This window comes from Desulfovibrio simplex (assembly GCF_055387835.1).
On record NZ_AP042377.1, the window covers coordinates 455,001 to 570,343 of the forward strand.

At 57.8% G+C, this 115,343-nt stretch carries 81 protein-coding genes, 2 tRNA genes, 2 rRNA genes, 1 other RNA gene and 2 pseudogenes (2 of these 88 cut by a window edge); 45 read left to right on the forward strand and 43 right to left on the reverse strand.

Translation table 11 applies throughout. From position 1 onward, the window contains the following. The 6 genes from ACZ5DH_RS01880 to ACZ5DH_RS01905 all read left to right on the forward strand — a co-directional run. Positions 1–6: transfer RNA gene (locus ACZ5DH_RS01880), tRNA-Ala, on the forward strand; it begins 70 nt to the left of the window's first position. A gap of 149 nt (positions 7–155) precedes the next feature. After that, positions 156–3,088, forward strand: a 23S ribosomal RNA gene (locus ACZ5DH_RS01885). Positions 3,089–3,134: 46 nt separating this feature from the next. Next, positions 3,135–3,249: ribosomal RNA gene (gene rrf / locus ACZ5DH_RS01890) — 5S ribosomal RNA — on the forward strand. Positions 3,250–4,263: 1,014 nt separating this feature from the next. Continuing rightward, on the forward strand, positions 4,264–5,661 hold the full coding sequence (locus ACZ5DH_RS01895; protein ID WP_464255473.1) for an aryl-sulfate sulfotransferase: 1,398 nt from the start codon (positions 4,264–4,266) through the stop codon (positions 5,659–5,661). A 186-nt stretch (positions 5,662–5,847) separates the two neighbouring features. After that, a complete protein-coding gene (locus ACZ5DH_RS01900) occupies positions 5,848–7,044 on the forward strand; it encodes an aminotransferase-like domain-containing protein (RefSeq protein WP_464255474.1) in 1,197 nt (398 codons plus the stop codon). Positions 7,045–7,110: 66 nt separating this feature from the next. Beyond that, on the forward strand, positions 7,111–7,317 hold the full coding sequence (locus tag ACZ5DH_RS01905; protein WP_464255475.1) for a tautomerase family protein: 207 nt from the start codon (positions 7,111–7,113) through the stop codon (positions 7,315–7,317). 233 nt (positions 7,318–7,550) lie between these two features. On the opposite strand, the gene ACZ5DH_RS01910 is transcribed toward ACZ5DH_RS01905, so the two are convergent. The 4 genes from ACZ5DH_RS01910 to yqeC all read right to left on the reverse strand — a co-directional run bounded on the left by ACZ5DH_RS01910 (position 7,551) and on the right by yqeC (position 10,965). Next, on the reverse strand, positions 7,551–7,991 hold the full coding sequence (locus ACZ5DH_RS01910) for an acyl-CoA thioesterase (RefSeq protein ID WP_464255476.1): 441 nt from the start codon (positions 7,989–7,991) through the stop codon (positions 7,551–7,553). Between the two features lie 550 nt (positions 7,992–8,541). Next, positions 8,542–8,922: a RidA family protein gene (locus ACZ5DH_RS01915; protein ID WP_464255477.1), complete on the reverse strand. Its 381-nt coding sequence runs from the start codon at positions 8,920–8,922 to the stop codon at positions 8,542–8,544. A 28-nt stretch (positions 8,923–8,950) separates the two neighbouring features. Then, positions 8,951–9,964: a selenium-dependent molybdenum cofactor biosynthesis protein YqeB gene (gene yqeB, locus ACZ5DH_RS01920; RefSeq protein ID WP_464255478.1), complete on the reverse strand. Its 1,014-nt coding sequence runs from the start codon at positions 9,962–9,964 to the stop codon at positions 8,951–8,953. Continuing rightward, positions 9,961–10,965 carry a selenium cofactor biosynthesis protein YqeC gene (gene yqeC, locus ACZ5DH_RS01925; protein WP_464255479.1) on the reverse strand — a complete coding sequence of 335 codons (1,005 nt, stop codon included), beginning with the start codon at positions 10,963–10,965 and terminating at the stop codon, positions 9,961–9,963. The genes yqeB and yqeC overlap by 4 nt, the downstream gene beginning before the upstream one ends. On the opposite strand from yqeC, the gene ACZ5DH_RS01930 reads away from it, so the two are divergent. Continuing rightward, positions 10,954–11,679 carry a nucleotidyltransferase family protein gene (locus tag ACZ5DH_RS01930; protein WP_464255480.1) on the forward strand — a complete coding sequence of 242 codons (726 nt, stop codon included), beginning with the start codon at positions 10,954–10,956 and terminating at the stop codon, positions 11,677–11,679. The two genes, yqeC and ACZ5DH_RS01930, sit on opposite strands and share 12 nt — an antisense overlap. 199 nt (positions 11,680–11,878) lie before the next feature. Here the strand turns inward: ACZ5DH_RS01930 and xdh are convergent, their stop codons facing one another. The 10 genes from xdh to ACZ5DH_RS01980 form a co-directional block, all read right to left on the reverse strand. Further along, complete coding sequence (xdh, locus tag ACZ5DH_RS01935; RefSeq protein ID WP_464255481.1) at positions 11,879–14,512, reverse strand: selenium-dependent xanthine dehydrogenase; 2,634 nt, start codon at positions 14,510–14,512, stop codon at positions 11,879–11,881. A gap of 93 nt (positions 14,513–14,605) precedes the next feature. Next, complete coding sequence (locus tag ACZ5DH_RS01940) at positions 14,606–16,141, reverse strand: solute carrier family 23 protein (protein ID WP_464255482.1); 1,536 nt, start codon at positions 16,139–16,141, stop codon at positions 14,606–14,608. Then, complete coding sequence (locus tag ACZ5DH_RS01945) at positions 16,141–18,915, reverse strand: NAD(P)-binding protein (RefSeq protein ID WP_464255483.1); 2,775 nt, start codon at positions 18,913–18,915, stop codon at positions 16,141–16,143. The genes ACZ5DH_RS01940 and ACZ5DH_RS01945 overlap by 1 nt, the downstream gene beginning before the upstream one ends. Before the next feature lie 284 nt (positions 18,916–19,199). After that, positions 19,200–20,474 carry an amidohydrolase family protein gene (locus tag ACZ5DH_RS01950; protein WP_464255484.1) on the reverse strand — a complete coding sequence of 425 codons (1,275 nt, stop codon included), beginning with the start codon at positions 20,472–20,474 and terminating at the stop codon, positions 19,200–19,202. Positions 20,475–20,563: 89 nt separating this feature from the next. Continuing rightward, on the reverse strand, positions 20,564–21,958 hold the full coding sequence (gene hydA / locus ACZ5DH_RS01955; RefSeq protein WP_464255485.1) for a dihydropyrimidinase: 1,395 nt from the start codon (positions 21,956–21,958) through the stop codon (positions 20,564–20,566). A gap of 99 nt (positions 21,959–22,057) precedes the next feature. Further along, positions 22,058–23,254: a knotted carbamoyltransferase YgeW gene (gene ygeW, locus ACZ5DH_RS01960; RefSeq protein ID WP_464255486.1), complete on the reverse strand. Its 1,197-nt coding sequence runs from the start codon at positions 23,252–23,254 to the stop codon at positions 22,058–22,060. A gap of 142 nt (positions 23,255–23,396) precedes the next feature. Beyond that, positions 23,397–24,359, reverse strand: coding sequence for a carbamate kinase (locus ACZ5DH_RS01965; protein ID WP_464255487.1), 963 nt, complete (start codon positions 24,357–24,359; stop codon positions 23,397–23,399). 4 nt (positions 24,360–24,363) lie between these two features. After that, on the reverse strand, positions 24,364–25,575 hold the full coding sequence (locus ACZ5DH_RS01970) for a YgeY family selenium metabolism-linked hydrolase (RefSeq protein ID WP_464255488.1): 1,212 nt from the start codon (positions 25,573–25,575) through the stop codon (positions 24,364–24,366). A 208-nt stretch (positions 25,576–25,783) separates the two neighbouring features. Continuing rightward, positions 25,784–27,001, reverse strand: a complete 1,218-nt coding sequence (gene dpaL / locus ACZ5DH_RS01975) for a diaminopropionate ammonia-lyase (RefSeq protein WP_464255489.1) — start codon at positions 26,999–27,001, stop codon at positions 25,784–25,786. Positions 27,002–27,208: 207 nt separating this feature from the next. Continuing rightward, complete coding sequence (locus tag ACZ5DH_RS01980) at positions 27,209–28,990, reverse strand: sigma-54 interaction domain-containing protein (RefSeq protein WP_464255490.1); 1,782 nt, start codon at positions 28,988–28,990, stop codon at positions 27,209–27,211. Between the two features lie 968 nt (positions 28,991–29,958). Here ACZ5DH_RS01980 and ACZ5DH_RS01985 point away from each other — a divergent pair. Beyond that, positions 29,959–30,144: pseudogene (locus ACZ5DH_RS01985) on the forward strand (dissimilatory-type sulfite reductase subunit alpha); the annotation flags it as partial. A gap of 236 nt (positions 30,145–30,380) precedes the next feature. On the opposite strand, the gene ACZ5DH_RS01990 reads toward ACZ5DH_RS01985, so the two are convergent. From ACZ5DH_RS01990 to ACZ5DH_RS02030, 9 genes are all read right to left on the reverse strand, one after another. Continuing rightward, complete coding sequence (locus tag ACZ5DH_RS01990) at positions 30,381–30,998, reverse strand: IbrB-like domain-containing protein (RefSeq protein ID WP_464255491.1); 618 nt, start codon at positions 30,996–30,998, stop codon at positions 30,381–30,383. Continuing rightward, positions 30,988–31,419, reverse strand: a complete 432-nt coding sequence (locus tag ACZ5DH_RS01995; RefSeq protein WP_464255492.1) for a GNAT family N-acetyltransferase — start codon at positions 31,417–31,419, stop codon at positions 30,988–30,990. The genes ACZ5DH_RS01990 and ACZ5DH_RS01995 overlap by 11 nt, the downstream gene beginning before the upstream one ends. Positions 31,420–31,428: 9 nt before the next feature. Continuing rightward, entirely contained in the window at positions 31,429–32,619 is a 1,191-nt protein-coding gene (locus ACZ5DH_RS02000) for a phosphoadenosine phosphosulfate reductase (RefSeq protein ID WP_464255493.1), read from the reverse strand. A gap of 1,575 nt (positions 32,620–34,194) precedes the next feature. After that, entirely contained in the window at positions 34,195–41,859 is a 7,665-nt protein-coding gene (locus tag ACZ5DH_RS02005; protein ID WP_464255494.1) for a beta strand repeat-containing protein, read from the reverse strand. A 1,005-nt stretch (positions 41,860–42,864) separates the two neighbouring features. Then, positions 42,865–44,214, reverse strand: a complete 1,350-nt coding sequence (locus tag ACZ5DH_RS02010; RefSeq protein ID WP_464255495.1) for an aminotransferase-like domain-containing protein — start codon at positions 44,212–44,214, stop codon at positions 42,865–42,867. A gap of 720 nt (positions 44,215–44,934) precedes the next feature. Continuing rightward, positions 44,935–45,011: transfer RNA gene (locus ACZ5DH_RS02015), tRNA-Arg, on the reverse strand. Positions 45,012–45,215: 204 nt separating this feature from the next. Next, a complete protein-coding gene (gene argF / locus ACZ5DH_RS02020) occupies positions 45,216–46,244 on the reverse strand; it encodes an ornithine carbamoyltransferase (protein ID WP_464255496.1) in 1,029 nt (342 codons plus the stop codon). A gap of 122 nt (positions 46,245–46,366) precedes the next feature. Continuing rightward, positions 46,367–46,915, reverse strand: coding sequence for an N-acetyltransferase (locus tag ACZ5DH_RS02025; RefSeq protein ID WP_291302973.1), 549 nt, complete (start codon positions 46,913–46,915; stop codon positions 46,367–46,369). Positions 46,916–47,386: 471 nt separating this feature from the next. After that, the gene (locus ACZ5DH_RS02030; RefSeq protein WP_464255497.1) at positions 47,387–48,604 is read right to left on the reverse strand and encodes a sensor domain-containing diguanylate cyclase; all 1,218 of its coding nucleotides are present in this window, start codon (positions 48,602–48,604) and stop codon (positions 47,387–47,389) included. Here ACZ5DH_RS02030 and ACZ5DH_RS02035 point away from each other — a divergent pair. The 13 genes and pseudogenes from ACZ5DH_RS02035 (at position 48,581) to ACZ5DH_RS02095 (ending at position 63,704) form a co-directional block, all read left to right on the forward strand. Beyond that, on the forward strand, positions 48,581–48,934 hold the full coding sequence (locus ACZ5DH_RS02035) for a hypothetical protein (protein ID WP_464255498.1): 354 nt from the start codon (positions 48,581–48,583) through the stop codon (positions 48,932–48,934). The two genes, ACZ5DH_RS02030 and ACZ5DH_RS02035, sit on opposite strands and share 24 nt — an antisense overlap. 617 nt (positions 48,935–49,551) lie before the next feature. Continuing rightward, a complete protein-coding gene (gene sdhA, locus ACZ5DH_RS02040; RefSeq protein ID WP_464255499.1) occupies positions 49,552–51,384 on the forward strand; it encodes an 8-methylmenaquinol:fumarate reductase flavoprotein subunit in 1,833 nt (610 codons plus the stop codon). After that, positions 51,384–52,343 carry an 8-methylmenaquinol:fumarate reductase iron-sulfur subunit gene (gene sdhB / locus ACZ5DH_RS02045; RefSeq protein WP_464255500.1) on the forward strand — a complete coding sequence of 320 codons (960 nt, stop codon included), beginning with the start codon at positions 51,384–51,386 and terminating at the stop codon, positions 52,341–52,343. The genes sdhA and sdhB overlap by 1 nt, the downstream gene beginning before the upstream one ends. A 4-nt stretch (positions 52,344–52,347) precedes the next feature. Next, positions 52,348–53,202: an 8-methylmenaquinol:fumarate reductase membrane anchor subunit gene (sdhE, locus tag ACZ5DH_RS02050; RefSeq protein WP_464255501.1), complete on the forward strand. Its 855-nt coding sequence runs from the start codon at positions 52,348–52,350 to the stop codon at positions 53,200–53,202. A gap of 1,241 nt (positions 53,203–54,443) precedes the next feature. Continuing rightward, positions 54,444–56,399, forward strand: coding sequence for an NADH-quinone oxidoreductase subunit 5 family protein (locus ACZ5DH_RS02055; protein ID WP_464255502.1), 1,956 nt, complete (start codon positions 54,444–54,446; stop codon positions 56,397–56,399). Further along, a complete protein-coding gene (locus ACZ5DH_RS02060; protein WP_464255503.1) occupies positions 56,399–57,250 on the forward strand; it encodes a respiratory chain complex I subunit 1 family protein in 852 nt (283 codons plus the stop codon). Before ACZ5DH_RS02055 ends, ACZ5DH_RS02060 begins: the two co-directional genes overlap by 1 nt. 12 nt (positions 57,251–57,262) lie before the next feature. Continuing rightward, positions 57,263–57,703 (forward strand): annotated as a pseudogene (locus ACZ5DH_RS02065) (NADH-quinone oxidoreductase subunit B family protein); the annotation flags it as partial. Between the two features lie 135 nt (positions 57,704–57,838). Then, complete coding sequence (locus ACZ5DH_RS02070) at positions 57,839–58,318, forward strand: NADH-quinone oxidoreductase subunit C (protein WP_464255504.1); 480 nt, start codon at positions 57,839–57,841, stop codon at positions 58,316–58,318. Further along, positions 58,315–59,397, forward strand: coding sequence for a hydrogenase large subunit (locus ACZ5DH_RS02075; RefSeq protein WP_464255505.1), 1,083 nt, complete (start codon positions 58,315–58,317; stop codon positions 59,395–59,397). The genes ACZ5DH_RS02070 and ACZ5DH_RS02075 overlap by 4 nt, the downstream gene beginning before the upstream one ends. Before the next feature lie 3 nt (positions 59,398–59,400). Then, a complete protein-coding gene (locus ACZ5DH_RS02080; RefSeq protein ID WP_464255506.1) occupies positions 59,401–59,802 on the forward strand; it encodes a 4Fe-4S binding protein in 402 nt (133 codons plus the stop codon). A gap of 1,080 nt (positions 59,803–60,882) precedes the next feature. After that, a complete protein-coding gene (locus tag ACZ5DH_RS02085) occupies positions 60,883–62,121 on the forward strand; it encodes a sulfite exporter TauE/SafE family protein (protein WP_464255507.1) in 1,239 nt (412 codons plus the stop codon). A gap of 222 nt (positions 62,122–62,343) precedes the next feature. Beyond that, positions 62,344–62,889, forward strand: a complete 546-nt coding sequence (locus ACZ5DH_RS02090) for a hypothetical protein (protein ID WP_464255508.1) — start codon at positions 62,344–62,346, stop codon at positions 62,887–62,889. Between the two features lie 509 nt (positions 62,890–63,398). Continuing rightward, complete coding sequence (locus tag ACZ5DH_RS02095) at positions 63,399–63,704, forward strand: hypothetical protein (protein WP_464255509.1); 306 nt, start codon at positions 63,399–63,401, stop codon at positions 63,702–63,704. Between the two features lie 106 nt (positions 63,705–63,810). On the opposite strand, the gene ACZ5DH_RS02100 is transcribed toward ACZ5DH_RS02095, so the two are convergent. The 8 genes from ACZ5DH_RS02100 to ACZ5DH_RS02135 all read right to left on the reverse strand — a co-directional run bounded on the left by ACZ5DH_RS02100 (position 63,811) and on the right by ACZ5DH_RS02135 (position 76,596). Continuing rightward, positions 63,811–64,908 (reverse strand): NADH:flavin oxidoreductase/NADH oxidase, encoded by a 1,098-nt coding sequence (locus tag ACZ5DH_RS02100; RefSeq protein WP_464255510.1) that lies wholly within the window; start codon positions 64,906–64,908, stop codon positions 63,811–63,813. A gap of 1,145 nt (positions 64,909–66,053) precedes the next feature. Next, positions 66,054–66,560: a DUF1269 domain-containing protein gene (locus tag ACZ5DH_RS02105; RefSeq protein ID WP_464255511.1), complete on the reverse strand. Its 507-nt coding sequence runs from the start codon at positions 66,558–66,560 to the stop codon at positions 66,054–66,056. 159 nt (positions 66,561–66,719) lie between these two features. Then, positions 66,720–67,589, reverse strand: a complete 870-nt coding sequence (locus ACZ5DH_RS02110) for an MBL fold metallo-hydrolase (protein ID WP_464255512.1) — start codon at positions 67,587–67,589, stop codon at positions 66,720–66,722. Positions 67,590–67,706: 117 nt separating this feature from the next. Beyond that, complete coding sequence (locus ACZ5DH_RS02115) at positions 67,707–68,333, reverse strand: rhodanese-like domain-containing protein (protein ID WP_464255513.1); 627 nt, start codon at positions 68,331–68,333, stop codon at positions 67,707–67,709. Positions 68,334–69,146: 813 nt separating this feature from the next. Continuing rightward, the gene (locus ACZ5DH_RS02120) at positions 69,147–70,400 is read right to left on the reverse strand and encodes an MFS transporter (protein WP_464255514.1); all 1,254 of its coding nucleotides are present in this window, start codon (positions 70,398–70,400) and stop codon (positions 69,147–69,149) included. 371 nt (positions 70,401–70,771) lie between these two features. After that, positions 70,772–70,978: a hypothetical protein gene (locus ACZ5DH_RS02125; protein ID WP_464255515.1), complete on the reverse strand. Its 207-nt coding sequence runs from the start codon at positions 70,976–70,978 to the stop codon at positions 70,772–70,774. A 117-nt stretch (positions 70,979–71,095) separates the two neighbouring features. Then, on the reverse strand, positions 71,096–73,657 hold the full coding sequence (locus ACZ5DH_RS02130) for a PEP/pyruvate-binding domain-containing protein (RefSeq protein WP_464255516.1): 2,562 nt from the start codon (positions 73,655–73,657) through the stop codon (positions 71,096–71,098). A gap of 35 nt (positions 73,658–73,692) precedes the next feature. Further along, entirely contained in the window at positions 73,693–76,596 is a 2,904-nt protein-coding gene (locus tag ACZ5DH_RS02135; protein ID WP_464255517.1) for a sigma 54-interacting transcriptional regulator, read from the reverse strand. A 244-nt stretch (positions 76,597–76,840) separates the two neighbouring features. Between ACZ5DH_RS02135 and ACZ5DH_RS02140 the strand changes: the two genes are divergently transcribed. The 10 genes from ACZ5DH_RS02140 (at position 76,841) to ACZ5DH_RS02185 (ending at position 86,267) form a co-directional block, all read left to right on the forward strand. Next, complete coding sequence (locus ACZ5DH_RS02140; RefSeq protein WP_464255518.1) at positions 76,841–77,146, forward strand: DVU0150 family protein; 306 nt, start codon at positions 76,841–76,843, stop codon at positions 77,144–77,146. Positions 77,147–77,157: 11 nt separating this feature from the next. Then, on the forward strand, positions 77,158–78,222 hold the full coding sequence (locus tag ACZ5DH_RS02145) for a sulfite exporter TauE/SafE family protein (protein ID WP_464255519.1): 1,065 nt from the start codon (positions 77,158–77,160) through the stop codon (positions 78,220–78,222). A gap of 13 nt (positions 78,223–78,235) precedes the next feature. Then, the gene (locus ACZ5DH_RS02150; protein ID WP_464255520.1) at positions 78,236–78,829 is read left to right on the forward strand and encodes a DUF4881 domain-containing protein; all 594 of its coding nucleotides are present in this window, start codon (positions 78,236–78,238) and stop codon (positions 78,827–78,829) included. A 68-nt stretch (positions 78,830–78,897) separates the two neighbouring features. Next, positions 78,898–79,212: a hypothetical protein gene (locus tag ACZ5DH_RS02155; RefSeq protein WP_464255521.1), complete on the forward strand. Its 315-nt coding sequence runs from the start codon at positions 78,898–78,900 to the stop codon at positions 79,210–79,212. Positions 79,213–79,247: 35 nt separating this feature from the next. Then, positions 79,248–80,168 carry a hypothetical protein gene (locus ACZ5DH_RS02160; protein WP_464255522.1) on the forward strand — a complete coding sequence of 307 codons (921 nt, stop codon included), beginning with the start codon at positions 79,248–79,250 and terminating at the stop codon, positions 80,166–80,168. 249 nt (positions 80,169–80,417) lie between these two features. After that, positions 80,418–80,930, forward strand: a complete 513-nt coding sequence (locus ACZ5DH_RS02165) for a YchJ family protein (RefSeq protein WP_464255523.1) — start codon at positions 80,418–80,420, stop codon at positions 80,928–80,930. Beyond that, positions 80,927–81,313 carry a hypothetical protein gene (locus tag ACZ5DH_RS02170; RefSeq protein ID WP_464255524.1) on the forward strand — a complete coding sequence of 129 codons (387 nt, stop codon included), beginning with the start codon at positions 80,927–80,929 and terminating at the stop codon, positions 81,311–81,313. The genes ACZ5DH_RS02165 and ACZ5DH_RS02170 overlap by 4 nt, the downstream gene beginning before the upstream one ends. A 636-nt stretch (positions 81,314–81,949) precedes the next feature. Then, positions 81,950–83,290, forward strand: a complete 1,341-nt coding sequence (locus tag ACZ5DH_RS02175; protein ID WP_464255525.1) for a glucose-6-phosphate isomerase — start codon at positions 81,950–81,952, stop codon at positions 83,288–83,290. A gap of 9 nt (positions 83,291–83,299) precedes the next feature. After that, a complete protein-coding gene (locus ACZ5DH_RS02180) occupies positions 83,300–84,883 on the forward strand; it encodes a two-component system sensor histidine kinase NtrB (RefSeq protein WP_464255526.1) in 1,584 nt (527 codons plus the stop codon). 4 nt (positions 84,884–84,887) lie between these two features. Next, a complete protein-coding gene (locus tag ACZ5DH_RS02185) occupies positions 84,888–86,267 on the forward strand; it encodes a sigma-54-dependent transcriptional regulator (RefSeq protein ID WP_291302938.1) in 1,380 nt (459 codons plus the stop codon). A gap of 911 nt (positions 86,268–87,178) precedes the next feature. Here ACZ5DH_RS02185 and ACZ5DH_RS02190 read toward each other — a convergent pair. After that, on the reverse strand, positions 87,179–88,435 hold the full coding sequence (locus ACZ5DH_RS02190; protein WP_464255527.1) for an NAD(P)-dependent malic enzyme: 1,257 nt from the start codon (positions 88,433–88,435) through the stop codon (positions 87,179–87,181). 271 nt (positions 88,436–88,706) lie between these two features. Here ACZ5DH_RS02190 and ACZ5DH_RS02195 point away from each other — a divergent pair, with 271 nt between their 5' ends. After that, positions 88,707–89,483 (forward strand): FCD domain-containing protein, encoded by a 777-nt coding sequence (locus ACZ5DH_RS02195; protein WP_464255528.1) that lies wholly within the window; start codon positions 88,707–88,709, stop codon positions 89,481–89,483. Positions 89,484–89,619: 136 nt separating this feature from the next. Here ACZ5DH_RS02195 and ffs read toward each other — a convergent pair. The 10 genes from ffs to tolQ all read right to left on the reverse strand — a co-directional run bounded on the left by ffs (position 89,620) and on the right by tolQ (position 98,106). Continuing rightward, positions 89,620–89,709: signal recognition particle sRNA small type (gene ffs / locus ACZ5DH_RS02200), an RNA gene on the reverse strand. A gap of 113 nt (positions 89,710–89,822) precedes the next feature. Continuing rightward, positions 89,823–90,659, reverse strand: coding sequence for an amidohydrolase family protein (locus ACZ5DH_RS02205; protein WP_464255529.1), 837 nt, complete (start codon positions 90,657–90,659; stop codon positions 89,823–89,825). 2 nt (positions 90,660–90,661) lie between these two features. Further along, positions 90,662–91,633 carry a D-2-hydroxyacid dehydrogenase gene (locus tag ACZ5DH_RS02210; RefSeq protein WP_464255530.1) on the reverse strand — a complete coding sequence of 324 codons (972 nt, stop codon included), beginning with the start codon at positions 91,631–91,633 and terminating at the stop codon, positions 90,662–90,664. Positions 91,634–92,163: 530 nt separating this feature from the next. After that, a complete protein-coding gene (gene pal / locus ACZ5DH_RS02215; RefSeq protein WP_291302933.1) occupies positions 92,164–92,631 on the reverse strand; it encodes a peptidoglycan-associated lipoprotein Pal in 468 nt (155 codons plus the stop codon). A 226-nt stretch (positions 92,632–92,857) separates the two neighbouring features. Continuing rightward, on the reverse strand, positions 92,858–94,174 hold the full coding sequence (locus tag ACZ5DH_RS02220) for a translocation protein TolB (protein WP_464255531.1): 1,317 nt from the start codon (positions 94,172–94,174) through the stop codon (positions 92,858–92,860). A gap of 30 nt (positions 94,175–94,204) precedes the next feature. Continuing rightward, a complete protein-coding gene (locus tag ACZ5DH_RS02225) occupies positions 94,205–95,458 on the reverse strand; it encodes a TonB C-terminal domain-containing protein (protein ID WP_464255532.1) in 1,254 nt (417 codons plus the stop codon). Positions 95,459–95,492: 34 nt separating this feature from the next. Continuing rightward, complete coding sequence (locus ACZ5DH_RS02230; protein WP_464255533.1) at positions 95,493–95,852, reverse strand: energy transducer TonB; 360 nt, start codon at positions 95,850–95,852, stop codon at positions 95,493–95,495. A 130-nt stretch (positions 95,853–95,982) separates the two neighbouring features. Continuing rightward, positions 95,983–96,942, reverse strand: a complete 960-nt coding sequence (locus ACZ5DH_RS02235) for an energy transducer TonB (protein ID WP_464255534.1) — start codon at positions 96,940–96,942, stop codon at positions 95,983–95,985. An 8-nt stretch (positions 96,943–96,950) separates the two neighbouring features. Next, a complete protein-coding gene (locus ACZ5DH_RS02240) occupies positions 96,951–97,409 on the reverse strand; it encodes an ExbD/TolR family protein (RefSeq protein ID WP_179981077.1) in 459 nt (152 codons plus the stop codon). A 1-nt stretch (position 97,410) separates the two neighbouring features. Then, on the reverse strand, positions 97,411–98,106 hold the full coding sequence (gene tolQ, locus ACZ5DH_RS02245; RefSeq protein ID WP_291302927.1) for a protein TolQ: 696 nt from the start codon (positions 98,104–98,106) through the stop codon (positions 97,411–97,413). Between the two features lie 768 nt (positions 98,107–98,874). Here tolQ and ACZ5DH_RS02250 point away from each other — a divergent pair. The 13 genes from ACZ5DH_RS02250 to ACZ5DH_RS02310 all read left to right on the forward strand — a co-directional run bounded on the left by ACZ5DH_RS02250 (position 98,875) and on the right by ACZ5DH_RS02310 (position 114,825). Beyond that, positions 98,875–100,296, forward strand: coding sequence for a TolC family protein (locus tag ACZ5DH_RS02250; RefSeq protein ID WP_464255535.1), 1,422 nt, complete (start codon positions 98,875–98,877; stop codon positions 100,294–100,296). Between the two features lie 39 nt (positions 100,297–100,335). After that, positions 100,336–101,994, forward strand: coding sequence for a ribonuclease J (locus ACZ5DH_RS02255; protein ID WP_464255536.1), 1,659 nt, complete (start codon positions 100,336–100,338; stop codon positions 101,992–101,994). A gap of 595 nt (positions 101,995–102,589) precedes the next feature. Continuing rightward, positions 102,590–102,850 (forward strand): hypothetical protein, encoded by a 261-nt coding sequence (locus ACZ5DH_RS02260; protein WP_464255537.1) that lies wholly within the window; start codon positions 102,590–102,592, stop codon positions 102,848–102,850. Between the two features lie 525 nt (positions 102,851–103,375). After that, positions 103,376–104,539 carry an FtsH protease activity modulator HflK gene (hflK, locus tag ACZ5DH_RS02265; protein ID WP_464255538.1) on the forward strand — a complete coding sequence of 388 codons (1,164 nt, stop codon included), beginning with the start codon at positions 103,376–103,378 and terminating at the stop codon, positions 104,537–104,539. Beyond that, positions 104,539–105,387, forward strand: coding sequence for a protease modulator HflC (gene hflC / locus ACZ5DH_RS02270; RefSeq protein ID WP_464255539.1), 849 nt, complete (start codon positions 104,539–104,541; stop codon positions 105,385–105,387). The genes hflK and hflC overlap by 1 nt, the downstream gene beginning before the upstream one ends. Positions 105,388–105,422: 35 nt before the next feature. After that, the gene (locus tag ACZ5DH_RS02275; protein WP_464255540.1) at positions 105,423–106,115 is read left to right on the forward strand and encodes a LexA family transcriptional regulator; all 693 of its coding nucleotides are present in this window, start codon (positions 105,423–105,425) and stop codon (positions 106,113–106,115) included. Positions 106,116–106,234: 119 nt separating this feature from the next. Beyond that, positions 106,235–107,404, forward strand: coding sequence for a lytic murein transglycosylase (locus ACZ5DH_RS02280; RefSeq protein ID WP_464255541.1), 1,170 nt, complete (start codon positions 106,235–106,237; stop codon positions 107,402–107,404). 760 nt (positions 107,405–108,164) lie between these two features. Continuing rightward, the gene (locus ACZ5DH_RS02285; protein ID WP_464255542.1) at positions 108,165–108,875 is read left to right on the forward strand and encodes an HDIG domain-containing metalloprotein; all 711 of its coding nucleotides are present in this window, start codon (positions 108,165–108,167) and stop codon (positions 108,873–108,875) included. Next, positions 108,838–109,752 carry a D-alanine--D-alanine ligase family protein gene (locus ACZ5DH_RS02290; RefSeq protein ID WP_464255543.1) on the forward strand — a complete coding sequence of 305 codons (915 nt, stop codon included), beginning with the start codon at positions 108,838–108,840 and terminating at the stop codon, positions 109,750–109,752. The genes ACZ5DH_RS02285 and ACZ5DH_RS02290 overlap by 38 nt, the downstream gene beginning before the upstream one ends. 414 nt (positions 109,753–110,166) lie before the next feature. Continuing rightward, positions 110,167–111,102: a DMT family transporter gene (locus ACZ5DH_RS02295; RefSeq protein ID WP_464255544.1), complete on the forward strand. Its 936-nt coding sequence runs from the start codon at positions 110,167–110,169 to the stop codon at positions 111,100–111,102. Positions 111,103–111,839: 737 nt separating this feature from the next. Next, positions 111,840–112,832, forward strand: a complete 993-nt coding sequence (locus tag ACZ5DH_RS02300; protein ID WP_464255545.1) for a MoxR family ATPase — start codon at positions 111,840–111,842, stop codon at positions 112,830–112,832. Positions 112,833–112,835: 3 nt separating this feature from the next. Continuing rightward, positions 112,836–114,341, forward strand: a complete 1,506-nt coding sequence (locus ACZ5DH_RS02305) for a vWA domain-containing protein (protein ID WP_464255546.1) — start codon at positions 112,836–112,838, stop codon at positions 114,339–114,341. Beyond that, on the forward strand, positions 114,331–114,825 hold the full coding sequence (locus ACZ5DH_RS02310; protein WP_464255547.1) for a hypothetical protein: 495 nt from the start codon (positions 114,331–114,333) through the stop codon (positions 114,823–114,825). Before ACZ5DH_RS02305 ends, ACZ5DH_RS02310 begins: the two co-directional genes overlap by 11 nt. A 474-nt stretch (positions 114,826–115,299) precedes the next feature. On the opposite strand, the gene modD is transcribed toward ACZ5DH_RS02310, so the two are convergent. Beyond that, on the reverse strand, positions 115,300–115,343 hold the 3' portion of the coding sequence (gene modD, locus ACZ5DH_RS02315; RefSeq protein WP_464255548.1) for a ModD protein. 832 nt of this gene lie beyond the right edge of the window; 44 of the gene's 876 nt are visible here — the last part of the coding sequence; the start codon falls outside the window, past its right edge; its stop codon occupies positions 115,300–115,302.

The following is a 115,343-nucleotide window of genomic DNA, read 5'->3' on the forward strand; positions in this document are numbered from 1 at the left end:
CCACCAAACCAACATACTCGATGCCACGCCGCGTTTGGCAACAGGCGAGTGACAAATTGGTCACGCGAATGTCAACCAAGCGCAGAGCTTGGCGGACCCGAGAGGGTCGGCTCTTTAACAATTGCATAGGGATGGAAGGAAGTTTTTTTCGAGAAAAACAAGCAAACAAGAGCATCGGGTGGATGCCTTGGCGACGGAAGGCGATGAAAGACGCGGTAAGCTGCGATAAGCCTCGGGGAGAAGCTAAACATTCTTTGATCCGTGGATGTCTGAATGGGGAAACCCGGCGGGAGTCATGTCCCGTCATCTGCAAGTGAATACATAGCTTGCAAGAAGCCAACTCAGGGAAGTGAAACATCTCAGTACCTGAAGGAAAGGAAATCAAACGAGACTCCCTCAGTAGCGGCGAGCGAAGGGGGAAGAGCCTAAACCGTCAGGATTCGTCCTGGCGGGGTTGTAGGGCCGGCATACGTGATTCGCGATTAGGCAGGGGAAGGAAGCTGGAAAGCTTCGCCAGAGCGGGTGATAGCCCCGTACCCGAACCCGAAAACGACACAGCCGGTACCTGAGTACTGCGAGGCACGTGAAACCTCGTGGGAATCTGGGAGGACCATCTTCCAAGGCTAAGTACTAACCGTCGACCGATAGTGCACCAGTACCGTGAGGGAAAGGTGAAAAGAACCCCTGTCAGGGGAGTGAAATAGAATCTGAAACCTGATGCTTACAAGCTGTGGGAGCCTCCTTGCGGGGTGACCACGTGCCTTTTGCATAATGAGTCAGCGAGTTAATCTGTACTGCAAGGTTAAGCGTAAGTGGAGCCGTAGCGAAAGCGAGTCTGATAAGGGCGATAAGTAGTGCGGATTAGACCCGAAACCGGGTGATCTATCCATGAGCAGGTTGAAGCAAGGGTAAAGCCTTGTGGAGGACCGAACCCTTAGCGGCTGAAAACGCTTGGGATGACTTGTGGATAGGGGTGAAAGGCCAATCAAACCCGGTGATAGCTGGTTCTCCCCGAAATATATTGAGGTATAGCCTCATGGATTGTCTACCGGAGGTAAAGCACTGACAGAGCTAGGGGTCCTACCAGATTACCAAACTCTTTCAAACTCAGAATGCCGGTCAGATGTACCATGGGAGTCAGACAGTGGGTGCTAAGGTCCATTGTCGAGAGGGTAAGAGCCCAGATCAACAGCTAAGGTCTCCAAATCTATGCTCAGTGGTTAAGGTGGTGACGTTGTAGAGACACCCAGGACGTTGGCTTAGAAGCAGCCATCGTTTAAAGAAAGCGTAATAGCTCACTGGTCTAATGACGTTGCGCCGAAAATGTAACGGGGCTAAGCATAGTACCGAAGCTTTGAATTCCGCGTATGCGGTCTGGTAGGGGAGCGTTCTTCACGGGCAGAAGGTGTGTTGTAAAGCATGCTGGACTGTGGAGAAGTGATTATGCTGACATGAGTAACGATAAAACGGGTGAAAAACCCGTTCGCCGTAAACCCAAGGTTTCCTGGGTAAAGGTAATCTTCCCAGGGTTAGTCGGTCCCTAAGGCGAGGCTGAAAGGCGTAGTTGATGGGAAACGTGTTAATATTCACGTACTTGTATGTTCGCGCGATGGAGGGACGCAGGAAGGTAGACGGTCCGGGTGTTGGATTACCCGGTGCAAGCAGGTAGGCGTGAGGTGCAGGCAAATCCGCACTTCTTTACGCCGAGACGCGAGTCCGTGACCGTAAGGTCTGAAGCCGTTGAGCCTCTACTGCCTAGAAAAGCTTCTAAGTATAGAACATGCAAACCGTACCGAAAACCAACTCAGGTGGGTGGGATGAATAATCCAAGGCGCTCGAGAGAACTCTGGCCAAGGAACTCGGCAAAATAACCCCGTACCTTCGGAAGAAGGGGTGCTCCTTCGGGTGAAATTGATTCACTTAATGAGCCTGAGGGAGCCGCAGTGAAATGGTGGTGGCGACTGTTTACTAAAAACATAGGTCTGTGCGAAGTCCTAAAGACGACGTATACGGACTGACGCCTGCCCGGTGCCGGAAGGTTAAAAGGAGAGGTCAGCGCAAGCGAAGCTTTGAATTGAAGCCCCGGTAAACGGCGGCCGTAACTATAACGGTCCTAAGGTAGCGAAATTCCTTGTCGGGTAAGTTCCGACCTGCACGAATGGCGTAACGATCTCCACACTGTCTCGGCCAGAGACTCGGTGAAATTGAAGTCGCGGTGAAAATGCCGTGTACCCGCAGAAAGACGGAAAGACCCTGTGCACCTTTACTATAGCTTGACATTGGGATTTGGAACTGCATGTGTAGGATAGGTGGGAGACTGTGAACTCTGTACGCTAGTATGGAGGGAGTCATTGTTGAAATACCACCCTTGTTTTTTCAGGTCCCTAACCCTCTACCGTTATCCGGTGAGGGAACAGTGTCTGGTGGGTAGTTTGACTGGGGCGGTCGCCTCCTAAAGTGTAACGGAGGCATGCAAAGGTTCCCTCAGGCTGATTGGAAACCAGCCGTCGAGTGCAAACGCATAAGGGAGCTTGACTGCAAGAGAGACATCTCGAGCAGGTACGAAAGTAGGTGTTAGTGATCCGGTGGTCCCGAATGGAAGGGCCATCGCTCATTGGATAAAAGGTACGCCGGGGATAACAGGCTGATCGCATCCAAGAGTTCACATCGACGATGCGGTTTGGCACCTCGATGTCGGCTCATCACATCCTGGGGCTGAAGCAGGTCCCAAGGGTACGGCTGTTCGCCGTTTAAAGTGGTACGCGAGCTGGGTTTAAAACGTCGTGAGACAGTTTGGTCCCTATCTTCTGTGGGCGCTGGAGAATTGAAAGGGCCTGTCCCTAGTACGAGAGGACCGGGATGGACGCACCCCTGGTGGACCTGTTGTCGTGCCAACGGCACAGCAGGGTAGCTATGTGCGGAAGGGATAACCGCTGAAAGCATCTAAGCGGGAAGCCTGCCTTAAGATAAGTTCTCCCTGGAGCAATCCCTGAAGGGCCGAGGTAGACTACCTCGTTGATAGGCTGGAGGTGGAAGCGTCGCGAGATGCGGAGCTGACCAGTACTAATAGCCCGTGCGGCTTGTTTATGAAAAAAACTCCTTCCTTCCCTGTCAATTATATATTTGACAACTTTGTTGGTAGCCATGGAGGAGAGGGTACACCCAATCCCATTCCGAACTTGGAAGTTAAGCTCTCCATCGTCGATGATACTGCATAACGTCATGTGGGAAAGTAGACCGCTGCCAACATCTTTTAAAGCTCCCCGCTGCATCTCGCGCGGGGAGCTTTGTTATTTTACGCCTAAGGTATTTCTTCGCTCTGCTGTCCTTATCCGTAAAGCGCTTGCAGCGCTAACGGCTAAGGCATTTCCGCACGACAGGCGTAAGTCGCCATGGCTCCTACGCCTGCGGCTCCACTGTCCTTATCCGTACGGCTCGTGCCTCGCCTACGGCTAAGGCAACGTCATGTGGGAAAGTAGACCGCTGCCAACATCTTTTAAAAAGCCCTTCGCTGCTAAAGCGCGAAGGGCTTTTTACTTTTCTGCGACAAGGCGTTCTTCCCCCCTTCGTTCTCCTTTCTTCCCTCCGCTGTGATTACTGGCCATGCCCAGCCTTATTCCATGCTATTTCCAATGTCCCTTATTTGGGCCGCCTGCGCGGCGGGCGGCAGAGGGGGCCTGTTAGGGGCTGCGCCCCTCCGAGGCCCCCTCTGCACTCCCCCCGGACAACCCCCTGGAGCTTTCCATATCCCGTCACCCGGCGAGGGCTGCGCGGCACCTGCTGCGGGAGCTTCCTCGCTGCGCTCGGCGATCTCCCTCCGCGCCGCGCAATGCCAGCAACCGATTGGTTGACGGGCTCACGTTTAAACGGCGTGCAGCCGTATCTAAAAATGACCTCGTGTCATCCAACGGCCATAGTATGGCATAGAAAAGCCTTCCATTTCTTAATAAACGCAAAGTAGTTGAGTTTCTTGAACCTGAATAGATTTCAGGGCGCTGGCGCGGGCCTTGCGAGCGACACACCACAAACATGTCGCGCTGCAAGAGGCGTAACTGTCTGATATGCCATACTAAGATTCTCGGATAGCAGTTCTGATTGCACTTCAAAAAAATAATGAACAACAGTGGCACGTTGGGTGATAAAATGCCAAGAGCCCGCAAAAATGTCGTTTATACTACATTGGTGGATAGTGAAGTCTGTCACAACCAAAATATGTCCTCACGGGGAGGGTAATTCGCACTTCACTTGAACAGAGGAGAGGTTATGAGAACGAGATTCAAGCGCCTTACGCTTCTGGTTTTTGCCTTCGCTGTTTCTTTTGCCGTCAATGCGGTTGCCTACGAGCTTCATAACGGGCCCACTGGTGTATTGTATTACGAAAAAGACAAGTGTTTTAACGGCTATACGCTATTCACTCCCACCGAAAACAACAAAGTTACCTATCTTATAGATATGGAGGGCAATATTGTCCACACCTGGGAAGTCAAAGGCGCCGAGGGTTCCAGTTTTCACTCGCGCCTGCTGCCTAACGGCAATCTGCTTTTGTTGCGCAATGTGAAAGACGAAGATGCGAACGCACAGATCGGTGGCTGGGCGGGCATTCTTGATGAAGTGGATTGGGACGGCAATGTGGTTTGGTCGTACCGCATGGCCGACAAGGATCATATCTCGCACCATACCTTTGACCGCATGCCCAACGGCAACACCCTGATTCTGGGTTGGGAGCGGATCTCCAACGACAAAATGGTCGCCAAGGGCCGTGACCCCAAAACCGTCCCCACAGAACCCGTAATGATCAAGGGCAAGCCGCACACCGACTTTTGGGTAGACTTTGTGCGCGAGGTGGACAAAAACGGCAAAACCGTGTGGGAATGGCATCTTATCGATCATGTAGGCAAGGGACAGGACCAGCTCGACCCCAACTATGTCGTCCCCAAAAAAGTTGGAGCAGGGTACGACAACTATGACTGGTCGCACTTTAACACGGTGGAATTTGTGCCTGGTAAAGACGGAAACGATAAAGTTCTCGTAAATTCGCGCAACTTTTCCGAAGCCCTGCTTATCGACAAAAAGACCGGCAAAATTGAATGGCGCTGGGGCAACCCCTCGTCCCACGGCAAAGGCCAGGGGCCCACATGGTATGACGATCAGTCCCAGATCATTTTTGGCTCGCATCATGCCGCTATGATTGGGGAAAACATGATGTCCATATTCGATAACGGTTCTGAACGCGCCGAGCCCAACCGCTCCCGCGTGCTGGAAGTCGACATGACCACCGGCAAGATTGTTTGGGAATACGCGGCCAACGATGGCAACAGTTTCTTCAGTTACCGCCAGGGCGCAGCGCAAAAGCTGCCCAACGGCAACTATTTTGTCACCTCCACCCAGCACGGCCACCTTTTTGAGGTCACTCGTGATAAAAAAGTCGTATGGGAGTTCATCAGCCCTATCATGGAAGGTAAGAACACCCCGATCATGCTGGACGCGGAACACGTGTTGCGCACCCCCAAGGGCGTCCCTGTAACACACATGTACCAGAACATGATCCATCGCGCCTACCGTTACGCTCCCGACTACCCCGGCCTTATGGGCAAGGACCTTTCGCCCAAAGGGTATATCGTCACGGACGGAAAAAAATGGTTTGAAATGAATAAAAAGTAAACACGCCATTACAAGAGCGCAATAGGGTACACGGCGCGGATGCAAAATCATCCGCGCCGTTTTTGCGGGCAATCACAGCAAGGTTTGCTTGGTAAATATGACAGTGATTTTGCTTGATTTTGTATTAGTAAGAAACGAGGATAGGCATCCCAGGCAAAAATATTTTTCAATTCTGAAGGTGTCGCAATGAACAAGGCCTATGCGCAAAGAATTTCAAATTTAAAAGCCTCTGAAATACGTGAACTTTTAAAGATTACCGAACAGCCTGATGTTATCTCCTTTGCCGGAGGCCTGCCCGCGCCCGAACTCTTTCCCATTAAGGCCATCAGCGACTTGTGCGTTTCAGTGCTGGCGCACGACGGTCAAAGAGCTTTGCAGTATGCCACGACTGAAGGCTATCCTCCTTTACGCCGATGGATAGCGGACAGAATGAACGCCACGTTGGGCACTGTTTTCAAGGAAGACAATATATTGATAACCAATGGGTCACAGCAGGGGCTGGATCTCAGTGGCAAGGTTTTTATTGATGAAGGTGACGTCATCCTGTGCGAAAGCCCGACCTATCTTGCGGCGATTACCGCTTTCAGGGCTTATGGCTGCCGTTTTGTTGAAGTGCCCACTGACGAGGACGGCATGCGCATGGATGATCTTGCCAAACTTCTTGAAACGACCACGCGGGTCAAGGGGATTTATGTGATCCCCAACTTTCAGAATCCTACAGGGCTAACCATGAGTTTGGACCGCCGTAGGCGGCTTGCCGAGCTGGCCGCCCAGCACAGGGTTATGGTTCTGGAGGATAACCCTTATGGCGAATTGCGCTTTGAAGGCAAATTTCTTCCGTCAGTGCAGTCGTTTGACAAAGAAGGCCTGGTCATTTCTTTTGGGTCATTCTCAAAAATACTCTGTCCGGGTTTTAGAATCGGTTGGGTAGCCGGTAAAAAAGACATCGTGCAAAAATACGTTCTTGTTAAGCAAGGCGTTGATTTGCAAAGCAATACTTTTGTCCAGGCCATAATCGCCGCCTATCTTGAAAAGCATGATATTGATGCTCACATCAGGAACATTCTTGGCGTGTATAAAAATAGACGCGATGTTCTGCTTTCTGCGCTGGGGCGGCATTTTCCTCAGGAAGTTCGCTTCACCCGGCCGGAAGGGGGACTTTTTGCCTGGGTGACCTTACCAAAATCAATGGATTCTCGAACAATCCTTGATGCTTGCGTAAAGCGCAAAGTTGCCTTTGTCCCAGGCGGGTCGTTTTTTCCAAACGGCGGGCAGGAAAATACCCTGCGACTGAACTTTTCCAATATGGAAGAAGCCCGTATTGAAGAAGGCGTTTCCATCCTGGCTGATGTGCTGAACGAGCACCTAGCCAGGGCGCGGTAAAATAATGCGCGTTTCCGGCAGGCTGGCGAGCTACGGCGCAGGGTACACAAAATCCTGGAGGACGATATGCCATTCGTGAATATCAAGGTGACAGGCGGCAAAGAGGCTCCAACCACGGAACAGAAGGCAGAACTGATCAAGGGCGTGACAGACCTGCTGGTGCGCGTGCTTGACAAAAATCCTGCCACCACCGTGGTCATTATTGAAGAAGTGGACATGGACAACTGGGGCATTGGCGGGCAGAGCATCACCGAACGCAGAAAGATGGGCTAAGACAATTTCTCTTTGAAACGGCTTTGGCGATTGCGGGAGCAGGCGCTCGCCCTGAGGGCGTAAGCGCAGGGTGTCTGCGCGGTTACGCGCCTAAGCGGGCCTGGCAAAACCGCTGTTTCGCAGTATCCGCGGACCTGGGTTTGGGAGCCAGTGCCTGCGCCCACATGCGTGGTCTGAAGCCGTACCCGCGAGCGGCAGCCTTTGCGGATGTCTGGGTGCACGGGCAATCCGCCCTACGTCGGCAAAAAATCTTTGCCCCCGTTGTCGTCGGCAATACATTCAAACACAGCCATGAGCTCTTCAGGTATTCTGACAGGCCGCCCGCTGGTGAGGTCGATGTATACCCATTGCGTTTCGGCCTCAACCAGCACGGCATCATCAGATTCACGCACAAAGCGGTAACGGCGTATGCACTGGCGGGAGGCGAATGAGGCTATCCATGTGGTTGCCACAATGTCCTCGCCAAGCACGGCCGGGCGCTTGTAGACAACGGAGTGACGCCGCACTACCCAGCCCTGCGCCAGTTCCTCATAGCGGGCCATGTCCCAGCCCTTGGCGGCGGTGTGCGCCGTGGCCAGGTCCTGCATCCACTGCACATAGCAAACGTTGTTAACCCGGCCCTGTCTGTCGATATCCTGGTCGGAAATGTGTATTGTTTGTCTGAAAATGGACATCCCGAATCACTCCGAAAATTAAGCTGTGTTGAAGACAGGATACGCCGGAAGCCGGCAAAGGAAAAGTCCCGTCATGGCGACGGGATGCCGTGACCAGCAATGCCGTGGCGTAAAGGCAATGGGCCGGCGCGATGTCAGACGCGTCCTTGCGGCAATCTGACAGGTGGTGGCCGCACTTTTAGACCAGATTAACTTTGAGAATGGACATTCTCAAAGTTTAAGACACGCATACTTCGGCGCTTAACAGCGCAAATAAATTGCGCTTACGCCTTCGCTGCGGGCGCCTGCTCACGCAGTCGCCAGAGCAATTTCAAAGTGAAAATGCTCTAGCCCGCGCCCTGAAGGCAGTTGGGAACACAGAACCAGCGCCAGCCGGGGCCTGCGCATAAGCGCAGGCCCCGTGGTGTCCATAAATGGCAGAAGAGTTATTGTAGTGGAGTTGCGAGGAAGAGTCAGCCGTTGCCGGAATGCTCCGCCGGCGTGAGCAATGGTCACAGGCGTTCCATCGCAAAAAATGGATAACCGGAACGCCCGTTGGCGTGCATACAGGTTATACGGAGGCGATGACTTCTATTTCCACTCTGGCCCCAAGAGGCAGGGCCTTGACGGCAAAGCAGCTTCTGGCCGGAAAAGGCGCGGAAAAAAACTCCGCGTATACTTCGTTGACGGACGCAAAGTCACTGATGTCGGTAAGGTAAACCGTGGTTTTAACCACCTTTTGCATGGAGGAGCCGGCCTCTTCCAGAATGGCTTTGACATTGGACAGCGATGCCCGCGCCTGATCCTTGATATTGTCCGGAATCTCTTTGGAGCCGGGCTTCAGGGGAAGCTGGCCGGATGTGAATATCAGCGATCCGGTGGAAATGGCCTGGGAATAGGGGCCGATGGCGGCGGGGGCCTTGTCGGTGGAGATTACAGTGGTTGCATTCATTGCAGTATCCTTGGTTGACTGTGCGTGCTTAAAACAGGTTTAACAATCGTCTTTTTCTGGAAAATGGGTGCATGAAGGCCGGTCCCGTGGCTTTAGCCTGCCGTCTGCGATGCCGCCAGGCGAGGCGTGTTTCAAGCGGCATTTGCAGGATCCTGTCTGGCGCTTCCGTTGCAGGCTGGTGCTGTTGCACCATGGCGTGCCGGGAATATTCCTGACGTAAGGGGGCCAGAATCACGCCGCGCAGACGGGCCAGATAGAAGCAGGCCTCCAGAACGACTCCTCCCAGGCAGCGTGCCTTGTCGGAAATGCTTTGCCAGTTCACATGTTCCGCCGGGCGCGGGTCCACATCCGCGCATTTGAGCCCCTGAGACACGTACATGCCTTCAGTGATGAGGCCGCGCAGCAGCCCGCTCAGTGGAGAGGGCACGGGGGCGCCGTCCACTGTGAAAAGCGTTTCTCCGCTGGTTACGCAGTCGCCAAGACTCCGGACGTGCCTGACCATTCCCGCCCTTGGCGCGCGCACCACGCGCTCAGCGCTCTTGCCGCCCAGCTCGCCGGGAATGCCGGTATTGGGCAGAGCCGCGCCACTGAGGACAAGCCGCCCCAGATCATGCCCGCGCATGGTTTCAATAACGGCGTCCACGTCTTCCGGCGCGCTGAAGCCCGGTCCCAGAGCTATGGTCAGGGGAGCCATGTTTCGATGGGTTCCCAGGTTGCGCTTGGCAATGATGGCGTCCACCAGAACGGCTGGTCGAAGCCACGCAAGACTCTCGGCTTCGGGATCGACAAGCACGGGAACGACCCCGTCAGCCCAGGCACGGGCGCAGTCGGCAGGAGCGGCCACCAGGCGGGCGCGCATATCCTCCACCTGAAATTCTCCCTCCGACACTGCCGAACTGACGGCCACGTTTCTGCGAATGGCCAGGGGCTGCGGCACTTCCAGCACCGCCGTCCTGAAGCCAGCCCGCCAGAGCTTCTGCACCACGCCTGTGGCCAGATCGCCGCCGCCGCGCACCGCGATCACATCCTGATTGTACATCATACCCCCTCCTGAATGGCGTTTGCGGTGCGGGCGCGCTGAGGCGGGCCGTTCGTATCCGCGCCCTGCATGCGGATGGCCCGGCCGTGCCGGGCGCTGCCGGCCACAATACAATCCAGATTGGCCAGAGTTTCCGGCGACAGTGCGTCAACAACGCGGCTGGCCTGATCCAGGGCGACAGCGTCTTCAATTTGGCTGAAAAAAAGGATTTTCCGCCCTCTGGCGTGCGCGAACAGGCCGCAAGAGCCGCTGATGACAGCGGCAAGGTGATCGGCCTGCAACTCTTCGCCTTCACGCAGCCCGGAAAGTTCTTTGAAAACGGGCCAGCGGTGTACGTGGCGGGAATCAAGGGGGCGCCCCAGAAGGCGGACGGGAATGACCCCGATGGTGACCGTGGTAAAGTCCGGCACCACAGGTTCCTGCGGGCCCCATCCCTTGAGGGGGAGCATGCGCGAGCCGTCGGCCTCAAGCAGCAGCAGACGAAACGGGCCGTCATGACCGCTCAGGTTTTCATATATTTTGTGGGGCAGCGGCAGCAACTTGTAAGCGGCCATGGCCTCATCGACAGACTTGGCGGAAGCGCCGGACGGCAATGCTTGGGAGTTGTTACGGGCTTCGTGAAACCAGTGCATTTCCCGCTCTGAGGGGGCGGTGGGCTTGGCATTGGGAGTGGTCCGGCCGCTGCCGGACGAAATGGCGCGGCCACAGGCAAGGTAGATGCCCGGTTCGGGGGCGTGCCTTTTCTCGGCCCAGGCGCACAGCAGGTCTTCGGCGGCGACCTGATCCAGAAAGGCCCTGTAGCTTTGCGGAGAAGGAGCGAATATTTTGGTTGTTGTGCCCAAGAGCACGGGCAAAGACGGAAAACAGCCAGCCAGGGCGCTCATGAGCGTGCTTTTGCCGCCGCTGCCGATGAGGCAGACCCTGTCTCCAGACCGCAGGCCAAGGATACGGGCGATGTCCGTCCGTGTTTCAGCGGGCGTGGTCGGCGTCATGTGTCGTGCCATGGGAAAAACATCCGTTTTCTGGCCGCCAGGGCCGGATTTTGGGTTGTCAGCGGGCCGGATAAGCCCCATGCTGGAACCGTCGCACGTCAGACCGTTAACCCCAGCCTCTTTATGACCGTCATGAACATAGCCGCCATCGTACTTGCCGCCGGACTGTCCCGGCGTATGGGAAAAAACAAGCTGTTGCTCCCCTTTGGAAACAGCAGCCTTCTTGGCCGCAGTCTGGCCCTGGTTGCCTCCCTGCCCTATGCCGAGCGCATACTTGTCACCACGGAGCAGACCCTGCACTGGCTGGAGCAGCATGAAGAGCTGCCGCCGGGCTTCAGAACAGTAATCAACCATGCCCCCGAAGAAGGGCAGGCCGCCAGTCTGCGCCTGGGAACAGCGGCATCCGGGGCAGATGGCTATATGTATTTTACCGGCGACCAGCCCCTGCTGCACCGGGAAGCGGTGCTGGCCCTGCTTGAACGGGCTTCGCCGGAGCATATTGTAGTGCCGAAGGCTGGCGGTCGCCCCGCCAGCCCCGTATTTTTTCCGGCGCGTTTCCGCGCCGAGCTTCTGCAGCGGTGGGGCGACGAGGGCGGCCGGGGCGTGCGGGACGCGCACCCGGAGGCATGCCAGTATGTGCAAATGTCCGAGCCGCACGTACTGGCGGATATTGACACGCCTGAGCAGTACGAGGCCCTGCTCCGTCTGGAGCAGCCGCGGGAATGATGTTCTTTGCCGCCCTTCTGCCATGCTGTGATGCCCTGTTGCCGGGAGCGCGCCCGGGAGAATCAGTTTTTGGAGCAATTTCATTTTGAAATTGCTCCAGCTGTCGCGAAGGCGGCAGCCGCCACAACGTGGCGTGGATTCAGCCGAAAATCACATTTTTCGGCTGAATGAAAACTTTGAAATGTGAAGCATTTCAAAGTTAATCTGCTCTAGGATCCTTGGGTTTGGGAGCTTTTTTATAAAAGGTGTTTTTCAAAGGCAGCGATGTGCGAAAAACCCCGTCCAGATGATAATAGGCCCCCTGGATGGCTGGCGTGGCAGGGATTGAGGCCAGTTCGCCCACGCCCTTGCCGCCCTTGCCAAAAGGACCCCAATTCTTGTTGTCGACAAATTGCGTGCGTATCTCGGGAACCTCTGTAGCCCTGAAAAGGCCAAGCGTGCCGTACTTGTTCTTGGGGTAGCCGTCTTCCATCTTGAAATCCTCGGTCAGGGCGTAGCCCATGCCCATGACGATGCCGCCTTCAAGCTGGCCCTGGGCAGCAGCCGGGTTGGCCACACGCCCCGCGTCATAGGCCCCGTGGATGGAGATGATTTTTCCGTCGTCGTCGATGTCGACGACCAAGGCCGCATAGCCGTACGCCACATGGCTGACGGGATTTGGTTTGTCGCTGCCCATGGGGTCTGTGACGCCCAGGAATTCGCCCAGAAATTCTCTGCCTTCAAGGTGTTGCAGCGCTTCGTGCCACGAGATCTGTTCTTCTTCGATGATTTCTTCCAGCGCCTGTTTCAGTTGTGCGGTGGCGCGTACCGTGGCCTCGCCGGTGAACACGGTCTGGCGCGAGGCCGTGGTGGTGCCGGAATTGGGGGTACGGATGGTGTCCGGCGGCTCGACAAAGAAGACATCCGGGGCAAATCCTGTACTTTCGCAAGCCATTTGCAGCATGACCGTGGCCATGCCCTGACCTATGCAGGCGGCGCTGCTGCGCAGATGTATTCTGCCTTTTTCCACGGAGGCGATGCAGCGGCCGGTATCGGGAAGGCCCACACCCACGCCGGAATTCTTGAAGCATGCTGAAATTCCGGGGTGCCTCGCCTTGTCAAAGGATTCCTTGACGGCCTCAAGGCATTCCACCACAGCGGTGCTCGGGTCGGCTATCTGGCCGTTGGGCAGGGCCTGCCCCGGCCTCACGGCATTGCGGTAGCGGATTTCCCAGGGTGAAATGCCCGCTTTTTCGGCCAGGAGCGTCAGGGCGCATTCCATACAGAAGGCGGACTGGGTAACGCCGAAGCCGCGAAACGCTCCCGCCGGGGGATTGTTGGTATACATGGCCCGGCCGCGCACCTTGAAATTTTGAAAGCTGTAAGGCCCGCCCGCATGGGTGCAGGCGCGCTGCAAAACAGGCCCCCCCAGTGAGGCGAAGGAACCGGTATCGGACAGGATGTCGAAATCCGCTCCCTGGATGATGCCGTTTTCGTCACAGCCAAGGGTTACGTTGATCTCCATGGCGTGCCGCTTGGGGTGGAAATCCAGGCTTTCCTGCCGGGAGAATTTGACCTTCACGGGCTTTTTCACAATCCATGCGGCCAGGGCCGCATGGTGCTGCACGCTCATGTCTTCCTTGCCGCCAAAGCCGCCGCCCACCAGCATGGAGTGTATATGCGTCTTCTCGTACGGCAGGTTGAGCATGTCGGCCAGTTCGTGCTGCTCGTCATAGATGCCCTGCGCGCCGGTATAGACCAGAATGCCGTCCTCGCCTTCGGGCACGCCAATGGCGCATTCCGGCTCCATAAAGGCGTGGTCCGTGGGGGGCAGGACAAAGCGCTGCCTGACCACATGTCTTGACGCGGCGATGGCTGCTGCGGCATCGCCGCGGTCCACGATTTCCTCGCGCAGCAGATTGCCATTGGGGTGCACCTTGGGGCTGTCCGGGGCGAGAGCCTGGGCCGCAGAGGTGACAGGGGGCAGTTCCTCCCATTCCACTTCCACAAGATCAAGGGCTTCCTTCAAGGCTTCCCGTGTTCTGGTCACCACAAGGGCCACGGCATCGCCGACAAAGTGCGTGATTTCGCCCACGCCCACGAGTACGGGCTGGTCCTTGACAATATGGCCGATGATTCTTTTCCCTGGTATGTCGTCGGCGGTGATGACGCGCACCACGTCGGGATGCTCCAGCGCTTTTGAAGGGTTGATGCCAAGCACCCTTGCGCGTGGGTATTTGCTGCGGACCCCGGCTGCGTAAAGCATGCCCGCGAGGCCGGGATGTTCCGGCCCGAGGTCGTCCACATACAGGCCCGTGCCCAGGGTTTTTTCACGCGCGTCCAGGCGCGGAAAATCCTCGCCAAGCTTGCCGGTGAAGTTTTCCCGGGGTACGGGGTCGCCTTGCCGGAACAGTTTGGCGGCCCGCAGAATGGCGTCTTCAATCTTCACGTAGCCTGTGCAGCGGCAGATATTGGGCCGGATGGCCTTTTTGACGTCTGCCCGGACCGGGTCCGGGTTGACGTCCAGCAGGGCCTTGGCGCTCATGACCATACCGGGAATGCAGTAGCCGCACTGCACTGCGCCCGCCTTGGCGAAACTGTAGGCGTACACGTTTTTTTCACGCTCGGTGAGTCCCTCGATGGTGACTACGCTTTTGCCTTCAAGTTTTGCCAGTGACGGCACGCAGGCGCGCGTGGCCTTGCCGTCCACAAGCACTGTGCAGGCGCCGCAAGCGCCTTCGCTGCAACCGTCCTTGGTGCCCATAAGACCGAGGTCTTCCCGCAGAAAGGACAGGAGCTTGCGATCCGGAGCATCTGAGACGACGTCACGTCCGTTTACCTTGAATGATGACATATATTCTCCTGTGGTCTTGGCTTCGGGCCGCGGGGAGGGGCTGGCGAGTCCGCGCCGCTCGCGACCGCCGTGGGCTGGACCTGAAGCGGTCGTCTAGCTGGTCTGCTTGTCCTTGGCCATGCTGGTTGCCGCCATCTTGGCTGCGGGCGGGCTTTCGCCGTTGTCATCGCCTTCAGGAATGAAGAATTCCTGCAGGGGCGTGCATTCTTCATTAAACACTTCTTCGCTGAAGATGCAGGCGGGCGCGTCGGGCAGAATCTGGTGTACGATCATGGCCGTCACACCGCCGGAAACCACGGGGGCTTCAAAGAATATTTTGAAAAAGTGCGGCATTTTGTTGAACATTTCCGGCGTCAGCATGGAGATCATGCCCACACCCACGGACGCGGCGATGACAATACTTTCGCGGCGGGTCACGCCGTGTTCGGACATAATGCGTATGCCAGACGTGGCGATGGTTCCGAAAAGGACCACAAGCGCGCCGCCGAGTACCGGCCGGGGCAGAAGCTCAAAAATAACCACCACTACAGGAAAGATGGAGAACAGCACGAACAGCGCGCCGCAAAAAACGCCCACCTTGCGGCTGGCTACGCCGGAAAGCTGGATGACGCCGTTGTTCTGGGCAAAAGTAATCTGCGGAAAACAGCCGAAAATGGCCGCCAGAGCGCTGAAAACGCCGCCGCAGAGGATGCCGCCCTTGAGCCGTGAGCGAAACACCGGGCCGGAGGTGGGCTGTTCCGAGATGGAGGCCGTGGCCGTGATGTCGCCTATGGCTTCAATAATCAGCACCAGGAAAATGAAGGACAGCAGGATGAAGGCCTGAAGGTCAAAGCCAAAGAACCCGAACTTGAAAGGCACGGGCAAGATGAAAAGCTCTCTCGGCTGGCTCAGAATGGCCCAGTTGACCTTGCCCATAGCAACCGCCACCAGAAAGCCCACGCCCATGCCGATGACCAGGGAACACATGCGGAAGAGGGGATTTTTCAGCCGGTTGATGCCCACCACCGCAAGAATGACCACGCCCCCGAGGAAAAGATTGTCAAGGTTGCCGTAGGTGCCGTTGGCTTTGGAGGCGAAGCCGCCCGCCATTTCTATGGCGCCCACCTTGATAAGTGACGCGCCGATCATGAAAACGGTGATGCCCGCCACGGTGTGAGTGATGACCTTGCGCAGAAATTTTACCGTATAGCTGCCGAGCACCAGCCAGATGGAGCCCACAAAGCAGACGCCGAAGAGGGTATTGAGGGATTCCTGCCAGGAGAGCCCTTTTTGCTGCATGAAGGCCAGGCCCAGAGTGATCAGCGTGGCGGGAAAGGCGAAGCTGGTGGCCTGCACGTTGAGCATGCCGGACCCTATAAGCCCGAAGGGGCGGGTGGCGTGCACTATGATGCTCAGGCCGGCAAAAAAGAGCGACATGCTCACGAGATAAGCCACGGCCGAGGTGGGCGCGCCCAGGGCGGTAGCCACAATGACCGGCGGCGTCATGACCCCGAGAATCATGGCCAGGATGTGCTGCAGGGCGGCGAGCAGGGTGATGCCGAAAGGAGGTTTGGCGTCCAGCGGATATATGAGTTCGCTGGTCCTGACGGGTGCGTCGGCGGCAGTATTGGGATTGGACTGGGTGGTCATCAAGCGTCTCCTTCTGGCTGAACGTCCATTGCGGAAGACAGGGCGGGGTTGCCCGAAACAAGAGAACAGCATACCGCCGCCTGCACTGCAGGCAACAGCGAAACGTCATCAATATCCTGCTTGAGTGTTACTTCCCTGGCTTCAAGGCTGCATGCGTCAAGCACGGCACACATATTTTCGTCCTCATAGACCAGGGTTTCATTGTCATCACGCAGGCTCCAGGCTTTACCGCAGTGCTTGCCCATGTACAGGGCGGCGGATTTACGCCAAAAGCCGTTGTCGTCCGCGTCAAAGGAAGCCCTGCTGAGGTGCAGGCGCGGTTTGTCCCTGTAAGGCGCGCCCGAAGAGGGACAGAAGGCCACGCAGTTGCCGCATTCGTTGCAGAAATCGCCAATGTTCATGATCTGCGCGGATTGTTCTATGCCGCCCGTGCCCAGAGTGGACACGCGGGTTTGTCCGTTGTTTTTTTGCGCCCGCTGTATGGGCCAGGTGCGGCTTTGCGTGGCCAGCAGCACATTGGCTCTGTTGGGGCAGACAGACACGCAAATGCCGCAGAAGCTGTCGCATTGCAGGCAGCGCGCCGCCTCGCGGCTGACAGCTTCGGCAGAGCCAGCGTCATTTCTGGTCATACCCTGAAGACGGAAGGCCTGACGGCGGCGCAGGTCGGCAAGGTTCATTCCGGCCCGCCTGTGTGGGCGGCTGTTGGCAAACAGCACACCCAGGCGGGCCAGAATGGCGGCAGAAGCCCGGCGTCCTTCTCCCACGCTGGCAACTAGAGAAGACGGCGGGCCGCCCTTTCCGGTGGAGGTAGCCCGGAAAATGCCGGATTCATCGGAAACGGAAATTTCTTCCACGCCCGGCGACAGGTACACGGCATCGGCCGTCGCAGCCAGTCGGGCGAGTTTGTCGGCTCCCACGTGGCAGCCGCAGTGCAGGTGAACGCCCTGGGCCAGTATGGCGTCCACGTCCTGAATGACCAGAGCGGCCACCTTGGCCCCTTTGTCCAGGATGGGGCCGAGGGTGCGTCCGCCAGCGCGGGGGGCGCCCTCGTACACGTCTACCTCACATCCGGCCAAAGCCAGGAAAAAGGCGCAGGAAAGCCCGGCCGGGCCTGCGCCAACAACGGCAACGCGGTGTCCGTTGGGCGGGGCGGGGCGGTGGTCGCGCTGTCCCACAAGGGCCGCGCAGCCCTTCACTTCCCTGATCTGAAGGCCATCGTCATACTGTATGCGCATGCATTTTTCACGGCAGGTCTGGTTGCACATGGCCCCGAGTACGGAGGGGAAGGGGTTGGTATTAGTGATGACCGCCAGTGCGCCGTCAAAGTCGCCGGCTGCCGCCCGTTCAAGATAGGTCGGAATATGCTGGCCTGCCGGGCAGCGGCTCATACAGGGAGCGGCGGCGCAGTCGAATGCGGGCAGGGGGCGGGACGTCTTGACGTCAGTATGGCGCATGGCGCTTCTGGCATAGCGGGAATCCGGCGCAGAGGCGCGGGGGGCGGTTTTGGCAAGATTTTGCAGCACGGCGGCCGTATGGTCTTCCAGCCCCGCCGTCTTGCGCGCGAAATCGGCTATGCTTTTTGCCCCGGCCGTGTGCATGGTCGCGCGGAGGTTTTCCAGATACTGGGCCAGGCGACCATAACCGCCGGGCTTGAGCAGGTCCGAGCAGACGGTCAGGGGCGCAAGCCCGCAGGCCAGGGTTTCCGCCACGTTCAGGGCGTCCACCCCGGCACAGAACGAAATGTCCAGACCGCCCTGAAAATCGTCCTGAAGGCGGCGGGCCACGGCGATGGAAACAGGGTAGAGAGCCCGCCCGCTCATGTAGACCATAGGCTCTTTTTCCGGCAGGCTCTGGCCGCTGTTGAGCGCCTCAAGCGTGTTGGTGAGCTTGACGCCAAAGGCCAGCCCCAGTTCATCGGCGGCATGGCGGCAGTTATGAAGAATGCGCAGGGCCGTGTCGTAGGAAATGTCGTGTTCAAAGGCGATGTCGGGCACATTCACCGTGTATCCGAGGCTCTCGTTGAGGATGCCGCGCACACGCTCCGGCCCCAGCAGGGTGGGATTCATCTTGAGTGTGGTGTTGAGGCGGCGGCCCTGCAGAAAATACAGGGCTATCTTTTCCACCTCATCGGGCGGGCAGCCGTGCATGCAGGAAATGGTCAGGCTGTCGCTCATGGAGGCGGGAATGTCCAGGTCGGCCGCTTCGGGCAATATCTTTGCCAGTTTTTGCCGCATGGCGCGCACATCGTCGCCGCAGTTTTGCATGCGGTCCAGAAAGCGCTGCACCGTGGGGCTCAGGATGCCCTCCATGCTGTACCCGGCGCTCATGTTGAAAATCATGCCCGGGCTGCCCTCAAAGCCGAAATGGGCGTGCAGAACATGAATCAGTACCCAGGCCTTGAGGTATTCCTCATAACTGCCGTCCAGGCTCAGTTCCTGTGACCATTCGCAGTTATAGCCCTCGTCCCGCATGTCGATGCAGGGCTTGGTCACGGCGATGCTGTCCAGCACCTGCACGGTTTTCAGCTCCATGTAACGCGCGCCGCACAGCCATGCCGCGATGATGTTCTGGGCCATCTGGGTATGCGGCCCGGCAGCGGCTCCCAGGGGAGTTTCAAGCTCGATTCCGTAGCGCTTCATGCGGAAGGGATCGTTTTTCTCCGGGGTGAAAAACAGGTCCCTGACGATGCCCAGAGCGGACCCCTGCCTCAGATCTTCAAGTATCCAGCTCAGAAGCCGGTCGGCATCCATGCCGTGCATGTGGTCGGTTGTCATGACCTCTCCTTTTAGAGCATTTTTCTTTTGAAATTGCTCTGGCGACTGCGTGAGCAGTCGCCCGCCGCGAAGGCGTAAGCGCAATTTATTTGCGCTGTTAAGCGCCGAAGCGAGCGTGTCTTAAACTTTGAGAATAGATATTCTTAAAGTTAATTTGCATTGGAGCATTCAACACTTGAAACGCTCGCTTACGGCAGGCAAAAGCCTGTCTGCTCGCATTTCGTGGCAAGGATTTTCAGGAAAATCCTTGCAGAGCGGTTCACTCATTTCATTCGTAACCTGCTCTAGCTGAGCCTGTTCCAGAGCCTTTTCGCCTGCTGTCGGGCGAAAGCCAGAATTTCCTCTTCATTGCAGCGGGTGAGACGCCGGTTCTCCACAATCACCCGTCCCTGGCTGATGACCGTGTCCACATGTCCCGCGGTGAGCCCATAAAAAATATGCCCCAGCACGTTATGTTCATGCAGGGGCGTAGGGCTGTCGTAATCAAGGATGACAAGGTTGTTTTGCGCGTCGCCGCAGGGGCCGTGCAAGGCCGTGTGCCGGTGCACGTTGCGCAGCCGCTCGTAGGCCGCTGCGGGGGTGATGCCTTCGACGCTGATGCCCGCGAAATACGAAGACTGCGCCGAGCGGATCATGTCGGAATGCATGCCGTCGGTGCCGAGCATGACGCGCTCGCTGTAGCCGTAGGCGGCAAGACCCACGTTATTGTTCTGGTTGGATTCGGTGTTTTGCACGATCCAGCAGGGGGACTGCGCAAGGATGGCCCTGTCCTCTTCGCTGATGTGGACGCAGTGGCCCAGAATGGTCTTGGGCAGGTCCAGGACCCCGGCATCCTTGAGGCGGCGTACCACCGTCCTGCCGTAGGTTGTCAGGCAGTGTTCCTGATCGGAGGCGGCTTCGGCCACGTGGATGTGGATGCCCGTGCCATACTTGCGTGCCAGGGCCACGGCGGCGTTCAGCGTGTCGTCGCAAACCGTGAAAGACGCGTGCAGCCCCACATGCCCCTTGCCGCCGGAGGCGAAATAGCGTTCATGCTCTTCAAGACTCTGGCGGGCGATGTCCGCCCCGTCGCGGTCGGAAGTTTCGTGGCAGAGCAGGTGCCCTATGCCCACGCGGTCCAGGGCCCTGGCAATGGTTGTCAGGCTGCCCTCAACGGCGTGGGGCGCGGCATGATGGTCGATGCAGAAAGCCACGCCGTTCTTGGCCAGATACAGGGCCGTGGCCAGTGCCGAGGCTTCGGTCATGTCCCTGTCCAGGCACTTGTCGAGCCGCCACCATATCTGTTCGAGAATGTCGGTGAAGCTTTTGGGCTGACGCGGCGCGGGGGGCATGCCGCGTGACAGACAGGAATATATGTGATGGTGCCCGCAGGCCAGGGCCCTGGTGACGAAGCGGCCCTTGCAGTCAAGCACGCGGTTTCCGGCGTGGAGGTTCACGGCCTCGGGAATTTCGGCCACGGCCTTAACCGCGCCAGCGGGGCCTTCCTCAACGGCAAAATGCCCATTGGTCAGGGCAAGGGTTTCCGCGTCAATCATGACCGCATTGCGCAAGTACAACATTGGTGGACTCCTTTTGGCTGCATGGCCCCCGGTTTTCCAGACAGAGGCGCTTCAGGCTGGCTGGCCTGTGGTGAACGAAATACGCCGGACTAACGCGCCTCCATAAACCGGTCTCTGCGCAGAAAGCTTCCCTGCCCCCGTGCGCCGGTGAACCGTCCGTTATCAACAACGCGGCAACCACGCAGAAAAACTGTGTCAATGCCGCACAGAACGTCCATGTTTTCGTAGAGTGAGTAGTCCCAGGAGCCGTGCAGGTCGTGGGCATGCACGGTGCGTCGGGCGTGCGGGTCAAGGATGACGATATCGGCGTCGGAACCGGGAGCCAGAGCGCCCTTGCGCGGGTAAAGGCCCATGAGTCTGGCCGGATTGCCCGCCATAACTTCCGCAAAGCGCTCGAGGCTTATGCGCCCTTTGGCCACGCCTTGGCTGAAAATCAGCGCAAAGCGCTCCTCGATGCCCGGAGCGCCGCCAGGGCAGCGGGTGAAATCGCCGAGGCCCCTGTTTTTGTCCGCAAGGGAAAAGGCGCAGTGATCCGTGGCGACGGTCTGTATGTCGCCCTTGGCCAGGCCTTGCCAGAGGGCTTCCACATCTTCGCGGCGGCGCAGGGGAGGGGACATGATGTAGCGCAGGCCCATGACAGGGTCTTCGTATCGGTCTTCAGCAAGAATGAGGTACTGGGTGCAGGTTTCGACGAAAATATTTTTCTGGCCGCCTTCGCGGGCCTTGCGGATTTCCGCCAGAGCGGCGGCAGTGGAGAGGTGTACGATATAGACGGGGGCGTTTCCGGCTGCGGCGGCCAGGCGCAACAGCCGCGCCACTGCGCGGGCCTCGCATTCCGGTGGGCGGCTTCTGGCGTGCCAGATGGGTCCGCCGTGTTTTTCGGCCTTGCAGGCGGCGATGCCGTTCTGCACACATTGGTGGTCCTCGGCGTGCACTGCGGTCAACAGCCCAAGGTCGCGGCAATGCCGCAGCATGGCCGAAAGGCCCGCGTCGTCGAGGTGCCGGTCGTAGGTCATGTAGGCCTTGACCGTTGTGACGCCCTGAGTCGCGAATGTTTCGAGGTTTTTGACGCTGTCGGCGTCGCCGCTCTGTACCAGACCGTGAAAGCCGTAGTCCGCGGCCGCCTGCCCGGCGGCCAGTTCCGCATACAGGGCCAGTTGCCGCGTGGGGGAGCGCCCGGCGGGGGTGAAACCCAGGTGCTCGACAATGCTTGTGGTTCCGCCCATGAGGGCTGCGTGCGTGCCCGTGTAATAGACATCCCCGGCCGCGGTGTCCGGGTTGAGGGTCACATGGGTATGAACGTCTATGCCGCCCGGCAGAAGTATCTTGCCCGAAGCGTCCATAATGGCGGCGCCATCCGCAGCCAGACCGCGCCCCACAGCGGTGATGCGGCCGTTGTCCAGCAGCAGGTCGCTTTGCTGCACGCCCTGCGGGGTGACCACGGTTCCGTTGCGGATAAGGGTTTTGAGCGCCGTTTCTTTCATATGAACCCGTTGGGTTGACGTTGCTTCATTTGCATGCGCTTTTTATCCGGCGTGGCTCCGGGGGGAGGGGTGCCCCCCGGAGCATTCCGGCAAACCTCGTTATTTGATCCTGGGTTTGCCTTCTTCCAACAGGCGCATGAGCGTGTCGGCCGGATCAGCCTTGCGCGCCAGAAGAATCATTGCGGCAATGACATACGGCTTGTAGCTGGCTTCCTGATACAGGGGGGCGCGGTAGCGGTCGAACACGCTGGCTTCCACTTCGCCTTCCTTGCAGGAAACGCCGGTGATGTCGGCGGGCAAGCAGTGCAGGTAGAGAGCCTTGCCCTTGCTGGTGGTGGCCATGAGTTTTTCGGTGCATTCCCAGCTTTTGTGCTCGCTGTTCTGGGCCAGAAGCTGTTTTTCAAGCTTTTTGATGCCTTCCTGATCGCCCTGTTCGTAAAGGGCCGAGCGCTTTTCCATAGCCGCAAACGGCGCCCAGCTCTTGGGGTAAACGATGTCGGCGTTTTCAAAGGCTTCTTCCATAGAATTGGTGCGCTTGTACGCGCAACCTGAAGCTTTGGCGTTTTCGGCGGCGATGGCCTCCACCTCGGGCATGACTTCGTAGCCCTTGGGGTGGGCCAGGGTCACGTCCATGCCGAAGCGGGTCATGAGACCGATGACGCCCTGGGGAACCGAAAGAGGTTTGCCATAGGAGGGGGAATAGGCCCAGGTCATGGCCACTTTTTTGCCCTTGAGCTTCTCTACGCCGCCAAAGTGGTTGATGACGTGCAGCATGTCGGCCATGCACTGGGTGGGGTGGTCGATGTCGCACTGCAGGTCCACGATGGTGGGGCGCTGCTCAAGCACGCCTTCGGCATGACCTTCGCGCAGGGCGGCGGACACTTCGCGCATGTAGGCGTTGCCCTTGCCGATGAACATGTCGTCACGGATGCCCACGGTTTCGGCCATGAAGGACACCATATTGGCTGTTTCGCGCACGGTTTCGCCATGGGCGATCTGCGACTTGCCTTCGTCCAGATCCTGCACGGTGAGGCCGAGGAGGTTGCAGGCCGAGGCAAAGGAAAAACGGGTGCGGGTGGAATTGTCGCGGAACAGCGAAATGCCGAGGCCGGAATCAAAGATGCGCGGCGAAATGCCGTTGGTGCGCAGACCTCTGAGAATATCGGCCACAGCGAAGGTGGCGGCGATTTCATCGTCGCTCTTGTGCCAGGTTTCCAGAAAATCATTCATGTACATGTTTTTGTGGTTGAGCCTGGAAAGGCATTTGATCATTTCGCGGATGCCGGTGCGGTCCATGGTATTCTCCTGAGTACTGCTATGTATAATGTGCAGGTATGTTGTTGCATTGCTGCGGCCGGTCTTTTTTCGCATCACGCCGCAGGCCTGTCTTCGTGCCCTGCCGCCGGGAAAGGCCGTAACCCTCCACGGCGGCAGGGCCTTACCGTGTAATGTGCGTGCCGCCCTGGCCGTTGATGGCGGCTTTCAGATGCTCGGGGCTGGTAATGATGACCCGTTCACCGCCCGCGGCCAGAAAGTCCAGGGCTGCCTTGACCTTGGGGCCCATGCTCCCCGCCGGGAACTGCCCCTGGTCATAATAGGCCTGCATTTCGGCGGCGCTGATTTCGCCAAGAGCCTTCTGGTCGGGCTTGCCGAAATTGACGCAAACCTTCTCCACGCCGGTGGATATAATCAGGGTTCCGGCTCCCAGTGCGTTGGCGAGCAGCCGGGAGGCGAGGTCCTTGTCGATCACCGCGTCCACGCCGTGCAGATGCCCCTGCGCATCGGCCACAACCGGGATGCCGCCACCGCCCACGGTGACGAGGTGAAAGCCGCCGTCCAGCAGGGCGCGGATGGCGTCCAGCTCAACGATTTCGACAGGGGCCGGGCTCGGAACCACACGCCGCCAGCCCCGCCCGGGATCTTCTTTGAGAACCCATTGCGGGTTTTGTTCACGCAGGACGGGCAGGTCTTTTTCTTCGTAGAATTCACCTACGAACTTGTCGGGATCCGCGAAGCCGGGGTCATCGGCTTTGACGCGCACCTGGGTGACCAGGCTGACCACCTGCCCGGCGTCGTTGCGCGCGCGCAGTTCGTTGCTCAGGGCCTGCTGGATCTGCCAGCCGATGGCGCCCTGGGTGTCCGCCACACACGAGACCAGGGGTACGGAGTGCAAGTCGCTGTTCTTGCGGGCTATTTCCGACCGCAGCAGGATAAAGCCCACCTGCGGGCCGTTGCCGTGGGTGATGACCACCCTGCGGCCGGATTCGATAACGTCGGCAATGTGGGCGACAGTGGCGCAGATGGCGTCATACTGGTCGGCGACGCTCTTCTTGTCGCGGGCGCTGATAAGCGAGTTGCCGCCGATGGCTATAACCACCAGGTCTCTTTGTGTGGCGGTCATGGCTCTACCCCTTGTTTTCCGCGTAGGTGGCGGGCAGTGCTGCGTACAGGGCGGCGCAGCGCACGAGGTCTTCCTTCCAGGTCTTTTCGTCGGGCGCGTGGGCTTCCTTTTCCTTGCCGGGGCCGAAGCCGACCACGGGAATGCCGAACATGCCCATTATGGACACGCCGTTGGTGGAGAAAGTCCACTTATCGGTGCGGCCTTCCTTGCTGAAGAGTTTGCGGTAGGCGTCTTCGGCGGACTTGCAGACCACGTCTTCCTTGGGCAGCACCCAGGTGGGGAAATAGCAGTCGGTGGGGTACACGAGGCCGGTCCAGGAGGGTTCCTCGTAGGTGTACATGGACACCTTCACACGGTCGCCGGCGGCGCGCACGGAAGGCAGGTCGCGGATCTGGCCGATGGCAAGTTCCTTGTCTTCGCCCGTGGTCAGGCGGCGGTCGATGGAAATGGAGCAGCCATCGGCCACGGCGCAACGCGAGGGAGAGGAATAGAATATCTGGGAGACCGTGAGCGAGCCCTTGCCGAGGAAGGGATCGTCCTTGAGTTTCTTGTGCAGTTCCTCAAGTTCGGTCAGGATGTGCCCCATGCGGAAGATGGCGTTGTCGCCGCGTTCGGGAGCGGAGCCGTGGCAGGAAACGCCGCGCACGTCCACGCGGATTTCCATACGCCCGCGCTGGCCCCGGTAGATGCCGCCGTCAGTGGGTTCGGTGCTGACCACGAACTCGGGCTTGAGGCCGTGTTCCTTGATGAGATACTGCCAGCACAGACCGTCGCAGTCTTCTTCCTGTACGGTTCCCACCATGGCCACGGTGAAATCCTTGGGGATGAGCCCCAGTTCCTTCATGATCAGAGCTCCGTAAACCATTGAGGCCATGCCGCCTTCCTGGTCAGAAGCGCCGCGTCCGCCGATGGTTTCGTCGTCCTCGTAGCCCTGGTAGGGATCAAAGGTCCAGTTGGCGCGCTCACCCACGCCCACGGTGTCAATATGGGCGTCAAAAGCGATGAGACGCGGGCCGTTGCCCATATAGCCGATGACGTTGCCCATCTTGTCAATTTCAACGCGGTCGAAGCCCACATCTTCCATTTCTTTCTTGATGCGCTTGATGACGCCTTCTTCCTGGCAGCTTTCCGAAGGAATGGCGATCATGTCGCGCAGAAAACGCGTCATGCGAGGCTCATATTTTTTGCTTAACTCGTTGACCTTGGCGAAATCCATTGATTTTTCTCCTTGGGTGAACTCTGTTGGCTTTGTGCCGGTTGAGGATCGGGCGTATAAAAACTGTCGCAAACAAGCCGGAGGAAGTTGCCACGGGCGTTCCGCGCCTGGCGAAAAAACGGGTCCTTGAGGGCGCGCTTTTTCGGCTTCCGGCCTAAAAAAAGAGCGTTTGGGCCGCCGCAAGGCCAAAGGCCTCATGGCGGCTCATCTAGGGAAGATCGAGGTCGGGATAGGCTCCAAACCATACGACGTTTCTGTATACTTCGGGGGCGGTATCACCTTCGGTGCTGATGAGCAGAACCGAAGAGTCCGGTCCAAGACCCAGGGCCGCGCGCTGGGCCGTTGCCGCCGGGTGCTGCATGAGCCACTGGACAATGCCGGTGGTCACCGCTCCTGACTCGCCGGAAACCACAGGATTGTCGCCCTTCACCGGGGCCGCGAGCACGCGCATGCCGTTGGCGGCTATATAGTCGGGGCAGGAGATGTGGGCGGAGCAGTAGTCGCGCAAAAGGCCCCAGCTTGTGGTGTTGGGCTCGCCGCAGGCCAGGCCCGCCATGAGGGTTTGCAGGTCGCCGGTGACGTTGTGGGGGTTGCCGTCTCCGATGAAGGCGGATTTGTAGATGCAGTTGGCCTGATGCGGCTCGACCGTGATGAATTTGGGCGCCTTTTCGCCAAGCGCCGCCGTCAGGCATCCCACCACGGCTCCCGCAAAGGACCCCACGCCAGCCTGAAGGAAGCAGTGCGTGGGCAGGGTGCCCAGGGCCTTCATCTGCTCCAGAGCCTCGGCGGCCAGGGTCATGTAGCCCTGCATGATCCAGGTGGGGATCTCTTCATATCCGTCCCAGGCTGTGTCCTGCACCATGACGTAGCCCTTTTCCTGCGCCAGATTCCAGCTCATGCGCACGGCTTCGTCATAGTTCAGGTCCGTAACGGTGCATTGGGCGCCTTCGGCCAGGATATTGTTCTTGCGGATGTCTTCCGAGCCCTTGGGCATGAAGACGATGCACTTGTAGCCCAGTTCGCGGGCCGTCCAGGCCAGACCGCGGCCATGGTTGCCGTCGGTGGTGGTGATGAAGGTGATGTCGCCGGCCTTGGCCCGTACGTCGGGCGAGGTCAGCATGTCACGCGAAATGCCCTCAATGGGCAGGCCGACCCTGGAGGCCAGATAACGGGCCATGGCGTATGAGCCGCCGAGGACCTTGAATGCGTTCAGCCCGAAGCGCCGCGATTCGTCCTTGACCATGACGTGCTTGAGCCCGAGTTCCTTTGACAGCCCCGTGAGGCTGTGCAGCGGCGTGGGCGAATATTCTTTGAAGGTGGCGTGAAAGGAGCGAACCGTTTCGGCGACGGAAGGTGACAATGCCGAAAGATCAGCCCCCTTGCCGGGAGTTTTGGGTGATGGGTTCAGGTGAATCCTGACAGACATAATGCCCCCACAGGTAACAGGTTGCTGACAGGCTGCCGTGGCTGCCGTTGTGAGCATATAGGGGCAAAAATGGGGCCAAAGGTGGAATGTGAAAAAAATATCAACGATGTTGGCAAGATGAAGCTTTTGTCAAAGCGCCAGGGGAGGTATTTTTTCTTGTCAAAATGAGAAAATTATCACTTTGAGAAACGCTGGGAGGGGATTTTCTTAAATTGAGAAAAATCGGATTTTTCGGTAAAACGTGGCCAGACTGAGCCCCAGAGCCCGAGCGGCGTTCTTTTTGCCTTCGGTGCTTCTACCGAACGTTTCAAGGGCAGCGCGGATGGCGCGTTCTTCCAGTTGCGCCAGGGGCACTATCTGTCCCGCGCTGGCGGCCTGAACCGGCAAGGGGGGAGCCTGCGGAGCGTTTTCAGTCTCCAGCCGCCGCACATCCTCCAGAAGCTTGGCAGGCAGGCAGTCAATGCCTATGGCGCCGTCGGCGGGCATCATGTTTACGGCGTATTCCAGCACGTGCTCCAGTTCGCGCACGTTGCCCGGCCATGTATATTTTTCCAGCAGGCGCAGCATGGAGGCGCGCAGCCGTGGGCGGCGTTTGTGGAAGAGCGCGCAGTATTTGTCCAGAAAGAAATTGGCCAGAATGGGCACGTCGCCTGTGCGCTGGCGCAGGGGGGGCATGTCCAGCGGGATGACGTTGAGCCGGTAGTACAGGTCTTCACGAAAGGCGCTGCGTTTGATGCACTCGCGCAGGTCTTCATTGCTGGCCGCGATGACGCGCACATTGACCGGGATAAGACGGTTGGAGCCAAGGCGGATGACCACCCTTTCCTGAAGCACGCGCAGCAGCTTTACCTGCACGTAAAGAGGCATGGCCGATATTTCGTCCAGAAAGATGACGCCGCCCTCGGCCAGTTCGAATTTGCCCATGCGCCCCTTGCTGGAAGCGCCCGTAAATGCGCCGCTCACATAGCCGAACAACTCGCTTTCCAGCAGGGTGTCGGGTATGCCGCCGCAGTTGATGGCAATAAAGGGCGCGTTTTTTCTGGGCCCGGCATTGTGGATGGCGCGGGCCAGCAGCTCCTTGCCCGTGCCGGATTCGCCGGTGATGAGCACGGTGGAGCCGGAATCGGCCACCTGTATGGCCTTGCTCTTGAGGGCCTCCAGGGCCGGGGAACTGCCGATGAGGTTGTCGAATCCGGCCTCGTCGCTGTGGGAGTTGATGTTTCCGGCCAGACGCGCAAGACGGGTAGGCAGTTCAAAAACAAACATCATCGACTTGCCGTCGCCCCCGCAGTCCAGATCCATCATCCGGCCAGGCAGGTTATGCACCCTTCCGTCCGGGGTTTTCACCTCATATTCCTCGTAGCCGTATACGCCGCCGTCGCAACGCTGGATGCCGCTCACGCTCATGCTTCGCCCGGCATCCTCGCCGAGCAGATCGCGCGCCGGGCTGTTGGCGTAGAGCAGGCTGCCGTCGATGTTGAACAGCACAATGCCGAGGCCGGGAATGTCCGCAGCCTGAAGCATAAGGTCAAGCATGCGCGTGGCCTGGATCAGGCGGCCTCTTTCGCCTATTTTCAGCGCCAGGCCGTCGGCCAGAAAGGAAATGAAGGCCGAATAGCTGTCCAGTGAGGCCAGTATCCGCGCGCGGTCTTCGTCATTGAAACAGACCAGCCCGATGACGCCGAAGAGCCTGGTTTCGTCCGCAATGGGCGTGGACAGCGAAAAGTGCTCGCGGCATTTTTCCCGGTCCGGGCAACGCCCGCAAATGGCGTGATGCCGGGGCGTGTCCACCTGAATGGTCTTCCGGCTGCGCATGACCTCCTTGTAGACTTCCCCGGCCCTGGCGAGATTCTGGCCTACGCTGTCGGCATAGATGCCCGTGCCGGCGACACGGACCATGTTGCTGTCCACGATTTCCACGTCAATGCCAGTCACCCTGGAAATAACGTCCGCGTAGGACTGCACTGAAGGCTGAAGATCCGAAAGCATGCTCAGGACCTCCCGGAAGCCAGCGCACCGGACGGTAAAAGGGCCGGGCGCGAGGTTTCGCCGCCGCGCGGCGGCATGTCTCGAAGATATGAACCGATACTCATGCGTGCTTTGCCATACAACAGCGCTTTGCCGCCCCGTCTTGTTGAGGGTTGGGGCCAGCGGAAAAATGCTCGCGGTCGACTATGTGGCGCACTTTACCCTGAAGCCGCCCTGGTTACAACCAATGCCATACCTTGCCCGGCCCACGAAGGAATCACGGACGCCTGCCGCCATGGGATAAGGAGCGGGCATGCGTTGTGCAGTCCTTTGAACAAAGAGCGAGCTTCCATTGTTCTGGCTGCCTGGAGCGCCTGGAGGAACATGCGGCGGCTCAGGGCTTGCGCGACCTTTCCCACTGTTTTCGCTGCCTGTTTTGACTGCACACGTCGCGTACGGGTAATGCCTCAGGGCTTGCGCGACTTTTCGCCCTCCAGCGTTGCCGCTGACAGGCATCCCGGATGTTCCGTCCGTCTGTCTGCCGGTCAGCACCATCCGCTTTTTGCAACATGCCGGTTTCTCGCCAAACAAGCGCGCGGGCATGCCAGAACGGGCTGCCGCCTGTATGGTCGGGGCGGCATATCCTTTGCCGGCATTGGCCACAAGGTCCGCCACGATGCGGGATGATGAGAGTACATTGTTAACAGCGAAATATCGTTTGATAAAACAATATAGCGTTGCCGATTGCGGCGATATTTTTAAATTTATTATTTAACATGCTGTTTTAAAATAAAAAAATAAAATAGACGTAGTTTTTGAATATCAGGGGGTTGTTGCCTCTTCCGCTGGTTTTCAGGGGGAGCTATTTGGGGGCTGGGGCAGGCGGATGACGATCATCTGGCGTGGAGGTATTTTGCCGTACCTGCTTTTGCGCGCCGCTTGTCTGCCTTGCTTGCTCGTCAATAACATTGAACTTTTGAGGTGTGATAATGGCAAAATTTGCAAAGCCGCAGTTGGACCAACTGGAAAGCGGCCCCTGGCCGAGCTTTGTGTCCGACATCAAGCAGGAAGCCGCGCAACGCGCGGCCAACGCCAACAATATTGAATACCAGATTCCCGTGGATGCGCCTGAAGGCCTGCTTGGCGTGCTTGAGCTTTCCTACGGTTATTCGGAACAACTTCGGCAAGTGGCTGTATCATGAAATCCTTGAGCCCGGCGTGCTCATGCACGTGGCCGAAAGCGGCGACAGCGCCTGCTCAACGCCAGATTCAAATGGTCAGGGCCGTCCTTTGAAGTATCGTTCAGGCAACAGCGGCCGCCACGAATTTCGTGGCGGCCGCATGTTTTCAACTGTTAAGCCTGTGGCAAAAGTTGGGCGCGTAAACCTTACGCGCCTTGCGTGAAATGGCCTTATTCCCATGCCCTGGAAAATTCCCTGTCCTTAAAGGCCTCGGCCAGGCCCGTAACCTGTTTCAGACGCAACACCTCGTCGGGGTCCATGCCAAGTTCCCTGCCGATGCGTTCGTCGCTCCAGTTATAGCTTTTCAGCGCTGTTACCAGCTTTGCCGTCAGTTCCACCTTGTGCGTTCCCCTGGCCAGGTTATGCCGGACCGTGGATGTTATCCTGTCCTCAAGAGGTTTGTTCAGTTCAACAATAAAAATATGTCCGGCGAGAGCCTCGCGGACCTCGGGAGCATTTTGGGCGACGCTCCTCCGGTGGAATCCGTCCACAACCTGGAATGCCCCTGTGCCGTCCCCGGCAACGACCACCGGCATGGTTTGTCCGTCTTTGCCCATGGACAAGCGGAGCAAGCGCATTTCAGGCGGCGCAACCTTATTGGGATTATAGTCGTTTCCCCTGACTTTCTCCACGCGCACCAGTTGCGGCCGAGCGGCCGGATGGGGCAGGTTCAGATACCGGGCGGCCATTTTCACGAGACGATTATATATCTCCACGCGCCGCGGAAACCCGCGCATATCTGACTGCAATGCGGCTTCCAGAGAGTCGAGCGTCTTTTCAATTTCCATATAGCGCCTCCAGGTACAGGACATATTGGATGAAACGCCCTCGCGGATTTCCATACGGCACAAAGCCCAACGGGGCATACCGGCCCTCCAGGGTCAGGTAGTCCGTGAGCCACACCGAACGAACGTGATTGCGCCTCGCATGCTCAACACAATGGTGCAGCACCGTCTCCCGGAGCACATCGTCATCGACCGGACTGTAAAGATGGCGCAGCAGTCCCTTTGTGCCGCGCACGCGTATTGAACCGAAGGCGTATACGGTCTGCTCCTTGACCGCCACGTACCATACCTGTCCGGGGCGGCTGGAAATCGTGCCGCCCAGGGCGTTTCTCGTGGCGTCGCACGCGCAGAACTCTCCTATGAGGCTGAAGAGATCGCGGTTTTGTTTACGGTTGCTGCTGTGGACGAATTTTTCGATGTGCATAGTTTTCCGCTAGTTCAGAAAACGCAGTGCCCACGATAACTGCTTTTCCATTTCACTTTTCGTCTGGCTGAAGGAAAGCCCTTTGCACCAATAATCGTTTTTTAAAAGAACCTTGCATATCCGCCGCCAGCTCGGCGCTTTTCGCGCCGTTTCCAGACGCGGTTCCGCCTCCTCGGGAATGACCGGGAATCCGCGCTTCCGCCACCAGCGTATAAATATCCGGATCTTGCCCCGGTAGTGCTCGGCTGTGCTCTCGGGCATGGTGGAAAGCAGAAAATCGCAATAGCTTTGCCACGTATGCCCGCAAGGGAGCGTGATGTGGTAATTGCCCAGCACATTGCCGGACTTTGCGACATGACGGTTCCCGAAGTTCGCGCCCTGCACTCTGCCGACGAGCCGCGCCCATGTCTCCGGCTCCAGAATTTTGAAGAGCCAGAGGCTTTTTCGCTGATCGTCGCCAAAAGGCTGGCAAAGCCGCATTTGCGGAAGACTGAGCCCCGCCATGTGCATGAGGTCGTAAATGCGGTTGTAGTCCCAGCGCATGCGCCCGTGTGCCGTCCAGATGTCTTCCGCTTTCCAGTCGTAAATGGGATAGGCGTTGACGAGTCCCGAACCGGAAACGGTGGTCCACCCCTGCTTGTTCCAGCGCTGTTTGGTCCAGGACTTGATGGTGCGGAAGCGGTTCAGGCTTTCATCGCTCCGGATGCCCACAAGGCAGGCGCAAGATTTTCCGTGGGAAAACTGTCGCCCGAACAGAGGAACGAACTCTTCAAACTCCATCCCCCGGCGGAACCAGGGAAAAAATTTTTCGTCATTGATGACCCCCGCATATGAGGGCATTTCGCGGATCCAGGCATGACGGGCCTCCGGCTCCCAGCACAACCAGTGCGGTTGTGCCTGGCTTACGGAATTGCGCAAATGCAGGGGGAGGCATATCCAGTGCGGCCTGACCTCCGGGTTCATCATGATCCTGGCGACGAAATCGGCGGTATGGGTGTACCAGGCCTCCAGGTCTATATGCAGGACATCAAGAGGGAGTCTTTTTTTCTTCCGCGCCACTTCCAAAGCCAGCTGGACGAGACAGCCGGAGTCTTTGCCCCCGGAAAACGAGACATACACCCGTTCAAAGGAGTCAAATATTGCTTCGATCCTTTGAACGGCAGCTGTGAAGACATCAATATCGAGGTATTGCTTTCCCATAAAATAAAATAGAGGGTTCTGCCATAACAAGACGGATGCCCGGACCGCGCCTGCCTCTATTCCCGGTTGAAAACATAGTGGCAGCGGCAATTACCGTGCAACGCCGGAAACGACGCAATTTCTTCCATTGGCTTTTGCGCCATAAAGGCAATGATCCGCTTGTGTGACTGACTCGTTACATTGGGATTTACTTTGCTTCCTTTTCTTCCGCCATGCGCGATTGGCTTACGCCAAAGCCCGCTGTTGCCCTAAGGCGGCTTTCAGCCGGCAAATCTTATTCCGGCGATGCTTTCTCTGATATTCTCCGCCACGCAGACGCCACTATCCAGCGACAAATTGTGCAAGAGCAGAATAAATTTTTCTCTGCCATTCCGGGCGCATCCCGCGCAAGGCGGCTCTGAAAAGCTCAGCCGCCCGCTGCAGAAACAGGCGAAGAACTCTCGTAAAATCGCATCGCCACACATGTTTTTGTGGAGCCGCCCGCACTCCTGCTGCCACTGTTTTACGTCAACCGTCTGCTTTCAACAGGATAATGGTATCGGCTCCTGGCAAACGCAGCCCCCGTTTCGCTTGGAGTACCGGTTGAAGCATCATGGCCGGCTCCGTCGTCAGCGTTTCTTCGGTATTCTCGCGCCAAAAACCGTGCTGACGGCAACGCCTGATAGCGTAAGCGCCCTTTGTCTGTGCCATGCTGCCCAGGAGCATTATAAAAGTTCTCATTCAGCCGAAAAATGCGATTTGCGGCTGAATCCACGCCACGTTGTGGCGCGCCGCACTTTCGTGCAGCGTTAGAGCATTTTCAATGCTCTAACCGTTTTACCGCTCTTAATCTGACCTGCCGGCACACCGATAAACAGCCGTTGCAAAAAAGCAGAAGCAAATGATCCTTCCTGTGAACTATGGATCACTGTGTGGCTGAATTTCATAACCTGTTTATTCTGTAACAGTTATGAAATTTTTGTTTGTAGAATACAATTTTTTTGTTTATGAGGCAATGTTCCAGTAATTGTTCCATTCTCATAAAAATTTCAAAAAATATTCTTGCAGCATCACATGAGTTTTTATGTCTTCTACTCCATGACAGGTCAAATAGTTATCAAAAGTTTTATTAATATAATATCCTGGAATTTCTTCTTTTGAGTCAACTAGCTGAAAATCCCTCTTTCTTTCAAGGGCTGCCTGCCAGATCAAACCGAAACGACCTCGTATTGGGATTACGTATGGGCATGCCTTCGGCACTACCTCTTTTGATCGAGGCCTCCGGTCGGATTGGGGCTGTTCCACGTGTCGTTTATCCGTGAAATCCCGTGTAACAGCGGAAAGCAGGCCTGGCCTGCCTGAAAAATAAAAGAGAGTACTCGTAGCTGCCTCGTGTGGCTACAAGTACTCTCTTACAGGGTTTTTTAACAGGTAACGGGTTCTGAACCTAGTCCAGATTAACTTTGAACTGCTTCACATTTCAAAGTTTTCATTCAGCCGAAAAGTGCGATTCTCGGCTGAATCCACGCCTCGTTGTGGCGCGTTGCACTTTCGTGCAGCGTTAGAGCATTTACACTTTTTCAAAGTTAACATGCTCTAGCAGTTTACCATTTCCCGCACGGCGTTGTCTGTGGTCTCCTGGCAGGAGTTCAGCACACTGGGTATGCAGTTGCCTTCGTCCACTATAGCGGCATCTCCTTCAGGAAGGGCAGAGTAATTGACGGCAGGCTCGGCGGGGCGGCCTTGTCCAAGCCCTTCATTCATGTCGGTCAGGCCCATGTCGTGCAGATCCGGGTCGAATCCTCCGTACCAAAGATCGGCCCCGTCTTTTTCCACATCCTGCTGGTCGGTGGCCGCAAACAGGCTGTCGATGCTTTCATCGCCGTAGGTCAGCGTGATGGGGGCATGAATCTCGGCGTAATCACCTCCATCGTCCCCCTCACTGCTCAGGTAGCCGTTATGCAGGGTATTATCCCCTTCTTCAAAGGCCGTGTCCGCCACAGAGGCAAAATGGCTGCTCAGGGAAGTGAAGAATAGAGGCGTTGCGTCTTCTCCCCCGTCATTTTCGGCAACATGCGTCTGCGGTATGGCGTCAGGCTCAAGGTCCGGCTGCGCATTCCAGAGACTGTCCGGCTGCGTGTCGAAAATGGCCTCCAAATTGTCGTGAGAGACCGTATGGTGGGTGAGGGCCTGCGAGTTTTGCATGTCGTCGGCCATGCCGCTGTCCGTTCCATCATGGGAGGCATGGTGGCTGTCCGGCACAGGGATATCCGCGCCGGTTTCCGCAAGCAGTGCCGCAGTGGTGGGAGTGGGGCTGGGGTTCGTCAGGTAATCGAAAAGCTCCTGCGGCTCAATGGGAACTCCGGCACCGTAGAGGGTGTTCAGAAAGCCCCCGAAGGTTGACATAAAGTCAGCCAGATATGCCGCAGACAGGGCGCTGTCGTCCCATCCTTCAAAGCTGATGCCTGAAAGCCCGCTTGTGATAAGGCCGCTGGCCCCTATGCCGTTGAGCCATGCCCCGTAACGGACGGCAAAGCTTTCAGTGTCGGACTCCTGAAGTATCAGGGTATAGGTTCCGCCCGCTGCAATGACGTTCAGGCTGCCGGCCTGCACCGCGCCGTTGATGGTAAGGCTGTTGCCGCCGCCGCCCAGATTGATTTCATTGCCGCTGTTACCATTGTTACCATCGTCAAGGATTTTTCCGTTTATGATCACGTGATCATCGCCAGCACCGGTGGTAATGATGTTTTTGCCGCCGTTCGTGGCCTGCATGGCGATGCCCTGGCCGTTGTTGGCGGTCAGGGTGATGCTGTCCGTGTCTCCTGCCTGGGAATGGCCGGTGATGTAGTTTACGGAACCGCCGCCGTCAGCCCACATGGCAATGGCTTTTTCAGCACTATCGGCCGATGCCGTGATGGTCACGGTCAGGGGCGATCCGGAGGTGGACTCAAGCGTGTTCACACCGCCGTTTGTGACAAAAAGCCCTTTGCCGCATTGGTTGTCAAGGGATATTTTATCCGCGGTCAGGACGTTGTGGCTGCCTGCGCCGTCAGCCCTGACGGAAGCCGTATCGTTTATGTCGGTTGAATACGGGTCCCGCTTACTGTCGGTTGCGGCGGAAGTGGCAATTGTGATGGCGCCGCCCGGCGCGGCCGTAAGCGTGTTTTGGCCGCCCGCCAGAGCATTGACGGCAGCAACCGTCCGGTCGGCGTACACCTTGGAATCGATGACGATATTATCCGCAATCAGGGTATTGGTGCTTGCTATGGTATTTTGTATCCCGATTGCCGACAGGGCTGTCGTGATGCCGGAAAAGGCGACATCGCCGTCCGTTTTGACATAGTTGCCGCCGCCGCTGTCGGCTCTAAGACCGAAGCCCTGCCCGGTAAAGCTGATGTTTGTGCCGCCTGTGCCGAGGATGGCGTTGCTGCCGCCGTCAGTGGCATGAGCGGCGCAGTCGTCATAGTACAGCAGCGAATTCGTGGGAGACCAGTTTACCTTGGCGCTCCAGGAATTGAATTCAATGCTGCCGGCATCTACGGACAGCGTATTTTCGCTGCCGGTTCCTGTGGCCCGAAGAACCTTGCCGCCGAACAGCGCGACGTTTCCGCCCGTGCCGGTGACGCTGTTCTTGCCGCCCGCTTCGGCAAGCAGGCCGTTGCTGCTGCTGGTTTGCGCCGTAATGTTGATGTCTTTGCCGGTGATGGTGTTGCCGCTGCCGGCTCCCTCGGCCTTGAGGCCGGTATTGGTTGCGTCAACGGAGATCTTGCCGTCCGCGGCGCTGATGGTGTTGCTGCCGCCCGATGCGGCCACAAGCCCCGCGCTGTTGTCGATAATGTCCACCGTGCCGCTGCCCGTGGCCGTAATGGTATTGCTTCCGCCGTTGCTGGCCGAGGCTCCTGTGCCGGATTTGTTGCCTTTGACCTCGATGCTGCCGCCCTGGGCGGTAATGGTGTTCCGCCCGGAGCCGTCGGCGGCAAGCCCGTCGCGCGCGTTAATGCTTACGTCGCCTCCATTTTTTGCTGTAATGCTGTTTACTCCAGAGCCATCGGCAAAGAGACCCTTCGCTTTTCCGTCAATCTTAATATCATTGCCAGTGACCTCATTCTGGCCCTGCCCTTTGGTCCACACAGCATTGTTCCCATCGATCTCAACAGTTCCATTTGCCTTTATTTCATTTTTGCTGAGAACATCTCCTTGGGCATACATTCCGCCTTTAATCGTGGCATTGTCACTATTGATAGTGTTTGTACCAGCGGTAAAGGCCTGCATCCCTATACTGCCCCCTTCAACAGTGACATCTTTACCCGTGACGATATTTTTTGCGTTGCTTTCGGCCCGCAGGCCGTAAGCCGTGCCCTTGATGGCAACCGTATCGGTAGAATTATCGCCGATTGTGTTTTTGCCGTACCAGCCGGTAGCAAAGGCGGCAACATTATTGGAGCTAACATTAGTGCCGTTGTCGCTGGTAATGGCGATATCACTGCCCGTGACTTTGTTCTCGCCGCCACTTGAGGCATGAAGCCCATACATGGCGCCTGTGATTTCAACCTCGCCGGCAGAACCACCGGCAACCGTGTTCTTGCTTCCCGTACCAAAGGCGTAGACGGCAGCGTCCAGGTTGCCGACGCCAGTGCTGGTCACGGTCACATTGCCGCTTTCTGTCTTGATGCTGTTGCTGCCGGAATCTTTGGCGTACATGCCGTAGCTGCTGGAGGCACCGTTGCCGGTCACTGTCACATCGCCGCTGTCGGTGGTGATGCTGTTGCTGCTGTTTGTACCCTGGGCAAACATGCCGGAGCCAGAGGTTGTGCCTGTGCCCGACACGGTCACGTTGCCGTCCGCGGTTTTGATTTCGTTGTTGCTGCCGGCATATTCGGCAAACATGCCGTAACCGTGGCTGTAGCTGCCGTTGCCGTTGCCGGTAACGGTCACGTTGCCGGTCACCGTTTCGATGGTGTTGCTGCCGTCGCTTTTGGCAGACATGCCGTAACCGTGGCTGTAGTTGCCGTTGCCGTTGCTGTTGCCGGTAACGGTCACGTTACCAACTGCGGTTTTGATTTCGTTGTTGCTGCCGGTATATTCGGCAAACATGCCGTAACCGTCGCTGTAGCTGCCGGTGCCGTTGCCGTTGCCGGTAACGGTCACGTTGCCGGTCACCGTTTCGATGGTGTTGCTGCCGTCCCTTTCGGCAGACATGCCGTAACCGTCGCTGTAGCTGCCGTTGCCGTTGCCGTTGCCGGTAACGGTCACGTTACCGGCCGCGGTTTTGATTTCGTTGTTGCTGCCGGCATATTCGGCAGACATGCCGTAACCGTCGCGGTAGGTGCCGTTGCCGTTGCCGTTGCCGGTAACGGTCACGTTGCCGGTCACCGTTTCGATGGTGTTGCTGCCGTCCCTTTTGGCAGACATGCCGTAACCGTCGCGGTAGGTGCCGTTGCCGTTGCCGTTGCCGGTAACGGTCACGTTGCCGGTCACCGTTTCGATGGTGTTGCTGCCGTCCCTTTTGGCAGACATGCCGTAACCGTGGCTGTAGCTGCCAGTGCCGTTGCCGTTGCCGGTAACGGTCACGTTACCGGCCGCGGTTTTGATTTCGTTGTTGCTGCCGGCATATTCGGCAAACATGCCGTAACCGTCGCGGTAGGTGCCGTTGCCGTTGCCGTTGCCGGTAACGGTCACGTTGCCGGTCACCGTTTCGATGGTGTTGCTGCCGTCCCTTTTGGCAGACATGCCGTAACCGTGGCTGTAGCTGCCAGTGCCGTTGCCGTTGCCGGTAACGGTCACGTTACCGGCCGCGGTTTTGATTTCGTTGTTGCTGCCGGCATATTCGGCAAACATGCCGTAACCGTCGCTGTAGCTGCCAGTGCCGTTGCCGTTGCCGGTAACGGTCACGTTGCCGGTCACCGTTTCGATGGTGTTGCTGCCGTCCCTTTTGGCAGACATGCCGTAACCGTCGCTGTAGCTGCCAGTGCCGTTGCCGTTGCCGGTAACGGTCACGTTACCGTCCGCGGTTTTGATTTCGTTGTTGCTGCCGGCATATTCGGCAAACATGCCGTAACCGTCGCTGTAGCTGCCGTTGCCGTTGCCGTTGCCGGTAACGGTCACGTTGCCGCCCACCGTTTCGATGGTGTTGCTGCCTTTATTTTTGGCAAACATACCGTAACCGTCGCTGTGGCTGCCAGTGCCGTTGCCGTTGCCGGTAACGGTCACGTTACCGCCCACCGTTTCGATCTTGTTGCTGCTACCGGCTGATTCGGCATGCATGCCATAACCGTCGCTGTAGCTGCCAGTGCCGTTGCCGTTGCCGGTCACGGTCACGTTGCCGCCCACCGTTTCGATGGTGTTGCTGCCTTTATTTTTGGCAAACATACCGTAACCGTCGCCGTTTTCCCCGCTGCCAGTCACAGTCACATCGCCGGTCTTTGTGGTGGTGGTGATGCTGTTGCTGCCGTAATTGCTGGAGCTCATTCCTGTGCCGGAGCCGTCCCGACTTTCGCCGGTAACGGCCACCTTGCCGCTGTCAGTGGTGATGCTGTTGCTGCCGTAATTGCCGGCGCTCATTCCTGTACTGGAAGCGCCTGTGTCGCTTTTGGCGGTAACCGTCACAGCACCGTTCGCGGTTTTGATCTCGTTGCTGGCGGACGAGCTCACACTCATGCCGCTGCTGCCAGCGGCTCCGTTGCTGGTAACGGTGACGTTTCCGCTTTCAGTGGTGATGGTATTACTGCCGGAAGAGCCAGCATCCATGCCGCTGCCGTAAGCATTGGCAATGCCGGAACCGGCAACGTCTACATTGCCGCCCTTTGTGGTGACGCTGTTGCCGCTGAGAGAACCGGAGGCCAGCATGCCTATATTGCCAGAGGCGCTCACGCTGCCGCTTTCGGTGACAATGCTGTTGCTGCCGGAAGAAGTGGCGGACATGCCATAGCCTGTACCGGCGTTGCTGCCGGTGCCAGAGGTTGCAACATTGCCGTCCTTGGTCGTAATGCTGTTGCTGCCGCCCACGGCCACCATACCGGAGCCACGACCCGCCCCCAGGCCGTCACGGGAGCCGGTCACCTTTACATCACCGCTTGTTGTAATGATGTCGTTACTGCCGTCAGTGGTGGCATACATGCCGTAACCCGCGCCCCATCTGGTGGCGCCGGAGGGATTGTTTGCGCCGGTATAGGAGCCGCTGACCGTCACATTGCCGTCAGTTGTTTCGACTTTGTTGCTGCCGTCACTGCTGGCAGCCATGCCGTGCCCCATAATGGGACTGGTTTGGGAGAGAGAGCCGGGACCGGTGATGGACCCGCTGATGGTCACGTTGCCGCTTCCGGAAATAATCTTGTTACTGCCGGAATTATCGGCGGCCACTCCTGTGCCTGTCTCCTGTGAGCCTGTGCTGCTGCTTGTGTTGGTTATGGTCACATTGCCGTCCGCGCCGGCGTCAATGGTGTTGCTTCCGGCTGAGGCGTGGACAGCTCCGGCATAAGCGCCGGTGCTGGAAATGGTGATATCGCCGCCGTTTGTGGAAACAGCGTTGGAGGAGTCCACGTCTGCCGAAATTCCTGTGTAGCCGGCGTTTATGGTAACAGAGCCGCCCTTGGTCACGATGCTGTTTTTACTGTCTGGGCCAGTAAAAACACCCTGAACTACATCCTTGTAAGCGGATGCCATTCCAATTTCCGCATCTATATATACGGAACCATTTTCAACCGTAATGATGTTGGTGCTGCCGTGAATGGCGCCGATTCCGTCCCCTTGGGCGGCAGTCACGTTCAGGTCGCCGTCTGTCACTGAAACAGTGTTGACGCCGCTGCCATATGCGAAAATGCCGTGGTTGTCCGCATGGATGTCCACTTCGCCGCCGCTGATGGTATTCTTGCCGCCGAGCCAAGCTCCTACGCCCGTGGCATAGGGATCGGTATTCTGGATATGGACCGTCCCCTTGCCCATGTCGATGATGTTTTCGACGTTGCCGTTTCCGACCCCGGCGCCGCTTGCGTGCACGCCGCCCGACACGTCAAGCCTGCCGTCCGCGGAAGTGATGCGCGTGGTGGAGCCCAGTGTGGTGTTGTCAACCCCGGCAGCAAGGTTGATGGTATTGTAGTCATCGGCCATATGGGCCGGATCGGCCGAGCCGCTGGCATGTATGGAGCTGCCGCCGATGACAGTGTCGTTTATGATGATTTCGTCATTTTGCGAGGACGAGACGACGGAGTAGGCCCCGCCGTTGTTCTGGCCCTGATGGAACTCGCCTATATTGTCCAGATGCTGGCCGCCATAGCGGCTGTCGTGCGCCGCGGAATCAAAGTTCTGATTGTCTGTGGCCACAAGCTCCACATTGTATTCAAAGCTGTCGCCCGAAGCGCGGTCCGTAACCGTAATATGAATGAAGTCCACCAGGCTTTCGCCCGTAAGGCCGAGCCGCTGCATTTCAGCAACGCCGTCCGCGGTGAGGCGAAACTCCAGACGGCCGGAAAGGCTGTTAAAGCTTACGTCTACCCAGGAGCTTGACCATCCGGCGGGCAGGCTGACGCTCACCGCATAGGGCGCTGCCGCATTTGTGCCGTCAAAGTCGATGTCCCCTGACGCAATGGCGGCAGGAGCCGTGCCATTGCCGCCGAAAAACACGCTGGTGGTGACGGCATCGCCCGTGGAGCCAGGGGAATACAGCACGGCGCGGACAAAGGGACCCGCGGGGAAGGCAGATGGTGGAGTAGCAGCAGATGGTGGAGCAGCAGCCGTGCCGGAAAAATCGTTGCCTGGCAAACTACCCTGCAGAGCAGCAGTGTGCGATGGCATTTCCTGTCCGTACACTTCGCGTTCTCCCGAAGCATAGTCGATAGCGCCAAGACGGTCTACGCCACCGAGAAGAACTCCTGGGTCGTCCTGGTACTGGCCGATGCCGTTATTTTTGGGGCTGGCTTCTGGTCCGGCAGCAGGCGTGATGTCCAGATTATCCGACAAGGCCAGTAAAAAGTCCGGGCCGGAAATCACCGTGCCGTCGGCGAGTTCGAAATTTGGCAGCGCTTCAAGGTTGTTGGCGCTTCCCGCGGCGTCTTCGCCGACGACAAAATAGTCAACCAACCGCACTACGCCACCGTCTTGCGAGGTAATAACTAAAGAATTGCCCTCACGCCCGAAGATGGCCGAGCTTGTGTCAAAGCCAAACCGTACGTTGTTTCCCGGGTTTACTTTGATATCCATCTGCTTTTCAAGCTTGGGCGTATTTACAGTAATGGTAGTGCTGTGAGATGTCTTGATTTTGGGCATAGTCCCTCCGCTTAATTGCCGCCTTGGACCTACGGCCAAGAAGTAATTTTATTTGTATTTAGTAAAATATATATTGTAATATTTCAAAATCAAGGCGTTTTTATTGTAATAACCACAATGTTATACATTTTTAGTTGTGTGTGTTCGATTTATCGAAAAACAGTAAAGCATGGTTTAATTTAATGCATTGATATAAATTTATTTTATGTTGTTTATTATTGTGTATGTTAATCTTTAGTGTTTATGGGCAATAAAAATATTTGTTGTACAATCTGCAATTTCAGCGAAAGTGGGGCGCATAAAACCATTGCGTAAATAGCGGCATATCTAAGACGCATGTTCAATATAATATATTATTTTTTATTGATTAATTTTATTTGTAGTATGATAAATGAGAAATGGCGGTGCCGAAGGCGAATGAGTGTGCCCTTGATTTGCGGGGTTAATGTCACTACTACAATTTTGACTGTGCCAATGCCGCGGGTTGGGGGCGAAATGTCTGGATAGTTCTCGATAACATTTTGTCTTTTATGCAGATTCATGACAAATTAATTGCCATGATAAAAGTCGGTTGGTTGTATCAGATAAGGTATGCGAGGCGCTGATTTTTCTTTTTTCCCTGAACAGCCCGAATGTATTCGTCCTTTTTCCCCCTTGCTGTATGCAATCCGGCGAATCGATGGCGCTCCGCCTGATCGAAAGCCAGGCAAGCGATTACAAGAGGCCGCGGTCTTGCTTGACTCTCCGAACAAAGCGGACGGTTTATTGGGCAGGCAGGGGGTACGATGCCGACTTGTTTCGTAAGGCATTACTCAGAAAGGAGCGGAACGGATCTTTGCGGCAGGAATAAAGTACTATTTTCCCAAGGCTGGAAAATGCCGGCGTCAGGCGATGCGATTACGGAAGACGCCGATGATCCGGAAAAGCCGAAAGCGACTGTCCCGCCGTGAAGTCCGGCACAAAGGCCGCGGTTCTGGCCGGAACAGTCACCACCTTCTGTATGTTTCAGAGTTGCCTGGACACCAGGCGTTCCAGAGTTAACAGCGCTCTTTTCAGATCGGCCCAATTTTCTATACCCGTGAGTGTAATGCGCACTGCTTCTGGAGGCGGAGTGAAGCCGACAGCAAAGCGTTCAGATTTAAAAATTCTAATATCCCGCTTTGCTGCTTCGCACTCTAAATCAGCAGCCTTCATCGGAGGGGGAAGGAAAAGCCATGCGAACATACTAAAGTCTGTGATATTAAAATCATGGCCCTCAAAAATCTTCCGAAAGAGGGCCACACGCTTGGCGATCTGTACCTTCTTTTGTGGTATGATTTTATCTACGTGGCCTGCAAAAATCGCTTCGGCTGCGATTTCCGCACAGATGGGGGAAACGGACAACATGCTGTCCGTTATGCCTTGTGTGAGAGGCTTGATGAGGCGGTCAGGCGCTGCCACATACGCGATGCGAAGACCCGCCAGAAATGCTTTGGACAAGCCGGCGATATAAACGCTTTGTCGCGGGAGCATGGACGAAAGGAGTTCGCCCGGGGAATCATCGAGATAGCCGCAAGAGTCATTTTCTATGAGAAGAAGATTATGCCTCTGGATAATGTCACGCAAAGCGGCTTTGCGCGCCAAGGACATTTCGGTGTTGGTCGGGTTTTGAATCCGTCCGGAAAGGTATACTCCCTTGATCTGCTGCCGGTGGCATAGAGAATCAAGCTCTGCGGGTATCATGCCTTCACTGTCCATCGGGATGCCTTCCAGCCGGATATCGTTTCGATGCGCTACAGCTTTCATGCCGAGATAGGTGAGATCGTCTGTAGCGATCCGGTCGCCAGGCATAAACAGGCTGTTGCATACGATAAACAGGGCATTCTGCGCGCCCGCGGTGATGGCAACATTTTTGGGGAGAACTCTGAGGCCAAGACGAGAAAGCCAGTCCGCCCCAGCGTTACGGTGTTCCGCGAGCCCTTGTGATTCGCAGTACGTCATTAACGTCGAGTGCTTATGAAGAATTTTTCTGGCAACAGTGGAGAGAGCTATATCCGGCTTGGCCAGGGGACGCGCAAGCCCCATATCCCAACGGGGAGAATTCAAAGCCAGATCGGTGACCGACGACTTTCTGCCCGCGTCGGCAGTGACGAATGTCCCGCGCCCAACGACGGCCGAAACCAGGCCACGGCGCTCGGCCTCCTGGTATATGCGGGTCGCAGTGCTGAGCGTGACTCCAACCACGTCAGCGAGGTGTCGGTGTGTGGGCAGTTTTTCTCCAGGCTGAAGGACACCTGTACGAATGTCCTTCTCAAGGGCTTCCACAACCGCAAGATAGAGCGGCTTTGAGGTGTCAATTGTTTCCAATTTCCACATATTGACTCCAAGATTGGCTTTTATTGATGATACCTATTTATTCAATGTCGTATCACAAAGTCAATCAGTATATTGTGGTAAGTACAATATGATAGTTCATCGATTACGGGTTGTTTGCTTTACATGCACAATATTCATTGTCCGTAGCAACACACAAGTATGAGGTGCGGGCGACGGCAGGCAGCAAGAATCAAGAACAGGAATCCATAAGCAAGATAGCGGCATTTTGAAAACAACACTTGGCAGGTCATTATAATATGCTGAATTGATTTCTATTTTGATGGATGGTTTTGGAAGGGCCATGAAAGGGAATAAGCACAGCATAAGGCATTGTACTGCGTCAATATGTTACTACTACAATCGGCCTTATGTCCGTTGCCGGGACGTCCTTGAGCAGAGCCACCTGCCTTCTGATACCAGACGCACGCTTGACAAGAAAGCGCCCGGCGGCCACCAAGCAAAGCCCAACGAACAATGTCGCGCTGGTGGGGTTTGAGCATGGGATGGATGGATTCGGCAGGCACGGCAAAGCCTGAGTGCCGTGAAAGGGTCAGCTTCGCCTCAAGAAAGGCCCGGTAGTTGGTGGGGGTAGAGGGCTGCATTAGGCGGCCCTCTCAAAATCAAGACTAGAGTGCAGGTGGGTGACAAAAGCCGTTTTTTTTGTGGAGAAACAAAAAAGGATGCCACATGTTTTTGCATGTAACATCCTGATTTTTTTATTGGTGCGCCCGAGAGGAATCGAACCCCTGACCAAGAGCTTAGAAGGCTCCTGCTCTGTCCAACTGAGCTACGGGCGCGTGATCCGTATGTCATTGGCATCCGGCTTTGTGGCGCACCACTATAGGGAGAGCGCCTCTGCTCGTCAATATCTTACTCTGCAGACAGACATATTCGGGCAGCAAGCTGGATGCAAGCCACGATGTTTCAAAAACCAGGGGTTCGCGGTATGGGCTCTCCCGAACCTACAGGGCTGTTCTGTTTTCCTGGTTCGCCGTGTGGTTTCAGGCCATGTTTTCGTCGAAAACAAGCGGCTCTTCAGCCAGGGTCGCCACCATCACGGCCTTGATGGTGTGCAGGCGGTTTTCCGCCTCTTCAAAGGCCACATTGCGCGGCGATTCAAAAACCTCGTCGTTTACTTCCATGCAATCAATGCCGAACCGCTGAAAGATTTCTTCGCCCACGGTTGTGCTGCGGTTGTGGAAGCTTGGCAGGCAATGCAGAAACTTGCAGTCATCGTTGCCAGTCAGGCGCATGGTGTCGCCCGTGATGCGGTAGGGGGTGAGCAGCTCAATGCGCTCTTTCCACACGTCGTCAGGTTCGCCCATGGAAACCCAGACGTCCGTTGACAGGAAGTCGCAGCCGAGGACGCCTTCTTCCACGCTCTCTGTGCGGCTGATTCGGGCCCCGGTTTTTTGGGCGATCTGGCAGGCAATTTCATACACCTCGTCAGAGGTCCACAGCGCCCGCGGGGCCACAGAGCGAAAATCCAGTCCCAGCAGGGCAGAACCAACCATAAGCGAATTGCCCATGTTATAGCGCGCGTCGCCCAGATAGGCCATGGTCTGACGGTTCAGCGGCTTGGGGCAGCATTCGCGCATGGTCAGCATGTCCGCCAGAAGCTGGGTGGGGTGCCATTCATTGGTCAGCCCGTTCCACACCGGCACAGAAGCATGTTCGGCCAGCGCTTCCACACGTTCCTGGCCAAAGCCGCGGTACTCGATGCCGTCATAAAAGCGGGAAAGCACGCGGGCCGTGTCGGCCAGTGATTCCTTTTTGCCCATCTGCGAGCCGGAAGGTCCAAGATAGGTTACGTTGGCGCCCTGGTCATACGCAGCCACTTCAAAAGAACAGCGGGTTCTGGTGGAGTCTTTTTCAAACAGGATGACAATATTTCTGTCCCGTAGGAATTTTGGCTCGCGGCGCGCTTTTTTGGCCTGCTTGAGGTTGGCCGCCAGATCCAGCAGATAGGTGAGATCTTCCGGCGTGAAGTCGGTTTCCTTCAGAAAGTCTCTTTTTTGCAGTCTGTTCATGCGCTGTTCCGCCTTTGAGTGGATTGGGGCCTGCCGTATGCTGAAATTGGCTGGCCGTGCTGTGCTGATTGAAGCCGTTTTTCCCCGTGCTGCCGGTCGCGCCGTTGTGGTGGCGCTACATGTCATAGCGGCAGGAGCATGGCGATTTCGTCACAGCAGTAGAATTTGGGGCATTTGCTGCATTCGACCCAAACGCTTGGGGGCATGTCGTCCCTGTCGAATTCTTTAAAGCCGCATTTGGCGAAGAAATCCGGCACGAGAGTAAAAACAAAGACTCTCGGCAGGGCAAGGCTGCGGCAACGCTCCACCAGCATGGACACAAGGCGCTTGCCAAAGCCCTGTCCCTGGCAGGACGGATGCACCGCCACGGAGCGGATTTCACCAAGGTCGGCCCAGAGGACGTGTACGGCCCCACAGGCCACGATGACATCGCGGCCGCCGTCCGCTGCGGGCGCTGTGGCCACCATGTAGTCCTGTATGTGCTGGTACAGGTACTGGGGGCCACGGGCCAGCATGACGTTAGCCGAAGCATACTGGTTGATAAGCGCCGACATGCCGTGCACGTCCTCAACCGTAGCGGGCCGGATGACCAGCTTTGAAAGGTCGCTTATGCAGACGTCGGGAACAATGGGCCTATCATCAGCGCCTGAGCGCGGAATGGCGATGGGCATTTTTTTTGCCTCTGTTTCGGGGGGTAAAGAATTGAACGCCGCCAGCCTGGCGGTCGGCACAGCCTGAAAAACGCAAGCCGTATACGGCAAATTTTAAAACAAAGATTTTACATAGCACTATTGGTTTCAGGGTGCAAGATACTTCTGGACTTGCAGGGCACCGGCGTGCTGCTGCATGACAGGAAAAAATAAGATTAAAAATAAATATGTTATGCGTAAAAGGTGGGAGCATTTGCGCACTACGGCGCTCTGGCGGGTGCGTGGCGGAGGTCGCAGTGCACACACGAATGCCGTTTCAAGGGAGGGGGCAACACCAACGAGGGCGTACCATAACAGGAACGCATGTACTGTTGCGCAGCCGCGTTGCACAGGGATACAGGCAAGTCCGTCCCTGCGGTTTGTTCGCGCGCTGACAGCACAAGGGGCATGCCCTGGAGTACTGCGGACATCGGGAATGGATATGCGCAGAAGCTACGGGCTGGTGAGGTTCAGGGCATGCTCGCAGATGTCCTCAGTGTAAAAGCGAAAGGCGCTCTCTTCCTGGGTTTTGGCTACAAGCAGGGCGATGCTGGCCCTGTTTATCATTTCCATAAAGGGCAGGTCTTCTTCCTCGATGGTGTCTGTCGTGTAAATGCCGGCATGCAGGTGGAGGGAAAAAACATTGGCGGGCTGGTATGCGTCTTTTTCTATGTCGCTGGCGGCATGAGCGAATGTGGCGATCAGATTTTCATGGCTCGTAAAGGGCATAATTCCGGCAAAGGTGTCGCCCGCGATGTGGCAGCAGCGGGCAAGCGGGCCACGGCAGTTTTTTTCAAGTATGCGTGCAATGCGCCGCAACTCTTTGTCGCCCGCCTCGACTCCCTGCATTTTGTTATAAAACTTGAAATTCTTTATGTCTGCCAGCCAAATGGCAAAAACCGTATCCGGATTTTTTTGTAAAAGCTCTGTTGCCTCCAGTTGCAGGCGATGACTGTTGATGCCGCCGGTTACGGGGTCAACAAAAGCCAGCTTTTGCAGCTGGCGGTCGCGCCACTCGGTCAGCCGGTACACGCGCCAGGCCAGGAAGAGAAAGCAGATCAGCGCCAGAATGGTGACAACGCCTCCACCGTACAGCAGCACGGGAGAGACCAGGTCCAGCGCGTCCAGCGGGACCGAGCAGAAAAGAAGCCAGTTGTTGTTCTGAATGGGGTCAAAAGCCGCAAGGTACTGTTTATTTTCATCGTGATACAAAAAATAGTGTCTGCGGCCCTGAGCCAGCTTGTCCACGGAGTCACGGTAGTCGGCCTCATTCATGTGACCAAGGTCAAAAATGCTCTCTATGCCCTTGGCGAGGCCAAGGTCTGAAGACAGAACAAAGCGTCCCTGCGCGTCGATCAGCCCCGCAAACCCTTTGGCATTGAAAAGAGGCGTACTGAGAATATTCAAAAAAACTTCCGCCCTGGTCACCCCGATCAGCACATGGCTGACGTAGTTATCACTGGGAACAGGCACCGTGCAGTAGATTACATGGCCCGGGCCATAGGGATTTTTGCGGGGAGGGGAGAGCGCCGTTCCTCCCGCAAGGGCTGTGCGAAACGAGTCCTCTCCGGAGAAGTCCACGTCGTGGTCGACGACGCCCTGCGCATCAGCCACATCGCCCCTGCCTGAGGGTGTGATGAGCCCGATGTGTGTAAAATTGTTATTATTCATGATTTCTTTATGCAGCGGAAGCGTTTTTTGCTGCGGCATGTAGCTGACCGTGGTAGCAAGGCCGTGAAGGGTCTGAAAGTTTTGCGCAAATTGCCTTTGCAACAGTATCCGCAACTGCGTTGTGGTCTCATACAGGTGGATTATGTTGACCTGCTCGATCTGTCTGGTCGCATGGCGCAGCAGCATAAGGCTGCAGACGAGGAAAAGGCCGCCGACAAGAAAGGCTATCGCGTAGATGCGTTTAATCTGCTGTTTGCTTCTGTACATGCCTGCCCTCTACAGAATGATATGTATATTAAATACCTTAATCTATTTATTGGCAAGAAATAAAAAACCGACCACGCAGCGATTAAAATTTCTAATTAATTTCAGTTATTTGATATGTATTGAAAATTTGTTCGAACAAGATTGCGGCATGTGTTCAGGCATACGCGGATGAACTTCAGCCCCGCCTCCCCTGATTTTTGGAAAAATTTGAAGGTATCTATGCGAAAATATACATTTTGTATGTTACTCAGGCAGACCCGCAAGGGGTCTCCGCGGGGGATAATTATTTATGTAGCATTTTTGGTGAAATACAAAAATAGTTTTAAAATTTTAATTTCAGTGGCGGGCCATCAAATGCCGCGCTTGCCCAGGTTTATACATGTTTGCTTATAATTGTTTTATTTTGGTATGTTGCGAGAGGACGCCATAAGGAAATAGGGGTGGTTTTTACGGATTAGTATTGAACTAGGATTTTTCTTTTTCTTTTCCAGTATGTTAGTAAGGTTGTTTACTCTTAACCATGTGGTGAGGTAGGATACACACAGCGTAAGCGAAACGTTGTTTGGTTGTGCAAACAGTTTGCAATAATCGGATGCCTCAGCCGGACAGCCTGACGGATACAACGCATGGACCCGCCCAAGGTTGCCGGAGACATCCCATTTACCACTGAGGATTATTTTATGACGCAACAGTTTACCCGCAGAAAATTTCTGCAATCGGCCTGTATCACCCTCAGCGCGCTGACGGTGAGCGCCAGCGGCCTTGATAAGGCCCTGGCTGCCGTTATTGGTGTGGGCCCCATGGCCACATGTGATGTCCTTATAATCGGCTCAGGCGGCGCGGGTTTGCGGGCCGCAGTGGCCGCCATGAAAAAGAATCCCAAGCTCAACGTGGTGGTGGTCAGCAAGTGCATGCCCTCCCGCAACGCCACCTGTATGGCCGAAGGCGGCATCAACGGCGTTACGGATTTCAGCAAGGGCGATTCCTACGAACTGCACTGCTATGACACCGTCAAGGGTGGCGACTACCTTGTGGACCAGGATGCCACGCTCAAGTTCTGCGAGCAGGCCGGCCCCACGATTCTGGAACTGGACTACCTGGGAATGCCTTTTTCGCGCACGGAAGACGGCAGGGTAAAGGCCCGGCCTTTTGGCGGCGCATCCAAGGTGCGCTGCAACTATTCCGCCGACAAAACGGGACATATTGTGGCCCATGTCTGTCTGGACGAGGCCCTGACCCACGGCGTGAAATTCCTTATGGATTACGAGCTGCTGGATCTGGGCGTTGATAACGGACGTTGCGAGGGCGCGGTGCTGCGCAACATCCGTACCGGAGAAATCGCTCCGGTGCGCGCCAAGGCCGTGGTGCTGGCCACGGGCGGATATACCCGTATTTTCTGGAACCGTACGTCTACCCCGTACATCGCCACCGGCGACGGCGTGGCGGCGGCTCTGCGCGCCGGCGTGCCTTTCAAGGATCCGGAAATGATCCAGTTCCACCCCACGGGCGTGGTGCACGGCGGCGTGCTCATCACCGAGGCGGCGCGTGGAGAGGGCGGCTATCTGCTCAATAACAAGGGCGAACGCTTCATGAAAAACTATGCGGCGGCCAAGATGGAACTGGCCCCGCGTGACATCGTGGCCCGCGCCATTGAAACCGAAATCCGCGAAGGCCGTGGCTATGGTCACGGGCTGGAATCTTATGTGCTGCTGGATCTCGTGCATCTGGGCAGGGACAAGATCGTCAATGACCTCCCGCAGATCCGGCACGTCGGCAAGCTGTTCGAAAACATTGACCTTGTGGACAAGCCCATGGTCATCCGCCCCACGGCGCACTATTCCATGGGCGGCATTGCTGTGGCCAGGTTTGACGATATGTCCACTGCCATGCCCGGGCTGTTTACCGCTGGCGAGGCTTCCTGCGTGTCCATACACGGCGCCAACCGTTTGGGCGGCAACTCTCTGGCCGATGCCGTGGTTACAGGAAAGATCGCCGGGGACGGCGCAGCTGCCTATGCAACCACGGCTGATCAGAGCGCGGGCAAGGGCCTGGCCGATCTGACGGGCCAGTGGCAGAGCCGCTTCAAGAATGTCACAAGCGGGGGCGACGCCAAAAAAATGTACGCCCTGCGCGAAGAAATGGGCGCACAGCTCTGGGACAACATGGGCATATTCCGTACTGAGGCGCAGCTTGCGTCTTTGGCTGACACCCTGACCGAGATGCGCTCGCGCTATGATGCCCTGCGCGTGCCCAACGCCAACCCGGTCTACAACTCCGTGTTCACGGAATACGTAGAGTTGGGAAATATGCTGCAACTGGCCCAGGCCGCCTGCCTTGCCGCCACCGAGCGCAAGGAATCCCGCGGCGCGCACACGCGTGAGGACTTCCCCAAGCGCGATGACGCCAACTACCTCAAACACAGCATGGTCACCATGGATGAGGGCGGCAAGCTGCACATGGGCTGGAAAGATGTGGAAATCACCAAATTCAAGCCTGAGGAGCGGAAGTACTGATGGCTACCCTTATTATTGACCGCTTTGACGGCAAAAAACAGTATGAGCAGAGCTACACGCTTGCCACCGACGATGTTGCGGGCAAGACGGTGCTCAATACCTTGTTGTTCATCAAGCAGACCCAGGACCCCACGCTGAATTTCACGGCGTCCTGCCGTTGCGCCATATGCGGCGCGTGCGGCGTGAGGGTCAACGGCCATGCCATTCTGGCCTGCGACACCAAGATGGACGATCTCATGAAAACCTATGGTTCGGATACGTTCCGCATCTCGCCCCTGGCCAATTTCAAGGTCATTTCAGACCTTGTGGTGGACTGGGAACCCGCGGTGGACAACCTGCGCAAAATCCATCCCGGCATGGTGGCCAAGTCCGAATTTTCCGTGAAGGAAGGCTGCCGCCAGACCCAGGCGGAATTTGACCGCATCAAGAAGCAGTGGGACTGCATCATCTGCGGCTGCTGTGCTTCGGAGTGCAACAAGCTCACTGCCGACAACTGCGACTACATGGAACCCTTCGTGTTCACGCACGCCTGGCGTGTTGCCAATGACTCGCGCACCAAGGATCCGCTGCTGCACGGCAAACCTTCTGTGGCTGGCGGCCTGTGGAACTGCGTGCACTGTCAGGAATGCGCCAACCGTTGCCCCAAGGGCATCAGCTCCGCCGACGACATAGCGGCCATGCGCGCCATGGTCATGTCCAAGGGCATGACCGAGGGCGTTGGCCCCGCCCATGCCAAATCCTTCTATACTGACCTGGTGGACGATTCCGGCAGGCTTAATGAAGTGCGGCTTGCCCTGCGTACTGAAGGCGTCAGCACCTTGGGCAGAGCGGGTATGGCCATCACCCTGCTGCGGCAGGGCAAGATGAACCCGCTGGAAGTTTTCGGCGGCGAAAACATTGAGGGGCACGATGCCCTTGTGAAGATGATTGAGGCGGCGCATGCCGCTGCGAAGGAGTAACCGTATGCAGACCGAATATGCCTTTTTCCCCGGCTGCGTGCTGACTCAGGCCGCCAAGGAATCCAAGATGGCCCTTGAAGCTGTGGCACCCGTACTGGGCATCACGCTCAAGGAGATCCCCGGCTGGAGCTGCTGCGGCGCTTCGCAGGCTCAGGACGTGGACCACGTGGCAACCCTGGTGGCCAACGCGCGCAATCTGGCGCTGGCCGAACAGATGGGGCTGCCCATACTGACATCGTGCAGCACCTGTCTGCTCATGCTGCGCCGCGCCAAGGCGGAACTGGACGGCGGGCAGAAAGAGCGCATCAATACCTTTCTGGCCAAGGGAAACATGGCCTACAAAGGCACCAGCGATGTGACCAGCCTGTTGTGGGTGCTGGCTCAGAATGCCGACGTGCTCAAATCCAAGGTCGTCAAGCCGCTCACAGGTCTTAAAGTGGCGGCGTTCTACGGCTGTCACAGCCTGCGGCCGGAATCGGCCCTTGGTTTTGAAAGCTCCGTGAATCCCTCAAGCTTTGAAACCATTGTCAGCGCCGTAGGCGCACAGACCGCGCCCTTTGCCAAGCGGCTGGACTGCTGCGGTTTTCATGCCGTCTACCCGGCGGAAAAATCCGTCATGCACATGACCAGCGAAATCGTCAACGACGCCGCTGCCGGCGGCGCAAACTGCATTGTCACTCCCTGTCCCCTCTGCCAGATGCAGCTGGACATCTACCAGGACAATGCGCAGGAAATCAGCAAATCCAAGGCCCGCGTGCCCGTGCTGCACCTTTCGCAGTTTGTGGGCCTGGCCCTTGGCATACCCGCCAAGCAACTGGGACTTGACTATAACGTCATTGACGCAACCAAGCTCGGCTAAGGAAACGCTGATTTATTTCGTTTGGCGGCGTTGCTTCACTTTTTCTGAAACAGTCGAGGACGGAAGAGTCCACTCCTGCTTCAAAAAAAGATCGCGCCTTGCCAAACAAAATAACTGCGCGTTTCCAGGAGGCTCTTTAGAGCAGATTAACTTTGAGAATATACATTCTCAAAGTTTAAGGCACGCTCACTACGGCGTTTAACCGCGCAGATAAACTGCGCGTACGCCTTCGTAGCGAACGTCTGCTTACGCAGCCATCAGAGCAATTTAAAAGTTAAATTGCTCTAATCAGTGCTTCCCAAACACTGTATAGTTGACTGCGTTTTTTACAACGCAACGTCAGGCGGCCCTTTTCATCCGGCAAGCGCGCGAGTGCCCGCTTCCGGCATGAAAAGGGCCGCCTTTGTGTTTTGGCGCAAAAGGGATACATGGGCGGCAGGTTCAGGGTCTGAATGAAGAGATATGTCAGGTTGCAGTGCTTTGTGGGGGAGGGACCCTTTTGTAAAAGGGTCCCACGCCCCCACCCCCTAAAACTTTTATAGCATTTTGGTATACTGTAACGCTGGTTCTGATTTAAATGGCGATGTTGCAGACAGTCCCTTGCAGACAGCACAGAATCTCAAAGTGCATCTGCTCTACCCCGGCGCAAACGCCGGGGCGCAGCGCTGACAGACCGCCCAGGTCTTTTGGAAGGCAAAAGGCGCGCTGGCATCGGACTGACCGTGCGCAGACGCCAGAAATCAGACAGAAAGGCTGTCCTTCCGCTCACGCCGCCAGGCGAAGCCGGCGGCGTGAGCATTTTTTTGTGAACTGTTTCATGCCGCGTTCTTCTGTTCTGGCAACTGTTGCATGCATGGCTGCGCTGTACTTCTTGTCACATGAAAACCCCGTACGGAGTTTGCGCGCAATGCCATTTGCCAGGTAATATTGCCGCAACCACAATTTTGAGACCTGACCAAAAAATGAAGCGCAGAGAAGAGCAGGGCAACGGGTACTGTTATGAAAATAAAAAGAGGAAAGCGTATTGACCGAAAGGTAAGTAACGACACGAAAATTTTACAGACTGTTTAATCAATGAATAAAGGATTTTTCTTTCTTATTGACGCAAAATGCCAGTTCGTTTAACTCTAGAAAAAGCTAAATGTATTGGCAAGGAAGGAGGAAACACATTAGTTTTATGTTGTGAGGGACAATTTTAGGGTGAATATTTTCACAACTCACAATGTAGTGGGGCAAAAATTATGAATACACTTGTTTTCTGCTGTGTGGCGCTGCCATTCATTGTAGCGCTTGTACTCTATTTCACACAGCTTGACCGCAGCCGCAAGCTCCTCGTGCCTGCAGCGGTTGCGGTGATGGCGCTGGCAGCCGTGATCATGGGAGCTCACGGCACGTTCCGCCTGGAGGCGGAATCATTCCTTGGCATACCGCTGGACAGCCTGTTCAGTCTGCTTGACCTGTTGCTGCTGCTCTATATTCTGGGACTTGGCTGGAAACTCGGCAGCAGAACGGTCATGGGCATGACGGTGCTGCAACTGGTGGGCCTGCTCTACCTGAAGTTCGTTCTTGCGGACGGAGCAGCGCCCATCACGGCTTTTGCGCCCGATGGCCTTTCGCTTATCATGGTTATCATCATTACCGTCGTGGGTGGTCTTATCACCATTTACGGCCTGGGCTACATGGATATTCATGAAGAGCATCTGCATTTGCGCGTATCGCGCAAACCCCGTTTTTTCGCCATTATATTCTGTTTCCTTGGAGCTATGAATGGCCTGGTGCTTTCCAACAATCTTTCGTGGATGTTTTTTTTCTGGGAAGTAACAACCCTCTGTTCCTATTTGCTCATCAGTCATGATCAGACGCAAGAAGCCAATGCCAATGCTTACCGCGCCTTGTGGATGAACGTTCTCGGTGGTCTCGCCTTTGTTTCGGCCATGCTTTTTGTCCAGAAGAGCCTTGGCACGCTGTCCACTGAAATCGTCCTGCAAAAAATGACGGCTCTGGATGTAAAGAGCACGGCCATGTTGCTGCCTTTCGCCTTTTTCTGTCTGGCAGCCTTTACAAAGTCGGCCCAGGTGCCGTTTGAAAGCTGGCTGTGCGGGGCCATGGTGGCTCCCACTCCGGTTTCGGCCCTGCTGCACTCAGCCACCATGGTCAAGGCTGGCACCTATCTTTTGCTGCGCATGGCCCCGGCCTTTGCGGACACCACCATGTCCACCATCGTGGCGCTGTTCGGCGCATTCACCTTTGTGGGCACCTGCATCCTCGCGGTCAGCCAGAGTAATGCCAAAAAGATTCTGGCCTATTCCACCATCGCCAACCTTGGCCTGATCATCGCCTGTGTGGGCATCAACACCGCGGCGTCCATGATGGCGGCCACAACCATCATCATCTACCACTCCGTATCCAAGGGCCTGCTCTTCATGTGCGTGGGCGCCATTGAACAGCGCATCGGATCGCGCGATATCGAAGACATGCGCGGCCTGTACAGCAAGATGCCCCGCACGGCCATTATTACGGCCATTGGCATCTTTACCATGATGCTGCCGCCTTTCGGCATGCTCATAGGCAAGTGGATGGCCATTGAAGCCATCGCACGCGCTACCCAGGCCATGACGCCCATCATCTTCTTTATTGCGTTGGGGTCGGCCTTCACGGTGCTGTTCTGGGCCCGCTGGGCCGGCATCCTGGTTTCTTCGGCCAATCTGCACGAACGGCCGACGCACGGTAATCCCAAGGCCTCGGTCATGTTCGCCCTGCGTTCGCTCTGCGGCCTTGCCATCGTGTTCTCCTTCTTTTCCCCGATGGTTCTGAAGACCTTTGTGGAACCTTCCGTTGCCGGCGTGTACGCCCGTTTCGGCCTCAAGCCCGAAGGCTTCATCCCTGGCGCGTCGCTTACGGGCGGGGCGGGGTACTTCTGGATTTACCTGCTCTTCATCCTGCTTGGCCTCGGAGCCTGGATCGCCTGGAGGGTGGCCAGAAAGGTGCCCAGCGGGGCGCATACGCAGCCGTACTTCTCCGGCCTGACGCAGGATCAGGCAGGACAGATAGGCTTCAAGGGGCCCATGAACGCCTTTGAACCCGTGCGCCTTTCCAACTTCTATCTGTCTCAGTACTTTGGCGAAGGCACCATCACAAGGGCCATTGATATTATTTCCACGGCCTTTCTCATCGTCCTGGTAGGAGGTCTGCTCTGATGCTGTCCATCCTCAGTGCTATCGGCGGATTGATCTTGTCGCCCCTGATGGGGGGGCTGCTGACCGGGGTGGACCGCCGTGTCACGGCGCGCCTGCAATCGCGCCTTGGGCCACCTCTGCTTCAGCCTTTTTACGATGTGTTTAAACTGTTTGGCAAAGAAGCCTACGTCACCAACGCGTGGCTGGTTTTCAGCGCCTACATGACGCTCATCTCATCGGCTCTGTCCCTGCTCATCTTCTTTATGGGCGGCGATTTGCTGTTGCTGTTCTTTGTGCTCACGGTGGGCGCGGTCTTTCAGGTGGTGGGCGCGCTGTGCGTGCCCTCGCCGTACAGCAACGTTGGCGCACAGCGCGAACTTCTGCTCATGCTGGCCTATGAACCCATACTCATTCTGGTGTTTGTGGGCTTTGCCATGTGCACGGGTTCCTTCTCGCTTGAAGCCGTCTTTGCGCAGGACCAGCCCCTGCTGCTCAAGATGCCCTTGCTGTTCCTGGCTCTCGGCTACGCCCTGACCATCAAGCTGCGCAAGTCGCCCTTTGATATCTCGGCCAGCCATCACGGCCATCAGGAACTGGTCAAGGGCGTGCATACCGAATATTCGGGTCCTTTCCTTGGCCTCATTGAAGTGGCCCACTGGCTTGACCTGATACTCATTCTCGGGCTTTGCGCCATGTTCTGGCATACCAGCGTCATTGGCATGGCCACGCTGGTGGTTGCCTCACTGTTTACGGAAATTCTCATCGATAACGTCACGGCCCGGCTCACGTGGCAGTGGATGGTGCAGAAGAAGTCTCTGCTGCTCGGCATGGGATTGGCCCTGGTTAATCTGTTATGGCTGTATGTGGCGTAAGGAGGCAGGCATATGGGTTTTGTAGATAAGATGATAAAGCAGAGCCGTCTGAAGTCTCCCTGGATAGTCCACTTTGACTGCGGCTCCTGCAACGGTTGCGATATTGAAGTTCTGGCCTGCCTCACGCCCATTTATGACGTGGAGCGCTTTGGCGTCGTCAATGCGGGCAACCCCAAGCATGCGGACGTTCTGCTGGTTACCGGCACGGTCAACCACCGCAACCGTCACGTGCTCAAGCAGATATATGACCAGATGCCTTCGCCCAAGGCTGTGGTTTCCATAGGCGCATGCAACCTTTCCGGCGGCGTCTTCAAGGATACCTACAATGTGCTTAACGGCGCGTACAACATCATCCCCGTGGATGTCTTTGTGCCGGGCTGCCCGCCCAAGCCCGAAGCCATCATTGACGGAGTGGTGGAAGCACTGGCAGTGCTCAAGGCCAAGATGGGCATGGGCCCCATGCCCGAAGCGACCTTCATGCCGGGCGACGAAGACGGAACGCCCGCTGGCGCAAGGGATGAACAAGCGCCCGTTGCCGAAGGCGACAAGTCACTGCAAAACGCGGGTTAGCCCGGAGAGGATGCAATCATGTTTTTTGAAGCCAAAGACGTGACGCCCGATACGCTGCTTGCTGAAGTGCAGCGCCTGGCCAACGCCAAATGCCGTTTTGTCACCATGTCGCAGACGGTTGTTGATGAGAACACCCTGCGACTGTTCTATCACTTTGATGAAAACCTCACCATGTCCGACCTGCGCCACAATCCCGAGCTGTGCATGTGGGCGCCCACGGACGCCAAGGGCATGGTGCATCTGCGTATGGATGTGAACAAGGACGAGCTCATACCGAGCATCAGTTCCATATACTTTTGCGCGGTGCTTATTGAAAACGAGACCCAGGACCAGTTTGGAGTGCGCTTTGCGGGCCTGCCGCTGGACTACCAGGGCGGTATGTACATGGAAGGCGAAGTGACTCACGCCCCGTATTTCACTATGACCACCGTCCGGCGTCCCGCCGCGGCTGCCAAGGATGACGCCAAGGCAGAATCCGCCAAAGGAGATCAGGCATGAGCAACCGCACCACAGTGATTCCATTCGGGCCGCAGCATCCCGTGCTGCCCGAACCTCTGCACATCAAGTTTGTGGTGGAGGACGAAACCGTTGTCGGGGCCATTCCCCAGCTCGGCTTCGTGCATCGCGGCCTGGAAAGCCTCGTGCGCACCAAGGACTATAACCAGATGGTCTTTGTGGTGGAGCGTATTTGCGGCATCTGTTCCTGCATACACGCCAACTGCTACTGCAACGCCATTGAAGACATGATGGGCATCACGGCTCCGCCGCGCGCCCAGTTTTTGCGGGTCATCTGGTCGGAACTGCACCGCATCCATTCGCATCTTTTGTGGCTGGGTCTTTTTGCGGACTCCTTCGGCTTTGAAAGCGTGTTCCAGCAGTTCTGGCGCATCCGCGAGCATGTCATGGACATTTGTGAAGCCACGGCGGGCAACCGCGTGATACTGTCGGTCAACGTGGTGGGCGGCGTGCGCCGCGACCTCGCGCCCGACCAGATCCGCTGGATGCTTGGCCGTCTGGACGAACTGCAAAAAGGCATGCGCGAACTCACAAGCACCATGCTGGACGACTATACCGTGCAGGAACGCACGCGCGGCATAGGCTACCTCAGCAAGGACGACGCCCGCCTGCTGGGCGCTGCCGGCCCCACCCTGCGCGGCAGCGGATGGGAAATCGACGAACGCATGCACGGCTACGCAGCCTACAGCGACCTTAACTTCATCCCTGTTGTGGAAAACGACGGCGACTGCTACGCGCGTTCCAAGGTGCGCTTCTATGAAGTGCTGCACTCAATTGATCTTATCCGCGAAGCCCTGAACCGCCTGCCGGAGAGCGAGCTTACCGTCAAGGTGCCCGGCAATCCTGATGGTGAATCCGTCTTCCGCGTTGAACAGCCCAGAGGCGAACTGTTCTACTACATACGCGCCAATGGCACGAAGCATCTGGAACGCATGCGGGTGCGTACGCCAACCTTCGCCAACGTCCCGCCCCTGCTGCACATGTTGCCGGGCTGCAAACTGCCCGACGTGCCGGTCATAGTGCTCAGCATAGACCCGTGCATTTCCTGCACAGAGAGGTAGCCCATGTACATGCTTAAAAACGTGTTGCGCAACCTGTCGGGTAAGCCCGCCACGCGGCTGTATCCGCTGGAAGAGCGTGAGCCCTTCCCGGCGTACAGGGGCGTAATAACCAATGATGTTGAAAGGTGCATATTCTGCAGTACCTGCGCAAAGGTCTGCCCCACGGATGCCATCACCGTGGACGCCAAGGCGGGCCAATGGGTGTATGACCCCTTCCTGTGCGTCTACTGTTCGGCCTGTGTGGAAAAATGCCCCACCAAATGCCTGATGCAGGTTCCAACGCACCGCAAACCCTCGGTAACCAAGTTCCGGGTGTTGCGCACAGGCACGCCGCGCGTCAAAAAAAGCGCCGGAGCCAAGGGCAAGGGAGAAGGCCGCACCAAGGATAAACCTGAAAGCGACTAGAGCCACGGCCTCACCAACGCCGTAGCCGGATACAACAAAAGACCGCCTTTACATGGCGGTCTTTTGTTGTATCCGGCTATGCCCCGGGTATTTTCGGTCAGGGCGCAACTTTGGCGCGTTAGCTGATGCCCTGCGCGTTTTTTGCTTACAGCGCGATTACGGCGCGGCAGTGGTGGTGCGGAGTATCATTAAAGCCCCTTATCAAAGGTTGCGGCACGCCCTTCGGAGCGCGCGACAGCATGGGACGCACGGTAGAGTGCTGCATTGCAACGTTGTCTTATTCGCAGGGGCCTGCGGCAGGGGGCGCCGACCCTTACACGTTCACGGGGGCATCCACTCCTGCGGCCCGTCCGGGCATTTCACGGTAAAACGCTTCAGGGGGCAGAAGGATTCTCTGCCTGAACTGGTTGCGGCAAGGCTTGGGCCAAGCACTGCGCCTCGCCAGAATGTGAATTCCCGCTCGTATGGGCTGTAACATGACAGCCCCAAAGAACCGCCGCTGAATGGTCGTAAAGATATTTATTACTGATCTTGGTGAGCACTAGTGCGAGACATCGTTGTTTTGCCTTCAAATTACATACGTATACTTCTTGTTGCTGGTATAGATGCAATGACAATGGAACAGTTGAATAAATATAATTACTATATTTTTGTATATATTTTTCAATATAGAAAAATAGTAAATATCTGTTGCATATTTTGCTTGCTATATACTATATAAAATCATGCTACAGAGATATTGCGTGCGTTAAATTTGTCACTTGCAAAAACAGTAATATAATATCGAGTATTTTTATGTGATCGTGATAATGTTTTTTGCTGATATGGTATTGCAAAATGAATGTTTATAAGCGACACTAAGGAAAGCATCCCTGTATCTCAAACACGTGACCGGCTCTGGCAACAGGGGTTTGCAGTAGTGCTTGCTTTTGCAAGACGTGTGCATATTTTCACTTATCCCTCGTGAATTGTTTAACTTTTTTCTCAATGATTCGGGGCTTGGGATCACATCTGCGCTGCCTGCGCGAGCGGACGCGCATGATCCGGTAGTAAATAAAGTAAACTTGGAGGAGAAACTTTATGAAAAACAAATGGATGGTTGGCGGCAGTCTAGTTTTATTGTTGCTGTTTACCGTAGGGCAGGTCTTTGCTGCCGAAGGGCAGGCCCCGGCTGCCGATCCTGCTGCTCCTGCCGCTGAAGCCCCCAAGGCTCCGGCCAAGGCCATTGATGATCCTGCTATCGCCGCACAACTGCAGTCGGCGCCGGCCGGGCTGAAAAAAGCCATTGCCGAGCAGCTCAAGGTCGCCCCCGAAACGTACAACGCCACTGCCGAGGCTGGCTACCTGGGCATTCCCGGCGGGCCCAAGGTTAACCTCATACTGGCCTTTGGCTGGGCCCTGTGGGTGGGCTGGATATTCTCCACCGTGGGCGCTTTTGGCGGCGTTATGGCGGGTGTGGGCCACATGACCGTGCACGGCCTTGGCAACTACGCAAAGTCGTTCGGCAAAACGCCCCTCAACAAGGCTGTTACCGACTCTGTGCGCGCCTCCAACCAGATGCTTGCCGGTCTTTCGGCCGTTATCAGTACCTTCAGTTACTACCGCATGAAGCGTCTGGTGCTGCCCCTGGGTATTGCCCTGGGTCTTGGCTCCATTGTGGGCGCGTATCTGTCCACCTCGCTCACCGCGGGCAAGCTGAACTTCTCGTCCTACCAGGGCTATTTCGGCATGTTCGTTCTGGCGCTGGGCCTGTATCTTATATGGGAAACCTCGCCCGCAGGGCAGCGTTCCAAGGCCAAAGCCAAGGAAGCCGCCAAGGCTTTTGAAGCTGCCGCCAAGAGCAAAAGCACCGGCGACAAAGCGCCCACTGGCGTGAGTCTCATATCCTTCAGCCTCACCCGCTGTGTGTTCACTTTCTGTGGCGTAGAGTTTTCTTTCAACCCGCTGCTGCCCTTCTTTGGCGGCGTCGTTATCGCCAGCATCGCGGCCTTCCTTGGCGTGGGCGGCGGCTTCCTGCTGGTTCCCTTCATCACCAGCGTGACCCAGCTTCCGATGTATCTGGCTGCGGGCACTTCCGCTCTGGCCGTTCTGGTGAGCATGATCACGGGTATCACGACCCTCATGCTGCACGGCGCGCTGGTGGACTGGAACCTGGTGAGCATCGAGCTTCTCGGTGTGGCCGTGGGCTCCATTGTTGGCCCCTACACCTCCCGCTTCTTCTCTGAAATCTGGCTCAAGCGCCTCTTTATCGTGCTGGCCCTCTATGTGGGTACAGACTACGTGCTGCGTGGCTTCTTCCAGATCAAGATGTTTGGCTAGCAGCCACGTACGGCCGTTGTGGAACGCAAAATCCTCAAGGTCGGCGATCCGGCAGTTGGTCTGCCTGATCCTGGGGTTCTAGCGCGCCGGCAGTCCCGGTTCCGGATGTAAAAATAATGGCGCGGCGGAGAATTGTCTCCCCCGCGCCATTGCGCTATGGTACGGGCATACCGTTTCAGTCACCAGCAAACCCTGAAGGCGCAAGGGGCTCCTGAACTCCTTATGATAGACACATTTCTTGTTTGGCTCGATCCTGTTCTTGTTCTGCCTTTCCGGGTGATACCGCACCCGGAAGTGGGCTATCTTTTTGGCGTGGGCTGCCTTGCGCTCATTACCGTGCTTCTCGGTCTTGCCACCCTGAGCCTGGCCAACAGGCTGCATGCCAACCGCCTGAAGAAGTACAGGGATCAGATGCAGCACTATCACACGCTGAGCGAGCAGGCGCTGTCCACCGGAAGCAAGGAAACGTTCAAGGCCGTCAACCGTCAGGGGCATGAAGCCTTTGGTTACCATTTTTCTTTGAGCGGTGCGCTTTTTGTGGCCTCGCTGTGGCCGGTTCCCATTGTGTTTGCCTGGATGCAGCTGCGGTTCGGCCTGCTGAGCCCGGTTCTGCCCTTTAATCTGCCGCTCTTCGGCAACCAGCCGGGCATGGTCTTTTGGTTTTTGCTTTATTACATTCCGTTGCGGATGTATTTTTCGAAAGTCTGTCGGAAGCTGCAACTGCGCAAAAGAGAGCCGCTTTCACAGGAAAACGTCATGTATCCCTAGGAAGTCTTAGAGTATTTTACCGTTGAAGAGGTCAAATGCTCTAAAGGCGCACGAGAGCGCAGCGCGCCACAAGGTGGAGTGGTTCAGCTGAAAATCGCATTTTTCAGATGAATGACAACATGAAATGCTTCACATTTCAAAGGTACTCTGATCCGGGATGCGCCTCAGGGAGGCCACCTGGAGCGGGTTTTCCACGCCGCGCTAGCGCCATAAAGGCGGGAGTTTTTGCCGCCACGGCTGAACATGTTGCGCACAGCGGCCGGGGGCTTGCCGCAAGGAACAGAACGTGTACTAATTCGTCATGGCATACGTCTGCCCGCGGTAGCCCGTGAACCGTTGTCTACTATCCCGGACGTTTTTAGATCAGAGGCATGAGGTTGCCGTGGGCCGCGGCAGTGGGCAAGAGAGTGGTCAGGGGTTTTATCTTGACAATGAAATTCATTTTCATAATGATGGGGCATGCCGCGCGAACCGGTCTTGTCCCGGCTCGTCACCATAAGGAGATCCCCATGTATACACGTTTTGGTACGACAGAGGAGATGGTCATTCAGACCGTTGAAGAAAACAACGCAACCTTTCTGCTGGCCATCGACAGCACAGGCCTGTATATGACAACGCCCAATTACGTGGGCAAACCTCTCGCCGACACCAACCGTTACAGCGCCGCGCGCCAGAATGTTAACGAAAGGTTGCGCGCCCTGGGGTTGAACCCCGAAGAACTGTGGGCCAACAACCAGAACCTTATCAAGAGCGAAACCGTATCCGCCAAGAAGGTCAACCCGCTCAAGGCCTCCAAGCGCGGTTCCAAGGGTTAGGTAATTTTAGTTTGAACTCTTTGTGGGGGAGGGACCCTTTTACAAAAGGGTCCCTCCCCCACAAAGCATTCCCCCGTACACATAACTCACCAACTAAACAAAATAACTACACAAACAGGGTCTTCAGTTTGTGCGGCTGGCAGCGTAAGTACTGCGAGGGGGCATCGGTAATGGACGCGCCAAGGGCTGCCGCCGCGTGCCAGGGCCAGCGCGGGTCGTACAGCATGGCGCGGCCGATGGCCACCATGTCGGCCTGACCGCTGACAATAATGCCCGCAGCCAGTTCAGGCTCGGTAATGAGCCCGACGGCAATGACGGGCAGGCTTGTGACCGCCTGCTTGACGGTGTGGGCAAAGCCGACCTGATAGCCGGGAGCCAGGCTGATCTGCTGATCAGGCGAAAGTCCGCCGCCGGACACGTGAATGTAGGCAGCCCCGGCCTTTTCGATTTCCTGCGCCAGGATGGCGCACTCCGCCACATCCCATCCGCCGGGGACAAAGTCCGAGCCTGAAACGCGCACGCCTACTGGAACGCTGGCGGGCAGGGCCTTACGCATAGCCGCGAAAACACGCAGGGGGAAGCGCATTCTGTTTTCCAGACTGCCGCCGTAGGCATCGTTCCGCTTGTTGGACAGGGGCGAGAGAAACTCGTGCAGCAGATAGCCGTGGGCCGCATGCAGCTCAATGGCCTTGTAACCCGCGCGAACAGCGCGCTGCGCGGTTGCCACGAAGGCCTCCAGCAGGCGATTGATGTCGGCCTCGGTGAGCGCCAGGGGCGTTGGCGAGGCCGCGTCAAAGGGCAGCGCGGAAGGCGCATACACTGGCCAGCCGCCATCCTGCGGGGCAAGGGGGCCGCGTCCTTCCCATGGGCGGCCTGTGGAGCCCTTGCGGCCTGCGTGTCCTATCTGGAGGGCCACGGGTATGGAGGAAAACGTGCCGACAAAGTCCAGCATGCGGCGGTGCAGTTCTTCCTGCTCGTCGTTCCACAGGCCAAGGTCAGCCTGAGAAATTCTGCCCTCCGGCTCAACGGCGGTAGCTTCGACAATCAGCAGTCCTGCGCCCGAAACGGCCAAATGCCCGTAGTGCATATGGTGCCACTGCGTCGGGCGTCCTTCGTCCGCGGAATACTGGTCCATGGGCGGAATAACGATACGGTTGGCAAGCTTCAGCCCGCCAAGTGTGATGGGAGAGAAAAGTGTATTCATGCAAACTCCTGCCTCACGGCCACGGGGCCGTAAATTCGTTGCCCCTGGCTCTTCCGTGTCTGGTGCAGCCAGGGTAAACAGGCTCAGCGCCCGCTGTTGCGGGTCAATGTTGTTTCATTATGCGCTCTGGTCCTGCCCAGGGCAAGTGCCACGCCTGATTGCCAGTGAGGCGCGGCTTTTTGCTGTATGTACACAGTGTTGCGTCGCTGCTGGGCCTGATTGCGCCATTGTCAGGGCGCTTTAAGCGCGACAGGTTTCAGGGACGGCCTGGGATTTCTTTTGCACCTTGTTTGTAATGGTGATATAAAGCTGGAAATTACCTGCGATTATGTCAAGCCCGCAAAACACTGCAAAGGTATCCGCCATACGGCGGTTTTTCAGCATCATGCGGCTTGTTGTCATAAACAGATATGCGGCTGCGGACGCCATGCGCCCGCAAGGCGCCAACGGAGGCTTGCGTTAAGCAGCACTTGGGGGCCGTCGCAGAAACGGGGGAAGAAGGGGCGCGCCTTCTTCCCCCGCAGCCATTTTGGCCTCCTTGCACTCCATCCGGTAATGCGGGCAGTAAATCCGCGGGGATCTCAACGCGGTGTCTTTTGACGCGCCATCCCTTCAGGCTGTCAACGCTCCCAGGCGATTTCGTGCATTGTGGTCAGGCGATCGGCGCTTTCGCCCGTGAACAGGGCCGTTTTTGTATTCTCAGACAAAAGGCGATGTTGGAAGAGCACTGCCCCAAAGCTGGCAATAGTCTTTGCTTGCGCAGTGCGAAACGTCCACCACGGGAATTTCACGCGGAGATTGCCCCGGCGGGGGTGTACTGGCGCTCGCCAACGCATGCACAGTAGCTGTGCAGTCAAATATCGGGCGGGCGTCTTTGGATTTTGCGGCTATGAATTGCCGAAGTTGCCTTGTTCTGGAGCATTTTACTTTTTGAAAAAAGTTACATGCTCCAACGCGACACGAGAGTGCAGCGCGCCACAACGTGGCGTGAATGCTACCGCAAATCACATTTTTCGGCTGAATGAAAACTTTGAAATGTGAAGCAGTTCAAAGTTAATCTGCTCTAGGGGGGTGGGGGCGTGGAGGAGGAGACCCTTTTGCAAAAAGGTCCCTCCCCCACAAAGCATTTCAAGTTGTCATTACATCTAGCCGTTATTGGCAGCATCTTTGGCGGCGCTGAGCGCAGCCTGAAGGCGGCTTTCATCTTCATGCGACAGTGAGGACTGGATGATTTCGCCGCCGGAGCCGCGCAGTTCAGCCAGCACCTTGTCGGTAATTTCAGAATCCACCAGCACAAACAGTGCCGAAGAACCCGGCTTGAGCTTTTCGCCAAGCTGCTTCATGAAATCATCGTTGATGCCCACATCGCTCAGCGCGCCGCCCACAGCGCCCGCGCCCGCGCCCACCACCAGGCCAAGCAGGGGATTCAGAAAGATCAGGCCGATGAGGGCCCCCCAGAAGCCGCCGCTCAAAGCGCCGGTGGCCGTGAGGTTGAAAAGCTGATGCAGCTTGACCTTGCCGTCCTGTTTGCGGGTAACTACCACTGCGTCTTCAAGGTCCACAAGGTAGGATTTCTGCATTTTTAAAAACTTGACGCGCTCTTCACTGGCCTGGGTTTCGTTGGGATAGGCTACAGCAATAAGTGTACGCATGGATGCTCCTTGGTTGTCAAAGTCGCCGCGAAAAAGGCGCGGCTGTATGCTATCATTACGGTAATTAATGATTATGGTTAGTAGTATAGCCCTGCCCGTGCGGTAAGGCAACCGTAAGCGGGCAGAGGGCGCGTTGGGTGAACCTGGGCCGTCCTTGGGCTACAGCTTGTTTACGGGCAGCTTCACGTACTGGATGCCGTTGACCGCAGCGCCAAATCTGCCGGTGCGCATATTGGCCTGGATGGAAGGCAGCAGCAGGGCGGGCACATCCTTGTCGGTGTCGTCGGCCTTGCGTTGCGCGACGAAGCTGTTTTTATCAATGCCGGTATGCAACCTGGTGTTTTTTGACTTCTGCTCGCCGACGGTGGTCATGCACTCGGGGCCGCGCGTGCCTTCAGGCGGATAGTCATGTCCGACATAGATGCGATAATGGTCGGGCAGGGCAAAGAGCTTGCGCGACGAATCGTAGGAGTCCTCGGCGCTGCCGCCAGGGAAGTCGCAACGACCCGAACCGACGTCCGGCAAAAAGATGGTGTCGCCCACAAAGGCGGTGTCTTCGATAATGTAGGTCGTGTCCGCCGGGGTGTGCCCGGGGGTATGGATGATTCTGGCCTTGAGGTCGGCGATGGTGAATTCTTCATCATTGTCAAACAGATGATCAAAGTCCGAACCATCGGCGGGGGTGTCGTCGGCCGTCTGAAAAATGGGAACCCAGGTGCTGATAATGTCCAGAATATGCTTGCTGATGGCAATTTTTCCGCCCAGTTTTTCTTTGATATAGCTGGCGGCGGTGATGTGGTCGGCGTGGATGTGGGTTTCAAGAATCCACTCAACCTGCAACTGTTTCTGCCGCACAAAGGTGATGACGGCATCAGCGGAGGTAGTGGTCGTGCGGCTTGAGGGCATGTCGTAATCAAGAACGCTGTCAATGACGGCGCAACGTTTCTGGGTATCTGTATCGGACCAGACCACGTAGGTCCAGGTAGCGGTAACGGGATCAAAGAATCCGCGCACATTGGGTGCAGCCATGGTAAACTCCTTGGACATCGGCGGTACTTTGCCGGAACGGGAACGTTTGAGTGACCTTGCAGGCAGGGGCTCTATGCCGGTCTGCCAACTGCCGGAGAAAGGGCGTCGGCTCCGCGCCTACTGGCAGCTTGCACCGGGGCTTTTGCCGCCCTTGCCTCCGCCGATGGGGCATGCCCCGCCACTGGAGCACGAAGCCCCCTGCCGGTTCCACGGCGCGTACATGAGCAGCATGGCCATGCCGCACCAGTTGGTGAGGCCCGAAACGGTCAGTCCTGAGCCGACAAACAGCGCGCCAAGATAGAAGGCCGGGTGGACAAAGAAGCCCAGCAGCATGAAGAGCAGAATAAGGAGCCCCGCCGCGAGGCGCACCTGCTTTTCCAGCGAGGGAACAGCGTCGCCGGGTCTGGAAGGGGCCGCGCCCACGGTGGCGAATCCTTCTTCCAGGCAGGCGCTCAGGCCGCCCTCGATAATGCTGACATTGCTGAAGCCCGCTTCGGCGAACTTGGCGGCGCCGGTTTTGGCTCGCGAGCCGGTATTGCACAATACGAGGATGGGCGTATCGGCAAGCACGCCGTTGCGCAGGGCCGTATCGCGCGGGACCAGGTCCAGCAGCGGCGCAAGGGCCGTTGGTATGGCCAGGCGCTTTTCAGCATATTCCATTGGCGTGCGCACATCCACAATGAGCGCCTGTCGTAAATCCATACTTTGCAGCTCTTTTGCGGTGATGCTTTGAACAGTGGACATATCATCTCCTTTGGCGGCTATGCCGGGATGTATGTGGCGTGAATGGAGTTCGGGATAAAGCAGAAAGGTTGTCCGAGGCAGTATCCTTCCATAAATATAGTGATATAGTTTGCACGGGATTGCAACAGCGGCACGGATTGTTCTTCATGTGAAGAAAATGGCGTACAGCAGTGACGGTATGATTGGCCTGTTTTGTAAAAAATAAATTGCAATATTGAGTTGTAAAGTATGATTTGAAGCGATACCGCTTTGAACACGCTCGCGAGTGCGCGAAGAGACGTCCGGCTTCTGCATTGCGCGGGCCGGCTCAGCCGCCGTGTAGGCGTCGCGGCATAAGCTGCGAGTGCGCGGGGTCGTGCGGGCGGTCGCAGTCCTAGCACGTAAGCCGGACTGAATTTTTGGCGCGGAGAGGCAGGACTCGGCGTTACGGATGCCACGCGACGCGCTTCGGGGATCAGGGTGCCGTGGATGCTTGTCCGGCGCGGTGCGGCTATCAGGAAGCCGCGCAAGCTCCGGAGGTTCGGGTCGTAGTAACGCGGAGCACTACAGAAGCTTCAGCCATGGTGGCCCATATGTGTGCAGGCTTCAGGCATGGCGCCGTCGGCGGTACAGAAAGAGACAGCGTGCGTAACGCCGAGGATTGCTTCATGACGCCGCTGACGTCGTCCGTGGGGTCCGCAAGCCCCCCACCGACAGCGCGACGACTGTCGCAATGCCTGCCGCAACGTCAGCGTTGTCGTAAGGTCAGCACTGCTGGCGGCTTGCGCGGGCATGTGCCGTACAGTTTTCGTGAATGCGCGTCCCCAAGCGATGCTACTTGGCCTGTTTGCGTTCACGCTTGGACATGCGCAGCCTGTCGGCCAGCATGCAGCAGCCGCATAAAAATACGGAAAAGGCGGTGGCCGTGAACACGCCCCTGTAGCCAAAGCCCGCGTTGACCACCATGCCGCCAATGAGCGGGGCCAGCATGCCGCTGGCGTCAAACGTCGCCATCATCACGTTGGAGTTGATGGAGCGCGTGGATGGAGTGGAACGGTCATACACGGCGGCGGCCAGCAGCGGGTAGAGCAGTCCGAGGCCAAGGCCGTACAGGCATGTGAGGGGCACAAAGGCCCACAGTGGCCCCCAGGCCAGCCCCAGCATGCAGAACGCCAGTACAAGGCTGCACAGGAGCGTCACCCTGTAGCGGGGCAGCGCGTCCAGCCTGTTGCTGCCCGCGAGACGCACCAGGATGATGGTGAGGGTATAGACGGAAAAGAACCATGCTGGGTGCGCGCCCGTGACCGAACACAGCCCCTTGATGAAAAATATGGCCAGTATGGTCATGATGCTGAAGCTCAGGCAGGCCATATAGACGAAGAACAGCCCGGAATGACTCACAGATTGCCACAGGGCCTGGCGCGAAACGCCGCCGCCGTCCCCGGGGGGCATTTCGGGCGTTTTCAGTCGGGGAGCCAGGGGAATGAGCATGAGCAGCGAAGGCAGGCCCAGCAGCGCGGAAACGGCAAAAAGGCCCGACTCGCCGCCCAGGAGGGGCAATATCGGTTCCGCCGCGGCGGGTATGATGGAGTAGGGCAGCAGCATGGTGAGAGAAAAGATGGCGAAGCCTCGGGCGCTTTGCCCCCTGGGGATGCAACTCACCAGCACGGCCACGGTGCAGCTTGAAAAAACAGCCAGGGCAATGCCCTGCACAATGCGCAATATCCAGATCAGGCCGATGACGTGCGGGCCGCCTACATGCGCGTATCCCAGCATGACGCAGCTTGAGACGATGATGGAAAGGGTCATGGCCATGAGCTTGCCCCGCCGCAGCAGAAAAACGCTGGCCAGCGGGCGGAACAGCAATACCATGGCGAACATTGACGACAACAGCACACCGCGCCAGTTGGGGCTGATGGTCATTGTCTCAAGCCACTGCTCAAAGCAGTAGAAAACGGCGATAAAGCTGTTGCAGAACATGGTCATGCAAAACAGCAGAATAAAATCACGGCTCAAAAGCGTTTGCGGCGGCTCTGGAGATGCCGGGGGGCTCACAGGCGGCAGAGGTGAAGCGGCAACGGACGGCATGGGGCCTCAACGGGTTTACGCCGCGACCGCCGCAGCCGCGGGCTGCCAGCGGCTGCTTCGGGTGAAGCTGCGGCCAGACTGAAATGCTTCACATTTCAATGTGTCATTCTGCAGAAAGATGCGATTTGCGGTAGCCGTTAGCGGGTCTTTGCCGCTTACAAATAGCGACAGCCATCAGCAGGCTGCTCGTTCAATTAACCAATTGCTGTCGTTGCGGCAACCGTTGCTTTAGCCGTTGCGACGCAGGAAGCTACGGATAAAGACAGCCTGAGTGACTACACAGTTCACTCCATACAATCGCTGTCGCCATTCGTAAGGCTCGCAGACTCGCCAACGACTGCCGCGAAGCTACGGATGAAGACGGCAATGAGTTACGCAAAAATCTTACCCAAAGAGTCGCTGTCGTTATCCGTAAGCCGCTGATGCTGCAACGGCTGACGCGCCCGCAGGGCTTGCCTGAACCACTGACGGAACCGTCTTACGGGGCAGGACAGCATCGCTACGGATGGCGACAGCGATTGTAAGGGACAAACCGTGTCGTTACGCATGCTGTCTTCAAGCGTCGTTTCCTGCGTCACAACGCTTGAAGCCTGCGCCGCAACGGCTGAAGCTCGGCAGCATCCACGCCACATCGCGGCGCGCTGCACTCTCGTGCGGCGTCAGGGCATGTAACCTTTTTTCAAAGTTACAATGCTCTAATGATACTCGCCCCTGAGAAATTTGTCGGCACAGGCGGCAACGGCCGCCTCATCCACCATCAACATGTCCATCTGGCGAGTCATGATAAGCAAACGCCCCAACTGATCCAGCCGGGTGCACAGTTCGGGCTTTGGATACTTCTGGTAGCGCGCGCGTATCCTATCACCCGTCAGCTCAACGGTAAAGCCGAGTTCTTTGAGTATCAGGCCTATACAGCGAACCCTGCGCACTCTTTGTTCATCGCTGGCGGCACCGCCCGCAAACTCGAAGCGTATGTAGTTTTTGCTCAGGGAGTCGCCGCACCATGTGTCCAGAATGGCGTAGTGGTAGCCCACGCGAGATGAAAAATTCAAATAGCGGTCGGAAACAATGGCGTAACTGCGCTGGCCAAAGCGCGAGCAGCCTTCCTGGTTGCCGCCGATAACGCTTTGCCCCATAACGGACAAAAAGCCCCGCATGTTTATGGGGCGGGGACCACGCGCCTGCACGGCGGGGTTGAGCATGCCGTCAAGAACATGCCTGAAGGGCACGCTGGTCACGTCGTCAGGGCATACGCGGCGCGATTCGGGATTACGCAGTCCGCCGCCAAGGTCGATGATGTACAGGTCCAGCGGAATGGAGCTGACAAGCGCGCTGGCCACCCCCGCGCTGTTGTCGGTGACGCTGTCGGATATCTTGAACATCTCGGAATAGCTCATTTCATGCGCATAGCGCATGATGTCGTGCAGCGAGGTGCAATGCTTTGGGGTAAAGGTGTCGGCCCTGGGGTCCACCAGGTGCAGGGGCAGGATATAGGGAGTAATGCGGCGCAGCAGCATAAGGGCGGGGCTGTCGGCCCTGGCCTGGGGGCGGGTGAGCCGCAGGGCCAGCAGCTCAGGCACTTCACCATCAAATATTCTGCCCGTGAGGGCGTCAACCGTTACGACCTGGCCAGCGGCAAGCACGCCCGTGACGCCGGGTATGTTCATGAGCGTGGGCACGCCGAATTCGCGGCATATGGACGCCATATGCCCCGTGAGGCTGCCTGTCTGGGCAATAATGGCCGAGGCCCGGCGCATGACCGACATGGCGCTGGGCGAGGAGTGGTCCATAAGCATCACGGCGCCTTCAGGAAAATGCGTAATGTCCTCGCCGTCGCCCACAAATACCACGGGGCCGCAGCCCACGCCCCTGGCCGCCACATCCGCTCCGGAAAGCAGGGGCCGCAGATGCCCCAAAATGGGAGCCGCCTTTTCTTCCGCCATGCTGTCGAGCCCCATGGGGCGCGTTTGCAGCAGCACAATCTGGTCGTCTTCGTCCACGGCCCATTCCATATCCTGCGGATACTGGTAATGCCGTTCCAGTTCCATAACCATGTTCGCAAGCTGGCGCACCTGGTCGTCGCTGAGGCAAGGCACGTCCTGCAGGTCTTCCGGCACAGGCGTCAGCTCGCTTTCCACCCCGGTTTCTGTCCGCGTCAGGCGCAGGCGCACGGCCTTGTGCGCGATGGTGGCCTTGGTGATCTTGCCTGTGGCCCGCGATACAAGCCATTGGTCGGGCGTGCCGGAGCCGTCCACCACCATTTCGCCCAATCCCCACAGGCCGTTGATGACAATGCTGTTGGAGCGCAGGTCAACGGGGTGGCGCGAAAAAGCCACTCCGGCGGCGCGGGAGCGCACCATCTCCAGACAGCACAGGCCCATGCCCGTGGCGTCCAGGGCATAGCCGTGTTCGGCGCGATAGGCCAGGGCTCGGGGAGAATACAGGCTGGCCACCACAGACTTGAAGGCGGGTATCAGGTCATTGCGGGTAACGCCGAGCAGACTGCGGTATTGCCCGGCAAAGGATTGCACCCCGTCTTCGGCTATGGCGCTGGAGCGCAGGGCCGCCACTGTCTGTGGGGAATCGCCGTAGGCCATGTCCCAGGCCTTGAGCAGGGCTTCCTCAACCTCCTGCGGCACAGGCGCTTCACAAATGATCTGTTCCACCTGACGGGCAATGGCGTTGACGCTGTCGGGTTTTTCCGGGTCCAAGGAGCGCAGCAGGGAATAGATGCTTTTGAAAAGCCCGGGAGTGCGCAAAAGAAAAATGCTCCCGGCCCTGATGGTGATGGCGAATCCGCGCGGCACCGGCATATCCAGCATGTTGCGCAGTTCGCCCAGGTTGGCGTTTTTGCCGCCCACGCTGTAGGCCATGCTGGCGTCTATTTCAGTGAGATCAAGGATCAGGGTGGGCACGTCACCGCTGGCGCGCTGATCCAGCTCTTTTTCAATGCGCCTGGCAATGTTTTGCAAGGCGTCATGCAAATCCTGGTGCCGCTGACTGGAAATGTCATTGAGCGCGGACGTCATGCGGTCGCAGCGAAAGATGGCCCGGCGGGCCTCCTTGCGCACCTGGCTGGTTTCCATATGGCGCTCGCCCTGCTGGGTGGCGTTAAGGCCGGCCAGAATACCCGCAAGGTCAGCATTGGCCTGCAAAAGATCCTTGAATGAGGCATACCGCCGATGAAAGGCGACCATGGCCTGCTCGCGCGTGATGCGCGGCTTGCGGCCAAAAAGTTTTTTCAGCTTGCTGACCACGAAAACACCCTTGGTATGCTGTTTGAGGCGTTGTATCAGCCTTCGGAAAGAGATCCGCCCACAACCACATAGCGTTGGGCCGGGCCACGGCCTTCCTTGCGCACAAGGCCCATCTGCACAAAGAGTTGCAGATCGTACTGCGCCGTGCGCATGGAAATGTCCTTGCCCAGCATCTGCTGATATTCCTGGCGGCTTATGCTGCCCATGGCCACAAGACGCGGCCACATCTCCGTCTGGCGGGAATTGAGGCGGGCCATGGCCGTGTTTGACGTGCCGCCTGCGGCATCAGCGGTGTTCGCGTTGATGGCCGAAGCCGATGCAAACGCGGATTCCTGCCCGGCAGCGCGTTCAAAGCCGGGGGCGTACAACGGCGTCTGGCGTGGAGGACTGGAAGACGCGGTGAAGCCCGATGTGGGCGAAGCGGAGCCGGACGTGGAAGAAAAATTCTGACCAGAAGTCTGTTTTTCGCCGGAATCCGCAGAGGGCATGGCGGCTGCCCCACTGGAGGACTGCGGGGCTCCCTTGTTTGCGGCGGCTTTGCCCCCCTCGTCAGCGCCAGCCCGGCCTTGCAGGCCGTCATGCGCGCCCTGCAACTGCGGGTCGGCCACCTGGGCTGCCTGATTTTCGGCGGTGCCGGCGGTGTTGCCGCCATTGGGCATGGTTATTGGCCCCAGCTGGATATTTTCGGCATAGAGGATGTTTTCTTCGCAGAACGTCAGGGCGCGGGTAAGCGTATTTTTCAGTTCGCGCACATTGCCGGGCCAGGAGTAGGCCATGAGTTTGGCCAGCGCGCCCCGGCTTATTTGCGGCATCTGCGCCGCTTGGGGCATCCTCGCCCCCTTGGCCGTACGGGAAGGCGTCGTGGGCAAAGAGTCGTTGTTTTCGGCGTCGGCGTCGTTTGCCGTTTCCACCTCTTCCGCCCTGGCCCTGGCCTTCACGGCTTCTGTCAGAAAATACACGGTCAACGAGGGAATGTCGCTCTTTCTCTCCCGCAGGGGAGGCGTGTGGATGGTAATGACGGCAAGGCGATAATACAGGTCTTCGCGGAAGACGCCCTCGCGCGCGTCTTCAAGCAGGGAAGCGTTGGTGGCGGCGATGATGCGCGTGTCAAAGGGAACCTCCTGATCGCTGCCGAGAGGGCGGATGCGCCGGGTGGACAGCGCGCGGAGCAGGGCCTGCTGCACCTTGGGCGCGGCGTTGCCCACTTCGTCCAGCATGAGGGTGCCGCCTTCCGCCGCCAGAAACGCGCCTTTTCTGGCTTGCCTGGCCTCGGTAAAGGCGCCTTTCACATGGCCGAACAGGGTGTCCATGAGCAGGTTTTCATCCAGCGCGCCGCAGTTGATGGTGATGAACGGGCCGGAGGCCCGCGAGCTCAGCCGGTGTATGGCTTCAGACACCAGTTCCTTTCCTGTGCCGGTTTCGCCGATGACAAGCACGTCGGCCAGAACCTGAGAGGCCTTGCGCACCTGATCATACAGGATCTGCATGGCGGGTGATGTTCCCACAAGACCGCTGGCGGGCAAGTCTTCGGGGTGGGGCAGGTCGGGCGCGGGTTCGCGCTGCCATTGGGCGTCCTGCAGGGCCTCGTGGCTGAGGCGCTGTATCCTGGCCTGGCGCAGGCGTCCCAGCAGGGTGTTGATGTCCGCCTTTACGCCTTCCAGTTCCCTCGGCAGGGGCGGCAGGTCAAGGTCGTCGGATCCACCCGTGACGTTGCGCTTGTGCAGCGTCCACCCCAGAGTGTTGAGCGATTTGCTCATCTGGCGCGCCAGCCACCACAGGCTCAGCGTTAAAAGCAGCATGCCCCCCAGAAAGCTGACGGCGTATATGCCCATGACCTGCATGCCGGCACGGGTGGTCGTAAAGCTGGTATCCAGAACGGCCAGGCCGCCGAGCACAATGGGGTCGCCGCCGGAGCCTGGCATAAAGCTTATGGGCACGTAGCTTACCCGCTCCACCCGCATCTGGCCGTTGCTCCACACGGTGCTGCTTTCTGTCATGGGCAGCTGGTTGGCCTGCCCTGCCTGCACGTCGGCAACCATGCTCCAGTAGTTGATATGTTCCGGACTTGGGCGAAAAGCCATGCTGAAGCCGGGACGTCCGTAATCACCCCAAAATCCCGCCCGAACGGAATCGTTGGCCAGGCTTTTGCCTGCCAGAGTCGCGTCGGGCGTTTCGGATTGAAACAGCATCCAGCCGTCCCTGTCGAAAAACAGGCTGCGCACGCGGGTTTCGGAGCCTGACGCCGCTATGGGGGCCTCGGGAGATGAATAGCGCGAGATGATGTTCCGCAGGTCCTTCATATCAAGGGACAGCAGGAGGTAGCCCTTGAAGTTGCCCTCCCTGTCATGCACGGCCGTAAAAAAGCGCAGCACATAAAGAGACAGGCCCTGAAGGGAATTGTTGACCGGCACCATGGAGTATACGGCCTCCATGGGTTGCCCCACATTGACATACCCGGGCCGCTGATCGCCGCTGAGGTTGTGAAACGGGCTTGAGGGGCTGTCCAGCGCCACCTGCATGGGCACATTGATGACCTGGCCCTCGTGGTTGAGCAGAAGGTAGCGGCTTTCGGGGGCCAGACCCAGGTAGGCCACCTCGCGGTAATGCAGGCCGTCGGCTTTCGTGCGGAACTCCAGCCTGTTCTTCATGTCCGCCGGATCCATTGATCCGGCGGCCAGAATGAGCAGCTGGTTGCGTGTTTCTGCCAGCGCATGCTCAAGAGCCAGCCTCATGCCCTGGGCCTGAAGCTGCGCGTTGCGCGCTATTGCGCGATTGACGATGTTTTCGATGCTGCTGCCGGTGGCGACAAAGATAAGAAGCAGAACCACAGCCAGCAGGGGGAGCCCCAGTATGAGCATGCGGCTGACAAGGCTGCGGTTCATGAAAAAGGAGGTGATGTCCAACGTGCTGCCGCCGGGAAGCGTTCTGTAGAAGCGCATCAGGGAGCCCCCTTTTGTGGTTGCGCAAAAAAGCGCAATCTTTGTGGCGACTATAGGATAGTTGCGAAAAACTGGCAAGATGTTTCGTGCAAACGGAGGAAAAAATCAGAGAATTACGGCAAATATCATGCAATGGCACGAGGATTGCTATCTTTTTCACATTCACTGCGTGACAGTCGGTGTGGCCCGGTGTGGGAACAGCCGAAAAGAGTCTAAAGGGACCGCAAACTGAGTGGAGGGTTTTATGAAAAAGATGCGCAAGCTCATGACGTGGCTGGCAGGCTGCGCGTTCATGCTTGCCGCCATGCCTGGCATGGCCTTGGCAGCCGGCGGAGGAAAGGAAGCGGCGGTGGTCATTGTGGCCGATACGCGCAAGCTGGACGGCATCCTGTACTGGTGGGCTGAAATGTACAATGAAAGCCATCTGTTTTTCGCCATCCTGACCATGCTCATCATTCCCATCGTGGGATGTATTCTGGGCTGGTTGGCCGACATCGTCATGACGCATATCGGCATTGACCTCAAGCACCGCGAACTGGCCGAAAAGTAAGGGGGCACAGTATGGAATGGCTGTATATTTTGATGCCCATTTCCGGCGTGAACATTTTTTGGCCGGGACTGATCATTCTTGGGTTTGGCGTGGGTATTATCGGCGGCTTTTTCGGGCTGGGCGGCGCATGGATGGTGACCCCCGGTCTGAACATCCTGGGCTTCCCCATGGCCTTTGCCATCGGCACTGACGTTGCGCAGATGGCCGGTAAATCACTTATTTCGACCATGCGTCACGGCAAGTTCGGCAACGTCGACTACATGCTGGGCATCACCATGCTCATCGGTACGGTCATCGGCGTTGAAATCGGCGCGCAGATGGTCATGTGGCTTGAGCGCATCGGTTCGGTGGACAAGGTCGTGCGCTGGCTTTACGTGGTGCTGCTCATCTCCATTGCCTGGCTGGTCTTCCACGACGCCGCCGTGCGCCGTCGCAAGGAGCGCGAGGCCAAGGCGCAGCACAAGGAACTGGACGCCACCGCTGTGGGTATTGACTGGGCTTCACGCCTTCAAGCTATCAGGATTCCTCCCGTTGTACACTACAAGCATGCCAACATCACCTGCTCTGCGTGGCTGCCCATCATGGTCAGCTTTTTCACGGGCTGGCTGGCCGGTATCCTCGGTATCGGCGGCGGTCTCATCCGTATGCCCGCTCTCGTCTATCTTGTGGGCTGCCCCACCCATCTGGCAGTGGGCACGGACCTCTTTGAAGTTGCCATTTCCGGCCTGTATGGAACGGCGTCCTACGCGTACAAGGGTCGCGTGGAGCTCCTGGCCGCCCTCATCATGCTGGCTGGCGCTGCCGTTGGAGCGCAGATAGGCGTGGTGGCCACCAAATATGTCAAGGGTTACGGCATCCGTTTTGTCTTTGGTCTGGCCGTGCTCGGCTGCCTTATGTCAGTTGTGCTCAAGCTCCTTCAGGCTGAATTCCCGTCCTGGGGCTGGCTGCTTGGCCCTCTGGCCACAGTTGAAGTGCTTGGTTTCGTGAGTGCCATTTCCATCTACATCGCGGTGAAGATGGTGCAGGGCGCCAAGGCGGAATTGGCCGCCAAGAAGATGCGGGCAGCGAACAGCTAGGAGGAACACAGCCATGAAGATTCGTAGTTTGCTGCTTATAATGGTTCTTGGACTGACCACCTTTCTTGCCGCCTGCAACTTTGAAGGCGGAGTGGAGCAGGGCCGCTGTGTGGCCTTCAATCCCGAAGCCAAAACAATAACCATCGTTGTTGACGTTACCCATGACCAGTTCAACCCCCATTACAGTGGCGGCGCGCATACCTACAAGTTGCCCGCAGCCCCCGGCGAAATGGGCCCCACTCCCGTAGTGGGCGGTCGTCTGATGATAGATCTGGCCAAGAACACAGTGCTCATTTATGACAACGATGCCAAGACCGTGCGCGAAATTCCCGTGCAGTTCGTGGACGTGGAAAAGAACATCCAGCCCAAGCATCCCAAGGTGGCTGGCAAGACGTTCCCCGTCGTGGACAAGGAACAGCAGACAGTTACGGTGTACTCCAGCCGTCTGAGCGCCCTGATCACCTTCAAGGTGCCCGCCAGCGAAATCGACCTGCCGGTCTATGCCTGGACGGCCGGCAACGAGATGCGCATCGCCTTCCGCACCAGCGCCAAGGATCAGGCCATCCGCATCATGAACGTGAGCAAGACCAACATCTTCAGCAAGTAAGCGTATACAGCGTCACACTGCCGGGGCGGGCTTATGGCCCGCCCCGGCAAAAGCCTTTGGAGAGCAGAATGAACAGCTACAAGCAGCACCTGTATATCAGTGGCATCCGTATAACGGCCAATGCGCTCATGGTGGCGGCGGTCTTTGCGGCCATGTATCAATCGTCACACAGCTTTAATTCTGCTGAACTGGTATTCTGCGCATGGTTTTTCGGCATCACCGTCCCCCTGTGGGCCGGAGCCTTCTGGCTGACGCGGCTGGTGCGGCGGCGGTTTCCCGCTGAGGGGCAGAGCATGGTGGAGCTGCCGCGCAAGGGGCTCAGCCTGGTCAGCTGGCGGGTGCTCGAGCCTTCGCAGCATTCCTTGACGGTGCAGCGCTCATGATTGCCGCCCCCACTTGCAGAGGATATGATTTGCCCATGCAGACAGTTCTTGACGCCAACACCTGGGAAACCTGCCAGGGTATCCGCCAGCGCCAGCGCAAGCTGGGGCTGGTCTGTGCGGTTTTGCTGGCTGTGGCCCTGCTTGGGCTGGTGGACGGGCTTCAGGGGCTCATGCGGTCAGGGGCAAACGCGCTTGAGCTTCTGCCGGGAAAAATGGCGGCACTTTCAGGCCCGTTGACAATCAAGAATCCCGTGATGCGGGATATCGAGGTAAGCTTCACCCCGGCGAGCGCCCCCCTGAATTTCAACCTGGAAGGCTTTTTTGCGGGGTACTGGTTTGGCAACGGCATGTGGCGCGGCACGGTAACCGCCGAAAATCAGGCGGAACCCGGTGAATACCACATGCGGGTGGCCTTCAGGGGCGCTGCCGCCAGCACCTTTCAAAATTATACTGTGCAGGTGCATGCCGATGCCAATGACATGCGCGCCCAATCCACGTCCTTTGCCCTGCGGCTGACCGGGGTCAATCCTTTTGCGCTGGCGGCGGGCTTTGTCGGCCTGGCTATGCTGGTTGGCGTGGGCGTCTACCGGCAGGGCAGCAGGCTTATCCGCATGCTGGTGCGCATGGGCTGCGGCGAAGTTGTGCGGGTGCAGGAAGAAAAGAACGGCGTGCGCTTGTGGTGCCTCCTTTACGGCTCACGCCCGCCGTATGAGGGTACTGTCTGCGCTGTCATCACCACCGAAGGCGGGGTGCTGGCCCATGCCCGCGCCGGCACTGCGGCCAAGGGGTCGTTGCAGCTTTTCATCTCGCACCCTGAACCTGCGCAAAAAGAATCCGGCCCGGAGCACAATGAGTCCGGCCCGGCGCCAAAAGAAATTTCTTTCGCCGTGCGGCCCGGCTGCCTTGTCTGCCTGCGACCTCCGTGTTCGCAGTCTCCTCCGGCCCCCACAAGCTGAGCCAACCGGCGTTGCGCGGCATGCACATACGCGCCTTTGTGCATGCCGCATTTATTTTATCCACTGATTATCCGCCCTTGTCCGGCTGTTCCTGATGGAGCGCCGTCAGGGCGGATTTTTCGCGGTGTGCCCGCAGGGGCTGGCGCAAACCCCGGGACCTGCCCTTTCCCGCTCTTGCCGCCCGTGCGGGCATGCGTTAATATTTGTGGGTTATATGCCCATTGCGGGCGCAAAACCAAGGTGGATTTCATGCTACAACAGTGCCCTTGCGGCAGCGGGCGGTCTTTGGACCAGTGCTGTGCCCCTTATATGGATGGGTCGGTCTGGCCCGATGATGCCGAAACGCTTATGCGTTCGCGGTATTCGGCCTATGTATTGGGCCGTTATCAATGGCTTGTGGACAGTACGCACCCGGACTACCGGGATGGCGTTTCCGTGCAAAAGCTGACGGAACAGGCCAAGGATGTCCATTGGCTGCGCCTGGATGTCGGGCGGGTGGAAGACGGCGTGCCTGCGGGACAGAACGGCGAACTTTTCGATGTGGTGGAATTTCACGCCTACTACGAGATGGAAGGCATCCCCCGTCAGTTGGGTGAACGCAGCTTCTTTGCCCGGCATGAAGACAAGATTTATTATGTGGACGGCGTCGGCCTGCGGCCGGAAGCCTACCGCAGGCCGGAAGTCAAGGTCGGGCGTAATGACCCCTGCCCTTGCGGCAGTGGCAAGAAATACAAAAAATGCTGTGGGGCCGGAAAAGCTTGAACGAGCGAAGCACAGATACGTCTGCCCGAGGCGGCGGCAAAAGCGGGCCGCTGACGGCCATCCGCCAGTTCTGCCTTGAATGCCAGGGCGCATCGGGCAGGGCTGTGCGCGCCTGTGCGGACAGGCACTGCCCCCTTTGGGAATGGCGCCTTGCATCCTTGCCTGACGAACTCTGCCCCGCGCCCGAGGCGGAGGCAGGGCTTCAGGCCTTGCGCGCCATCAGGCGGCAGTGCATGCTCTGCGCTGGTGACAGGGAAGAAGTGCGCGCCTGCGCCACACGTGAGACCTGCGTGTTGTGGCGTTACCGTTTCGGCGTGCGCCCCCAGACCTACAAGCTGGTACGTCGCCGTTTTTTTGCCCCCAAACCATTGAGTCTGCTGTGAAGCGCGCCCCGCACGCGGGCTGCGGCCAGGCAGATTGCCCCAGCCGGATTGGGGCCAGCCGGATTGCTGCCTGGCGGGCGGCTGTCAGGTGGACGCGTCAATGTGTAGCGTCTTTTTGGGGAATGCATATGTCAGAGCATGTTAACTTTGAAAAAGTGTAAATGCTCTAACGCCGCACGAAAGTGCAGCGCGCCACAACGTGGCGTGGATTCAGCTGAGCTTTAGCCGTTGCGACGAAGGAAGCTACGGATGCTTCAAGCGTTGTGACGCAGGCTTAAAGCGTTGTGACGCAGGAAACTACGCTTGAAGACAGCATGCGTAACGACACGGTTTGTCCCTTACAATCGCTGTCGCCATCCGTAAGCCCTGTGGGCAACGGCTGCCGCAAAGACAGCATTGGTTAATTGAGCGGACAGCCTACTGATGGCTGTCGCTATCCGTAAGCGGTAAAGCCCCGCTAACGGCTCCGCAAATCGCATTTTTCGGCTGAATGAAGACTTTGAAATGTGAAGCATTTCAAAGTTAATCTGCTGTTTTTCAGGGGCACCCACGTAGCCGCCAAAGCAGTTTTGTTTTTAAATTGCTTTAAACCTTGGGCCGGTATAACGACTGGCAAAAGGTATAAGGGAGAAGCCGATGTCTCATTATCTTGAATGGTCGCGGGCCTACAGCCACAGGCTGAACGCGGCGGACGCCGCCCCTCTTCGGGCCAGGGCTGCCGAACTGGGCGTCCGCCTGGAGCGTGAGCTGGCTCAGGGCACCCTGCCTTTTCTTTCAATGCCGTACAGGGCGACGCTTGAGCGGGATCTGCCGCCTGTTCTTGAAAAGGTGCGAACGCGCAAGCACATGCTTGTTCTGGGCATAGGCGGTTCGGCTCTGGGCGCGCGGGCGCTGCAAAAAGCCTTTGCGCCGGGCCAGGACAGGCCGGGGCATGACGGTCCGTGCCTGTGGATTGCCGACAACGTGTGCGCTGAAGAACTTGAAGCCCTGCTTGGCAGCCTTGATGCGGCAGACACGTCCGTGGTCTGCATCAGCAAGTCTGGCGGCACCATTGAAACCCTGGCCCAGTATTTTCTTGTGCGCCAGTGGCTTCAGGACGCTCTGGGCCAGGGCTGGCATGATCACATGGTGGTGGTTACCGACGCCACATCCGGCTATCTGCGGCAGGAGGCCACCCTGCACGGTCTGGCTTCGCTGGAAGTTCCAGACCATCTGGGCGGGCGCTATTCGGTGCTTTCCGCCGTGGGGCTGCTGCCCGCCGGATTTCTGGGCATTGACTGGCAGGCCCTCCTGGACGGCGCGGCCAGTGTGACCCGTCATCTGGTGGAAAACCCGCGCGCCATGGGGCAGCACCCTGCCTACGCGCTTGCCTGCTGGGCCAGGGCTCTGGAATTGCAGGAATACAGCGAGCTCATCCTGTTCTGCTACGTGCCGCAATGGGCGGCCCTTGGCCCGTGGTTTGCGCAGTTGTGGGCGGAAAGTCTGGGCAAGGACGGCCAGGGCATCCTGCCTGTGGCTGCCACGGGCGTTACGGATCAGCATTCGGTAAATCAGATGTTTCTGAGCGGCCCGCGCAACAAGGGCTGCATCTTTCTTACCAGCCGGGGGCAGGCCGCAGGCCGCGCCTTTGGTCAGGATCTGCCGCAGGAATGGGCCTGGCTGCGGGGCAAGCCCCTGGGCGCGCTGCTTGAAGCCGAGGCCCTGGGCACGCGCATGGCCCTTTGCATGAATGAGGTGCCGCTGGTGCATATTGATATGGACGGCACTGGCCCCAGGGCTGCCGGGGCCTTCATGCTGCTGATGGAGGCGGCGACCCTGTTTACTGGCTGGCTCATGGGCGTGAACCCTCTGGATCAGCCTGCGGTGGAGCTGGGCAAGCGCCTGGCCAATGCCCGCCTGGGCGCGCCTGGCTATGCGTCCGAGCATGCGGACCTGGATACTTTTATGGCCGTGCCCGTGCAGGAGCAGGCATTTTAAGGAAAGCAGATGTTCTTCAAAAAAAAGCGGAGCGCAACGAACAGTGATTCGGGCCGCGCGCCGCGCGGCCCGCAGGCCGAGGACTGTGCGCAGCCATACACGGGCGGCGTTCAGGACTGGAGCCCGAGCAATCCGGGCGGGCCTGTTCCCAATGCACAAGGTGAAGCTGAGGGCGGCCTGCCGCTGAGCTACGCCCGCCCTTTGTCATGGCTTTCGCTGGTGGTCATTTTGCTCACCAGTCTGGGGCTTTCTTTCTTTATCTCCAACTCGGCCCGCGAAACGCTGCTGACCCGGCAGGAGGGCTTTGCCCGCCTGCTGGTAGAAAACCTCAACAGCCAGATATTCCGGCGCTTCGCCCTGCCGACGCTGATGGGCTACGGGCGCATCGCCCTGCGCCAGCCCGCCCAGTACGAAAGACTTGACCAGGTCGTGCAATCCGTCCTTCAGGGGCTGCCGGTGGAGCGCCTGCGCATTTACGACTTTTCCCGGCTGGTGGCCTATTCCACCCGCAAGGAAGAAGTCGGCCGGGCCGGGCTTTCCCCTGCCAATCTGGATGACATACTGCACGGCGGGGCGCCTTCGTCTGAAATCGTCTCGACCATACCCGCCTGGCAGGCCCCGTTCAGGCTGCCGCTGGAGGAGGGCACCTTTGTTCTGCGCGTGCTCTATCCGCTGAAAGGCGAACCCCTGCAGCCTGGGCTGGAGGCCCCCATCATGGGAGCCCTGGAACTCACGCAGGATATTACGGGCGACTATGAACAGGTGCTGACCTTTCAGGGCATCATTGTGGTCATGTGCCTGATGTCATCCGTGGTGCTTTTCGGCCTTCTGCTCATGCTTATCCACCGTTCGGAGCGCGTACTGGCCGAGCGCATGCAAAAAAACCGGCAGCTTGAAAAGCAGTTGCACAGTAACGAGCGTTTTGTGAGCATGGGGCGCGTCATCGCCAGCATTGCCCACGAAATACGCAATCCCCTCGGCATCATCCGCTCCAGCGCCGAATTGCTGCAACGCCGTACAGACAAGGCCGATGCGGGTACGCGACGTATTCTGGGCGCGATTTTTGATGAATCCGTGCGCCTGTCGCAGACGGTGAACGACTTTCTGGACTATGCCCGCCCCCGTCAGCCCAAACAGGATCTCGTCGATGTGAGCCTTGTGCTGGATCAGGTGCTGGCCTTTCTTGAAGGGGACATGGCCCGGCGCGGAGTCGCGGTGGAGCGTGAGACTGACGAATCTCTCTTTGTGCACGGCGACAAGGATTTGCTGTACCGCGCGTTTTACAATATCATGGTCAACGGACAACAGGCAATGGACGGACCGGGCATCCTGCGTGTCAGCGGCAACCGTGACGGCGAAGGCCATGTCCGGCTGGAGTTTCTTGATTCCGGGCCGGGCTTTGACGCCGCCACTGTGGGCAATCTGCTGGACCCTTTCTTTACGACCAAAGACGGGGGCACAGGGTTGGGCCTGCCCATTGTACAGTCCATTATCACCAGCCACGGCGGCGTAATCCAGCTGGAAAACGGCCCGGAAGGCGGCGCTCTTGTGCGTGTGCTGCTGCCCGAGGCCCATACCGGGGCACAGGAATAGTCTTATGAGCGAAAAAGCGCATATTCTTATTATTGACGACGAAAAAAACTATCTGCTTGTTCTGCAAACCCTGCTGGAAGACGAAGGATACGCAGTCACCGCCATCAGCGACCCCGAAACCGCTCTGGCCTTTGTCGAAGAAAGCGAAGTCGACGTGGTGGTGACGGACATGAAGATGCCCAAGGTCACCGGGCGTCAGGTGCTTGAAAGAGTCAAAAAAAGCTGGCCCTATATTCCGGTGCTCATCATGACGGCCTTCGGATCCATCGAAAGCGCTGTGGACGTGATGAAGTACGGGGCCTTTGACTATATTACCAAGCCCTTTTCCAATGACGAGCTTTTGCTTTCCATCCATAACGCTGTGGAACTCGCCCGTGCCCACAGGCAGTACCGCCTGCTGCAGGAAGTTATGGAAGACCGCTACGGCGTGCACAAGATCGTGGGGCGCAGCCGCGCCATACGCGACGTGCTTGTCATGGTTGAGCGGGCCGCGCCCAGTCGCTCCACGGTGCTCATCACCGGCGAGTCGGGTACAGGAAAGGAACTCGTGGCACGCGCCATACACTATACAAGTCCCCGCAAGGACAACCCCTTTGTGTCCGTCAACTGTATGGCCCTCAACCCCGGCGTGCTGGAAAGCGAACTTTTCGGGCACGAAAAAGGGTCCTTTACCGGCGCTGTGGCCATGCGGCGCGGCCGTTTTGAACAGGCCGACGGAGGCACGCTTTTTCTGGACGAAATAGCGGAACTCACGCCCGACCTTCAGGTCAAGCTCCTGCGTGTGCTTCAGGAGCGGCGGTTCGAGCGTGTGGGCGGCGGCGAAGAAATTGAGGTGGACATTCGCGTGGTGGCAGCCACAAACAAGGATCTTGCCGCTCTGGTGGAAAAGGGCGCGTTTCGTGATGACCTGTACTACAGGCTCAACGTGGTGCAGGTTCCCCTGCCGCCCCTGCGCGAGCGCCGTGAGGACATCCCGCTGCTGGTGGCCCACTTTGTGGAAAAAGTTTGTGCCGACAACACCATGCCCCCCAAAACGTTCAGCACCGAGGCCCTCAATTACCTGACGGGTTACGAGTGGCCGGGCAATATCCGGCAGCTTGAAAACGTGGTCGAGAGCTGTCTTGTGCTGGTTCCCGGTGCGGTCATCAATGTGGACAATCTGCCCGCAGAGATCCGTGATGAAGAGTCGCAGTTCAAAAGCGCCGTGGACCTTCTGCCCGTGCAGCTGGACCTTGCCGACACTCTGGAAAAAATCGAAGCCGCCCTCATCCGCAGGGCGCTGGTGCGGGCAGATCTTGTTCAGGTTAAGGCTGCTGAATATCTTGGTATTTCAAAGAGCTTGCTGCAGTATAAGCTGAAAAAATACGCCATAACAGGGCACTAGAGCATTTACACTTTTTCAAAGTTAAAATGCTCTAAAACTTTCAGTGTATTTTTGTTGTACAATGACGCAAACAGGCCCGTCTTCAACAGAAGGCGGGCCTGTTTGCATTCCTGCGGGGCACCGCCACAACGTGCGTGGATTCAGCCGAAAAACGCGATTTTCGGCTGAATGACAAATGGAACTATAAAGCATTTCAAAGGTAATCTGATCTGGCGGGCAGCGGGGTGAGGGTGTTGCTCTGGGCACGCTACTGCAGAAGGTATTTTTTTGAATGTATATTTGTAAGGATGCCGTGCCGCTGTGTCCAAGGCACGGCGCAGGTCTGCTGTGCTTGCCGATGGAAGGGGCGGTGGTATCCTTATTTAACTTGTCAAATCAGATTTTTTACGTAAGGATGTTCCATTGCACATACTGCGGCCAGGGCTGCTCGAATCGATGCGCTTTGGGAGCGCGCGTGAAGGGTGGTAACCGTCCTGAAACGCTGATTGATTGATCAGCTAGAACATTTCAAGTGTTAAATGCTCGCGTACGGCAGGCAAAAGCCTGCCTACCCGCATTTCGTGGCAAGGATTTTCAGGAAAGCCCTTGCAGAGCGGTTGACTCAATTCATTCGTAAGATGCTCCAGAGTGGTCGGCCGTGAAAATTTTGACCTCAACGTCTGAAGACTCCCGCTCCGGCGCGTACCGACGGCAGGCGGCGCAAACGCCCGGCGGCAGGGTCTGCGCGCAGGCGCAGGTAAATTTCAGCGTGAAAGTGCGTTAATACTTTTTTTGCCCCAAAATCAGCCGTGTGCCTGTGTCTGCCCGTAAGCGGCAGCAGGCCAGGGAAGACAGGGGCCGGTTTTTTGTCCGGCGGCCGCCCAGGGCGGCCGCCGGAACCGCAGAAAATATGCGCGGTCTGCTCCGGTGCATCAACCTTTGCGGTTGGCCAGACGCTTTTTGAGGTTTTGGGCCACAACCTCAGGGTCCATCGGCTTGCGGGCAATGCCGCTTTCCATGGCGGCTTTGGCGGTGGCGGCGGCCACTCGCGGCGCCACTTCGGGGTTGAGTGTGGAGGGGATGATAAATTCGGGGTTCAGATCTTCCGGCTTGACCAGATCGGCGATGGCGTAGGCCGCCGCGATCTTCATGGCGTCGTTGATATCCGTGGCGGCCACGTCCAGAGCCCCGCGGAAAATGCCGGGAAAGGCCAGTACGTTGTTGATCTGGTTGGGACAATCTGAGCGGCCCGTGGCAATCACTTTCGCCCCTGCGTCCCTGGCGCGCTGGAGCGGCCAGATTTCGGGTATGGGGTTGGCCTGCGCGAAGACAATGGGATCTTTGGCCATGCTGCGGATCATGTCTTCAGTGAGGGTATCGGGGGCGGACACGCCGATGAAAACGTCCGCGCCCTTGATGGCGTCGGCCAGGCCGCCCTTGATTTTTCGGGGATTGGTGCGGCGGGCGATGTCTTCCTTGTAGGAGTTCATGCCCTCGGGGCGGCCTTCCCATATGGGGCCGCGCGAGTCGCACATGATGACGTTTTTCAGGCCAAGCGCCATAAGCAGCTTGATGATGGCAATGCCCGCCGCCCCTGCGCCGCTGGTGACAACGGTGATGTCTTCCAGTTTTTTGTTCACGATCTTGAGGGCGCTGATAAGCCCGGCCAGCGTGACAACGGCCGTGCCGTGCTGGTCATCGTGAAAAATGGGCCCCTTGAAGATGCCGTTCTTTTTCAGGCTGTCTTCAATGACAAAGCACTCGGGAGCCTTGATGTCCTCAAGGTTTACGCCGCCGAAGGTGGGCGACATGAGTTCCACCAGCTCAACGATTTTTGCGGTATCCTTGGTGTTGACGCAAACGGGGAAGGCATCCACATCGCCAAAGGTTTTGAAGAGCAGGGATTTGCCCTCCATAACCGGCATGGCGGCGGCAGGGCCGATGTCGCCCAGGCCCAGCACCGCGGTGCCGTTGGAAACCACGCAGACAAAGTTGGAGTGGTTTGTGTAGACATCAAGGGTTTCGGGCTGGCGGTGGATTTCCATGCAGGGTTCGGCAACGCCGGGCGAATAGGCCAGGGTAAGGTCGTCGGCGTCATTCACGGGCACTTTGACGCGCACCTCTATCTTGCCCTGATACTCCTTGTGCATGGCCAGGGCTTCATCCCGCAGATTCTTGATACGAGACATGATACACTCCTTGACTGTTTTCTGCCTGGGGGGTCGAAAGGAACGGCCTCGCGGGCGGTTAAGGCGAAAAAAACGGCAAGGGGCGCTGAGCGCCGGAATCCCTTGCAGTCCGTAGGTATACAGGAAGAGCCGTGGCAAGCAAACTGCTTCTTCGCGGCCAGCGCCGGCAAGAGGACAGGCAAGCCTGTGATACCAGTTGTTTTTTGAAAACCCGCGTGGCAATGTGAATCATGCCATGGTTACTTACTGTATAAAGGAGATAGATAGCGCCATGACGACCACCAATGCAAATAATGGCAGTGCGGAAAGGCTGCAGGGCAGAAGACGCAGCATTCAGCGTCCGCGTGTGCATGTGGAGGTGTTGTCCTGCCTGTTGGAAGATATACAATCTGGCGTATACCAGGTGGGGCAGAAATTGCCTTCTGAACGCGAACTTATGGATGAATTCGGTGTTGGGCGTCCTGCCGTGCGCGAAGCGCTTTCAGCCTTGGCGCGTATGGGCCTTATAGAGGTGTCGCCCGGCATGCGCGCGCGGGTGTGCCGGCTTACGCTCAACCCTTTGCTGCGTGAAATGCGCGCCACCATGGAAATTTATTCCAGCACGCATGACGGCTGGCGTCAGATGCACGACCTGCGGCAGTTTTTTGAAACGGCGGTGGTGCGTCATGCGGCCCGCCATATGACAGACGAGCATCTGGCGGAACTTGAGCGCATATTGCAACGGCAGCGCATCTTGCTGGACAATTCGGAAATTCGGGAGTTTTCCGAGGCGGACATTGATTTTCACCGCTATCTTGTCCACTGCGTTACGAACAGTTTTCTGGATATCATTTCCAACGGTTTTTCGGGCTGGCTGATCACGCCCCTGTATGCCTCCATGCAGGTGCGCAAGCAGAGCGAACTGGCATACAAGGCTCACGTGCGGATATTTGAAGCGCTGAAGCAACGGGACGCCGACGCCGCGGAAGAGGCCATGTGCGCCCACCTGGGAGAAATGCGCGGCATTTACCAGGTGGATGTCATGTCTGAAACGGAAAAAAACCGATAGAAATCAGGGCGCGTTTACTGTGAAAGGGTCTGACGGTTGCGGGAGCGGGCGCTGGCCGCAAGACTGGAACCAGTTACCCTTCTTCAACGGTAAAAGCGCTAAAAAGTAAAAGCCGCAACGGAACCTCCGTTGCGGCTTTTATAGGCCGGACACCCGGCAACGTCTGTTGCCGCTGCTTCCTTTCGGACCTGACGGAGTTGGCAGTGTTGCCGCCGCCCGGCCTGGCACATGCTTTACCTGCAAAGATGCGGGCTGTCAATGCCCGGCCTGTGTCGCTCCCTTTGCGCGTAGCGTTGCGGTTTTGTTCTTTCGCCAGAGCAGCGACAACGTGAATTCGTTCTATCCCGCGGCTCCGATCCTGGTTTTTTCCCGATTCAGCAGGCCGGGCAGGGCGGTGGCGTTGCTCAATATCCTGTCCATCATGCTGTCGCTCAGGCCGCCCATCTGCTGTAATCGCTGGCGTTCTTGCAGCGGATCGTAGAGCGGCCAGTCCGTGCCGAAGAGTATTCTTTCCGGGGGGCAGGCCGCCAGCAGCCTTTTGACCAGCATGGGGGTCGAAAAGGGCGTGGTGCTGGACGTGTCGAACCAGAGGTTGGGCCGTTCTTTGACCATAAGGGTTTTGAGCGCGTGCGCCCACATCCGGTAGCCGCCGAAATGCGCGGCAATGACCTGAAGCCGGGGAAAGGCGTCCAGAATGGCCGCCAGCTTGTAGGGGCAGGAAGGATTTTTTTCAGGGGAGATTCTGTCGCCAATGTGCATCTCAAACACAAAGCGCCCCTGCGATGCCTCAAAGATGGGCAAAAGGCGCGTGTCGCTGAGCCAGAATCCCTGAAAGTCCGGGTGCAGCTTTATGCCGCGTATGCCGGCCGCTTCCAGGCGGTCCAGTTCCGCTTCCCACTGCTCATAACCGGGATGCACGGTGCCAAAAGCGATAACCTGATCGGGATAGGCCCGTTGCAGGCTGATGGCGTAACTGTTCGCCGGAATGACCTGTGCGGGCGCTGTGGCTGCGCACAGCACCACGCACCTGTCGATTCCGGCCATGCGCTCGCGTTCCAGCAGGTTGTCTATAGTGCCATTACCAGCGCAGGCAACATCATAATGTCCGTTAAGGTGTTCCACGGCCTTGTGCGCAATCTTGGGATGAAAGGCGTGGGTGTGGATGTCGATGTACATGGCTAGGCGTTGCTCACCCCGTTTACGACGTTGACGGGCGTTCCCGCGCTCCAGCGGCGGATATTTTCCGCGGTGAGGTCAATGATGTTCTGCCGCGCCCTGGTAGTGGCCCAGGCGATATGCGGCGTAATAAGCGTATTGGGGGCTGTGAGCAGGGGGTTGTCCGCGCTGGGCGGTTCTTCGGAAAGAACGTCCGTGCCAAGTCCGCCCAGCTGGCCGCTTTTGAGGGCTTCGGCGGCTGCGGCCTCATCAACAAGCGGCCCACGGGAAGTATTGAGCAGTATGGCGCCCTTGCGCATGTTGGCCAGGGTTTTCGCGTTGATTATGTGCCGCGTTTCCTTGGTCAGGGGACAGTGCAGGGAAATGACGTCAGACGCGCAGAGGAGGTGCTCCAGCGTGGCAAAGGCAAAGGGACTGTAAGTGGGCGGATCCTTGGGCACTCGGCAGTGGGCAAGGACGCTCATGCCGAAAGCGTGCGCCAGTTCGCCCATGCGGCGGCCGATGGAGCCAAAACCGACAAGCCCCATTGTCAGGCCCTCAAGGCAGACGGGCGGGATTTTCCAGTAGCACCATTGCCTTGATTTCAGCCAGTCGCCATTTTTCACGCTCTCGGTGTGCAGGCTGGTGTGGCGGCACAGTTCCAGCAGCATGGCCATGGCGTGCTGCGCTACGTCGCTCACGCCGTAGGCCACGACATTGCACACAGGTATGCCGCGCTGGGCCAGTGCGTCGATATCGATGATATTGTACCCGGTGGCCAGCACGCCCACCATGCGCACTCCTTCAATGGCAGGCAGGTCTTCTTTGAGAAGCGGGGTCTTGTTGGTCAACAGAACGTCAGCCCCCTTGGAGCGTTCAGCCAGTTGATCCCTGCTGGTCGACTCGTACACGGTTACATCGCCCAGGGCCTTGATGGGGCCCCAATCTACATCGCCGGGGTTGAGTACCCCACCGTCAAGAATGACAATCTTCATTGAAATATCCTCGCTTGCGGGCAGTGTAGCCCGAGCCGGAAGCCTCCGCAAGTGGACCGGGTCAGGAGGCTTCGGTGGTCTGAACGGGCGCTGGGCCTGACAGTACGTGAACCTTTCCGCCTTTGAGATGTTTAGAGCATTTTAACCTTGAAAAAGTGTAAATGCTCTGACGCTGCACGAAAGAACAGCGCTCCGCTACGTGGCGTGGATTTTGCCGCGAATCGCATTTTTCGGCTGAATGACAAATTGAAATGTGAAGCGTTTTAAAGGTAACCCGAACTGGTTCAGTACCATTGAGAATGGATATTCTCAATGCGAAAATGCTCTAAATGGTTGCAGACGCCGCTGCGGCGCGCGTGGCTGAACGGATGCGCCGCGCCTGCGCCTCACTGCGGGCGTCTGCCTCGCAATCGGTCAAGCGGTGTCGCCGTGAGCGTGCTGAAACATACCGTATTTTGGTGGTTGGAAATAGAATGCAAAGAAGGCCACCCTTGGGGGTGGCCTTCAAGTTCGTCACACAGACCAGAGGTCTAGTGGGCGATCACGCGGAAGTCGTCGCGGCGGTTCTTGGCCCAAGCGGCTTCGTTGTTGCCCTGCACGGCGGGGTTTTCCTTGCCGTAGCTGATCATTTCAAGCTGGTTGGGGTTCACGCCAAGCATAACCAGGTATTCGTACGCAGCGCGGGCGCGGCGTTCGCCAAGGGCGAGGTTGTATTCCTGGGTGCCACGATCGTCGCAGTTGCCTTCGATGCGAACGCGGATGCTGGGGAACTGCTTCATCAGATCAGACTTCTGCTTCAGCATTTCTTTGTACTGGTTTTCAACGTTGAATTTGTCGAAAGCGAAGTACACGCGGCCATCAGTGATCTGCTGGACAGCAGCGCGCATTTCAGGGGTCATGCCATCGTCATAGCCGGGTTCGCCAGTGGTCTTTTTTGCACAACCAAAACCGGCGGCCAGAGCCATAACCAGAGCGAGAATAAGAGCGTAGCGTTTCATTGTGTCCTCCTGAACAGCTCATTCTCCAAGAAATTAATACCTTTCCTTTCTGCACACATAAGGGCGCATTGCCCTTGCATAACAGATGGTATCTGCACCGTAATTTTTGTCAAGAAGTGTGTTGGGTTTTCGGCCCACTTTCGTAAAATATTTTTTACCCGGTATGGCGTGAAATCGTTGAAAACCGGGTGAAAAATATTTTTATCCAATCAATCAACCGTAATAATTATTTTTGCACCCCAGGCATGCCCCAGCGGGGAAATGACGCATTTCCACCACCGGTGGGCACCCGTTTGGCGTCGCCGCCATGCCGTGTGATCAGGTAAACGCCGCGTCCGCCGCCGCGTGAGGACGCAAATGCGATAAAGTAGCTGTCCGCACAGAAGGCGGGCTGCTCGTCGCTGCCGGGGCCAAAGGTCACCTGGCGCTCCATGCCCGTGAGCATGTCCTGCACAAAGATGCGGTGGCCGTAATCCGTCATGCGGCTGTATACCACAAGGGTTCCGTCAGGCGAAAGGTTGGCTTCGGAATTGTAGGTGCCGTTTTTGCTCACCCGCGTAATGGAACCGCTGCCGAGGTCTTTGAGGAAGATCTGGGGGCCGCCCAGCCGCGAGGAGGTAAAGGCCATCTTGGTGCCTGTGGCGTCAAAGGTCGGCGATACGTTGATGGAGTCGCCCTGCTCAAGCACTTTTTCTTTCTGGAAAACGTGGTTGAGCTGGAAGATAACGGGGTATTTGCCGTTGGAAAGAGCCACGGCCACCTTGTTGTCGGGCATGAACGCAGGCCCGATGACCACGTTGCCGGGGAAGCGGATACGCTGCACTTTGCCGGTGGCGCGGTCCCACACGCCCAGAGCGTGCGACTGGGGGTCGATCTGGGTAAAGACCACAAACCGGCCATCAGGGGACCATGCCGGAGACATGGCCTCGCCGGGCATATTGGTGATCTGGCGCAGATCGCGGCCCGTGGGCTTGACCAGCCAGACGTTGGAGTCCATCTTGCCGTTTTTCTTGACGAAGGCCAGCGTGGAGCGGAAGAAGGAACCGTTGCCCGTCAGGGCCTCCAGCAGGTCGGCACAGAAGCGGTCCGCCACTTCGGGCAGATCGCGGGAGCTGACCTTGGGATATTCCTTGCCAAAAAGGCGGCCGCCGGTGTTGGTTTCAAAGGCGCGGATCTGCACAGGGCGGGTGCCGCTGTCGCCTTCAGGCCAGAATGTGGTCACCACAATGTCGGACCCGGCAAGCTGAAAGCGCTTGAAATCCAGTGAGGGCGGCTCGTAACCGGCCAGAACCACGCCGCCCAGCACGGCCTTGGGATCGGTCAGGCGCATGAAGGGCAGAAAGCTCAGGTTTTCCTGAACAATCTTTTGCAGGTCTGCGCCCATGCCCGAGGCCGGCGTCTGCGGGCCTTTGAGGGGCGCGGCCAGAGCCAGGTTGACGATGTTCTGGCCCGGACCATAAATGTCCACGCGCATGGCGGCCTGTGCCCCGCTTCCCAGGGCCAGCCAGAGCCCCAGAGCCAGGAGAAGAAGCAGTTTTTTCATGGCGTCAGCAGTCCTTGTTGCATCGGCGCGCTAACGGCGCACCAGGGTAAGAGTTATATCCAGCGTTGCGTCAAGCCCTTCGGGAGGCGGCGGAATGCTGCCAACCTTGCCAATGCCTTTGCGCACGAAGGAATCGAGCATTCTGTCGCCGCTTTTCTCAATAAGGGCGGCATCCTCAATGGCCCCTGTCTTGGGGTTCACCTTCAGACTCACCGTAGGATAATAGGTACCGGGCGGTGTTTCAACCGGTATGATGATGGACTCGGCAAGCTGCCGCGTCACATTGGAAAAATATTTGCCGTAATCTTTGCCGTACTTGTACTGGGCCTTTTTGTCCGGGCCGTAGAGTCTTTTTTCACCCGAGGTGGGCGCGGATATGGCCGGGGGCGCGGCTGCGCCGCGGCTTACGGGCCCTGCGACGTTGCCGGGAACAGACTGTTTTTGCCCTGCATCGGGTACGGTTGGCAAGGGCGATGGCGCGATGGTCAGGGGAGATGCCTGCACCTGTGCCGGTGGCGCGCTTTTTGCCTCGCCCGCCTTATCCTTGCCCTTATCACTGCCCTGATCCTTTTTCGCCTGCGCCCCCCCAAGGCTTACCTTGGCCGGGGTACTGTCCTGACCACGGCCTGCCACTGGCGCCGCCTTTTCGGTGGTTTTTCCCGCCTTGCCGCCAGAGCGCTCTTTGACGGGCGGCGCGGGAGCCACAACCGTGGGTTTGATATCGGGCAGATCCTTGCCGGTAGCTTTGGCGGCCTCTTCCGCCCTTTGGCGCGCGCGCTCTTCCGCGCCAGCGGCCATGTTGTCGCTCATGGCGGCCTGAGCCTTGACGCGGGCTCGCTCCTCAAGGCGCAGCGATTCCGCATCGTCCGGGATCTGGTTGCGCGTCTTGCCCTTGGGCGTGCCCGTCCAGAAGGACAGGTGCACTTCCAGCGGTTTTTCGTGAGGCGTTCTGCCAAATGAACCGACCTGGCGCACCGCGCCGCAGGCGGAACTGTCCAAGGCTTCCATGCCCGAGGGACGCACCGGGGTGCAGCTCAGCACATGGCCTTTGCCGTCGACCCCCACTTTCAGCTGTACCTGAAAGTCGCCTTTCAGGGCCGGGGGCGGAGCCCATATGTCCACTATCTTATCAAGCATTTTCCCGGCATAGCCGCCCGAAGCGTCCGCTGTGGACATGGCGGCGGCCCGGGCCCCTGTCGCCGTGAGGCTCAGGGTCAGTATGCCAAGAAGCTGAAACAGTCTGCGGGAAAAATAGAGAAGCGACGTGCGCTGCGCGGATGGCATGGTGACCTCCTGTAGGCACAGAATAGCCTGTATGTTAAAACGGACGTCTGGTATCTCCGTCCATCGTGAAGAAAAATTCTATCTGACAATCCTGGCCAGAGGGGGGCGGCGCAAAGCCCCCTTCCCTGTCCGTACGTATAATGGCGTTGTGCGCCGACGCGTCAAACTGCTCGTTGCCAGAGCGTTGCACCATTGTAATCTGCTGCACTTTACCGCTCTTGTCCACTGCTACGACGAGCAGACATTTGAGCCACACGGGATGCGCCGACGTGAAGCCCCAGTTGGCACGCACCTTTTCAGGCATCAGCTCCCAGGCTGTTTTGGCATTGGGCCGGGATGGCGTGTTCTCTGACGTTTTTCCGGCATCGGCCGGGATCTGAGGGGCTGATGTCACACCAGCGCATGAAGTCAGAAGGAGCGCAAGACATAGCGTACAGAGTATACGCACCAGTGCGCGTCCTGTGATCATGCGCAAAAGCGGCATCGCGGCCTCAGATCCCTTTGCGGGTGTGGAGTTGCTGGCGTTATCTGCCCATCAGTTCGTCATAGGTGAACACAAGGTCCATGTCGCCGTATTCCGCGGAAGGCGGGGCGGGGAAGTCCCCGCTCTGGCTGGTGCGGATGATGGCGTTCACCGTGGAGGCGTCAAACTGGGAGTTGCCCGAGCTTTGCGATATGACGGCCTGTTGCACCTTGCCCTGCATGTCCACGCGCACGTGCACGACGCAGCTCAGGTTTCTGCGGCTTGCCGAGGTAAAGCCCCAGTTGGGGCGTACCGCCAACATGACCTGTCCCTGATAGACGTCGCCGAGTCCGCCGCCGCCGGGGCCAGAGCCTTCGCCGCCGCCGCCTCCGCGATTGCCGCCGGCCCTTTTCTGGGCCTGGGCAAGGGCCTGTTCAACGGCATTGCCCCTGTCGCCCGAATCCGCGCGTGAAGTGGCGTTGCGCTTGGCCTGTTGCAGGGCTGCGGCCACCGGATCTTCCGCAGGCTTCTGGGGACCTTTTTTGTCGTCTTTTTTGGCAGGCTCCGGTTTTTTCTGATCCTTGGGCTTTTCAGCTTCCTTGGGTTTTTCCGGTTCCTTGGGCTTGTTTTCTTTTTTGGCGGCCACTGGCGTAGCGTCCGGCTTGGGCTCGGGCTTGGGTTCCTGTTTCGGTTCCGGTTTGGGCTCGGGTTTCTTGACCGGGGCCACATCGTGCTTGGGCGGCGGCGTCACGGGAGAAGGCTGTTTTACTTCAACCCGTTCCGGGGCGGCAACTTCTGCCTTGGGCGCGGGCGGAGTGGGCGCAAGAGGTCCGTCGCCCGGCGCGCCCATATGCCCGAGAATGGGGGACGGCGTACGGTTGCCGCCAGGCGCGCCTTCCACCAGGCTGATCATGACAGGAGGCGCGTCAAGCCGGACAGGCGGGGGGCTGGGCCAGAACCAGATGAGCAGAAAAGCCGCCAGGTGCAGGCACAGGGAAAGAACATACGAGGCCAGACGCATACAAAAACCTACTTCGGGGCGCGGGCAGGGGCGGTTTTGCCGCCCTTGGCCGGGGCTTGATCGGGCTGTTCGGCGATGACGCCGAGCTTTTCAATGCCAACGGCCTTGATATGTCCCATAACTTCCACCACAGTGCCGTAAGGTACAGCCTTGTCTGCCTGAAGGAAGAGCGTTTTATTTTTTTCTTTGACCAGGCGTTGCAGGTAGCCTTCAAGGTCTTCCATACTGTCCACGCCGTATTCGTCCAGGTATATCTTGCCGTCGTTGCGCACGGTAAGCACCATATGGTCGGCTTCAGTGGGCAGCACTTCAACCTGCGTGGTCTGGGGCAGGTCAACTTCAAGCCCCTGGCTCATCATGGGCGTTGCCACCATAAAAATGATGAGCAGCACCAGCATGACGTCCACAAAGGGCGTGACGTTGATATCCGAAACGAATTTGTTGCCGCCTCCGACGTTGGCACCCATGCTACATCTCCGTGGCGCCCGTGCGCTGCACGGGCCGGTGGGCATTGAGTTCGCGCTGTACGCGGTTCAGGAAGACGCCCGCAAAGTTGACCAGCAGCGTGTCCACCTGAGAAAGCTTGCCCATAAAGATGTTGAAGCCGATGGTGGCGGGCACGGCCACAGCGAGGCCGATGGCGGTGGCGACCAGGGCTTCGGAAATGCCGGGAGCCACGGTGGCCAGTGAGGCGGATTTGAGCATGCCTATGGAGTGGAACGAGCTCATGATGCCCCACACCGTACCGAACAGGCCGATAAAGGGCGCGGTGTTGGCCGTGGTGGCCAAAAGCGAAAGCGAGCGCTGCAGGCGCGCCAGTTCGCTGCCCACACCCTGGCGCAAGGCGCGGCGGACGTTGTCCACCACAACTTCGCTGCTGTTGCCCAGCTCCTTGGAGCGGTTGAATTCCAGCACGCCCTGGTGTGCTATATAGTAGAGGGGAGATGCGGGATCGGCGCCGAGAGATTGCACGGCTTCACGCAGGTTGGGGGCTTTTTCAAACCCTTCCGTGCCGTTGAGCGCCTTGTTGTTGGCGGCGCTGAGCGCGAAAAATTTCTGGATCATCAGGCCCCAGCTGATAATGGACATAACGACCAGAAGAGCCAGCACCGCCTTGGCCACCAGGCTCGCCTGGGCAATCATTGAAAAGAAACTGAATTCCATGAAGTTCTCCATAAGTGCGCAGCAGCCGTGTTTTTCACAAATCGCCGCAAGTAGTGCCGGAACGCAGGGCGCAAAAAAGCGCCGGTCATGACGGCAGCGCCGTCACAGCCGCATAAGGCTCTGGCGGAGAATGCAACGAGTGGGGCAAAGTTTCAAGATTTTTTTTAGACCTTTTGCCCCTGGCTCGCTATGGGCGGGGTTTTGAAACCTGCACGCCGAAACGGAATGCACCTGTCCGGGCGGTTCGTCAAGTCCGATGATTGACAAAGCTCGGGCCTGCGCCCGCGCGGCGCGGTCTTGGTCACCCATATGGCGGCAGTTGCGCGCGGCAGCGGCCTTGTGCCCCCTGCCGACTTTTGTCTGAAAAACAGGCCGTGTAGCCCCGCAGAGCGTTTTTGACGGCCTGAATGCCGCCGGTTTTCCCGAGGCCCGCTGTGCCATGCTCGGTATCGATAGTATATGAAGAAGTTTTTTTGGCAAGCCGGGTGAAAAAAAGCCCGGGCCACGCAGGACGGTGGGGGAATTCCACCCGGCGGTATGAAATATTTTATATTTATTTTTTTCATTGAGTCCTATATGCTTGGGCGCGTATTGCCGAGCCAGCCGGGCCATGCCGGGCCATGCCGGGCTGACCAGCGTGTCACGTCGAGGGTGTGCCGGGCCATGTTGCCAATGACGTGTTGCGCGTTGTATGCAGGCAATGCAAGAGCCACCTTCCCATACGCCGCTTCCAGGGCGCGTGCCACCTCTTCAATTACGGCGGTTTCAGTGATTCGCTCGTCAATCCTCTTTTTTGCGCTCCTGTTGGTCTTTTTTTGCTCCCCATCCATCGCGGCACAGCGCGGTGCGGGGCCTGGGGCTGCTGTTCCGCTTTTTCAGGGGCAGCGCAGTCTTGGGCAGCAGGACGGAACAAGGGCAGGTACGGGAAAAAATGATGCCGGGGCGATGCGCATAGCCATGCACGATGCCGTAAGCCGCGCTCTGGAGTTTAACCCCAGCCTCGGTTCGCAGGAGGCGCAGGGGCGCTCGTCGGAGGAAAGCCGCAAGTCCGCGCGCGGCGCTTTTGGCCCCAGGCTTGGCATGACCTATTCAACGGCCAAGCAGGAAAAAACGAGCAGTCCCTCCACGGTCAAGCCGCCAAAGATGGGCTCGTACAGCTGGGGCGTGGAAGTTTCACAGCCGGTGTTTCAGGGCTTCAAGCTGCTGGCGAACTACCAGAAGGCCGCCCTCCAGGCCGACAGCGACAAGGCGGCCCTGCGCAATGCCGAACTGTCCATGACGGAACAGGTGCAGGCGCAGTTTCTGAATCTTTTGCGCTATGAAGAGAGCGTGCGCAGCGAACGTGACGCCCTGGCGCGTCTGCGTGATCAGTTGCGCATCACCACGGCCTTTTTTGATGTTGGTCTGCGCCCCAGGCTTGATGTGCTGCAGGCCGAAGTCGACGTGTACCAGGCGGAAAATTCGGTAATCATCGCTGAAAACAATCGTGAGACCAGCCATGCCCGGCTGAACACGCTGCTGGGGATTCCGGCCACCGCGCAGGTTAATTACACGGGGCAGCTTGCCCACGTGCCCTTTACACTGTCGCTGGAGCAATGCCTTGAGGCTGCCTATCGCCAGCGCCCGGATCTGTATATGGCCGCCAAGTCGGTGGAGATCGCCGGCAAGAATCAGCAGGCTGTACAGAGCGACTATTATCCGCAGGTAGAGGGCTACTATAATATAACCCAGAGCGGCAACACGCCCGACCTGCAAAAGGACGGCAGCAACGGTTCGCGTTCGCAGACCTGGGAAGTGGGCGCGCGCGCCACCTGGAATGTTTTTCAGTGGGGCACTACCTATTACGCCGACAAGGAAGCCGGATGGCTTGTCACCAAGATGCGCTATGAGGCTGAAAATCTGAAGCTCAGCGTGGGGTATGACATCAAGTCCAAGCTGCTGGCCGTGCGTGAAGCGGAAAAACGCATTAATGTGGCGGAAAAAACCGTGGAGCAGGCCACCGAGGCCTACCATGTGGCCTTGGCCCGCTACCAGGAACAGGTGGGCACCAACTTTGACGTGTTGGACGCATCGTCCAAGCTCACCACGGCCCAGGCAGCCCTGACGGGGGCCAAGGCCGACTATCTTACTGCCCTGTCGCAATTGTATGTGGCCATGGGCGAATTTCAACCGGACCTTATGAGGCGCTGACCCGAATGCCTGGCGCGCCCAAGCACAAGCGAAAGAGGAATGAAAGAACCCTACCTTACAATTACGCCCCTGGGGGGCCTTGGAGAAATCGGCCTTAACTGTCAGTTGTGGGAAACCGCAGGCGGCGTGGTCATGGTGGACTGCGGCCTTATGTTTCCTGACGACGCCCATCTGGGCGTGGACGTGGTTATCCCGCATTTTGGCGCAGTCAGCGCCATAAAAGATAAATTGCTCGGCATTGTGCTCACGCATGGGCACGAAGACCACATCGGGGCTCTGCCCTGGCTTTTGCCCGAACTCAAGGGCACGCGCATCTTTGGTTCGCGTTTTACCCTTGCCCTTGTGGAACACAAGCTGCGCGAGCGTGAAATTCTCGACTGGGCGGAACTGTGCCCCGTGAACGCGCAAACGGTGCTGCCCCTGGGCGACCTGACCTTCCATTTTTTTCCGGTCTGTCACTCCATTCCCGAAGGCTTCGGCCTTGGGGTGGAAACGCCCATCGGGCGCGTTGTCCACAGCGGCGACTTCAAGATCGATCCGCATCCTCTTGACGGCACGGGCACGGACCTGGGCGTTTTTCGCGATTTCGCGGGGCCGCAGGGCGCGCGTCTTCTGCTTTCAGATTCCACAAACGTCATGCGTGAGGGGCATTCTCTCACGGAAAGAGAAGTCAAGGATTCGCTGGAAAAGATTTTTGCCAGGGCGGAAGGACGCATTGTCATTACGCTTTTTTCAAGTCATATCCAGCGGATACAAGAGGTGTTCGATCTTGCGCGCGAATTCGGGCGTACCGTGGTCATCAGCGGAAAGTCCCTGGCCAACAATATAGAGATGGCCCGTGATCTTGGCATAGCCAAGCTGCCGCCTTCGTTTTTCAACGCCCATAACGGCGTGCCCGATCTGCCTGACGACGAGCAGGTTCTTGTGGTCACTGGCGCGCAGGGCGAACCCATGTCGGCCTTGTCGCGCATGGTGCTTGGCGGCCACCGGCAGCTCGAGATCCGCAAGGGCGATACCGTGGTCATGAGTTCGCGCATGATTCCGGGCAATGCCAAGGCTGTGTCCAAGCTCATCAATGAAATGTACCGCATGGGCGCGGAAGTGCTGTATGAAAGCGTCCACGCCATACACGCATCGGGCCACGCCCAGCGCGAAGAGCTGCGGGCAATGTTCGAGGCCGTGCGGCCCGAGCTTTTCGTGCCCGTGCACGGCGAGTACCAGCACCTTGTAAAACACGGCCGCCTGGCTGTGGAGTGTGGCGTCAAAGAAGAGAACGTCATTCTTCTGGAGGACGGGCAGCCCCTGACCCTGCTGGAAGATTCCTTCAGGCTGGAACAGAAGGTGTCCGTGGAGTGTACGCTCGTGGACGGCAAGGGCGTTGGCGATGTGGGCTATGCCGTGTTGCGTGAGCGCCGCATCCTCGGCGATGAGGGCATGGTCATTGTTGTGCTGGTTGTGGATTCGGAAACCGGCAGCGTGTTGCACGGGCCGGAGATGATCTCCAAGGGCTTTGTGTTCGAGCAGCACTACAGCCACCTGCTTGAAGACGCCAAATGTCTTGTGCTGGACGAAATTGAAGCGGCCCGTCCCGGGCAGCTCAATCGCATGCAGGAGGGCATACGCTCGTCGCTGCGGCGTTTCTTCCGCCGTGTGCTTGAGCGTGATCCTGTGGTGGTGGCCATTATCAGCGAGGTTTAGCGCAGCTTCAAAGCAAAACAGCTTTGGCGGCGCGCGGGCAGACGCCAGCAGTGGAGGCCAGACGCGGTTTGCCAGAGTTGCCAAACGTCGCAACGGCGCGCCATACGCGTTGAGAGTGTGTGTTTGCACCTGTGGCCTGCTCGTAGCTGGCGTGGTTGGCCGTTACGGGCCAGTGAGGCCAGCGCGAGTCTTATGGGCCGGTGCTGACCGTCGCGGGGCGCAGGGGGACATCGGGGGTATGTGGCGCGCAAGAACTGGAGCCCCTGGGGCGCGCAGACCTTCGGCATGTCGCTGCCGTACCGGAGGCCTGGCGTTTGTCCTTGGGGTGCGCGGTCAGGCCGGGAAACTCCGGATGTTGTCTTCAGCCCGTGCGAAACGGAAAGTAGCGGTTCCGGCGCGTCTTGGGCGATGCAGTGGCCTGCGCTCTAGGGGAAGTGCGCCGGGAGCCAGCGTTGTCAGGTACGGGCTCGAGTGAGGCTGTTCTTCTTTTCGAAGCATGCCGGGTGTTGTCGTGCGACATGCGTCGTGACGGCATGGATATTGCTTTTTCATGACAAGAAATTGGCGGCGGTAAAAACTGCCGCAAGGAGCTGTCATGAACAAGGCAAGCGAGGCTGCCAGGTTTCCCTATATTATGCTGTGCACTGCTCTTTTGGGTTGTGGGCTGTTTTTCGGCATGCTGCTCTGGCAGGAAGGCGGAGGCCAGAAGATTCGGGATGGACTGCTGTATGCTCCCGGTTTTGTTGTCAAAGCTGAGGTGGTGGATGTGATGCGGGTTGTGCCCCTTGCCGGAGCCAGGCTGCGCAGCCCAAGCGTTGATGCCGATACAGGGTATGTAGTGCAACTGGCACATTGACGCTACGCGCATTGCGACATTGTCTCTGCGGGCAGAACACCCGGCGCGCCTTGCGGCATGTAGCCGCAACGCCGCGCAGGTGTGTCTGGCCGCCTTTTTGCGGTCTGTGGTCGCGCTGGCGGCAGCCCCGATATGACGCAAAATTCGGAAGTTCAATGCTTTTTGCATAAAATACGCAAAAATTTTTAAAAATATTGCAAATGCAACGTCAGGCTCCGTCGATTTCGTATACCTTGCAGTTATGGAATGCCCGATTTTTTGAATTTCGTGCGTGAGCTTTACGGTGTGAATAAAAGGTTGAACGCAAAGGGGCGCAAGGTTGCCTAGTAATTTACTAGGTCGTCTTGACGGAGAAAGGCCTATACCTTATCCAGTATGCACTTGTTTACGCGACTGGCACGGTGTCCTTGACCGCGCAGCATTCATGCCCTATTTTTACCACTTCACACCATACTAAAACGTAGGTGTTTCCTGGCTTCAAAAAGTCGGGATCACGCTACGACGTAAAAAGGGTAAAACTCCGTCATGAATTGGGATTGGGATAAGCTACAAGAAAAGCGGCAGCGGCAGCAGGGAGGCAATCCTCCACCCCGACCACAACGAGAGACAGAACCAGATGATGAAGGGCAGGAACGCCAGCAGGCCCCCCGAGCAAAGCGTACCCCTTTTAATAGACCCGGCGGAGGGGACGAAAATCCCTTCAAGAAGCTTTCGCAATTACGGTTTCCCAATGGAAGAGGGTTTTTGCTTGTAGGGCTTGGAGTCGTGGTTCTCTGGCTGCTGTCAGGCATTTATATAATCAATCCGGATGAACAGGGCGTTGTGCTGCGGTTTGGCAAATATAACCGTACTGAAGGCCCCGGGCCGCACTATGCGCTGCCCGCGCCCATAGAAAGTGTATACAAGCCCCAGGTAACCCAGGTGCTTCGCAGTGAGGTCGGGTTCCGTTCCGTGGGGCAGAGCGCGACCTTCCAGCAGGGTCAGGTGCGTACCGTTTCGGAAGAAGCGTCGATGCTCACCGGGGACGAAAATATCGTCAACGTCCAGTTCAGCGTGCAGTACAAGATAGACGACCCGGTACAGTATCTTTTTAACGTCAGCGCGCCCACCGCCCTCGTTCGCAACGCCGCCGAGGCGGCCATGCGCGAGGTTATCGGCAACAGCCAGATCGACTCGGCCATCACCGATGGCAAGCTGAAGATCCAGAGCGAAGCCACCCAGCTTTTGCAGACGATTCTTAACCGTTACGGGGCGGGTATTCAGGTGCTGGCCGTGCAGCTGCAGGATGTGCACCCCCCGCACGAAGTTATTGACGCATTCAAGGATGTGGCCAGCGCAAGAGAAGACAAAAGCCGCATCATCAATGAGGCTGAAGCCTACCGCAACGAACTTCTGCCCAAGGCACGAGGTCAGGCGGCGGCCATGCTCAACGAGGCAGAAGCCTATCAGGCCACGCGCGTGCGCAACGCCGAGGGTGAAACCTCCCGCTTCGACGCCCTGAGCGCGGAGCACAGCAAGGCTCCCAAGGTTACGGAACAGCGCCTTTACTATGAAGCAATGGAAGATATTCTTGCCGGCGCGGATGAAAAGGTGCTTCTGGACGGCCCTGCGGCATCGCGGGCCCTGCCCTACCTGACCTTGCCCGGAGTGGGCGCGCCAGCTGCCCCCAGGGTTTTGGAGAAGAAGTGATGCGTAATAATTCTTTGACAATAGTGATAGTGTTGCTGGTTGTTGCGGTTGTTGGCAGTCAATGTTTTTTTACTGTGCATCAGACGCAGACAGCCCTGGTGCTGCAACTGGGTGAACCCCTGGATAGGGTGTATGAACCCGGACTGCACTTCAAGATGCCTTTTATCCAGAATGTGGTGTACTTCGACTCGCGGGTGCTGGACTACGAAGCCCGCTCGCGTGAGGCCTTTACAGTAGATAAAAAGGCCATTGTACTTGATAACTACGCCCGCTGGAAGATTATTAATCCTTTGCAGTTTTATCGTACCATGCGCTCCATCCCTGGCGCGCAAGCACGACTTGACGATGTTGTTTACTCCCAGTTGCGGGCCCTGGTGGGCGCATACACGCTTACAGAAGTTGTTTCATCCCACCGCGCGGCCATCATGAAGGAAGTGACAAATAAAGTTTCAGCCCTGATGCACAGTTACGGTGTCGAAGTGCTGGACGTGCGCATCAAGCGCACAGACCTGCCGCCGGAAAACCAGCGTGCCATCTTTGGGCGTATGCGGGCCGAGCGTGAACGCCAGGCCAAGCAGTACCGCTCTGAAGGTGAAGAAGAGTCCACGCGCATCCGGTCCGATGCAGACCGCCAGCGCGCTGTCATTCTGGCTGAAGCTGCGCGAGAAGCGCAGATTACGCGAGGCACGGGCGATGCCAAGGCCGCCTCTGTCTACGCACAATCCTATAACAAGGCTCCCCAGTTTTACGCGTACCAACGCTGGCTGGAAGCCATGCGAAAATCTCTCAAGGAGAACAGCAAGATGGTGCTGGCCAACGAAGCGCCTCTTCTTAATCCTCAACATTGATGACGCGGTTTCGCCGCGTTACGGAGTCCAAGACCATGCCTGCCTTTGCAGAAATATACGAACGTATCAAGCTGGCGACAAACAGCCGCACCCAGGTTGAATTGGCCGAAGTGCTGGATATACGTCAGTCGAGCATCTCCGATGCCAAACGACGCAATTCAGTGCCTGGCGACTGGTTTATGAAACTGTTTGAAAAATTCGGGCTAAACCCCGACTGGCTCAAACAGGGCATAGGCCCCATGTACCTACGCACTGAACAGGGCTATATGCCGCAGGACGCCCCTGCCTCCCTGGCTGAAAGCGCCGTCCACTACGGCGATACCCTGGCCAGAGGAGTTGTGGTTTCCATCTATCAGATGCGCTCTGACTACAGTGATGACCAGCCGCGACCGTTCCTGGATATAGCGGGCAAGATATCGCTGCCGCATTCGTTTACACGAGACGGACTTTGCGTGTTGCGCATGCGCGGAACCAACATGATCCCCACCGTGATGCCCGACGCTCTTCTTGGCGTGGACACCCTGGATAAGGACGTGATTTCGGGGCGCATATACGCGCTTTTCGCACCCAACGAGGGCGTGATCCTGCGGCGTGTGTTCCTGAATGGCTCCCAGGATGGCTATATATTGCGCTCTGATTCGGCGGATTTTCCTGAAACTACACTCACGCCGGACCTGCTGGCCAAGCGTCTGTTGGGTCGGGTGGTATGGATTCTTCAGGAACTTTAAGAATGCGCCTGAGCCCGGTTGGTAACGTGGCGTTGCCTTTATTCAGGACTGCCTGGCTGGTCTGCTGTCTGACGTGCTGTATGCTTGCGGCTGCCTGTGGCGGTGCGCACACCGAGCCCGTGTCCCCCCCAGACCAGGCCAGCCCGGCATTTACGGGATATGGCAAAACCACTGCCACCGACCTTCCGGCCAAGGGCGTTGTGCCGGGCGTCCCGCAAAACGGCGAAGCCGTTGCGGCGCCTTCCGGCCAACCCCTGCAATCTCCGTCCGGCAGCCTTGCCGGGCAGAGCATTGAAGGGCTCCCCCTCGTGTGGCAGCCCCTGGCCCGGCGGCTCGCTGCCGATGGGCTTTCAGGCCCCAGGGTGGACGCCCTGTTGGCCACGCTCGCGCCCGTGCCCAGTCAGTCTCCCATGGGGCGCAAAATGCTTGAGTTGTATAAAAGCCGCTTCATGCCCAAGCCGCCCTCCGTCACTCCTCCGGCAACGCAATATTATAAGGGCGTCGTAACGGAACAGAACGCGCGCCTGTGCCGTGATTTTGTGGCCGAGCACAAGCTGGCCTTCAGCCAGGCCCAGACCAGGTTTGGCGTGCCTTCGTCCGTGGCGGTGGCCCTCCTCTTTGTGGAGACGCGCCTTGGCAAGATACTTGCCGATGTGCCCGAAAACGCGCTGTTCACCCTGGCGAGCATGGCGGTAAGCCGCCAGCCTGACGATATCAGTCAATGGTTGCCCCGCATGCCGGGCTATGAAGAGCATCTGCCCTGGTTTGAAGAAACCATGCCCAAGCGCGCCGACTGGGCCTATAAAGAAGTGCGTGCTCTTGTCACCCATATTTTGCAGGATGATCTGGACCCCCGGTATTTGCCGAGTTCCATTTACGGGGCCGTGGGGCTTTGCCAGTTCATGCCTTCCAATATCGCGGCATACGGCGCGGACGGCGACGGAGACGGCAAGGTGGACCTGTTTCACGTGCCCGACGCCGTGGCCAGTCTGTCCAACTATCTTGCGCGGCATGGCTGGAAGCCGGGCATAAACCGCGCCCAGCAGCACAAAGTGCTCATGGCCTATAATAAATCGGTCATCTACGCCAACACCATTCTGGCTTTGGCGGACCTCGTTGCCAAGCCCGCCATTCCTGTCAAAGCCGCCGGACCCGGCAAACCGGATAACGCCGCTCAAAAAGGCAAAATTACCAGCAGCGGCACGGCCGGGCAGGGCGGAAAATCCCTGCCCAAGGGCAAGGCTCCATCCGGCGGCATACCGTCGGGCGGCCAGAAAACATCCAAGTAACTCTTTTCCGCAGTCTGAACGGCCGCCTTTCATGAGGGACTGGCTGCGGCATCCGAATCCCTGGGCGTATGCCCTAGACCAGATTAACTTTGAGAATGGACATTCTCAAAGTTTAAGACACGCATGCTTCGGCGCTTAACAGCGCAAATAAATTGCGCTTACGCCTTCGCTGCGGGCGCCTGCTCACGCAGTCGCCAGAGCAATTTCAAAGTGAAAATGCTCTAAAGCCCTGGCGCCTTAAAATCCCTTCGCCCGCGGCCTGAGCGGACGCCGGTGGGGCAGGGGCGGTGAACGCCGGCAGCGCCCCCCAAAGCGGACAGAACCGTTGATTTTTCACTGTCGGCCATCATGAGCGCGGTGTAAACAATGAAAAGGCTGCCCCACAAACCGCAAAGCTGCGGCACCGTGAGAGGCGTGACATATTATTTGAAAACATATATTCTCAAAAGCAAGCTGCTTCACGGGCGTCAGTTTCTCTCAAGGAATTCTTTCATCAGTCGATAAACAAGATATGGGGCTTTGCCCCATGCGTGGCTGCCTGTCCCGTCAACAGGAACATTTCTGGAACACTGTGTTTGCAGAAATGCCAAAGCCACGATGCCGGGCTGTGCCCGGCTCCGGCCCGTTCATTCTCCATCGCATCGGCGCAAGCCGGACGTGGCGCTTGAAGTGGGTATTTGCGGTAGTGTGCCCGCAAATCGTCCGGCGTTCTAACGAGCGCCGGACGCGCGTTTTTTGGGCCGGCGCATGTCAGGAACGCATGTTCTCCGCAGCTTTTCTTGCCATCGGGCCCATCGGGTGGCATACTTTCGACATGAAGTGCACATCGCGGTCCGACTCCTCCACGGCAAGGGCGCCACGTCCTCTGGCCGATCTTCCACGGTTGCCCGGCCTGGGGCGTCAGGTGAACGCTGTTCCCGGGGACGATGCCTGTTTCGCCCTGTGGAACAAATACGACATGCTGCCCAATATCAGGCGGCACTCTTTGCTGGTGGCCCATATTGCCACGTCTCTGGCTGTCAGGGCTGCGGATCTCGGCTTTGACGTCAATGTTGATGAAGTGCGCGCCGGAGGCTTGCTGCACGACATAGCCAAGACCTATTGCGTGCGCCACGGCGGCAGCCATGCCCAGGTGGGCGCAGCCTGGGCAGTGGCTGAAACCGGCGATTACGCCATCGCTCAGGGCGTTATGATGCATGTCTGGTGGCCGTGGCCGCTCCCTGAAGGAAGCGGCATCTGCGCCCTGCCTTTTTTCGTGATGTATGCTGACAAAAGGGTCAGGCATGATGCCTGCGTCAGCCTGGAAGAGCGGTACGATGATCTGCTGGGCCGCTATGGACACAGCGAGGCTGCCCGTGAAGGAATTTACGCCGCCTTCCATCAGGGGAAAAATATTGAAAGCGCGCTCTCGGCGCAGTTGGGATGGACTCTGTATGAAGATTCTTTTGATTGCGGGCGGCTGGTCCCCTGAACGTCAGGTTTCACTGAGCGGCGCGCGAGCCATGGTTCCGGCCCTGGAAGCGCGCGGCCATCAGGTCACTTTTTTTGACTTGCTTGCTGACTTCAACCGCTTGCTGGATGAAGCCAAAAAGCATGATTTCGCCCTCATCAACCTGCACGGCGCTCCGGGCGAAGACGGCCTTGTGCAGGCCATGCTGGAGCGCGTGGGCTGCCCCTATCAGGGCTCTGGCCCTGCGGGTTCTTTTCTGGCGCTCAACAAATGCGCGGCCAAGCAGCTCTTCCGCCTGGCGGGCCTGCCCACCGCCGACTGGGAATTTGTGCCCCTGCCGCCCGAAAAGGGCTGGCAGCCGCTTCTGCCGTATCCGCTCTTTGTCAAAAGCAATACCGGAGGATCTTCCTTGCGGCTTGGCCGCGCCGCCAACCGCGTCGAGCTTGACGACATCATGGGCCAGATATTCGCTGCCGGTGAAGAGGTCATTATGGAGCCGGTTCTGCATGGCAAGGAAGTGACGTGCGGCATCCTGGGCGAGGAACCTCTGCCCCCCATTCTTATCGAACCCGTGGCTGGCGACTTTTTCGACTACGAAAGCAAGTACGCGCAGGACGGCGCACGCGAAATATGCCCGGCGCCCATCGGTGACGAGATTACGGTTCGCGTGCAGGAGCTGACCCTGGCCGCGCACAGGGTGCTTGGTCTCAGGGGCTACAGCAGGGCAGACTTCATTCTTGGCCCGGATGAAAGCCTCACGCTTCTTGAGGTCAACACGCTGCCCGGCATGACCGCGACCAGCCTTGTGCCGCGTGAAGCCAGAACCATAGGACTGGATTTTGGCCAGTTGCTTGAGCGTCTTATGGAACTGGGACTTGCGGACTGCGGCAAAAAATAGTTTTTCGCGGCGTCGGGCACGGTCATTGGCGATGCTGTCGCCGTCCGCAAGGCTCCTTTGCCATTGGCCGCAAGGCTCTTTGGTCGCCTGACACTGCGCGTGAAATTGTTCCGGCAACTGCGAGAGCGGGTGCCCGCCGCAAGGAGCAGGCGTGGATTCTCTCCGCTGTTACGTGCCGCAGCGGGCGAATTGCGGCTTTTGGGCCGCGTATCCTCAGTGGTACTCCGCCTTGGGGGCAGCTTTTGCAGGCAGCCTGATATGCCTGCATACGGATATGGCAGGAAAGTATGGCACTGATCGGCCCGCCACGGCATCGCGTCATGGCGGGCCGTGGCTTCCCCGAGGCGGGGCATGCTTTGCGGCGGCAGATTGCAGCTCCATTTATGACCGGCACCCTTCAACAGTTATGGTCTTATGTCTGATAGAAAAAAATTGCCCGGCCATCTGGCGGCCCTGTTCTGCACGCTTGTATGGGGTACCACGTTCATTTCCACCAAGGTGCTGCTGCGTGATTTCAGCCCCATAGAAATACTTTTTTTCCGGTTTGCCCTGGGCTTTACGGCCTTGTGGCTGGCCTGTCCGCACGCGTTGCGGCTTACGGAACGCAAACAGGAATGGCTGTTCGCCGGGGCCGGGCTTGCCGGTGTAACACTGTATTTTCTGCTGGAAAATATCGCCCTTACCCACACGTTCGCATCCAATGTGGGCGTTATCGTGGCCGTGTCGCCGTTTTTCACGGCCTTGCTGTCCTTCTGGCTGCTGAAAGCTGAAAAACCCGGCCTCAACTTTTTTCTTGGCTTTACGGCGGCCATTGCAGGCATCGGACTCATAAGCTTCAGCGGCAGCACGCAGTTGCAGCTCAACCCTCTTGGGGACCTGCTGGCAGTGCTGGCCGGGTTGGCCTGGTCCTTTTACTCCATACTTACCCGCAAGATTCTGGCCCTTGGCTATAAAAGTCTTCAGGTGACCCGGCGCTGTTTTTTTTACGGCCTGCTGTTCATGCTTCCCTGCCTGCCCTTCATGAATTTTCACTGGGATCTGGCCCGGTTTGGCGCTTTTGTAAACTGGAGCAACGTGGTCTTTCTGGGCCTCGGCGCGTCGGCCCTGTGCTTTGTGGCCTGGACATTCGCCATCAAACGGCTGGGAGCCGTGCAGAGCAGCGTGTATATTTATCTTGTGCCGGTGGTGACAGTCATTACCGCCGCCCTCATCCTGCAAGAGCGCATAACCGGGATGGCGGCACTGGGCACAGCGCTGACCCTGGCAGGCCTTGTGGTGTCCGAAATACGGCAGTTTGGCGTGAGAAGAAAAGCCGAGTCCCTGCAACGGCGGGGACAGGAAAACACATAAGGCTGCAACGAAATGAGGTACGGCAGTCTTTGTGGGGGAGGGACCCTTTTGCAAAAGGGTCTCCTCCCCCACGCCCCCACCCCCTAAAACTCTTATTACGTCTTAGTATATCGCGAAGAGTTTGCTGATCTGGAGAGGTGCTTCCAGAGGCAGCGTCGTCAAGGCATCACACCATCTCAAAAAGATCAGCTTTAGAGCATTTACACTTTTTCAAAGTGTAAATGCTCTAAAGCTGCACGAAAGTGCAGCGCGCCACAACGTGGCGTGGATTCAGCCGAGCTTCAGCCGTTGCGACGCAGGAAGCTACGGATAAAGACAGCCTGAGTAACTACACAGTTCACTCCATACAATCGCTGTCGCCATCCGTAGCGATGCTGTCCTGCCCCGTAAGACGGTTCCGTCAACGGTTCAGGCAAGCCCTGCGGGCGCGTCAGCCGTTGCAGCGTCAGCGGCTTACGGATAAAGACAGCATTGATTATCCGTAAGCGGTAAAGCCCCGCTAACGGCTACCGCAAATCGCATTTTTCGGCTGAATGAACACTTTGAAATGTGAAGCATTTCAAAGTTAATCTGCTCTAGGAAGGCACCAGCGGCAGCGGGGCGGTTCGCCTTCGCAGCGGCGGCGATTGCACCGTGAACGTGTTCGTGTCATAGGGGTATGATATTGACTTTCATTTTCATATAGGGCAGTGTGCAGGCACTCTTAACCCTCTGCCTGAAATGCACACAGGATTATCATGACGCCTTCGCAAATAGTCTCAGCCCTGAACTCCCTCCTTTCCATCCGGCAGCCGGTCTTCATATGGGGCGCGCCGGGGGTCGGCAAAAGCCAGATAGTCGCCCAGGTGGCCCAAGCCAGGGGGCTGGCCCTGCGCGACATTCGCGCCGTATTGCTTGATCCTGTCGATCTGCGCGGGCTGCCGCGCATTACCGATCAGGGGCTTTCGGTGTGGTGCCCGCCCGCCTTTCTGCCCACGCCTTCGGACCCGCAGGAGGGCATTATTTTTCTGGATGAACTCAACGCCGCGCCTCCTCTGGTGCAGGCCGCCTGCTACCAGCTCATCCTTGACCGCGCCATTGGGGAGTACCGCCTGCCCGACGGCTGGTCCATCGTGGCGGCGGGCAACAGGGAAAAGGACAAGGCCGTGTCGTACCGCATGCCCTCGGCACTGGCCAACCGTCTGGTGCACCTGGAGTGCGACGCCAATCTGGACGACTGGCTCTCCTGGGCGCAGGGGGCGGGCATTCGCGCGGAGGTTTGCGCGTTTTTGCGCTTTCGGCCCCGTTTATTGCACGACTTTGACCCTCTGAAAGCGGAAAAAGCCTTTGCCTCGCCACGCTCATGGGAGTTTGTGTCGCGCATCCTGGACGCCCGCCCCGATACTGATGTGGAGTACGAACTGTTCCAGGGCACGGTGGGTTTGGCTGGTGCTGCGGAGTTTATGGGTTTTCTTTCTGTATGGCGCGAACTGCCCACAGTGGATGAGGTGCTGGCCGCTCCTGCTTCGGCCATGGTTCCGCTGGAGCCCGCCGCCCTCTACGCCATGTGCGAGGCCTTGAGTCTCAGGGCCAGCACGGAAACCATCGAAGCGCTGACGGCCTATGCCGAACGACTGCCCTCGGAGTTCGGCGTGCTGCTCATGCGCGACGCCGTGTGTCAGGACACGCATCTCGTGCACACCGAGGCCTTTTCACGCTGGGCCGAAAAAAATGCCGAAGTGCTGATGTAGGCCATGAAGGAAAACGTCAGTGCCGTAAGCCCTGTTTCCGCCCCTGCCCCTGTCGCCGCCGGGCCGGACGAGCCCGCTCCCGCTGCCACTGGGCCGGAAGCGCTCTCCCGCAAGGCCGCCCTGGCCATGAAAAAAGCCAGAACGGCCCTTGTGCTGGACCATCCTTTTTTCGGCTCCCTGGCTCTGCGCCTGCGCTTCAAGCAAGACACGACCTGCGCCGACATGTGGACGGACGGCAAGAGCCTGGGCTTCAATCCCGCATACGCGGCCACCTTGCCAGAGGCCAAACTTGTGGCGGCCCAGGCACATGAAGTGATGCATCTGGCCTTCGGGCATCATCTGCGCCGCAAGGGCCGCGAAGAAAAACTGTGGAACCGCGCCTGCGATCTGGCCATAAACCACATTTTGCTTGAAGCGGGCTTTGACCTGCCCGAGGGTTTTGCGCACGACCCAACCTACGCGGGCATGTCGGCGGATGATATTTACGAGGCTCTGGCGGCCCTTCAGGAAAGCACCTCCAAAGGCGAGGCAGACAGTGATTCCGCCCGTGCGGACGGTCAGGATGAAGCGGGCGCGGGTGCCATGAATTTTGAAGGCGGCAGGGAGCTGGGCGGCAAAAGCGCCGCGCGGTCTCAGGGCGGCAAAAAAGAAAATCCCGGGCAGGATGGTGAAGATCAGGCTCAGGCCGGAACAAAGGCGGCAAAAAACAATAAAAAGGGAGCCCCGGTAAAAGGGGAGGGCACAACCTCCTTTACCGGCGAGGTGCGCGACCATCCCGACCTGCAGGGGCTGGAGAACGATCACGCCCTGAAACTGATGGAGCAGGAAGCCGACGTGGCCCTTTCGCAAGCGGTGCAGAGGGCCAGACATATGGGCAGCCTGCCCGCGGGGTTCACGCGGCTGCTTAAAAAGGAGCGCCGCCCGGAACTGGACTGGCGCGAGCTCTTGCGGCGTTTTCTTGAGCAGTGCGCGGACAATGACTATGCGTGGTCCACCCCCAACAGGCGCTACCTGTATCAGCATATATATCTGCCAGCTCGGCGCGAGGCGCGCCTGCCCCATGTGGTTCTGGCTGTGGACTGTTCCGGCTCCGTGGATGAAGCTGCCCTGTCGCTGTTCTGCTCCGAGCTGTTTTCTGTGCTGGACGCCTTTGACACCACGCTCACCGTGCTGTTCCACGATACAAAGATTCAGGGCGAAATGACCTTTGACCGTATGAGCATGCCCTCAAACCTGACGCCCGTTGGCGGTGGCGGCACGGACTACCGCCCCATCTGCGCGCATATTGAGGAGCGGCAATTGCGCCCCACCTGCCTTGTGTGGTTCACGGACCTTGAGTGCAGCCGTTTTCCTGATGAACCGGACTACCCCGTGCTGTGGGTGTGCAGTGAACCCCGGCCCGACGCGCCGCCTTTTGGCGAGCTTGTGACGCTGACGGGCCGTACGCCGAGGTTATCGGATCAACAACCGGGCACGTCTGTGCCTTTGCGAGCAAACCATGCAGATTGAATGGAAAATAACCAAAAAACGCGGAAACCTGCGGCCTGTTCTCAGTTACTGCGTTCACCTTGAAGATCACGAGAAGGCTCTGGCTCTGCCCGTGGTGAGCATTGTTTCGCGCATTCCCAAACCCGAGGAAGACAGGCAGGACTATTGCTATCCCGGACTGCTGGAACGCGCCGCCGACTACAGCCCCAAAAACTTTCACGTGCTGGAAGCCCCTTCGCACAAGGGGCATGCCTGGACGCGCACCCTGCTGCTCCCCTGGCGCGAGGACAACAGCTACCCCGAAGTGGAAGCTTCTTTCGAGCTTTTGCGGCAGGCCATGGAGGAAGCGTTGCGGGGCGCATACAACAGCGAGCCAATGGAGCTTGCGGGCAGCGTGCGCACCTCGTCCGGGGCCAAGGCAAAGATCGCGCCCGGTGTACTGGGCGAAAAGTTTTTGCGTATCGCGGCAAGGGCTGCCGCGCACAGGGAAAGCGCCGCTTCCTAGACAGCGTGGTCACGAGCGTCTTTTCAGGCATCTCTGCGTCGAACTTCGCCTTTTATTCCGGTCGAGTACCATCAGAGTACACTCCCTGCACAAAAAGCTCGTTCTCCTTGATATGACTGAAAATTCATCTCGTGACTACACTGTCTGGAGCACGTTCACTTTGAACTTGCTCTGGCGGATGCGGGAGCAGACGCCCGCCGCGGAGGCGTAAGCGCAGCTTCAGGCAAGCCCTTCGGGCAACGGCTGCCGCGAAGACAGCACCGCTATTTATTTACGCTGTTACGCGCCGAAGTGGGCGTCTTGGAAGCATTGGGAGTGGATATTCTCGATGCACCAACGCTGCACGAAAGTGCGGCGCAACATGACGGAGTTCAGCCATCCGTGCCAGACCATGTTCAGCCCCGCCACGCATGCGGAAAAAAATAAGCCCGCGCAAGAGACATTTCTTTACGCGGGCTTTTTGTGGCGCAGCGGCTACATGCCGCCGTCAGCTTCCATAACTACCCCGATATCCGCTG

Coding starts and splice junctions, on each gene's coding strand:
- ACZ5DH_RS02140 (WP_464255518.1), top strand. CDS start 76,841: ATGAAAAAGATGCGCAAGCTCATGACGTGGCTGGCAGGCTGCGCGTTC.
- ACZ5DH_RS02220 (WP_464255531.1), bottom strand. CDS start 94,174: ATGAAAAAACTGCTTCTTCTCCTGGCTCTGGGGCTCTGGCTGGCCCTG.
- ACZ5DH_RS01900 (WP_464255474.1), top strand. CDS start 5,848: ATGAACAAGGCCTATGCGCAAAGAATTTCAAATTTAAAAGCCTCTGAA.
- ACZ5DH_RS01965 (WP_464255487.1), bottom strand. CDS start 24,359: ATGACCGCCACACAAAGAGACCTGGTGGTTATAGCCATCGGCGGCAAC.
- ACZ5DH_RS01980 (WP_464255490.1), bottom strand. CDS start 28,990: ATGCTTTCGGATCTTCAGCCTTCAGTGCAGTCCTACGCGGACGTTATT.
- tolQ (WP_291302927.1), bottom strand. CDS start 98,106: ATGGAATTCAGTTTCTTTTCAATGATTGCCCAGGCGAGCCTGGTGGCC.
- ACZ5DH_RS01915 (WP_464255477.1), bottom strand. CDS start 8,922: ATGAATGCAACCACTGTAATCTCCACCGACAAGGCCCCCGCCGCCATC.
- ACZ5DH_RS02060 (WP_464255503.1), top strand. CDS start 56,399: ATGCTGTCCATCCTCAGTGCTATCGGCGGATTGATCTTGTCGCCCCTG.
- ACZ5DH_RS02205 (WP_464255529.1), bottom strand. CDS start 90,659: ATGTACATCGACATCCACACCCACGCCTTTCATCCCAAGATTGCGCAC.
- ACZ5DH_RS01905 (WP_464255475.1), top strand. CDS start 7,111: ATGCCATTCGTGAATATCAAGGTGACAGGCGGCAAAGAGGCTCCAACC.
- hflK (WP_464255538.1), top strand. CDS start 103,376: ATGAATTGGGATTGGGATAAGCTACAAGAAAAGCGGCAGCGGCAGCAG.
- ACZ5DH_RS02055 (WP_464255502.1), top strand. CDS start 54,444: ATGAATACACTTGTTTTCTGCTGTGTGGCGCTGCCATTCATTGTAGCG.
- ACZ5DH_RS01970 (WP_464255488.1), bottom strand. CDS start 25,575: ATGGATTTCGCCAAGGTCAACGAGTTAAGCAAAAAATATGAGCCTCGC.
- ACZ5DH_RS02100 (WP_464255510.1), bottom strand. CDS start 64,908: ATGAATACACTTTTCTCTCCCATCACACTTGGCGGGCTGAAGCTTGCC.
- ACZ5DH_RS01945 (WP_464255483.1), bottom strand. CDS start 18,915: ATGACAACCGACCACATGCACGGCATGGATGCCGACCGGCTTCTGAGC.
- ACZ5DH_RS02145 (WP_464255519.1), top strand. CDS start 77,158: ATGGAATGGCTGTATATTTTGATGCCCATTTCCGGCGTGAACATTTTT.
- ACZ5DH_RS02070 (WP_464255504.1), top strand. CDS start 57,839: ATGTTTTTTGAAGCCAAAGACGTGACGCCCGATACGCTGCTTGCTGAA.
- ACZ5DH_RS01990 (WP_464255491.1), bottom strand. CDS start 30,998: ATGGAAATTGAAAAGACGCTCGACTCTCTGGAAGCCGCATTGCAGTCA.
- ACZ5DH_RS02165 (WP_464255523.1), top strand. CDS start 80,418: ATGCTACAACAGTGCCCTTGCGGCAGCGGGCGGTCTTTGGACCAGTGC.
- ACZ5DH_RS02080 (WP_464255506.1), top strand. CDS start 59,401: ATGTACATGCTTAAAAACGTGTTGCGCAACCTGTCGGGTAAGCCCGCC.
- argF (WP_464255496.1), bottom strand. CDS start 46,244: ATGAACAGACTGCAAAAAAGAGACTTTCTGAAGGAAACCGACTTCACG.
- ACZ5DH_RS02210 (WP_464255530.1), bottom strand. CDS start 91,633: ATGAAGATTGTCATTCTTGACGGTGGGGTACTCAACCCCGGCGATGTA.
- sdhA (WP_464255499.1), top strand. CDS start 49,552: ATGACGCAACAGTTTACCCGCAGAAAATTTCTGCAATCGGCCTGTATC.
- ACZ5DH_RS02310 (WP_464255547.1), top strand. CDS start 114,331: ATGCAGATTGAATGGAAAATAACCAAAAAACGCGGAAACCTGCGGCCT.
- ACZ5DH_RS02190 (WP_464255527.1), bottom strand. CDS start 88,435: ATGTCTCGTATCAAGAATCTGCGGGATGAAGCCCTGGCCATGCACAAG.
- ACZ5DH_RS01940 (WP_464255482.1), bottom strand. CDS start 16,141: ATGACCACCCAGTCCAATCCCAATACTGCCGCCGACGCACCCGTCAGG.
- ACZ5DH_RS02225 (WP_464255532.1), bottom strand. CDS start 95,458: ATGCCATCCGCGCAGCGCACGTCGCTTCTCTATTTTTCCCGCAGACTG.
- ACZ5DH_RS02095 (WP_464255509.1), top strand. CDS start 63,399: ATGTATACACGTTTTGGTACGACAGAGGAGATGGTCATTCAGACCGTT.
- ACZ5DH_RS02030 (WP_464255497.1), bottom strand. CDS start 48,604: ATGAATAATAACAATTTTACACACATCGGGCTCATCACACCCTCAGGC.
- ACZ5DH_RS01950 (WP_464255484.1), bottom strand. CDS start 20,474: ATGTTGTACTTGCGCAATGCGGTCATGATTGACGCGGAAACCCTTGCC.
- ACZ5DH_RS02160 (WP_464255522.1), top strand. CDS start 79,248: ATGCAGACAGTTCTTGACGCCAACACCTGGGAAACCTGCCAGGGTATC.
- ACZ5DH_RS02155 (WP_464255521.1), top strand. CDS start 78,898: ATGAACAGCTACAAGCAGCACCTGTATATCAGTGGCATCCGTATAACG.
- ACZ5DH_RS02115 (WP_464255513.1), bottom strand. CDS start 68,333: ATGTCCACTGTTCAAAGCATCACCGCAAAAGAGCTGCAAAGTATGGAT.
- ACZ5DH_RS02305 (WP_464255546.1), top strand. CDS start 112,836: ATGAAGGAAAACGTCAGTGCCGTAAGCCCTGTTTCCGCCCCTGCCCCT.
- ACZ5DH_RS02175 (WP_464255525.1), top strand. CDS start 81,950: ATGTCTCATTATCTTGAATGGTCGCGGGCCTACAGCCACAGGCTGAAC.
- ACZ5DH_RS02005 (WP_464255494.1), bottom strand. CDS start 41,859: ATGCCCAAAATCAAGACATCTCACAGCACTACCATTACTGTAAATACG.
- ACZ5DH_RS02185 (WP_291302938.1), top strand. CDS start 84,888: ATGAGCGAAAAAGCGCATATTCTTATTATTGACGACGAAAAAAACTAT.
- ACZ5DH_RS02180 (WP_464255526.1), top strand. CDS start 83,300: ATGTTCTTCAAAAAAAAGCGGAGCGCAACGAACAGTGATTCGGGCCGC.
- dpaL (WP_464255489.1), bottom strand. CDS start 27,001: ATGTCTGTCAGGATTCACCTGAACCCATCACCCAAAACTCCCGGCAAG.
- ACZ5DH_RS02295 (WP_464255544.1), top strand. CDS start 110,167: ATGTCTGATAGAAAAAAATTGCCCGGCCATCTGGCGGCCCTGTTCTGC.
- ACZ5DH_RS02000 (WP_464255493.1), bottom strand. CDS start 32,619: ATGGGAAAGCAATACCTCGATATTGATGTCTTCACAGCTGCCGTTCAA.
- ACZ5DH_RS02260 (WP_464255537.1), top strand. CDS start 102,590: ATGAACAAGGCAAGCGAGGCTGCCAGGTTTCCCTATATTATGCTGTGC.
- ACZ5DH_RS02150 (WP_464255520.1), top strand. CDS start 78,236: ATGAAGATTCGTAGTTTGCTGCTTATAATGGTTCTTGGACTGACCACC.
- ACZ5DH_RS02135 (WP_464255517.1), bottom strand. CDS start 76,596: ATGCGCTTCTACAGAACGCTTCCCGGCGGCAGCACGTTGGACATCACC.
- hydA (WP_464255485.1), bottom strand. CDS start 21,958: ATGAAAGAAACGGCGCTCAAAACCCTTATCCGCAACGGAACCGTGGTC.
- ACZ5DH_RS02255 (WP_464255536.1), top strand. CDS start 100,336: ATGAAAGAACCCTACCTTACAATTACGCCCCTGGGGGGCCTTGGAGAA.
- xdh (WP_464255481.1), bottom strand. CDS start 14,512: ATGTCATCATTCAAGGTAAACGGACGTGACGTCGTCTCAGATGCTCCG.
- pal (WP_291302933.1), bottom strand. CDS start 92,631: ATGAAACGCTACGCTCTTATTCTCGCTCTGGTTATGGCTCTGGCCGCC.
- ACZ5DH_RS02010 (WP_464255495.1), bottom strand. CDS start 44,214: ATGTGGAAATTGGAAACAATTGACACCTCAAAGCCGCTCTATCTTGCG.
- ACZ5DH_RS01910 (WP_464255476.1), bottom strand. CDS start 7,991: ATGTCCATTTTCAGACAAACAATACACATTTCCGACCAGGATATCGAC.
- ACZ5DH_RS02285 (WP_464255542.1), top strand. CDS start 108,165: ATGTTCTCCGCAGCTTTTCTTGCCATCGGGCCCATCGGGTGGCATACT.
- ACZ5DH_RS02075 (WP_464255505.1), top strand. CDS start 58,315: ATGAGCAACCGCACCACAGTGATTCCATTCGGGCCGCAGCATCCCGTG.
- ACZ5DH_RS02235 (WP_464255534.1), bottom strand. CDS start 96,942: ATGCGTCTGGCCTCGTATGTTCTTTCCCTGTGCCTGCACCTGGCGGCT.
- ACZ5DH_RS01995 (WP_464255492.1), bottom strand. CDS start 31,419: ATGCACATCGAAAAATTCGTCCACAGCAGCAACCGTAAACAAAACCGC.
- sdhE (WP_464255501.1), top strand. CDS start 52,348: ATGCAGACCGAATATGCCTTTTTCCCCGGCTGCGTGCTGACTCAGGCC.
- ACZ5DH_RS02275 (WP_464255540.1), top strand. CDS start 105,423: ATGCCTGCCTTTGCAGAAATATACGAACGTATCAAGCTGGCGACAAAC.
- ACZ5DH_RS02120 (WP_464255514.1), bottom strand. CDS start 70,400: ATGCCGTCCGTTGCCGCTTCACCTCTGCCGCCTGTGAGCCCCCCGGCA.
- sdhB (WP_464255500.1), top strand. CDS start 51,384: ATGGCTACCCTTATTATTGACCGCTTTGACGGCAAAAAACAGTATGAG.
- ACZ5DH_RS02240 (WP_179981077.1), bottom strand. CDS start 97,409: ATGGGTGCCAACGTCGGAGGCGGCAACAAATTCGTTTCGGATATCAAC.
- ygeW (WP_464255486.1), bottom strand. CDS start 23,254: ATGGACCGCACCGGCATCCGCGAAATGATCAAATGCCTTTCCAGGCTC.
- hflC (WP_464255539.1), top strand. CDS start 104,539: ATGCGTAATAATTCTTTGACAATAGTGATAGTGTTGCTGGTTGTTGCG.
- ACZ5DH_RS02110 (WP_464255512.1), bottom strand. CDS start 67,589: ATGGCTGCACCCAATGTGCGCGGATTCTTTGATCCCGTTACCGCTACC.
- ACZ5DH_RS01895 (WP_464255473.1), top strand. CDS start 4,264: ATGAGAACGAGATTCAAGCGCCTTACGCTTCTGGTTTTTGCCTTCGCT.
- yqeB (WP_464255478.1), bottom strand. CDS start 9,964: ATGATGTACAATCAGGATGTGATCGCGGTGCGCGGCGGCGGCGATCTG.
- ACZ5DH_RS02105 (WP_464255511.1), bottom strand. CDS start 66,560: ATGCGTACACTTATTGCTGTAGCCTATCCCAACGAAACCCAGGCCAGT.
- ACZ5DH_RS02300 (WP_464255545.1), top strand. CDS start 111,840: ATGACGCCTTCGCAAATAGTCTCAGCCCTGAACTCCCTCCTTTCCATC.
- ACZ5DH_RS02195 (WP_464255528.1), top strand. CDS start 88,707: ATGACGACCACCAATGCAAATAATGGCAGTGCGGAAAGGCTGCAGGGC.
- ACZ5DH_RS02085 (WP_464255507.1), top strand. CDS start 60,883: ATGAAAAACAAATGGATGGTTGGCGGCAGTCTAGTTTTATTGTTGCTG.
- ACZ5DH_RS02290 (WP_464255543.1), top strand. CDS start 108,838: ATGAAGATTCTTTTGATTGCGGGCGGCTGGTCCCCTGAACGTCAGGTT.
- ACZ5DH_RS02090 (WP_464255508.1), top strand. CDS start 62,344: ATGATAGACACATTTCTTGTTTGGCTCGATCCTGTTCTTGTTCTGCCT.
- ACZ5DH_RS02025 (WP_291302973.1), bottom strand. CDS start 46,915: ATGCCCATCGCCATTCCGCGCTCAGGCGCTGATGATAGGCCCATTGTT.
- yqeC (WP_464255479.1), bottom strand. CDS start 10,965: ATGGCACGACACATGACGCCGACCACGCCCGCTGAAACACGGACGGAC.